Raw genomic sequence first — 115,343 nt, forward strand, 5'->3', positions numbered from 1 at the left:
TCCTTTCTGTAACTGGTGCTCTGCGACATCGTCATGTTCCCGATGATTCTCGGAATGGATTTCCCAGAGTTCGACGGTGTATTCCGCGCCGGATATCGGGTGCGCGCAATAATTGCCGAAATTGCGGACGGACACCATGAAATTGGCGGGTATGTTCTGATTTCGCCGCGTCGCTGTGTGCACAGCGGCCGGACCTCTTACATCGCGTAGCGCAGGATTGCCGCCGCCGCGGAGTCCGGGATATCGGCGCTGCGCACGGCGAGCACCCGTCCGCCCGAGAGCAGGACTCGGCGCGCGACCTCGTCGAGGACACCCGGTGCGTCGAGATCGGAATTCGCTGCCAGGGTGAGAGTTCCGTCATCCTCGGTAATGACGCCGTGGATGGTCGTGTCGATGTCGACCATCAGGGTGTCGATGATGCCGAAGGTCGCGGCCCTGGCAATGTCGGCGAGGTCGGTGGTTCCCCGGCCTTCGGCGCGTCGATCCTCGAAAAGGAGGCGCAGATCAGCCAATTCGTTTCCATAGTGTCGGTCGAGGATCTCGCGCGCTCGGGTGGCGAGCTGCTCGTCCGAAAGCTGCTCCGGATTGCCCTCGATGGTCTCCGCGAGCAGGCCGTCGTAGCTGTTGACCGAGCGGAACAGGGCCCCGATCGGTTCGGCGGCGGCAAGAATGAGCGGCAGGTCGCGCCCCGACAAAATGTCGCGCAGCTCTTGATCCACCGCGCGCGCATACTGACGCACGCGGACCTTGCGGCCCTCGGTGCCTTGAATCCGCCCCTTGGGCGCGCGACCACTCAACGATGCCTTGCGCGCATAATCTGCTGCACTGGAAGGAATTCCGGGAACCCGTACGTCCTCGGCCGGGCGATCCGGGGTGATTTCCACCAGTCGCGCCGACCCCTCGGCAAGGGCGAGCACGAATGCGGACTGCGGGAAGGTGACCGCCCGGAGCAGCGGCTTCACGAAGAACCGATCCCCGACGGTGACGCCGGCCTCGAGCCGATTCGGAATCCGGAAGGTACGCATCCGATCCGGCGTCGCGTGCACAACCAGCGTGCGCGCCTGAAACCGCCAGAACTCCTCATCTGCGATCAGATCCTCGAGCTCCTCCTCCAGTGCGACCCGCGCATCCCGATCATCGATACGCCCCAACACATCTCGCGTCTGATTGGAAAACGCGATCCGATTCTGCTCCGGCGTCGCAGTGTCGGCCTCGGTCGGCGTATAGATCGACACGGACCACGGCGCGGAAGCATCGACCAGCGCCTCGATCTCGGAGCGAGTAGGGATATCGGTGTGCAACATGTCGACCCTTACGAATGCTCTTGTCGGTTGCCCCCAACGTAGGACGAATGCGTAACGTTCATGTCTCGCGCCGTACCGAAATCGTTGAATCCAGAATCCGACAGAATCAGAAACCCGCCGGTCAACAACCGAAAACAGCGCAATGGGTGACAATGGCCACCACAGCGACAATGCGGGCCCGAATATCGATAGAACACAACTGGACCACGGCACGTGTGAGATTCGAGATCTCGCATGGGGGCGGCCGGCGCCCGGGTCTGGGCGTTCCCTCATGGCGGGGGCAACAGTGTTCCCAACGGCCCCAGGTCTATGTTGAGATCTTCGGGATCCAGCCCGAAATGCTCTCGTAGTTCCTCCATTCGACGTTCGAGGAGCATCAAAGTGGTGCCGATCCGCTCGATCTGGTCATCGCTGAGATCGCCCTCGTCGACACGGCGCAACGCTTGGCGTTCCATGAGTTGTCGGAGCAGTTCGACGATCGTGAGCACGAGGGTGGCCAGCCCTCGTTCCACCGATTCGGGATCGGAGTCGATGCGTTGCGGCAAGCTGCGCGTCTCCCGTTGCTCAGCCATCTGTCGCCTGTTCGGATGGAGCGGACACCGCGTCGAGGGCGGGCAGGGCCCGCACGGAGGAGACGAGGGTGCGCAACGAGACCTGCACCAGATCGACATCCGCGATCGCGAGCGTGACGTCGCCGGCGATGACCACCCCACCGGCGAGTACCCGGTCGAGCAGGTCCACGAGTGCGACGCGGCGTTCCCGATTCTCGTCCGGCGGCATGGTCATGGCGACTCCCGTCCCGAATCGCGTTCGATTCCGGTGAACGAATACGGTGGCCACGGACCCGTCAATTCGAGCCGCAGCCGTTCGTGGTCGCGATCGAGTGACGCGACGGCATCCGCGAACTCGCGGGCACGGTCCCGGTCCACCAGGTAAGTGCCGTTGAGCGGCATCCACTCCCGGGTGCCGGCAAGCGCAGGCGCAGTGGGGGATTGGCGACGGCCCATCGCGGCAAGCCGGAGCAGCGTGGTGTGGACGCTCTCGGCTTCGGCCGCGAGTGCGCGCTCGATGTCGTCGCGCGACGACAGCTCCGCCCGCCGCCGCGCCAGGTATCGGGCTCCTGCCCCGCCCGGCGCGTCCGTGCCGACGTCTGGGGCAGGCGGTGCGGTGGTGTCCGCGATCGCCCGCACTCCCCACTCCGCGCGGCCGGCGATCTGGCGCAGTGCGGCCTCGAAATCGCGACAGCTCTCGGCGAGGAGCGCTCGGACCTGCTCGTCGTCCGCGCACACCGTTGCCAACCGGAGGGGGACGGTGTCGGCGGTGCGGGCCACGGCACCGACCACCGCGTCGTGTGTGCGCGCTGTCGTCTCCAGCCAGTCGAGGTCCTCGAGGTTCCGCCGCAGCGCGGCCTCGCCGAAATCGTCGAGGCCGACGGTGCCCACGACCGCGGTCAGGCCCGCGGCCTCGATGGTGCGGACCCGTTCGGCCGCCACCCCCGCCGGGAGTTCGTCACCGTAGCGACCGCCGCCGACCACCGCGTAGACCCACACGCCCGTGCCGTCATCCGCCACGATCGTCCTCCGTCGTCTCCGGTGCGGTGTGCTGCTGCGCGGGCTGCTGCCGTCCGGATTCGACGGCGGGCATCGTCTCGCCTGCGTCGAGCGCGGCGAGCCGGTCCCGGAGCGCGCGATTCTCGAGTTCCAGATCCCGGGCGGATCCGCTGAGCCACGGATCGTGCTCCCACCAGTCGATCCCGACCGCCTTCGCGGTCTCGAGGGAGGCGATCACCAGCCGCAGCTTGATGGTGAGCAACTCGATGTCGAGGAGATTGATCTGGATGTCGCCCGCGATCACCAGGCCCTTGTCGAGCACCCGTTCGAGGATGTCGCCGAGGTTCGCCGGCTGATGCCCGGACCCGTACGGCTGCATACCGGCGGGCTCGCGCCCGGACATGGTCATTGCGAGTTCCGCCCGATATCGCTGCTGCCCCGCGGGTAGCGCCGCGTCCGGCTGTAGGAGAGCAGGTCGCCGTCCAGGCTGAGTTCCACCTCGTACAGCGCGAGAATGTCTGAGGATGTCGGGATGCGTCGGTCCTCGACGACCTCTACCTCGACCATCCACCCCTCGTCCGTGGGAGCGACAGAGGTCGCTCCGACCGGATCGCGGGAGACGAGCTCGACGATCTGGCGCATGGCGATCCCCGCGGCCTCGGCAGCGGAAACCGGTGCGGGCGCGGGCGACTCGCGATCGTCGGTCTCGTTGTCCCCGCGAGGACTCTTGGGCACGGCTGTCACTCCTCCTGGTCGGTCTCGGGGTTCGCCGGTGGTGTTTCAGTGACCACCGGTTGGTCTGTCATCCGGTTCACCACCTCCTGTTGGGCTGCCTCCTGTTCGTCAGGCGTCAGCTCGCCCGCATCCGCTGCGGCATCGATCGCCTCGAGTTCCCGTCGCGCTTCGGCAGGATCGTGGAGTTGTTGCTCGACCCGCTCCTGGATCAGTTCGCCGAGCCTGATCACCCCTCGGACGGGAGCGAAGGGCGCGCCTAGTACCGCCGAGATCAGGCCCATCGTCAGCCCTCCTGCTCCGGTTCCCGCTTCATCACGAAGTCGTATGCAGCCATGGGCCCCAGCACCTCGATCTCGGCCCGGCCGTCCCATTCGTTGGTGATATCGGCCAGCGCCTTCTCCAGATCCTCCCGGGCGCCCACGTCGAGGAGCAGCGCCACGTGAACCGCATCCAGGTCGTGGCTGGCGGGACGCACATTCACCGCGTGTGCGAGCGATCCGATCGCATCGAGCACGGTGCGGGTATCCGCGTCCCGCTTCGCGCCGATCGCCTGTTCGATGAACTCGCCGAGGGCGATCCGGGCGTCGCGGGTGGTCTCCTCGGGCTTGTCGCGGATCTCCTCTCGCAGCCTGTCCGCGTCGGGGCTCCCGGACAGCACCTCGCGCAGGATCACGGGCTCGTCATAGCGGCCCTTGATCACGTACTGCGCCCGGCCCTCCAATTCGTCGAGAGCGGACCGGAACTCGTCGTGATGCGGGGAGAGAAGTTCCTGGGTGACCGCGTCCACGTCCGTCATCACAGCACCGAATCGCAGCGGCAGGACGGGCGCGACGCGGGCCGATCCGTCGAGCAGTTCGGCGTGGGCCCGCAGGTCCTCGGGCGTGCCGAGCGGGTGACCGACCTGGATCTCGCTGACCAGGGCGGCGACCTCGTTGTGGCGGACGGCCGTCACCGAGCCGGGTGGATCGCCGACTCCCGCCGCGTCGGGTTCCGGCTCGACGTCGGCAGGCACGATGCCGTAGACGTAGGTCGCGGTCCCCGAGCGTTGATCGGTGGTGTCCTCTGCCGCCGACATCATCGCTCCCTTCGCTTCGACGTCTTCTCCGCATTTTCGTCGCGTCTGTCCTGGACCTCGCCGAGGAAGTCCGAGAGCTTCTCGCCTGCCGCCTCGATCGCACCTTTCGTCTTGTGTTTGGCGCCACCCTCGGCGACGTCGCCGACCAGGCCGGGCAAGCCGGTCGGCTCGTTCTCCGAGATCTCGAGCCGGTTCACCGCCTCGGCATAGCGCAGGTAGGTGTCGACGCTGGCGACGACCACGCGGGCATCAACCGTCAATAGTTCGATGCCGACGATCGAGACCCGCACGAACGCGTCGAGAACCAGACCCTTGTCGAGGATGGTGTCGATGACATCGGCCAGTCCGGACGCACTCGGTCGTCCGAGCTCGCCCCCGCCGTTCGCACCCTGTGTCGCAATGGTCATGACGCGGACCCCCGCTTCTCGCCTTTCGCGCGCGCGGATCCCGTACGCCGTCGCGGCTGCCGTTTCGGGGGTTTCCGGTCTTCGTCCTCCGCGGGTTCGCTCTCTGGTTCTTCGGGTTCGCTCTCCGGTTCCTCGACCTCTCCGTCGTGGATCTCGCCGCGCCAGCCCTCCACGTCGTCGGGATGAAGGGCACTCTGCGTCATCAGGTGTCGCTGGAAGTGCTTGAGCTCGAGACGAGCCCGACGGCCCTGCGCCCGCCAGAGGTTCCCGGTCTTCTCGAAGAATCCCTGAGGGTGGTACTCGAGAACCATGATGATCCGGGTGAGGGAGGGCGCTAGCTCATGGAAGGTCACCGCCCCGTCGATGTAGCCCTTGTTGCCCTTGGATCGCCAGATGATGTGCTCCTCGGGAACCTGTTCCAGGATCGTCGACTCCCACGTTCGGCGTGACCAGAAGACTTTCGCCGTGAACGAGAGCTTCTCGTCCGACTTCTGTTCGACCTGTTCGACCTTCTTCATGAACTTGGGGAACTCGCCGAACTGGGTCCACTGGTCGTATGCGAGTTGGACGGGCACACCGACATCGATCTGTTCGACGATGTTGGTGAGTTTGATCTTCTTGCCGCCCTTGTCTTTTCCTTTGCCGCCGGTGAAGGACTCCTTGATGTCCTCGAACTTCTTCCCGGCGAGGTCCTTGACGTTCGTCAACCCGGCGCTCATCGCCGCCGACAGCGGCGACTTGCCTTCGGCCAGCTTCTTCGACCCCGTGAGCGCGGCGAGCAGGCCGCCTCCCGAGCCCTCCGCGTAGTCCGTCAGCCGCTCGGCCGTCCCACTCACCTTGTCGGAGACAGCCGCCACGGCGCGCTCGGTCAGCGTTCCGGCCAGATGTTGCACCGACTGCTGCAGCGGCTGCAGATCGCGGGGGGTTTCCGTGACGGCCTTGCCTGCGGAGCCCACCGTGTCCGTGGCCGTTTTGCCGACCCTGCCCACGGTCTTCTTGGCGACCTTTCCTGTCTTGCCGGTCGCGCGTTCGATCGATCGTGTCACCGGACTCACCTTCCTGTGCGCCGCACGGGCGCGCGGTCCGATGTGGCGCCCTCGGATCGTTTGGTGCGCCGCGAGGGGCTCGACGAATTCTTGCCCCCAGCGCGGGAACTCCGGGCGCGTGGGCGACCTGAGGTGGAGACCTCGTCCGCCGGGCGCCGACGGCGAGAACTCGTCGGTGCGCGGTCGACTCGTCCGTCGTCGTCTTCCGATTCATCCTCGACTTCGGCTTCGTCCTCCGGTTCCTCGTCCTCCTCCGGTTCCTCGTCCTCCTCCGGTTCCTCGTCGTATTCGTCGTATTCGTCCTCGAAGTCCTCGTCGGATTCGGGTTCCTCGTCCTGCTTCGATTCGGCCCTTCGAGTCCGTGCCTTTCGGCGTGGTTCCTCGCGTTCCTCGTCGCTTTCGGGTTCCTCGTCGGGTGCGGGCAGTTGCAGGCGGTCGTTCAGCGCCTCGATTCGATTGGCCGCGGCCGTCACCGCCGCCGCACGGGCCGCGCCGATGAGGTCACCGCGTACCGACTCGGTGATCTTGCCGAGTTCGGTGGACGACCCGAGCGCTCCTGCGGCCTGTTGCATCAGCTCCCGTGGGGTTCCGGGCAACCGCCCGGTCATACCGCCTCCCGCCAGCAGCAGCGCCAGCTTCAGCTTGCGGGTGCGACCGAGGACGTAGCCCGCGCCCACCCCGAGTCCCAGGGCCAATTTCGTTCCGGACTTCATTGTCGATTCTCCTTCGCAGGTGGTGTCCCGCGATGTGGGTGCTCGGTTACCGGGCGGATCCATTTCGTTTTCGCGGACTGAAACTTGGCCTACCCAAGCTCGCACCGGTGGAAACGCATTCGGCCAACCTTTTCCACAAGGAGTTCCGGGTTGGATCGGATCCTGTGCGCGGGCTCGTGTGCTCGCATGTGTTTGAGCCGGAAAGGGCCGGGTACACCGCCGCCATGATGAAATCCACTGCCTTGACCATCGCCGCGGCGGGCCTGGTTGCCCTCGCCGCCGCCTGCGGCAACGACGATGACTCGCAGGACGCTCAGGACGGTACCGGCGCGGTCATGACAGGCACAGGTGCCGTCATGACAACGGCGGAGTCTGCGATCGACGAGACCAAGCTCGCAGCATTCGTCGCCGCGTTCCGTACCGGCTATGCGGAGTTGGCCCAGGACCGCAGTGATGAGGACATCGAGATGATCGCAACGCAATCGTGTGCTCATCTCGCAGCCGGTGCGGACAAGGAGACCGTGACCGTCGAGATCGAGACGCTGGCGGCGAACGACGGGACGAAGCCGAGCCAGGAACAGGCCGAGAACATCTACAACCTGGTCACGCCTGCGTGTCCGTGAAGGGCGTCGTTTTCGACCGAGGTACTAGTTCTTGAAGGCGTCCTTGACCTTCTTCCCTGCCTGCCCATGGCCTTGCCGACGACTTTCTTGGTGGCATCATGGCGGCGAAATCACCGTCCGATCCGATTCCGGAGGCGCGCGCGGTTTGGTCACGCACCGGTCGGGTATGCGCCACACATGCGAAATCTATGGTTGGGATTGGTGATCGGGGCGCTCACAGGGGCGGCCGTGGGGGCTGCGCTGGACGGCGCGCGCCGTGCTGGTCAGGCCGCGGCGCGAGTCGGACACAAGGTCGAGCACTCGATCTCGGAACACAAGCCGAACGTGAATGCCGCCGGGATCGCGGACAAAGTGCATGCTGCTGCCATCGCCGACAAAGTGCGGGAGGTAGACCTGCCCGACCGTGCCCGGGCGGTTGCTGCCCGACTGGCAGAGTCGCCGGTGGCAGAGACGACCCGCCATGCCGGCCACGTGCTCGCGGACACGGCGCGACGGTCGGAGGAGCGCACGGAGAAATTCGCGCTGGAACATCCGCCCCGGAAGGGGGACGGTGACCCCACCGACTAGGCGGTCACTCGATCGGCGAGTGGGGGCGATGCGGATCGGTGGCTCTGGTGGTACCGATTCTGGGTGTCGCAAAGAAGATGGCGAGCATCGCGATGCCCAGCCCGAAATGCAGCCAGTCGTCGGCCGCGTTGGTGGGCAGAAAATCCGCTCCCGAAAGGTCATCGACGATCAGTCCGTAGATCCACAACACCAGGTAGGCGATCCCCCCGAGCACCAGGAAGAGTGCGGACGCGGCGATCGACCGTGATGCGGCAACACCGATCACGCCGAACACGAGATGGACGATGTTGTGCAGGATCGACACCTCGAACAAGCCGAACAGTTCGGCCTGCGAATCATGTGGCAGAGCGAGCGTGTCGTAGCCGGTTGTCACACCTGGCACGAAGCCGAGCACACCGATGACCACGAAGACCAAGCCGATCAGCACGGCCGCCATCTGAACCGGCGCGGTATCGCCTTCGCCTCGCAGGTGTCTCATGACCCCTTCTCCTCGCACGGTCACCGAGATCGCAACTGTCGCTGCCACCGCGAATACCCATAGGCGCGGGTTCTCACACCGGATCTGCGAGGCGAGCGACGTCAGCTTCCACCGCGGGCCGGGCGGCCCCGCGGTGGAAGCCCTTCCGGTCGTAGAGCAGGGTCACCGTGGCGCCGAGCGTCAGCCCGACCAGCAGCCCGATCAGCGTCATCATCACGGCGTGCGTGAGGTCGCCCGCGCCGCCGCTGGTGAAGTAGAGCAGGGCGCGGGCGCCGAGGAACACCTGGTGCATGGGCTCGAAGTTCGCCAGCCAGCCGTAGATCGGTGGGGTCGCCTCGATCGGGATGGTGCCGCCCGAGGACGGCAATCCGAGGACGACGAACAGGATGAGGTTGACCAGCAGTCCGACGGTGCCGAACACCGCGAGCACCGACAGCGCGGTGATGCCGACGGCGGCGATGGCGAAGGTGCCGTACATCCACAGCGCGAGCTGGTTGGGGATCGGCATGCCGAGGGCGCGGCCGACGGCCACGTACAGGCCCGAGACGAGCGGGGCCAGCACCACCATCACGGCCCACTTCGACAGCAGTGTCCGGAAACGCGAGATCTCGACCGCCGGGTTGTGCACATACCGGGGACCGAACTCGGTGGGCGCGAAACCCAGCATCCCGTCGGCCAGCGAGTTCACGATCATGCCCCCGGTGAACCCGGCGAGCACCAGCAGGAGCGCGTAGTAGAACGCGGACAGCCCGTTGCCGGTCCCGTCGGGCAGCGGATTGTGTGCGGTGGTGAGCACCTTGATCGGTTCGGCCAGGCTCAGCCGCGCGGCCCCGGAGAGCGCCGGGGCGTCCGCGATCGCGGCGAGCTGGGCGTTGACCTGCTCGGTCAGCTGCGCGCCGACCTTGTCGTTGACCGCGTCGAGGGCGGGCCAGGCGATGCCCGTGACCAGCCCGACTCCGAACGTCCCGGCGCGGGGATTGGTGTAGACGGTGATGATCGGCTTCTCGATGTCCCCGGGTATGACGCCCGCCTTGGCCAGGATCAGCAGGCGCTTGGTGAAATCGCTGGGGATGACGATCGCGCCGTAGATCTCGCCGGTGTCCAGCCGGGACTGGGCCTGCGCGATCCCGATCTGCTGCAGGTCGACCTTGTCCGCTGGGACGTTCGCCACCAGTCCCTCGGTGATCTGGTTGCCGAAGTTCTCCGGCTTGTCGCCCTCGGGGGTGGAGACCGTGTCGCCCTCGTCCTGGTTGACGATCGCGAGGGGGAAGTCGTGCAGGTTGCCCTTGGCGTCGAGGATCCCGCCGAGGTAGAGCGCCGCGAGCAGGGACATCAGCAGGGACACCACGACGAGCGGCGCCAACCAGAATCGGGGCGTGCGCACGATGTGCGTCGGACGGTCGGTCGAACCTCGCCTCAGCGATGTCACAGTGGCAGCCCCTCGTCCGCGGATATCCGTGTGCCGATTGTCGCAGCAACGACGGAGGCCGGCAGCGCATCGCGCCGCCGGCCTCCTCGATTCGATCCGGGTGTCGCCGCCGCTAGCGGGCGGCCACCGTCTCCTCGCCGTCGAGCGCATGAGCCGGCAGCTCGCGCTGCAGCTTCTCGCCCTCGATGTCGACGTTCGGCAGGATCCGGTCCAGCCACGCCGGGAGCCACCACGCCTTGTCGCCGAGCAGGGCCATCACCGCGGGGATGATCACCATGCGGACCACGAAGGCGTCGAAGAAGACCGCAGCCGCCAGGGCGAAGCCGATCGACTTGATGAACGAGTTCGGCTCCGCGATGAAGGCCGCGAACACCGACATCATGATCAGCGCGGCGGCGGTGACCACCCGCGACCCGTGGGTGAACCCGATCGTCATCGCGTCCTTGGCGGAGGCGCCGTGCACGTACTCCTCACGCATCCGGGTCACCAGGAACACCTGGTAGTCCATCGCCAGGCCGAAGACCACACCGATCAGGAAGATCGGCATGAAGCTGACCAGCGGCTGCGGGTTCCCGACCAGACCACCCCAGCCGTTCTGGAAGATCGCGACCGTGGCGCCGAAGGTGGCCGCGACACTGAGCAGGAAGCCAAGGGTGGCGGTCAGCGGCACGAGCAGCGACCGGAACACCAGCGTCAGCAGGATGAACGCCAGCCCGACCACCACCAGCAGGTAGGGGATCAGGGCGTCCTGCAGTCGGTCGGAGATGTCGGTCTCGAGCGCGGTCTGACCGGTGACGCCGTAGTTGACGCCGATCTGCTCGTGCATTCCGGTCTCGCCGTCGCGGATGGACTGCATCAGGTCGACGGTCTTCGGGTCGGTCGGCCCGCTGTCCGGGGTGACCAGGATCTGTGCGGTGTCGCCCGCCTGGTTGACGCCGATCACCTGTGCGTTGGCGACATCGGTCTGCTCGGAGATGGTCGCGGCGACGTCACCGAATGCCTGCATCGCCGGGACGGTGGCGTCGCGGGCATCGACGACCACCAGCAGCGGGCCGTTGCGGCCGGGGCCGAAGCCCCCGTCGATCAGGTCGTAGGCCTGGCGGGCGCTGGTCGCGGGGTCGCCGGTGGCCTGACTGGGCAGCGCCAGCTTGAGGCCGGTGGCGGGCACCGCGAGCACGGCGAGCAGCAGCACCCCGCCGATCAGGGGGATCAACGGGACGCGCGCGACCCAGCGGGCGTAGCGCATGGCCGATCCCGGCTGCATCGAGCCGGACTCGGGATCCTTGGCCTTGACGAACGGGATCCGGCCCGCGAACACCTTGCTGCCGAAAAGCCCGAGCATCGCGGGCAGGAAGGTCAGCGCGATCAGCACCGCGATGAACACGGAGAAGCCGGCGGCCATGCCCATGTCGGTGAGGAACTTGATGCCGACCACTCGCAGCGCGACGAGCGCGATGATCACCGTCAGCCCCGCGAAGACCACGGCCGATCCGGCGGTGCCCACGGCGCGTCCGGCCGCTTCCTCGCGGTTGTCGGTGACGGTCAGTTCGTGCCGGAAGCGCGAGACGATGAACAGCGAGTAGTCGATCGCGACGGCCAGGCCGATCATGATCGCCAGCGTCGGCGTCATCGATCCGAGCTCGGTGAATCCGGTCGCGATGGTGATGCCGAGGCTGCCGATGCCGACGCCGATGATCGCGGAGATCAGCGGCAGGCCTGCGGCGACGAGCGAACCGAAGGTGATCATCAGGACGACCGCGGCCACCGCCATGCCGATCAGCTCGGTGGTCCCCCCTGGAGCCTCCTGGACCTGCGCGGCGCTGCCGCTGAGCTGGACGTTGAGCCCGGCGTCGCGGCCGACCTGGGCGGCGGCGTCGATCTCGGCGGTCAGTTCGTCGGTGAAGTCGGTGACCTCGCCGGTGAACGGCACGTCGACATAACCGACGGTCGCGTCCGCGCTGAGCGAGGACAGCGCCTGCGCGTCGGCGAGCGCGCGGTCGAGCGGCTTGCCGGACTCCTGCGCCTGCTCGGTGACCATCTCGACCAGGCCGTCGTGGGCGACGACGGGGTTGACCAGGGCCGCGCTGCGTTCGCCCGCGGCGGGCGGGGTGGCGGGGTCGGCCTTCGCGGCGGGCTCGACCTGCTCGATGCCGCGCACCTTGTCCAGCACGGCGTCCATCGCGGCCTCGTTCGCCGGGTCCGTCAGCGTCTGGCCGTTCGGCGCGGCGAAGACGAAGCGTGCGCTGAGCGAGTTGAAGGGGTCGCTGCCGGCGGCCTCAGGGAAGCGCTCGGCCATCAGGTCCTGCGCCTGCTGCGCGGGCGTCCCTGGGATCGAGAAGGAGTCGTTGGTCGGCCCGGAGAGGGTCGCGGCGCCGACGCCCATCAGGACGAGAAGGGTGAGCCAGATGGACAGGACCGTGCCCTTGCGCCGATAGGCGAACTTGCCGATCCGATAGAGATAGGTGGCCATGGAGGACCCTTCGTTCGAGGTGGTACGGGTCGGTCAGTGCTGCGTGGGGGCTGGCGCGGAGCCTGCGAAGCGACCCGGCAGCGGTGTCGGCTGCGGGATGCCTGCGCGGAGTTGGCGGAAGGCCTCGGTGACGAGCTCGCCGGGGTTCGCGTAGTCGGAGGTGCCCTGCATCCAGAGGTCGATCGCCGCCTTACATGCGGCCCCCGCGGCCATCTGCAGCAGGTTCGGGTACAGGTCGCGCTCGATGTCGGTGCCGGTGCGTTCGGCGATCGCCTCGCCGAAGATGCGGTTGACGCGCCCCTGCAGTTCGAGCTGGCGGGCCAGCAGCGCGGGGCTGTCCTCGACGAGGGCCATCACGGCGAAGGTGTCGGTGAGGTCGCGCTCGGGATCCATCACGATGCCGACGACCACTGTCTCGAGCGAGTCCCAGATGGGTTCCTCGGCCGGGCGCTCGCGCAGTTGCTGCACCCACTGGGTCACTTCGGTCTCGAAGCGGAAGAGGATGGCCTCTTCCTTCGACGGGAAGTAGTTGTGAAAGGTGCGCGTGGAGACGCCCGCGTCTGACGCGATGGCGTCCGCCGTCACGCAGTCGATGCCGAGGGTCCTGGCCAGCCGGACCGCGGCGTCGCTCAGTGCCCGTCGGGTGGCGGCCTTCTTACGGTCGCGCAGGGGCAGTTCTTGGATCACCCCATCGACGGTACGGACTTTGCAGACCTCTGCAAGGTTGCAGAGGTCTGCAAAATTGGTGTGGTTGCCCACACTCGACGCCGCTCGGTGACGGGGGTCACCGAGCGGGGTCGTCAGCTCAGGTAGCCGCCGCCGTGCGGGAAGAACTCCTTGCCGGTCATCTCGGTGCCGTCGTCGAGGCGCACGCGCTCGATCGACAGGCCCCGGTTGCCGCCGCTCCACGCGTCGGGCCCGGCGACGATGACCATGCCGTCGCCCTCGTGGATGAAGACCCGGCCGGGGGTGCCGCCGTAGCAGCCCTTGGACACCGAGGACTCGATGACGCGGATGCGCTGGCCCTTGAAGTGGGTGAACGCGTTCGGGTACGGGTCGGACTGCGCGCGGACGAGTCGCTCGATGACCTCGGCGGGCCAGGTCCAGTCGATCCGGCTGTCCTCCGCGGCGCGCTTGTGGAAGAAGGTGGCCTGCGACCGGTCCTGGGGCGTCCAGTCCGTGCGGCCGGACTCGATGAGGTCGAGGGCGTCCACGGTGATCGGGCCGATCATGTCGACGGTCCGGTGGAACAGGTCGGTGACCGTGTCCTTGGGGCCGACCGGGGTGCTGCGCTGCAGGATGATGTCGCCCGCGTCGAGCTCCTCGTCCATCAGGTGTGCGGTGAGGCCGACCTCGGGTTCGCCGTTGATCAGGGCCCAGATCAGCGGGGAGAACCCGGTGTACTTCGGCAGCAGCGAGTCGTGGATGTTGAGGGTGCCGTAGCGGGGGGCGTCGAAGACGTCCCTTGGCAGCCAGGTGCGCCAGTTGTTCGCCACGATGATGTCCGGGTCGGCCTGCTTCAGTGCGGCCTTGAAATCCTCGTCGGGCTTGTTCGCGATGTGCACCGGCACCCCGTGCTCGGCAGCGAGGTCGGCGACCGAATCGGCCCACATCCGCTCGTACGCGTGGTCGCTCTTGGGGTGGGTGATCGCAAGTACCACCTCATGTTTGGAATCCAGCAGCGCCTGCAGGGTACGGTGACCCCAGGTCTGGTATCCGAGCGTGGCGACTCTCAACGGGTTCCTCCTGGACGAGCGCGACAATTGCCGTCGAGTGATCGACGCGGGGCTAGCTTAGGCTATCCATAGCGCTGACACCGGGCCGTGTCCCCGGTTCTCGCCAGAAAGGCTCGTCGATGCCCCTCGCCACGATCAATGGGATTCAGCTGAATTACCAGGTCAAAGGCTCAGGAGACCTGGTCGTCCTGATCATGGGGACCGGCAGCCCCGGTCGGGTGTGGGACCTGCATCAGGTCCCCGCGCTGCTGGCCGCGGGATATCGCGTGTGCACCTTCGACAACCGCGGCATCGCCCCGACCGACGAGTGCGCGGACGGCATCGCCATCGAGGACATGGTCGCGGACACCGCGGCGCTGATCGAGCACCTCGGGGGCCCGGCCCACGTGATCGGCACCTCGCTCGGCGCCCGCGTCGCGCAGGAGCTCGCGCTGGCGCGCCCCGAGCTTGTGCGCAAGGCGGTCTTCCTCGCCGCGCACGGCCGCCGGGTAGCGCTGCAGAAGGCGTTGTCCGAGGGTGAACGGGAACTCGACGCGCAGGGCATCACGCTGCCCGCGAGCTACCGGGCCGCGATCACCGCCGTGCTCAACCTCTCGCCCGCCTCGTTGGTGGACCAGATGGCGGCCCAGGACTGGCTGGACATCTTCGCCTTCTCCAAGGCCGAGACCAGCCGCGGCGTACGCGCCCAGCAGAACCTGGACGACTTCGGCGACCGCCTCGCGGCTTACCGCCGGATCACTCGGCCCTGCCTGGCGATCGGGTTCGCCGACGACCGGTTGGTGCCGCCGCACCTGGCCGCCGAGGTGGCCAAGGCCATTCCTGGGGCGAACTACGTGGAGCTGCCGGACTGCGGCCACTACGGCTACCTCGAGCGTCCCGACGCGGTGAACTCCGCGATCCTGGACTTCCTCACCGGCTAGTACGGGGTAGTTTGCCTACCCTAAGGGTAGGTAGCCTATCCTAAGGTCCGAAATCGCGGCGACGACCGGCGCCGCGCGACGAAGATCGGACCTGTATGTCTTCTCCCTCGGATTCGACGGCACTCCCGCACGCCACCGGCCAGTGGCTTCCCGTCACCGCCGCCCAGTCCGAGGTGTGGGTCGCGCAGCAGCTCACCCCTGCCAGCCCGGCCTACAACATCGCCCTCACCGTCGAGGTGAACGGGCCGCTCGACATCGCCCGCGCGGTCGAGTCCGTGTACATGACCATCCGGCGCGCCGAGGCGCTGCACGTGCGGTTCGCGGTCGGGGCGGACGAGGTGCTGCGGCAGCAGCGACTCGATCCGGAGGGGTGGACCCTGCGGATCGTCGATCTGCGCGGTCGGCCGGATCCCCTCGCAGCCGCCCGCGCGTGGGTCGAGAACGACATGCAGACCGTCGCCGAGCTCGAGAGCGACGAGCCACTGTTCACCCAGGCGATCCTGCGGATCGAAGACGAGCTCACGTGGTGGCACCAGCGCTACCACCACAGCATCATCGACGGGTACGGCATCGTGCTGCTGGTCGCCGAGGTCGTCGGCAGGCAGGAACACCCGGAGCTGCTGTTCGACGAGCAGGACTGGTCGCTGCAGACCGCGATCGACGCGGACGTCGAGTACCGCGTGTCCGGGCGGTACGAGGCGGATCGTGCCCACTGGCTGGAATGGCTGGCCGACGCCCCCGAACCCCCCGTGCTGCTGCCGCCCTCGCCGGACCCCACCGCGCCGCCGATCAAGGCGACCGTCGAACTCGACCCCGAGACCGTTGCCGGGCTGTTCCGGTTCGCCGACGCCCAGGACATCCGGCGCAACCGGATCCCGTTCGCGATGATCGCCGCCTATCTGCACCGGGTCAGCGGCCAGACCGACCTGATGCTGTCGGTGCCGCTGACCGGCCGCACCGGTCGGGCGCTGCGGAACCTGCCGTCGATGGCCTCGACCATCCTGCCGATGCGACTGCGGGTGGACGGCGACAGCACACTGGCCGCACTGGCGGCACACATCGACAAGGGGCTGGTCGGGCTGCTCCGGCACGGCCGCTACCGCGGCGAGGACCTCGCAAGGGAGATGCGCGCGCTCGACCCGTCGCGGCGCGTGTTCGGCCCCGGCGTGAACATCGTGATGTTCGAGCACCCCATGACCTTCGGCGGCAGCCCCGCGTCCGCGCAGAACATGGTCACCGGCGCGATCGGCGAGCTGGACTTCACCGTGCAGGGCGGTCAGGAGGGTCAGTCGATCAGGATCGACCTGCGCGTCGGTGCGGGCCTGGAGGACGAACTCGAGCGGCACCGCGTGCAGTTCACCGAGTTCCTCCGCCAGCTCGCCGCCGCGCCCGAGGCCCCGGTCTCGCGGTTCGACGTGCTGTCGGACGCGCAGCGGCGCCAGGTGCTGGTGGACTTCAACGACACCGCCCGGCCGCAGCCCAGCCACACCGTGCCCGAACTGTTCGCGGCTCAGGTCGCGGCGACCCCGGACCGGGAGGCGTTGATCGCGGGCGAGGTCCGGCTCAGCTACCGGGACCTCGGCGCGCGGGTGAACCAGCTCGCCCGACACCTGACCGAGCGTGGACTGGCGCCGGAAGAGGTTGTCGCGGTCGGTGTTCCGCGTTCCGCCGAGATGGTCGTCGGACTGCTCGCGGTGATGGCCGCGGGCGGCGCCTTCGTGCCCCTCGACCCGGCCTGGCCGCAGGACCGCCGCGACCAGGTGCTCGCCGATGCGGGCGCACGGCTGGTGCTCACCGGACCGGGCGGGGTGCAGGCCTCGCCGGACGCCGCGGTCGCGGTGGACCTGGCCGACTGGGCGCACGGGTTGCAGTCCGCGGATCCGCTCGACGCCGCGATCGAGGGCCGGTCGCTGGCCTACGTCATCTTCACCTCCGGTTCCACCGGCAGGCCCAAGGGCGCGATGATCCGCCACGAGGCGATCTGCGCCCGGTTGCTGTGGCAGGTCGAGGAGGTGCTCGGGTTCGGCGTCGACGACGCCTCACTGTTCAAGGCGCCGCTCTCCTTTGACATCTCGGTCAACGAGATCCTGCTGCCGCTGGTCTCCGGCGGCAGGCTGGTGGTCGCCGAGGCGGGCGGCGAGCGCGACCCGCACTACCTGCTCGACCTCATCGAACGCGAGCGGGTCACCTTCGTGTACCTGGTCTCGTCGATGCTCAGCGTGCTGCTGGACCTGGCCGAGGGCGGCCGCTCGCTCGACGGACTCCGGCACGTCTGGTGCGGCGGCGAGGTGCTCACCCCGGAACTGTTCGACCGCTTCCGGCGCCGGCTCAGCACCACCCTCTACCACGGCTACGGCCCCGCCGAGGCGACGATCGGTGTCTCCCATGTGATCTACCGCGATCGCGCCGAGCGGATCGCGTCCTCGATCGGCAGGCCGAACCCCAACACCCAGCTGTACGTGCTGGATTCGCAGCTGCGGCCGGTGCCGCCCGGAGTCGGCGGCGAACTGTATGCCGGCGGCTACCTGCTCGGCCGGGGCTACGTCGGGGCGGCCGCCATGACGGCCTCCCGATTCATCGCCAACCCCTTCGCCGAGGACGGGTCCCGGCTCTACCGCACCGGTGACCTCGCGCGGTGGGCGGAGGACGGCAGCCTCGACTTCATCGGTCGCGCCGACAACCAGGTCAAGATCCGCGGCATGCGCCTCGAGCTCGAGGACGTCGAGGCCGCGCTCGCGTCGCACCCGGGCGTCCGTGACTGTGCGGTGCTGGTGCGCGAGAACAACGGATCCAAGTACCTTGCGGGCTATGTGGTCTCGCACGCGACACACCCGGGGCTGACCTCCGATGAGGTGCGGGCCTGGGCGGCGGCCAAGCTGCCCGAGTACATGGTGCCCACCGTCGTGTTGGTCCTCGACGAGTTCCCGCTGACCCCGAACGGCAAGCTGGACCGGCGGGCACTGCCGGAACCGGACCTGCGCGCCGCGCTGCCCGGGCTGGCTCCGCGCACCGAGCGAGAGCAGCAGCTGTGCGCCATCATCGCCGGGGTGCTCGGCGTCGACAGCGTCGGCGTCACCGACGACTTCTTCGCGCTCGGCGGTGACAGCATCGTCGCCATCCAGCTGGTGAACCACGCGCGCGGCGCCGGCCTGAACTTCAGTGCCCGCGAGGTCTTCCAGTTGCGCACCGCGGAGGCCCTCGCCCGCGAGATCGAGGGCCGCGCGGAGGCGTTGGTGGACCGGCTCGACGTGCCGCTCGGCGAGGTTCCCGCGACGCCGATCATCGCGCACACCAGCGAATCCGGCGAGGCCGTCGCCCGGTTCCACCAGTCGGTGCTCGTGCAGACGCCGATCGGGTTCGACGCGGACGCGGCGCGCGCGGCGCTGGCCGCGGTGATCGAGCGCCACGATGCGCTGCGCGCCGCGCTGGTCCGCGGTGAGCGCTGGGCGCTGTCGGTGCCGGAGACCGCGGCCGCGACGGACCTGCTCCTGCTCGACGCGGAGCACCTGTCCGAGGCCGAGCTAGACGCCGTGGTTTCACGCGAAACAATCGCCGCCGCAGCGCGACTCGACCCCGACGCGGGCGCGATGGTCGCGGCGGTCTGGTTCGACGGCGGGACGGACCGCCCGGGCCGGCTGTTGCTGGTTGTGCACCACCTGGTGGTGGACGGCGTGTCCTGGCGGATCCTGCTCGAAGACCTGGCCAGGGCGGGATCGGCGGCGACGGCGGGCATTCCCGTCGAGCTGGCCCCGGTGGGCACCTCGCTGCGCCGGTGGTCCCAGCTGCTGTCCGAGCGGGCCGAATCCGGTGCGTTCGACGGCGAACTCGATCACTGGCTCTCGGTGTCGCGGACACCGGACCCCGCGCTCGGATCCCGCGGGCTCGACCCGGCGCTCGACCGCTGCGGCGCGGCCGAGTCGATCACGGTGAGTCTGGCGCCCGAGTTCACCGGTCCGCTGCTCGGGGCCGTGCCCGCCGCGTTCGGCGGTCAGGTCGGCGACGTGCTGCTCACCGGACTCGCCGCCGTGCTGGCGGACTGGCGCGGCCAGGCCGGGTCCGGCACCCAGGTGGTCATCGACCTCGAGGGCCACGGCCGCGAGGAGGACGCCGCGGGCAGGCCGGTCGACCTTGGCCGCACGGTCGGCTGGTTCACCAGCCTGTACCCGGTCCGGATCGACGCGGGTGCGCTCGCGGACGGCCTCGACCCGGCCGCGCTCGGCGTGGCGGTGAAGACGGTCAAGGAACAGCTGCGGGCGGTGCCCGGCAACGGTATCGGCTACGGCGCGCTGCGATACCTGAGCCCGTCGGGTGCCGAGCTGGCCGGTGGCGTCACCCCGCAGGTGCTGTTCAACTACCTGGGCAGGGTTTCCGCCTCCGAGGGCGCGGACTGGCTGCCGATCGCGATGGACGGCGCCAACGACCCCGATGCGCCGATGGGCCACGCCATCGAGTTCAACGCGATCGCGGAGGACGGACCCGACGGGCCGACCCTGCGCACCACCATCACCTGGGCGCCAGGGTTGTTCCCCGCGGCGCGGATCGCCGCCCTGTCCGAGGCCTGGACCGCGGTGCTGCGTGCGCTCGCGGCGAGCGCCCCGTTCGGCGGCCACACCCCCTCGGACTTCCCGCTCGCGCGGCTGGGCCAGGCGGACGTGGACCAGCTCGAGGCCGCGGCCGCCGAGCTGGTCGACGTGCTGCCGATGACCCCGCTGCAGGAGGGCATCTACTTCCACAGCGCGTTCGAGACCGAGCACTCCGATCCCTATGTGGTGCAGCAGATCATCGAGCTGACCGGTCCGGTGGACCCGCAGGCGCTGCACACCGCGCTGCAGACGGTCGTGGACCGGCACGCGGCGTTGCGCACCGGGCTGCGGGCGGTGTCCGACGGCCGGGTGGTGCAGGTGGTCTCCGGCGAGGCCCTGGTCCCGATGGATGTGGTGGACCTGCGTGGGCTTGGTGCCGACGAGGTCTCGTCCCGGGTCCGGCAGATCCTCGCCGACGAGCGGGTGCGCGGGTTCGACCTCGAGCAGGCGCCGCTGCTGCGGTACGTGCTGGTGCTCGTCGGACCGGGCGAGCACTTGCTGCTGCAGTCGATCCACCACATCGTGGCCGACGGCTGGTCGGTGCCGGTGATGCTGCGCGAGCTGATGGCGCTGTACACGCCCGCGGGCTCGGCGCCCGCGGCGCTGCCCGCCCCGGAGCCGTACCGGAACTACCTGGGCTGGTTGGGCTCCCGTGATCGGGAGGCATCGATCGAGGTGTGGCGCGCCGCGCTCGACGGTGTCGACGAGCCGACCGGGCTCAGCAAGGCCGAGCGCGGCACCGAGGTCGGTGTCCGCGAGGTCGAGGTCAACCTGTCGGCGGCGCAGACAGCGGACCTCATCGCGTTCGGTCGAGCTCGCGGATTGACGCTGAGCACCCTGGTGCACGGCGCCTGGGGCCTGCTGCTGGGCCGGCTCACCAAGCGCCGCGATGTGCTGTTCGGCTCGACGGTGTCCGGGCGCGGCGGCGACCTGCGCGGCATCGAGACCATGGTCGGGTTGTTCATCAACACGGTGCCCGCTCGATTGCGGTACCGCGCCGAGGAATCCGCCGCGGAGGCGCTGACGCGTTGGCAGGACGAGCAGTCGAGGCTGCTCGAGCACCAGTACATCGGTCTGAGCGAGCTGCGCAGGCTGACCGGGCTGCAGGAGCTCTTCGACACCCTGGTGGTGTTCGAGAACTACCCGATGGGCGAGGGTGCCGTTGCGGACCCCTCCGGCCGGCTGGAGATCACCGGCATCACCTTCGAGGAGAACCCGCCGTACCCGGTGACGCTGATCGTCGCGCCCGGTGACGAGCTGCGGCTCGAGGTCAAATACCAGGCCGCGGTGGTCGACTCGGCCACGGCCAACCGGTTGGCCGACGGCATGGTGTCCTTCCTCGGCGAGCTGGTGCGCGACGGCGACCAGCCGATCTCCGCGCTGGCGCTGGTGACCGCGGCCGAGCGGGACGAGCTGGAGGCGAGCTGGGCCGCGTCCCTCGGATCCGCCGAGGACCGCACCCTCACCGACCTGCTCGACGAGCAGGCCGCCCGGACCCCGGAGGCGGTCGCCGTCGAGTTCGAGGGCGCCGCGCTCACCTATGCCGAGCTGCACGCGCGGGCGAACCGGCTGGCGCGAGACCTCGTCGACCGGGGGGTGGGACCGGAGTCGCTCGTCGGCGTCGCGCTCGGACGTTCCCTCGAACTCATGGTCGCGCTGCTGGCGATCGGCAAGGCGGGCGGCGCGTACCTGCCGCTCGACCTCGACTACCCGGCCGACCGGTTGTCGTACATGCTCGCCGACGCGGAGCCCGTGTGCGTGCTCACCGACGGCGGGCCGTTCGACACCGGGCTGCCGGTGCTGACGGTGGATCTGTCCGAGCCTCTGGGGGATTCGGGTGTGCTGCCGGCGGTCGCCAGGGCCGTGGCGGGCAATCCCGCCTACGTGATCTACACCTCGGGTTCGACCGGCAGGCCCAAGGGCGTGCTGGTGCCGCACGAGGCCATCGTCAACCGGCTGCTCTGGATGCAGTCCGAGCACCCGCTGGCGGTCGGGGAGCGGGTGCTGCAGAAGACGCCGTCGAGCTTCGACGTCTCGGTGCCGGAGTTCTTCGGGCCGTTGACCGCCGGGGCCACCGTCGTGCTTGCCCGTCCCGGCGGGCACAAGGATCCGGCGTACCTCGCCGGCCTGATCGCCGAACGCGGCATCAGCCGTGCGCATTTCGTTCCGTCCATGCTCGACCTGTTCCTGGCGGAGCCGGGCGCCGCCGCCTGCACCGCGCTGCGGGTCGTCGGCTGCTCGGGTGAGGCGCTGCCGGCGGCATCGGCCCGGCGCTTCGCCGAGGTGCTGCCGGGAGTGCGGCTGGACAACCTCTACGGGCCCACCGAGGCCGCAGTCGAGGTGAGCTACTTCTTCGGGGCGCAGGAGGTTTCGTCGGCGGCGCTCAGCGTGCCGATCGGCGCACCGGTTGCGAACACCCGGCTGTACGTCCTCGATCAGTACCTGAACCCGGTGCCGCCGGGTGCCGAGGGCGAGCTGTACCTGTCCGGGCCGCAGCTGGCCCGCGGCTACCTCCGCCGCGGCGCGCTGACAGCGGATCGGTTCGTCGCCGACCCGTTCGTCGCAGGCACCCGGATGTACCGGACCGGCGACCTGGTGCGGTCTGTGGATGGGGAACTGGAGTACGTCGGCCGCGCCGACGATCAGGTGAAGCTGCGCGGCTTCCGGATCGAGCTCGGCGAGATCGAGGCCGCGCTGCTTGCCGATCCGTCGGTGGCCCAGGCTGCCGTCCTGGTGCGCGAGGACCGCCCCGGCCAGCAGCGTCTGGTCGCCTACGTGGTGCCCTCCGGGCCCGTGAGTCCTTCTGGCCCCCAGGGGGACCAGAAGTACGCACAGGCGCTGGCCGCCTCGCTGCCGGAGTACATGGTGCCCAGCGCCTTCGTGGAGCTGGACGCATTGCCGTTGAGCCCGAGCGGCAAGCTCGACCGCAAGGCCCTGCCCGCGCCGGACTTCTCCGCCGCGGTGTCGGCACCCGCGCCGAGCACGGGCACGGAGGGACGCATCGCCGCCCAGTTCGCCGAGGTGCTCGGTCTGGACCGGGTGGGACCGGGCGACGACTTCTTCACCCTCGGCGGCGACAGCATCCTGGCGATCCGGCTGGTGAACCTTGCCCGCCGCGACGGTGTCACGCTCACCCCCCGCCAGATCTTCGAGCAGCGCACCCCGGCCGCGATCGCGCGGTTGGTCGGCGAGGCGGACCCGGTCGCCCAGGCGGACACGCCCGACGCACCCGTCGCCGACGGCATCGGCGAGGTCATCCCGCTGCCGGTCGTGCACCGGCTCTCCGAATGGTCCGGCGGCACCGACCGCTTCAATCAGGCGGTGCTGCTGCACACCCCGGCGGGCGCCGACGCGCGCGGCCTGACAGCGGCGCTGCAGGCCCTGCTCGACCACCACGACGGCCTGCGTGCCCGCCTGACCCGGCACGCGCCCGGCGTGTGGTCGACGGTGACCACCGAACCCGGTTCGGTGAGCGCCGACGCCCTCCTCACCACCGTCGACGCCCGCGACCAGGAGTCGCTGCGCGACATCGTCACCGAGCACTCCGAGGCGGCGACCGAGCGCCTCGACCCCGAGTCGGGCGTGATGCTGCAGGCGGTGTGGTTCGACGCCGGACCGGAGACCACCGGCCGCCTGCTGATCGTCGCCCACCACCTCGTGGTGGACGGGGTGTCCTGGCGGATCCTGCTCGAGGACCTCGCGATGGCGAACGTGGCGTCGGCATCCGGTCAGGATGCGGCGCTCGATCCCGTCGGCACCTCGTTGCGCGGGTTCGGCCGGATCGTCGCCGAGCAGGCCCAGGGCGCCGAGCGCCTCGCCGAGCTGGCGCACTGGACCACCGTGACGGCGCCAGGAGCGGCGCTGGTGCCGGAGGTCAGCGGGCACGCGACCATCGGAACCGGTTCCCAGCACCGGGTTTCGTTGTCCGTCGAGGACACCGTCGCCGCGCTGACGACCGTGCCGGCGCTGGCGAACGCCGACGTGACCGACGTGCTGCTCGGCGCGCTGCGGATCGCCGTCAGCCGCTGGCACCGCGACGCCGGCCGCGCCGCCTCGGACCTGCTGGTCGACCTGGAGCGGCACGGCCGCGAGGAGCTGACGCCGGGCGTTGACCTGTCCCGCACGGTCGGCTGGTTCACCAGCATCAGCCCGGTCCGGCTGCGGGCGGGCGAGCGACCGCTGGACGTGCTCAAGGACGTGAAGGAGCGGCTGCGGGACGCGCCCGACGGCGGCATCGGCTTCGGCATGCTGCGGTACTCGAACGCCCGCACCGCCGCCCTGCTCGCCGCCCGCGCGGAGTCGCAGGTCCTGTTCAACTACCTGGGCCGGATGCCGTCGGCCGATCTCGGCGTCGCGGTCCCGTGGGCCCCTGCGCCCGAGACCGATACGCTGTCAACCGATCCCGATGCCGACATGGGCGGTCCCTACCTGCTGATCGTCAACGCGATCTGCGAGGACACGGCCGAGGGCCCGGTGCTGCGCGCGAACTTCGGCCGCTCGGACCTGGGGCTGACCGAGTCCGACGGTGAGGCGCTGAGCCAGGGCTGGGCCCAGGCGGTGCGCGAGCTCGTCGAGACCGCGGCGCGCCACGATGGACCCGGCGTCCTGACACCGTCCGACGTGCCCCTGGTGGCGCTGACCCAGGACGAGCTGGACCTGATCGCCGAGCGCAGTCCCGCCGGGGTCGACGCGGTGTGGCCGCTGTCCCCGCTGCAGGAGGGCCTGTACTTCCAGGCGACCTTCGACACGTCGCCGGCGGCGACCCGTGACGCTCCCGCCGACATCTACACCGCGCAGTTCTCGCTGGACTTCGAGCATCGCCTCGACGTCGAGCGGCTGGCCGCCGCGCTGCGCACCCTGCAGCGCCGGAACCCGACGCTGCGTGCGGGATTCCTCAGCGACGGCCTCACCACGCCGGTGCAGTTCATCACCGCCGACCTCGACGTCCCGATCCTCGAGTTCGACCTGCGTGAGCTGGCGGAGTCCGAGCGCGAGGCCCATGCCGCCGAGCTGATGGCCACCGACCGGCTCACCCCGTTCGACCTGACGGCGCCGCCGCTGTGGCGGGCGATGGTGATCCGTCTCGACGACAACCGCGACCGCCTGGTGGTCAACCGACAGTTCCTGCTCTGGGACGGATGGTCGAACGGCATCGTCGTGAGCCAGCTGCTGGCGCTCTACGAGTCCGCGGGCGACGACGGCGGGTTCCCCACCGCGACGGGCGGTTTCGACGACTACCTGGGCTGGCTGCGCGACCGCGACAGCGAGACGGGGAAGGCGGAGTGGCGGCGCGCGCTGGCCGGTCTCGAGGAGCCGACCCTGCTCGGGTCGACCGTGGCCGGGGCGCCGGCGCTTCCCGGCCGTCGCGACACCGTGCTCACGGCGAACCTCAGCGAGCGGCTGCGGACCAGGGCCTCGGCGAGCGGGGTCACCTTCAACGCCGTCCTCAGCGGCGCGCTGGCACTGGTGCTCGGCGCCGCGACCGGGCGCGACGACGTCGTGTTCGGCATCACCGTCGCAGGCAGGCCCCCCGAGGTCGAGGGCCTCGACACGGTGGCCGGACTGTTCCTCAACACGGTCCCGGTCCGCACCACGCTGCGTCCGGCGGAGCGGGTGGAGGACCTGTTGCGGCGCAGCCAGTCCGAGCGTCTCGGCCTGATGCCGCACGACTACCTCGGACTGGCCACCATCGGACGCGAGTCCGATCACCGCCAGCTCTTCGACGTGCTCTACGTGCTGCAGAACTTCGTCGACGAGAACCAGGTGTCGGCGCTCAACAGCGCGCACGACATCAGCGGCGGCGACAGCGTCGACCACACGCACTACCCGCTGACCGTGGTGGTGACACCGGGCAACCGGGTGAAGATCAAGTTCGAGTTCCGCCCCGAGGCGGTGGCCGAGGCGACCGTCGAGTCGATGCTGGCCCGGTTCGTCGGGCTGCTCGAACTGTTCGCCGACGACGTGTCCGTGCCGGTCGGGTCGCTGGACCTGTCGCTGCCCGGCGAGCGCGCGGCGCTGGCGTCCCTCTCGGCCGAGCGGGAGCTGCCCGAATCCACCATCGCGGACCTGTTCGCGGAGGCGGCCGCGCGCACCCCGGACGAGGTCGCGCTCGTCTTCGGTTCGGAGTCGGTGACCTACCACGACCTCGACGGCCGGATCAATGCCATGGCCCGGCTGCTGCTGGCACACGGCGCCGGCCCGGAACGGATTGTGGCGCTTGGCCTGCCGCGGTCGGTGGAGATGGTGGTCGCGCTGTTCGCGGTGCTGCGCACCGGGTCGGCGTACCTGCCGCTCGAGCTGGACCACCCGGCGGAGCGCCTGCTCGGGATGCTCGAGGACGCCCGGCCGGTGGCACTGGTGACCACCGTCGCGGTCCGCGAGACCCTCGCCGGGTTCCAGGGCGAGGCGATCGTCCTCGATGGCGACGCGACCCGGGACCACGGCACCGGACCGCTTACGGACGCCGAGCTGGGCGGCTTCGCCCCCGGCACCCCCGGGCGGCTGGACCACCCGGCGTACGTCATCTACACCTCCGGCTCGACCGGTAAGCCGAAGGGCGTGGTCACCGGCTACCGCGGCCTGACCAATATGCAGTTCAACCACCGCGCGGAGATCTTTGACCCGACGATCTCGATGACCGGCGGCCGTCGCCTCCGGATCGCGCACACCGTGTCGTTCGCGTTCGACATGTCCTGGGAGGAGCTGCTCTGGCTCGTCGAGGGTCACGAGGTGCACATCTGCGACGAGCACCTGCGCCGCGACGCGGAGGCACTGGTCACGTACTGCAACGCGCACGCCATCGACGTCGTCAACGTGACGCCGACCTACGCGCAGCACCTGTTCGAGGAGGGCCTGCTCGGCGACGGTCCTGGCGAGCACCGGCCGCCGCTGGTGCTGCTCGGCGGCGAGGCGGTGCCGGATTCGGTGTGGAGCCGGCTGCGGGACACGGAGGGGACGTTCGGCTACAACCTGTACGGCCCCACCGAGTACACGATCAACACGCTCGGCGGCGGTACCGCGGACTCCGCGACGCCCACGGTCGGCAAGCCGATCTGGAACACCAGGGCCCACATCCTCGACTCGTGGATGCGTCCCGTCGCGGACGGGGTGGCCGGTGAGCTGTACATCGCGGGCATCGGCCTGGCCCGCGGCTACCTGGACCGTTTCGGCCTGACCGCCGAGCGCTTCGTGGCCGACCCGTTCGCTGCGGGCGGCCGGATGTACCGCACCGGCGACCTGGTGCGGCGCGGCGTCGATGGCAATATCGACTTTCTCGGCCGCACCGACGCCCAGGTGAAGATCCGCGGTCACCGGGTCGAGCTGGGCGAGATCGAGGCGGTCCTCGCCGGCCTCGACGGGGTGCGGCAGTGCGCCGTCATCGCGGCGCCCGGCCCCGGCGGCGTCAAGCGGCTGGTCGCCTACGTGGTGCCCTCCGGGCCCGTGAGTGGTTTCGGCCCGCAGGGGGGCCAGAAGTACGCACAGGCGCTCCGCGCCTGCCTGCCGGACTACATGGTGCCGGCGGCCTTCGTACCGACCGAGACCTTGCCGATGACGGTAAACGGCAAGCTCGACGCGCGAGCACTGCCGCCGGTGCCGGACGCGGTCGGTTCGGGATCACGCGCTCCCGCCGACCACATCGAGCAGGCGCTGTGCGAGCTGTTCGGTGAGGTGCTCGATGTCGGCGAACTCGGTGTCGAGGACAGCTTCTTCGACCTCGGCGGGCACTCGCTGCTGGCGACCAGGCTGATCAGCCGGGCCCGGTCGGCGCTGTCGACCGAGCTGACGATGCGGGACCTCTTCGAGGCGCCCACCGTGGCGGAGCTGGCGGAGCGGGTCCGCGCGCGGGGCCAGGCGGTGCGGCCGGGGCTGGCGCCCGCGGCCCGGCCCGAGAACCTGCCGATGTCCTCCGCGCAGCAGCGGCTCTGGCTGATCCAACAGATCGAGGGGGAGTCGGTCTCGACGGACGGCGTGCCCGCCGGGGCTGCCTACAACTTCCCGATCGTGTTGCGCCTGAAGGGCGAACTCGATCCCGAGCTGTTCTCGACCGCGCTCGCGGACGTGGTCAGCAGGCACGAGTCGCTGCGAACCGTGTTCGGCGAGGTCGACGGCCTGCCCGTGCAGCGGATCCTCGACGAGGCGATCCCGGAGCTGACGGTGGTGGACGGGACCGAGGCCGAGATCGCGGGCCTGGTCCGCGGCGCCGTGCTGCGTCCCTTCGACCTGACCCGTGAGATCCCGGTGCGCGGCACCGTGATCCGGCTGGCTGCAAACGATCACGTCCTCGCGCTGGTGCTGCACCACATCGCCACCGACGAGTGGTCGGACCGGCCGTTCCTGCGGGATCTGATGCTCGCCTACGCCTCGCGGGCGCACGGGCAGGCGCCGCAGTGGGAGCCGCTGGCCGTGCAGTACGCGGACTACACGCTCTGGCAGCGCGAGCTGCTCGGCGACCCCGCGGACCCGGATTCGGTTCTGAGCGAGCAGCTCTCGTACTGGGAGCGGACGCTGTCCGGTGCGCCGGAGGAGCTGACGCTGCCCACCGATCGGGCCCGGCCCGCACGGCCGAGCTTCGCGGGCGGCGCGATCGAGCTGGATCTGGATCCGCGCACCACCGCAGCGCTGCGGGCGCTGGCCACCGACAGCGGAGCGAGCATGTTCATGGTGCTGCACGCAGCCGCGGCGGCGCTGCTGCACCGCATCGGCGCGGGCGAGGACCTGCCGCTCGGCGCGCCCATCGCGGGCCGCACCGAGCAGGGCCTCGACGAGCTGGTCGGGTTCTTCGTCAACACGCTGGTGCTGCGCACCGACGTGAGCGGCAACCCGACGTTCGGTGAGCTGCTCGGCCGGGTCCGCGAGCTCGACCTCGCGGCCTTCACCCACGCCGACGTCCCGTTCGAATCCGTTGTCGAGCGCCTGAACCCGGCCCGCACGTTGGCCAGGAACCCGCTGTTCCAGGTGATGGTCGGCTACCACAGCCGGGCCGCCGACATCACGGAGCTCGGCGGGCTGACGCTGGAGCCGGTGCCGCTGCAGGAGCGGACCGCCAAGTTCGACCTGGTGTTCAACTTCACCGAGTTCCTGCCCGCGGCAGCGGATTCGGATGCCGGCGACGGCAAGATCACGCTGCGCCTGGAGTACGGCGCGGACCTGTTCGACCGGTCCACCGCCGACGCGATCGCGCACCGTCAGCTGGCGCTGCTCGACGCCGTCGCGCAGGAGCCGACGACGCCGATCGGCGCTGTCGACGTGTTCCTGCCCGGCGAGAGGGACCTGGTGCTGGTGGACTTCAACGACACCGGCCGGGAGGTGCCGGAGGAGACCCTCGACGCCTCGTTCGCGCGCTGGGTCGAGGCCACACCGGACGCGGTGGCCGCGCTCGACGAGCACCGCAGCGCCACGTACGCCGAGCTCGACGAGCGGTCCGATCGGATCGCCGCGGTGCTCGCCTGTCGCGGCGTCGGCGCGGAATCGGTGGTGGGCCTTGCTGTTCCGCGCTCGGTGGACATGGTCGCCTCGGTGTTGGCCGTCCTCAAGCTGGGCGCGGCCTACCTGCCGCTCGACCTGAGCCACCCCGCGGACCGGATCTCGTACATGCTGGCCGACTCGAACGCGGGGGTGCTGCTGAGCACCGCCGCGGAGTCCGCGCGGATCGACGAGGTGCCGGGCCTGCGCCGGGTGCTGCTCGACGAGCCGGGTACGGTCGCGGAACTGGCCGCGGCACCGAAGCCGGTGGCCGCGGTGCCCGACGGCATCGACCACGCCGCCTACGTCATCTACACCTCCGGATCCACCGGCAGGCCGAAGGGCGTGGTTGTCTCGCACGAGGGCATATCCAGCCTGGTCGCCACCGCCGAGGACCGGATGAAACTGGTCCCGGGTTCGACCGTGCTGCAGGTCGCCTCGGTCGGGTTCGACGTCGCGGTGTTCGAGCTGTCGATGGCGCTGTGCACCGGGTCGCGCCTGGTGATCGTGCCGGACCGCTCGCGGGTCGCGGGCCCGGAGCTCACCGACTTCATGCACGAGCACGAGGTCACGCACGCGATCATCCCGCCGTCGCTGATGGCCGCGCTGCCGCCTGGCGCCCTGGTGCCCGCGGGCTGCACGGTCCTGGTCGGCACCGAGACGGTGCCGCCGGACCTGATCGGGCGGTGGGCGGAGCGGCTGAACCTGCTGGCCGCCTACGGCCTCACCGAGGCCACGGTGAACAACACCCTGTGGCAGGCGCAGCCGGGCTGGAACCAGGCCGTGCCGATCGGCATCCCGGACCCCAACGAGCAGGCGTTCGTCCTCGACGCGCGACTGCGGCCGGTTCCGGTCGGCGTCGCGGGCGAGCTGTACATCGCCGGCCGCGGGCTTGCCCGCGGCTACCTCGGCAAGCCGGCGCTGACGGCGGGGCGTTTCGTCGCCAATCCGTTCGGCCCCGGCCGGATGTACCGCACCGGCGATCTGGCGCGCTGGCGTGCGGAGGGCAATATCGACTTCCTCGGCCGGGTCGACGACCAGGTGAAGATCCGGGGCTTCCGCATCGAGCTCGGCGAGATCATCGCGGCGCTCGCGGACGGCCCGGGCGTCAACCAGTCCGCGGTGGTCACCGACAGGGACGGGTCGATCGCCCGGCTGATCGGGTACGTGGTCCCGCACGAGGGTGCGGTGGTCGATCCGGCCGCAGTGCGCGCCCACGTGGCGTCCTCGCTGCCGGACTACATGGTGCCGAGCGTGGTCATCGTGCTGGACGGGCCGCTGCCGCTCACGCCTAACGGCAAGCTCGACCGCAAGGCGCTGCCCGCGCCGGACTGGTCGGAGCTGACCGGCGACGTCGCGCCGCGGACGCCGAGGGAGCGGGTGATCGCGGACCTGTTCGCGGAGATCCTGCACCTGCCCTCGGTCGGCGTGCACGACAACTTCTTCGACCTCGGCGGTCACTCGATGGCCTCGATGCAACTGGTCGGCCGGGTGCGCGCGGAACTGGGTGCCCAGCTGAGCATTCGGGAGGTCTTCGACGCGCCGACGGTCGCGGAGCTCGCCGAGCTGACCGAGGCGGACACCGGTGAGGGCAGGCCTGCCCTGATCGCGGGCGCGCCCCGCGATGGGGCCGCGCCGCTGTCGCCGCCGCAGCGCAGGCAGTGGCGGATGTACCGGGAGTCGCCGACCGCCAGCCACGCCCTCTCGCTCTATCCGGAGCGTCGGCTCGATGCCGAGTCGCTGGCGTTGGCGCTCGACGACGTGGTCTCGCGGCACGAGCCCCTACGCACGGTGTTCTTCGAGCGCGACGGCGAGGTGTTCGGCCAGGAGGCGGTGCGCCCGCAGGTCGGGCTGGTCGACATCGGCGACGGCGATCTGCACGCGCGGGTCTTCGAGCTGGCCCAGCAGCCGATGGATCTCACCGAGGAGGCACCGCTGCGGGTGCAGCTCGTGGAGGACGCGTCGGGTCGCCAGGCCCTGCTGCTGGTGATGCACTACCTGGCCGTCGACGAGTGGTCCGTGGTGCCGTTGCTCGGGGAACTGCTCGCCGGCTACCTGGCTCGGCAGGCGGGACATTCGCCCGACCTGCCGCAGCTGCCGGTGACCTATGGCGACTACGAGCTCTGGTCGCGGCAGGTGCTCGGCGATCCCGCCGATGAGTCGAGCAGGCACGCAACGCAACTCGCGTACTGGCGGCAGCGCCTGTCCGGCGTGCCGGAGGCACTGGCCATGCCGGGCGAGCGGCCGGGTGGTCCCCGCCGCGGCGACGTGGTGCCGCTGCCGATCGACGAGTCACTGCATCGCGAGATCGACGCGCTGGCCCGCCGGACCGGCACCTCGATGTTCATGGTGTTGCAGTCGGCACTGGCCGTCGCGCTCACCGAGGCCGGTGTGGGCGAAGACCTCCCGATCGGGGCCCTGGTCGCCGGCCGGACCGAGGAGGCACTGTCCGGGTTGATCGGCTGCTTCTTCAACACGGTGGTGCTGCGGACGGACACCTCGGGTGAACCGACCTTCGCGGAGTTGCTGGCCCGGGTCCGGGAGAGCAACCTGTCCGCGCTCGAGCATCAGGATGTCGGATTCGACGACGTGGCAACCGATCTCGGCGGCGACGCGCTGCGGCCTCAGGTGATGATCGTGCACCACGAACAGGCGCGCCTTGGCGAGGTGGACGGGGTCTTCGGGGGGCTGCTGCCGGTCCCGGTCGGGGAGCCGGTGTCGGACCTGACGCTGAGCTTCTACGAGCCCGTGGGGGAGGGTCCCGTGCACGCCTACCTCGGCTACCGGGCGCACGTGCTCGATCCCGCCATCGTGTCAGTGCTGGCGGACCGACTGCTGGCCGTGCTGGCCGTCGCGTGCGCCGACGCGGATCGCCGGATCGGGGTGATCAAGTGAGGGCCCGCCCAGCCACCCGAATTAGGGTAGGCTGCGCTACTATTCGGCGCGGCCCAAATGTTGGACCCCGAGCTATGTCAGCAACAAGCAGCACTGCCGCCGGCCGAACCGGCGAGGATGGATGACCGTCATGGATACGACTCTCTCGGCCGCTGACCGCGACCAGTCGCCGAGCTACGACCTGGTCGGTGTCGGCTTCGGGCCGTCCAACCTGGCGCTGGCCATCGCCATCGAGGAGCACAACGCGAGCTGCGCCCCCGGCGACCGGATCCGGGCGCACTTCCTGGAGAAGCAGGACCGCTTCCGCTGGCACCCCGGCATGCTGCTGGACGGTGCGACCATGCAGATCGCGTTCCCGAAGGACCTCGTGACCTTCAGGAACCCGGCCAGCTCGTTCAGCTTCTTCTCCTACCTGTTCGACAAGGGCAGGCTGGTCGACTTCGTCAACCACCAGACCTTCTTCCCGACCCGGCACGAATTCAATGACTACCTGCAGTGGGCGGCAGGCCGGGTCGACGCCGACGTGCGATACGGCACCGCCGTCACCGGCGTTCGCGGCCTGCCCGCCGCGGATGGGGCGGTGGACGAGTTCGAGGTCGAGACGGCCGACGGGCAGGTCCTGCGGACGCGGAACCTGATCGTCGGGGCCGGGCTGCGCGAGCGGATCCCGGAGTGGGCGACGCCGTCGGCGCGCTGCTTCCACAACCATCAGTTCCTGTTCCGGATCGACGAGCTGCCCGAGCTGCGGCACCAGCGCTTCGTGGTGCTCGGCGCCGGCCAGAGCGCTGCCGAGGTGGTCCAGTACCTGCACCGCAACTACCCGAAGGCCGAGGTGCACAGCGTCTTCTCGCGCTACGGCTACAGCCCGGCCGACGACAGCCCGTACGCCAACCGCATCTTCGACCCCGGCGCCGTCGACGAGTTGCACGGCGCCGACAGCACCGAGCGCGAGCGGATCCTGACCCTGCACAAGAGCACCAACTACTCGGTGGTCGACATCGAGCTGATCAACGAGCTGTACACCACCGAATACCAGGAACTGGTGCGCGGCCAGCGGCGCCTGTTCATGCGCCGGGCCTCCGAGATCGACGGCGTGGTCGAGACCGAGGAGGGCATCGAGGTGAGCGTGCGCAGCAGCCTCGACGGGCTGACCGACTCGCTGATGTGCGACGCGCTGGTGCTCGCCACCGGGTTCACCCCCACCCCGCTGAGCAACCTCATCGGCGATCTGGCCCCCGAGGGCGGGGTGGCCACCGAGGTGGACCGCGATTACCGGCTGGTCACCCCCGAGAACGTCCGGGGTGGCATCTACCTCCAGGGCGGCACCGAGAAAACGCACGGCCTCACCTCGTCGCTGCTGTCCAATGTCGCCGTTCGCGCCGGTGAGATCCTGAATTCTGTGCTGGATAATCGTCCCGACCACGGCGATCTTGATAGGGTCGAGGCGTCCGCTGGGACGGAAACCTCAGCGCTGGAAACACCGATGAACGAATTTGCGACAAGCGAGGCCAGATGAGCACCAATCCCTTTGACGACGAAGACGGCCGTTTCTACGTGCTCGTCAACGACGAGGACCAGCATTCGCTGTGGCCGACGTTCTCGGACGTCCCGCAGGGGTGGCGTGTGGTGTTCGGTGAGGACAGCCGCCAGGCGTGCGTCGAGTACGTCGAGGCCAACTGGACCGACATGCGCCCGAAGAGCCTGCGTGAGGCCATGGAACGCGACGCTGCCGAGCGCGGGAACCAGAGCTGACAACCCGGCGCCACCGGCGCCGGCGCATTGACTACAACGCCCGATTCTGACCCGACCTCCGTCGGCTCAGGGTCGGGCGTTTCAGCGTTCCTGTACGGCGCAGGATCCGCGGCCGCCGCATGGTCCGGGCGATCCACTCGCCGAGCGTGACCCCCGCGGCGAGCGCACATCCGATGCCGAAGGCCGATAGCAGCGCGCTGAAGCCGTCCAGTAACTCGTTGTTGAGCAGGGCGTACAGGCCGCGGTACAGGGCGAGACCCGGCAACAGCGGGGTGATGCCAGCGACCGCGATCACCTGCGGCGGGGTCAGCGCCCGGCGGGCCAGGATGCCGCCGACGGAGCCGACGACGGTCGCGGCGATGGCCGAGGCGATGACCGGGCCGATGCTCACGCTCAGCGCCAGGGCATAGACGAGGATGCCGGCGGCGCCGCCGATGCCCGCGATGGGCAGCGCCCGCCGCTCCGCGTAGCAGGCCACCGCGAAGAACAGCGAGGTGAACGCGCCCGCGACCACCTGCACCGGGATCTGGGCAAGCGCGGGCGGCGGGACGGTGGTCAGCACCGGCAGCGTCGAACCGAGGGCGCCCGCGATCCGCAGCGAGATCGCGACGCCCGCGATGATGCCGCCGGTCATCATGAGGACCTCGAAGAACCGCGCGACGGCGGTGATCGGTGCGCCGGTGATCGCGTCCTGCACCGAGCCGACCAGCGACAGCCCCGACAGCAGCACGATCACCCCTGCCGCGATGATCAGTGACGGCCGGATGGTGATGCCCAGCTGGTCGCTGAAGGTGTACAGCAGGCTGGCGGGCGCGGCGGCGATCAGTCCGCCCATCACGTGCTGGAAGAAGAACGGGAGCCCGATGGCGTTCAGCCTGCGGTTGACCCGGTCGATGACCATGGTGGTCAGAAAGCTGACGACCGCCACCAGCAGGTTGCCGCCGAGCAGCACCGAGGCGGAGGCGGCCATCGACGCCCACGCCAGCGTCGCCGTCCAGCGGTTGTAGGGATGCGGCGCGCGGGTGATCCGGGTCAGCTCGTCGTGCGCGTCGTCCGGGCTGACCGCCTCCGTCCGCAGTCGGCGGGTGAGCCGGTCGACCGCGGCGAGCCGGGTGAAGTCCAGCGACCGGTAGTGCACGATCCGCATGGTGGCGGCGGGCGGCATCGTCGGACCGCGGTGCGCGCTGATGCGGATCGCGTTGTAGGTGACGTCGACGTCGCAGCGCGCGAGCCCGTAGCTCGCGGCGACGAACTGGACCTGCGCGGTGGTGTCCATCGCGGAGGTGCCGGACGCGAGCAGCACCTCGCCGGATCGGAGGGCGATGTCGAGGACCTCGGCGACCTTGGCGTCGTCGGTCAGGTCGATCGGCTGGAGCGGCGCGGGGGCGGATGTCTGGTCGTCGACCACCGCCCGCTCTTCACCGATCAGCCGGTTCAGCGAGGTGAGTGCGTCGCGCAGGCGCCCCCTCGCCACGTCAGGACACCGCGTCCGCTTCGCTCAGATCCGTTGCCGCAAAAGCTGCTTCGAGGTCGTTGTGCCGGAAGATCGAGGTCACCTGATCGTGCACCACTCGGAAGGCGGTGGCGACGGTCGACTTCTCATCGGGCTTCGAGGCCCAAGAGGCCTCCTCCTCGACCACGACGACGCCCTCGTGCACGAACATGCGGCCCGGGGTCAGGGTCATGCCCGCGCTGGAGGCCCACTCACGCAATGCTGTGAGACCCTGTCCGGCACCCTGCGGGCCGCCCACCTCGACGTCGTCGCTGGACAACGCGAGGAGGGTGTCGATGTCGGAATCGTTCAGTGCGTCGTGCCACGCGAGAACCGTGGCGATCTCCGAGGTGCTCATGCCGTCCACGCTATCGGGTTTCCCGCCGCGGGGGCCGCGCACGGGCCGAGCGCCGTTTCGTGTGCGACCGCCGCGGCGGCGAACTAGGCTTTTGAGGCGCTGACGCTGGAGCGCCGGTGCCCGTATTCGTTCACGGAACGGGGCAGCGAGATGGTCGCGAATCGTCGAAGGCCGATCTCTGTCGTCTCGTGCGCTGCGTTCGCCATGGCGCTGGTCCTCACCTCGTGCTTCTCGACGACAGGGGAGCCGGGGGTCAACGCAGGTCCAGACGGCGCCCCCGCCTCCTACCGGGAGCCGGTCAAGCTGTCGAGCGAGGACGGCGTGCTCGAGGTGCGGCTGTCGGCCCACCAGGGCAAGGTCGCCCTCGACACGGCCTCGGGGCCGGTCTCGAATTTCCTGCTGTTCGGGTACGAGGTCATCCGGGGGACGGCATCGGACGGCTCGACCGAGGGCGAGGACGTGTACCCGGCGCCGACGCTGCGGGTCGATCCGGGCGAGCGCCTGATCATCCACTACGACAACGACCTGCGGGGCCTGACGATCGAGGACTTCAACGACCCCGCCTTCACCCCGGCAGGCGGCGACGTGCCGATCTACCCGCAGGCGCTGGAATCCGCGCCGCTGAACCTGCACACCCACGGGCTGCACGTGAGCCCCGACGGCAACGCCGACAACGTGCTGCTCGACATCCCCGCCGGGATGGGCAACCGTTACGACTACGCGGTTCCGGAGGACATGCCCAACGGAATGTACTGGTACCACAGCCATCGCCACACCCTCACCGCGCAGCAGACGTACCTGGGGCTCGCCGGTCTGCTGGAGATCGGGCGGCCGGACGGAAACCTGCCGCTGGTGACGCAGAACGAGATCCCGATCCGCGACATGGCGTTGCAGTACAACTTCGTCGTCGACCGCAAGGGCAGCGGGCGCCAGCTGAACAACGCGTACTGGTCGCAATGGGTGAGCACCTTGAAGCCGCCGGAAGGAGCACAACTCGCCGACGGCACCTACCGGCCGAGCCTGGCCCCGGTGAACTTCGACCAGACGACGAAGGGCTCCCGGTACATCACCAACTGGTATGCCGGTGCACTCTCTCCGGCCAACCATCGGGGGCAGAACCAGTTCATACCCGGCAACCTGCAGACCTTCACCAGCGACACGGTGACCGTCGCGGCGGACCCGTCGCTGCCGGACAACCAGCGCGACGTCCAATTCACCGTCAACGGCCAGTTCCAGCCGGAGCTGAAACTCGAACCGGGCCAGACGGAGATCTGGGTGCTGGCCAACATCAGTGACATCGCCTACATGCCGGTCCGGCTCACCGAGACGGCGACGGGCACCCATCCGACCTTCGCGATCGTCGGGCAGGACGGAAACCCCTTCACCCGGGTGGAGCCGCCGGTCGGCGGCGACGGCACCCGGCTCGTCATCCCTCCCGGCTCACGGTTCGCGATCGCGGTGACGATGCCGAAGACCGGCGACCTCGTCCTCGACATCCCGCCGCTGGAGGGGGCGAAGCCGGTCACCAACCCGGGCGTGCTCTACACCAACGACGGCACCGAGAACCCGCCCGCGGTGCTGGGGACGGTGACCGTGGACCCGTCGGTGATCAGCTACGCCGACGGCTTCTTCACCTTCCCCACCCAGACGCTGCTGCACGCGACCCCCGATAGCGGGCAGGGACAGACGACGGCCTTCGAGCCCGGCCAGAACCTCGACGCCTACACCTCGTTCGTGGACACCTCGGTGATGACGCCGGACGTGAAGCGGACGCTGACGGTCTCGGGCGGCTTCGGCAACGACAAGGCCAGCAACAGCGATCCGAAGGCCTTCACCTACGAGTTCGACGACAACACCTTCCCGAACATCCCCCTGCTCCAGCCGCGGCTGAACTCGGTGGAGGAGTGGACGGTCACCAACCTCAACAACGACGAGCATCCGATGCACATCCACGTCAACGATTTTCAGGTGATGGAGGTCGTGGACCCGGTGGCGGGCACCAGGACCGGTGTGCAGCCGTGGGGCATGGACAACGTGAACGTCCCCGCGCCGGTGACCGATGAGAACGAACAGGCGCTCGAACCGGCCTCGGTGACGCTGCGGACCAAGTTCACCGAGTACACCGGCACCTTCGTGATCCACTGCCACCGCCTCAATCACGAGGACAACGGGCTGATGGCGCTCGTCAGCGTGATCCCGGAGGTGTCCACGTACGCGGTCGCGGTGCCGGGGTTGCCGGGCACCCCCGCGACGGTGCGGGTGCATGACGGCAACGGCGACAAGGTGATCGCCGCCGTCACGCCGTTCCCGTCGTTCGAGGGCACCCCGACGGTGGCGATGGCCGACGTGAACGGAGACATGGTGCTCGACCTCGTCGTCGGCACCGGCGCGGGCCCCGAGTCGGAGGTGGTGGCCTACGACGGCGCCGACCGCGCCGACGGCGCGTTCAGCGCCGAGCTGACCCGGTTCGCCCCGTTCGACCCCGGGTTCCGCGGCGGGGTGAACGTCGCGGGTGTCGATATCGATGGAAACGCCTTGGCCGACAACATCATCGTGGGCACCGGCCCGGGCGCCCCGACGCAGGTCAAGGTGTTCTCCTCGACGCTGCCCGCCGGGAAGGGTGAGGCACCGGAGGTGTTCTCGAGCTTCACGCCGTACCCGGGGTCCGAGGCGGGGGTGTCCGTCGCGACGGGGCTGGTGGACACCGCCTCTGGCCGGGCCAGCATCGTGACCGCGCCGGGCCGGGGGGAGGCGCCGCGGGTGAAGACCTTCCGCTACGACCTGTTCGAGCCGACCGCGGCCGCGGCGGCGTCGAAGAGCGGCCACGGCGGGCACGGCGGCACGGGCGCGAGCGGCGGCGGCACCGACGATCCGACGATGACGTCGGAGTTCCTTGCCTTCGACGAGGGCTACCGCGACGGCGTCTCGCTCTCGACGGGCTGGGTGGCAGGCGCCGAGGGCGGCGCGAAGAGCATCGTGACCGGCATGGCGGGCGGGGCGGGCACGGTGCGGGTGTGGTCGAGCGGCTCGCGGCTCGACGGCGCGCCCGGGATGTACCTCGACAGCCCGGATCACCACTCGGGCCCAGTGGATTTCCGCCAGATCGCCTCGTTCGAGCCGTTCGCGGGCGGCGGGGTGCAGGTGGCCACCACCAGCACCACCACCGGCGCGGACCTGCTCGTCAGCGGCGCCGGTGCGACGGGATCCGAGGTCCGCAAGTTCGGGCTGGGCCGGGCGGACCCGCAGTCGACGACGCTGACGCCCGCGCCGCTTGGGGCGCTTCCCCCGCTGCCCGCGGCGGGCGCGGTTCCGCTGGGCGGACGGTAGTTCCGCGATCGACCCCGAAAACTCTTGACCGAGTCCAGAACAATGCGCCATTGTATTGATGTGCCCTCCGCGAGGGAATACGCAGCGCATTTGCGCGCGGCAGAGCTTCGCGTGACCCGCCCCCGGGCCACGGTGCTCGAGGCTGTGCACAAGCACCCGCATGCCGACACGAAGACGATCTACGGAGCCGTGCGGGCCGTCCTGCCCGAGGTCTCCCGCCAAACCGTGTACGACGTGCTGCAGGCACTCAGCGATGCGGGCCTGGTGCGGCGGATCCAGCCGGCGGGCACCGCCGTGCGGTACGAGGCCCGCGTCGGCGACAACCACCATCACTTCGTCTGCCGTACCTGCGGGGTCATCGCCGACGTCGACTGTGCGGTCGGCGCGGCCCCCTGCCTGACCGCGCCCGGCGACAACGGCTTCGTCGTCGACGAGGCCGAGGTCACCTACTGGGGATCGTGCCCCGACTGTTCGGCAGCACAGGTTTCGCGACCAGGTTCGCGATCGCAGTCCGATTCACCCACTCCTGGAAGGAAGGACCGTCGTGTCCAACAGTGAAAGCGAATGCCCGGTAATCGGCTCCCCGAGCCCGCAGGAGCACCGGCCCAGGACCAACAGGGACTGGTGGCCGAATCAACTGGACCTGCAGGTTCTCCATCAGCACTCGCCGCTGTCCAACCCCATGGGCGAGGACTTCGACTACGCGGCAGAGTTCGCGACGCTCGACGTGGACGCGCTGAAACGGGACGTCATCGAGTTGATGACGGCGTCGCAGGACTGGTGGCCTGCCGATTTCGGACACTACGGGCCGCTGTTCATCCGGATGAGCTGGCATGCGGCGGGCACCTACCGCATCGCGGACGGCCGTGGCGGTGGCGGTGAGGGCGCACAACGCTTCGCCCCCCTCAACAGCTGGCCGGACAACGCGAGCCTCGACAAGGCACGGCGGTTGCTCTGGCCGGTCAAGCAGAAGTACGGCCGGAAGATCTCCTGGGCGGATCTGCTGATCTTCGCCGGCAACTGTGCCTACGAATCGATGGGGTTCGAGACGTTCGGCTTCGGTTTCGGCCGCGAGGACATCTGGGAGCCCGACGAGGTGTTCTGGGGGCCGGAGGACACCTGGCTCGGCGACGAGCGTTACACCGGCGACCGGGAGCTCACCGGTCCCTTCGGCGCCGTGCAGATGGGCCTGATCTACGTGAACCCGGAAGGGCCCAACGGAAACCCGGACCCGCTCGCCGCGGCCGTCGACATCCGCGAGACCTTCCGCCGGATGGCGATGAACGACGTCGAGACCGCCGCACTGATCGTCGGCGGCCACACCGTCGGCAAGACCCACGGCGCGGGACCGGCCGACCTCGTCGGGCCCGAGCCGGAGGCAGCGCCGATCGAGCAGCAAGGCCTCGGCTGGAAGAGCTCCTTCGGCACCGGCGTCGGTGGGGACGCGATCACCAGCGGCCTCGAGGGCACCTGGACGCCCACCCCGACCAGGTGGGACAACAGCTTCCTCGAGACCCTGTACGGCTACGAGTGGGAGAAGACCAAGAGCCCGGCCGGTGCGTGGCAGTACATTCCCAAGGACGGCGCCGGGGCGGGCACCGTCCTCGACGCGCACGATCCGTCGAAATCCCACAGCCCGGTGATGCTGACGACGGACCTCTCGCTGCGCCTCGACCCGGTCTACGGGCCGATCACCCGGCGCTGGCTGGACCACCCCGAGGAACTCGCCGACGAGTTCGCCAAGGCCTGGTACAAGCTGCTGCATCGCGACATGGGGCCCGTCTCGCGCTATCTCGGCCCATGGGTTGCGGAGCCCCAGTTGTGGCAGGACCCCGTCCCCGACGTCGATCACGATCTGGTCGGGACGGACGAGATCGCCGCGCTCAAGGCCACGGTCCTGGGGGCGGGTCTGTCCATTCCCCTGCTGGTCGGTGCGGCATGGGCGTCGGCTGCCTCCTTCCGCGGCACCGACAACCGCGGCGGGGCCAACGGGGCGCGGATTCGGCTTGCGCCGCAGAAGGACTGGGAGTCCAACAACCCGGCAGGCCTGGCCGAGGTGCTGCAGACGCTCGAGCGGATCCGGGGCGACTTCAACGGTGGGAGGTCCGACGGCACGAGGATCTCGCTGGCCGACCTGATCGTCCTGGCGGGATGCGCGGCGGTGGAGCAGGCGGCGAAGAACGCCGGGCACGACGTCACGGTCCCGTTCACGCCGGGCCGCACCGACGCCGCCCAGGAGCAGACCGACGTGGAGGCGTTCGAGGTGCTCGAGCCCAGGGCCGACGGGTTCCGCAACTACCTGCGCGCCGGGGAGAAGCTGCCCGCCGAGCGGCTGTTGCTGGACAAGGCGAACCTGCTGACGCTGACCGCCCCGGAGATGACGGTCCTCATCGGTGGGATGCGCGCGCTGAACGCCAACGTCGGGCAGTCCGGGCACGGTGTCCTCACTGCCCGTCCCGAGACGTTGACCACCGACTTCTTCGTGAACCTGCTCGACATGGGCACGGAGTGGAAGGCATCGGCCGAGTCCGAGAACGTCTACGAGGGCCGCGCCCGCGGCACGGATGAGGTCAAGTGGACGGCCACCACCGTCGACCTGGTCTTCGGTTCGAACTCGCAGTTGCGCGCGCTCGCCGAGGTATACGCGAGCGACGATGCGCAGCCGAAATTCGTGGCGGACTTCGTCTCCGCGTGGGACAAGGTCATGAACCTGGACCGCTTCGACCTCGCCTGATCGCGGCACGGCGCCCCGCAAGCCGACTCGGCTCGCGGGGCGCTCGCGTTTCCTCGATCGGTCAGATCATCGCGCGGTGCGCGCCCTGCGGCTCGCCGCCGAGCTGCGTCAGCGCCGACGAATGGAAGATCGAACCGGGCACGTGAATCGCGTGCGACAGGCCGGCGTGTGCGTCCCGCCAGAAGCGCTGCATCGGCGTCTTCATCTGCAGCGCACCGCCGCCCGACCGCGCGAAGATCTCGTCGACCGCGCGCACCGCCCGCCACGCGGCGGCGGTCTGGGTCCGACGGCCGATCGCGCGCTGCTCGAAGGTGACCTCCTTGCCCTGGTCGGTGAGGTCCCAGAACCGGTCCACCGTCTCGAGGATCGCCGCCCGCGACGCGGCGATCTCCGCCGCAGCCTCGCCGATCGCGAACAGCACGTACGGATCGTCCTTGATCGCCGTGCCGGACACCGTGATCCGCTCGCGCTGCGCGTTCAGATGGCAGGCCAGCGCCCCCTCGGCGATGCCGATCAGCGACGAGGTGATGCCCAGCGGGAAGATGCACGAGAACGGGAAGTTGTACAGCGTCTGTGTGCGGCCGGCCTCCTTCGGCGCGGTGCCGTCGAAGACCTTCGCCGCCTCCAGGGTCCGGTGCGTCGGGATGAACGCATTCTTGACGATCACGTCCTTGCTGCCGGTGCCGCGCAGACCGACGACGTCCCAGCTGTCCTGATCGATGTCGTAGTCGCTGCGCGGCAGCAGCACGTGCAGGATCTTCGGCGGCATCTGCGGCTTGCCGTCCTGGTTTCCGACCATCGCACCGATCATCACCCACCGGCAGTGGTCGGTACCCGAGGAGAACGACCAGCGGCCGTTGAGGACGTAGCCGCCGTCGGTCGGGACCGCGACACCCATGGGCGCGTACGGCGAGGCCATCCAGGTGTCGGGGTCCTCACCCCACACCTCCTCCTGGGCCTTCGGGTCGAAGAACGCCAGCTCCCACGGGTGCACGCCGACGATGCCGCTGACCCAGCCGGTGGCGCCGTCCATCGCGCCGATCGCCATCGCGGTCTCGGCGAACTCACGGGGATGCGATTCGAGGCCGCCGTGGTCCTTCGGCTGCAGCATCCGGATCACCCCCGATTCACGCAGCCGCTTGGCCGAGGCATCGGTGAGGCGCATGAGCCTGTCGCCCTCGACACCGTTTGCGCGGATCTCGTCCGCGTACTGCTCGATCCGCTCGTGAACCTGACCCATGACTTCCTCGTCTCGGTAGAAGTGTGCCGGCTGATTGCCCCAAAACTAGAACAAGTTCCATACATGTGGAAGGGGAACGAACTCATCGGTTTCCTTTCTGGTTGCTGTCGAGGGACGCCACATGTCGGCGATCGAGTCATGGGTTTAAGCAGGTAGACGCCGATTATTTGGGTGATGCCGGGTCTCTGGCGTGGTGGCCGCACGCCTGGTTTTGGTGTCGTGAATCACTGAAGTTGGGGCGATCTGTCGAATCGGGCGCACACAAACTAGAATGTGTTCTAGTGTCGAGTGATGGACGTGACCTACGAGGGGACCAAGAGGGAAGTCGCTACCGACAAGGGGGTGTTGCGCTACCACGAGGCAGGCGAGGGACCGCCGCTGATCCTGTTGCACGGCTCCGGTATCGGAGTCAGCGGCTGGCGAAACTACCGGGGAAACCTGGACGTCTTCGCCCAGCATTTTCATTGCTACATCCTGGAGTTCCCTGGATTCGGCGTGAGCGATCCGGTGGACGGGCATCCCGTGCTCACCGCGGGCTCGTCGGTGATCCGCTTCATGGACGCCCTCGGTATCCGATCGGCCGCGATGATCGGCAATTCGATGGGCGGCGTCGTCGGCGTGAACGTGGCGATGAGGCACCCCGAGCGGGTCGGCAGGCTCGTCACCATCGGCGGGGTGGGACCGAACATCTTCAGTCAGAACCCGAGCGAGGGCACCCGGCTACTGCAGGAGTTCGCCGACGGCCCGAGTCGCGAACGGCTGGTTCGCTGGCTCGAGTGCATGGTCTACGACCCGGCGGTGATCACGGAGGAGCGGGTGGAGGAGCGCTGGGAGACCGCCAACGACCCGGCGTCGCACAAGACGCTGGCGGCGATGTACGGCTCCACAGCGTTTGCGGCGCAGCAGCAGTTGATGGCCTCGTCGGATGCGCCGCCGTACTGGTCGCAGATGCACAAGGTGCAGTGTCCGACCCTGCTCACCTGGGGCAGGGACGACCGGCAGTGCCCGCCGGACATGCCCATGGTGCCGATGAGACTGATCCCCAATGCCGAGCTGCACGTGTTCCCGAACTGCGGTCACTGGGTGATGGTCGAGGCGAAGGAGGCTTTCGAGCGAATTGCCATCGAGTTCCTGCGCCGCTGAGGGTGTTACCGCCGCAGTGGAACCCAGAGCTGGCACAGGTGGCGGGTGAGCAACTCCGATGTGTACATCTCGAAAATCGGTTCGCCGTCCACGGACAGCCCGCGAGTTTCGATTTCCTCGAAGATGCTCGACCATGCCGCACCCACGCCCTCCGCGGTGTGCGGCACATCGAATACCGCGTAGTGCCCGCCGCGGAGGCAGCCGACGCCGACCGCGCCGTCGACTTCGAGATCGTCTGTCACGACGATCGCCGCGTCGTAGCGGCACTCGTCGGGCGGCGTCACCGAGGGATCGTCCCTCGGAATTCCACACAGGATCGCTCCGTCGTCGAGTAGTCCCCGACGAGACGCCCACTGCTTTATCTCGGCCATCGCCTTGGCGTTGCCCTGTCCGAACGGTCCGGTCACGCGCACGAAGGCGAGGCGATGATTCGGAATGTGGTGAAGCGTCATGCGCATGATTTCTCCCGCTGTCGTTGGTGTGGCAGCGAAGGTATCACGGTATAAATCGGCTCTGACCTGCATTTTTAATACATGCGATACGCTCACCGTGATTGCTGGTCGCACGAATTGCACAGTCCGGAGGAAGTCCGGATGGCACGTCCCGATGGGTCCTCGGGCCCCCGGCTCGGGCGTGTTCGTCACTTCGCCGTCGAAGACTCCTGATGCTGCCAGGTTGCCTACGCATACCTGGAGGTTGAAATGAGTTCCACGACGTTCACCGTCTTCCACGACGGACAATTTTGGGTCGGTCTGCTCGAGGTCATCGACAACGGCGAATTGCGCGTAGCCCGTCACGTGTTCGGGTCCGAACCGAGCGGGCCCGAACTCTACGAGTTCTCGCTGCGCGACTATGGCGCGTTGTCCGCTCTCGCGCACCGCTCGCCCTCGGTGCCGGTCGACCAGCGGCGGGCGGCACCGCGGTCGGTCAATCCCAAGCGGCTGGCGCGGCAGGTCGCGAAGGAACGAGCCCGGCCGGCCGTCAGCACCGCCGCGCAGGAGGCCGTCAAGCAGAGCATTTCCGAGAACGCCACTGCCAGGAAGTCCAGGAGAAAGCACCTTCGCGACGCCGCCGAGGACACGCGCCGACAGATCGCCCGGGCGAAGGCGAAGGCGCGGCACCGGGGAAAGGCTTGAACGGCGCACCGACCGGGGTCCTTGCGCGGTCACCGTGAGGCGTTGGCGAACCCGGGCGGCGGCTCGGCCCCCTCGTATCGGGGGAGTGCGGGTCGGCCGTCCGTCAGGAACGCGACGACGGTCGCGGTGTACAACTCGGGCCTGTCGGCGGCGATGGCGTGGCCGGCGTCGGGAATCAACACCATCGTCGAATTCGGAAACGTGTCGCGGTATTCGCGCGTCACGGGCCAGGACTTGTAGTCGTACTGGCCGCGCATCACGAGCACTGGGACGCGCAGGTTCCGCAATGCCGGACGGGGGTCGTCGACCGATGCGAGATCGGCGCCGGTCATCTGGTTCACCCAGTAGCCGGGTGGCGACGCCGGAACGAGATCCGCTCGACGGTCGGGAGCCTGCGCCAGCGGGGCGAGAATCTCCAACTGCCGCCGGAACATTTCGTCGGCCTCGTTGTCGGTCCAGAAGCTATGCGCGGCAACGGGGTTGATCGCCTGAAGGGCGGAGGATGTGAAGACGCGCGGGGAGCTGCCTGTCTCTTCGAGCTGGGCCGTCATCGCCGGGGTCTCATGAGCTCTGATGTTCCCATCCGACCCGTCCGGGTATTCCGGCGCCCACAGTGCGCCGGGCGAGCTGACCACGATCCCGGCGACGCGGTCGGGGTGGGCGGCGGCGTACCGCGCCGCGAGGATGCCGCCCCAGGACTGACCCATCACCACGATCCGGTCAGCGGCGATGACCTCCCGGATTGCCTCGAGATCGCGTACCTGCCGATCAACGGTGTAGTCCTCGACCTGGGACAATCGACTCGAGCGGCCCGACCCGACCTGGTCGTACGAATAGACGTCGTACCCAGCTGCGGCGAGCTCAGCGCTCGAGGGCGGTAGGCCGTCTCCCGCGGTGCCGGGCCCACCATGCAGGAAGATCACCGGCATCGAACGGGTCGCGCTGCCCGCCGCGGGCAGGTGCCGGTACGCGATGTTCGATCCGGTGGGCAGGTCCCAGTAACTGCTTGCCGAAACGACGGCGCGATCGTCCTGGTGCGCCGCCCGTCCCACGAGCGCATAGCCGGTTGCCGCGCAAACCAGGCCGAAGATCGTCGCACACGCCAACAGATTCAGCGCGGGTACAGGTTTGCGCGCCATGCGCGCCCACAGGCGCCCGGCACCGTATGAGCAGACGATCACCGTGATGATCGCACACAGCGTCAACATAGGAACGGAATCGAACAGCGCCGCCGATGCGAAGAACACCGCCGCCCCTGCGAGCGCGGTCAGCACCAGGGCCACGGTCACGACGATCAGGGAAGTGATTCGGCGCCCCAACGACTCCGGCGATCTGGATGCCATATGCGGTCCTCTCGGGGGCAACTGAACGACCTAGCCGAGACTAGGTCGCAGTGGCCGGCGAGAACATCAGGGATGTCCCCCATTTCCGGCCAGGGGTCGTCCGCCACGGGCAGTTCACTGCTCGCCGGCATAGCGGCCGGCGAGCTCGATTCCGATGCGCGCCAACTCGTCCCGTACCGACCGCGGCTCGAGCACCTCGACGTCCGCGCCCCAGCCGGCGAGGTTGCGGGCGATGTCGAGCGGGGTGGGTGCGGCGAGGCGGACCCGGGTGCGGCCGTCGTCGGCCTCGCCGTCGGGGTGGCAGTGCCTGCCGAAGTGGTCGCGCAGGATCGGCACGAACCTGGTCTCGATGAGCACGGTCGCCCAGGTGGTCGATCGTCGCTCTTCCATCTTCCCGACCACCTCTTCCCACGCGTCGGCGAGCTCGAAGTCGTCGGGCCGGTCGGCGGGCTGATCGGTCGTCTCGGCCTCGGCGATCCGGTCCACCCGGAAGGTTCGCCTGCCGCGCTCGGTTCCGGCGATCAGGTACCAGGTGTCGTCCTTGTCGACCAGGCCCCACGGGTCGACGAGGCGTTCGCTCCGCTCGCGGGCGGCGTTCACATAGGTCAGCCGGACCCTGCGCCTGCGGACCACGGCGGACTGGAGCTGGTTCACCATCTCGGGTCGGCGCCGATCCCGCTCGCCCCAGCGGGTCGGGTCGATCATGGTGGCGCCCGCGGCGGCCTCGGCTTCGGCCCGAAACGTCTGCGGCAGAGCACGTACGAGCTTGCGCAGCGCTGCTTTGGCCTCGCCCGAGACCGCCGCGGCGGGGCCGACGAGCAGGAACAGGGCCTGCGCCTCGTTGGACGACAGGCCGGACAGGTCCGTGCGGGCGCCGCCGACGAGCGCCCAGCCGCCACCGCGACCGGGCTGCGGGTATACGGGGATGCCCGCCGCGGACAGTGCCTCCAGGTCGCGTCGGGCGGTGGCGACGGACACCTCGAGCTCGTCGGCCAGCTCGGCGGCCGTCACCCGGCCGCGGGACTGCATGAGCAGGAGGGTGGCGACGAGTCGGTCTGCGCGCATGTTCTTCAGTTTCCCCGTAAAAGTGCTCAGTTGGTGAGCACTTTGGTCGGAAAGATGGTTCCTGTCACCAACCGAACGAGGGAAGGAACCACCGATGTTGCGAGGACTCACCACCGTCAGCTTCTTCGCCGACGACGTCGCGGCCGCCAAGGATTGGTACACCGAGGTGCTCGGGATCGAGCCGTACTTCGCCCGCGAGATCGACGGGCAGATCGCCTACGTCGAGTTCCGCATCGGCGATTTCCAACACGAGCTCGGCATCATCGACGGCCGGTTCGCGCCCCACGACCGCTCGGACAAGGCCGGTGGCCAGGTGACCTACTGGCACGTGGACGACGTCGAGTCCGGCTTCGAGCGGCTCCTGGAACTGGGCGCCACCGCGCACGACAAGCCGACCGAGCGCGGACCCGGCTTCGTCACCGCCTCCGTTGTCGATCCGTTCGGGAACATCCTCGGCATCATGTACAACCAGCACTACCTCGACATCCTCGGCTCGAAGGAGGCGTGAGATGACCGGCGTGAGCACCCCCGACGTCAGCGCCTTCGCCCCGCGCACCACCGCCGACTGGCGAGACTGGCTGGCGCGAAACGGCCAGTCCGAGAAGGAGATCTGGCTGATCATCCACCACAAGGACAGCGGCACGCCGAGCCCGCGCTACCACGAGGCGATCGAGCAGGCGCTCTGCTTCGGTTGGATCGACGGCCTGCACCGCAAGCACGACGCGGATAGTTCCCGGCTGCGGTTCACCCCCCGCAACCCGCGCAGCACGTGGAGCCGGGTGAACCGGGAACGCGCGGCGAACATGATCGAGCTGGGCCAGATGACCCCGCACGGCCAGGCCCTGATCGATGTCGCCAAGGCTGCTGGGACCTGGCAGGTGGTGCCCGACGACGGCGCCGCGCTGCCCGACGATCTGTGGGAACCGCTACACCGCAACGAGGGGGCCCGCGCCAACTTCGAGGGCTTTCCGCCGTCCTCGAAGCGGCTGATCCTGGAGTGGATCGCGACGGCGAAGCGGCAGGAGACGAGGCAGCGACGGATCGATCGGACGGTCGAGCTCGCAGCGGTGAACATTCGGGCCAATCACCCAGGGGTGCGGGCAGGCGCCGGTGCCCTCCCGCACAGCGTCGCGGTGTGACACGCTGAGATCATGCGCGCCACTCCGGGCGGGCGCCTGGCCGCCCTGCGGTTCGCGGCGGCCGTCCTCGGCGTCACGGCGTCGCTGATCGCGTGTGGCAGCCAGGAGGAGAACCCCGCGGGCAACACGGTGCCCACGGCGGACACGCCGCAGGCCGACATCGCCCGGACGTTCGACATCGGCGACGGGCGGCAGATGTACCTGGAGTGCCGCGGCACCGCATCTCGCGATGATGACGTCCCGACGGTGGTGCTGGTGCCCGGCGCAGTCGCCGCTGCGGACACCTGGAGTGAGGTCGCCGATCAATCCGGTGACATGGTGCCGAGCGGGTCCGCCGTGTATCCGGAGGTCGGCGCGTTCACGCGGGTCTGCTCCTACGACCGGCCCGGGACCGCACGCGCGGGCGACGAGTTCACCCCGTCCACGCCGGTGTCGCAGCCGACCGACCCCGAGCGGGACACCGCCGACCTGCACGCGTTGTTGACCGCGGCGGAGGTGCCCGGTCCCTACGTCCTCGTCGGGTGGTCGTACGGGGGACCGATCGCGAGGGTGTACGCGGGCACCCATCCCGACGAGACGGCCGGTCTGGTCCTCGTGGACGGCATGTCGGAGTTCCTCGAGAACGAGCTGACCCCCGCCGAGTTCTCGGTGTTCCTGCGGATGAACGAGCTGGACAACGAACGCCGCACCGCCCAGTGGGCGGACGTCGAGCAGCTCGACCCCGCCGCGATCTTCCCTCAACTGCGCGCCGCCCCGCCGGTTCCCGAGGTGCCGGTCGTGGTGCTCAGCGGTGACACCTTCGACCCGGACGCCTTCCGTGCCCGCCTGCCCGCGGACGCGCCCGCCGACTACCCGGAGGTGTTCTGGCGGGCGCAGCTGGCGTCGCAGGACAGTCTCGCCCTGCTGTTTCCCGGCGCGCAGCACATCACGAAGACGAACAGCGGCCACAACATCCACAACGAGTCGCCGCAGCTGGTGGTCGACGCGATTCGTGAGGTGGTCACGGCGGCGGGCGGCTAGGACACGGGTCAATGCCTGCTCTCAGAGCACGTTCAACGGGATATCAGACGGTGAGGTTGCATGTGTAAGAGTGCGCTTCATGACAATGAACGATGCTCCGGGCGACCTGATCATGGTGGCCTGGGTGTTTACCGGGTTGCTGCTTCTGCTGGTCGTGGTCTGTCTTGCCGCAGGCCGCGGAGCGATACCGGTCAACTCCTTCGTCGGTATCCGTATCCCCGCATTGAAGCGCAGTGAGGCTGCGTGGCGGGCAGGGCATGCGGCCGCTGTGATGCCCGCGGCGATCGCGTTCGTCATCGCGGGCATGTGCAGCGGGATCGGACTCGTCGCGCCCGTCGCCTATTGGGGCACGATCATCGCGATGGTGGGCGGAGTGATCTGGGTGTTCGTCCGCGCTGCGAGGGCTGCCGCCGTCGCCTGAGCCGCAGGCGTCCCGCCTGGCGGCCGGGGTCCAACCTCGTTCACTCGTCCTCGGCAGGCACGCGAGCCGCCGTGATGTGGGTCAGCCAGCCCGACCCGACGAAGCCCAGGAACTGCGCTTTCGGGAACCCGGTCAGGCCTTCCCATACCGCGAGTAGGTGATGCCACAGCGGAAGGCCTTCGCGTCGAGCAGTGCCAACTCCGGTATCTCGAACCCGTCGGGGAACAACCGGCGGCCCCGGCCCTGCACGACCGGATAGACGAACAGCCGGTACTCGTCGACGAGTCCCGCCTCGATCAGGGTGTGGCACAGCATGATGCTGCCGGTGACCACGATGTCCTTGCCCGGCAGCATCTTCAACGCGCGGATCTCCTCGGCGGGTTCGCCGGAGAGGACCGTCGAGTTCTGCCACTGCGGGTCGATCATGGTCGAGGAGACGACGTACTTCTGTACTCGGTTGAGGTAGTCGGTGATCCCCGTGGCATCCTCGGATTGTTTCGGCCAGTATCCGCGTAGGTCCTCGAAAGTGCGCCTGCCCACCAGAAACCCGTCGGCTGCACGGTCCTGGCGGTGCGACTCCTCGAGCAGATCAGAGTTGTCCACCCCGCCCTGGCCCTGGGGATCGAACCACTCTCCCAGCATCTCGATCGAGCCGTCGATGGTGATGTTCTGCGTGATTGCCAGCGTGCGCATCTCGGCGTCCCTGCGGATCAGTTGTCGGGCACGACCGCGCCGGTGGCGGCGTCGACGTCCACGTCGTAGTCCCAGCCTTGGGTGTTGCGGATGTGGACGTGCCACACCGTCTTGCCGTCGTGCTGATTGGTTTCGGAGGAGACGATCGTGCCGCCGGGGACGGTCGCGAGGGCGGCCTGCTCGGCCTTCTCCTTGCTGACCGCCGCCATCGCCGTCGTGCCCGTGGACACCGGAGCGGTCGTCACCGCCGCGGTCGCGGACGTCGTGGAGGTGTCGTCGCTGTCCGAGTCACATCCGGCCAGCAGCAGTGCCGCCGCGGCGATGGGGATCAGGCTCGCGCCTCGCACCGTTCTCGTGTTCATCGTGGTTCCTCGATTCCGTAGAAGGTGAACTCCTCTGTCAGGGCAGCGTCCAGAACTGTCTCGTCACGAGATAGAACACGACCACCCAGAATGTGTTGACCCCCGCGACGATGGCGATACCCCGGAGATTCGTCCTGCCTTCAGGCACGTCCGCGGGCGGCCGCAGCCAGCGTCGCAGCAGTGGGTTCACGTAGCGCGGCATGGTCACGAAGGTCATGGCGAAGCTGGAGAACAGGTTTCCGATCAGCAGGCCCAGCCACAGCGGCATCTTCAGCGGGGACAGCGCGAGGGTGAGCAGCACCACGGTGGGGTAGAGGCCCACCCAGACGGCGATGGAGGTCTTGACATCGGACGGTGGCGGCGCCTCGTTCCCCTTCTCGTCGAAGGCGAACCAGCTGCCGAAGGAGTTGTCGACGGTGCGTGAGGAGAACTCGTGGAACCTCTCGCCCTCGGTCAGGAGCTGCTGCCGCTTGTTGGAGGTGAGCCACGTGAAGAGGTTCGCGGCGTTGTCGTAGCGGTAGAGCGCGGTCCACTCGTCCTGGATGCCCTCGATGGGGCGGAACAGTTCGCTGCCGCGAAAGCCCTCGAACTTGCACTCCGCCAGCCGCATCCGGTTCTGCCACTCGAGGAAGTCGTCGACGTTGTCCGGCGCAACGCGGTGGGTCACGACGACCGTCACGAGCTGATCGGTCGGCCGGGATCCGCCGGTGATCACCTGCTGCGTCGCGGGGCCGTCGAGGTACTGCTGACCCCGGTCGAGCCAGGCCTGGCGGGTGGCACTGTTCACCCATGCCTGCACGTTGGCGACGGAGTCGAAGCGGTAGACCACCACCCAATCGGGTTGCACGGCAGTGGGTGCCGAGATCTGGGCGCCGAGGAAGCCGGCGTAGTGCGAGGCGGCGACGTTGATCTCCTCCTGCCAGGCCTTGAAGGCCGACTCGCAGCCGCGGCGCACCCGCTGCCCGATGATGACCGTGGCGGTGTCGCGGGTGCGCTCCTCGGCTGCCATGGCCGCCTCCCTACGGGCGCACCGAAGGGGCGCGGGTCCGCGACAGGGCCAGTGGGCCGTAGATGCGCTCGGGTGTCAGGGGCAGCGCCCGGAATTGCACCCCCGTCGCATTCTGGAGGGCGTTGGCCAGCGCGGGCGCGACCGGGTTGATGCAGCACTCCGCCATGCCCTTCGCACGCATCGGCCCGACCGAGTCCGCCGAGTCGACCAGGAGCACCTCGGTGCGGGGCACGTCGGCATAGGTGGGGATGCGGTAGTTGCGCAGGTTCGGGTTGACCATCGTCCCGGCGCCGTCGACGAGGAAGTTCTCGGTCAACGCGAAACCGATGCCCTGCGCGACGCCGCCCTCGATCTGCCCGCGCACCTGCGCCGGGTTGATGATCACCCCGGCGTCGGTGGCCTGCACGCTGCGCAGGACACGGATCTCGCCGGTGACCCGGTGCACGGCGATCCGGAAGCCGTGCGTGTTGGACACCACGCTGCGCGGCGAGCCGTACGCCTTGCGGGCGGCGGTGAACCGGATGCCGCGGGCGCCTGCGGCGAGCTGGAGCACGGTCAGCGGTACGCGGGTGCCGTCGCAGACGACGCCGCCGTCGTCCATGGCACAGGCGGCGACGTCGACCCCCGTGTGCGCGGCGGCGAACGCGAGGATCCGGTCGCGCAGGGCGTTCGACGCCCGCAGCACGGCGTTGCCGGACACGAACAGGCCCGCGCTGGCGAAGGCGCCGGTGTCGAAGCCGGTGCGGTCGGTGTCGGACTGCACCAGGCGGATCCGCGACGGCGTGGTCCCGAGCTGGTTCGCGGCGATCTGCACGTGCGCGGTCGAGGTGCCCTCCCCGAACTCGACGGTGCCGACGGCGAGCTCGTAGACGCCGTCGTCGCCGAGCGTCACCCAGGCCTCGGAGACGTGTTCGGTCGGGGGAGCGGTCTCGTGCAGTGAGCTCGCGGCGCCGGTCCCCACGAGCCAGTCGTCACCGGCGGGCGGGTCGGAGCCGCCGTGCCGCAGGGCCTCGTCGACCAGGTCGATGCACTTTCCGAGCCCGTCCTCCGCGAACACGACGTCGTCCGGTCCGTCCTCGAAGGCGACCAGGGAGTCGCCCGGGCGCACGATGTTGCGGCGGCGCAGCTCGAGCGGGTCGATGCCGAGCGCGACCGCCAGCTCGTGCACGGCGGACTCCACCGCGAACGCGGGCTGGGTCATGCCGTAGCCGCGCAGCGCGCCGCTCGGCACGGTGTTGGTGTACACCGAGTACGCGTCGTATTTCTTGTTGGCGCACCGGTAGATCGAGACGGCGGCCCCGCCCGCGAACAGCGTCTCGCCGCCGTGGTTGCCGTAGGCGCCGGTGTTGGAGACGTTGCGGATCTTCATCGCGGTGAGGGTGCCGTCGGCCTTCGCGCCGAGGGTGACCGTCAGCTTCATCGGGTGCCGCGGCGAGGCCGTCGTGAACTCCTCCTCCCTGGTGAACTCCAGGCAGACCGGGCGCCCGGTGTCCAGCGTGGCGAGGGCAACCAGGTCCTCGGAGATCACCTCCTGCTTGCCGCCGAACCCGCCGCCGACCCGCTTGCAGAACACCCGCAGCTGATCGGGGCGCAGGGCGAACAGGTGGGCCAGCTTGACCTTCGCGATCGACGGTGACTGGGAGCTGGTCCGCACGTGCAGGCGGCCCTCCGCCATCCACGCGATGGACCCGTGCGTCTCCAGGTGCGCGTGCTGCACGCGCGGGGAGAAGTAGGTGCCCTCGTGGACGACATCGGCCTCGGCCAACCCGGTCTCGACGTCTCCGACGTGCCCGTGCAGTTCGAGCAGGATGTTGTGCACGGGGTCCCGCACGAACGGGTCGTGCGAGCCGTGCAGCGCGGGCGCGCCGTGGGCCATCGCCTCCTCTGGGTCGAACACCGCTGGCAGCGGCTCGTACTCGACGACCACCCGGCGGCAGCCCTCCTCCGCGGCCCCGACGGAGTCGGCCAGCACCGCGACCACCCGCTGCCCGACGAAGCGCACCGTGTCGTCGAGGATGTAGGTGTCGTCGGGATCGACGAGGTGATCGGTGTGGATCGCGGTTGTGAAGCGCTTCCGCGGCACGTCCTCCCAGGTGTAGACGCGGTGCACGCCGGGCACCGCGAGCGCGGCGGTCTTGTCGATCGAGATGATGCGGGCGTGCGCGTGCGGCGAGTGCAGCACCTTCAGGTGCAGCATCCCCTCGATCTCGGTGTCCATCGTGAACTCGGCGCGGCCGGTCACCACGTCGGTGGCGGCCGGGGCGGCGACGCTGGTGCCGACGGCGCGACCGGGGAGCGCGTCTTCGATCCCCGTGACCCCGTGCACGGCGTCCTCGATCGACCGATAGCCGGTGCAGCGGCAGAGGTTGCCCTTGAGCGCGCGGGGCAGATCCTGCTTCTGGGCGTCGGTGAAGGTCGCCGACGTCATGATCATGCCCGCGGTGCAGAATCCGCACTGGAAGCCGGGGGCATCGCGGAACTGCCGTTGCAGCGGGTGCAGATCCTCGGGAGTGCCGAGGCCCTCGATCGTGGTCACCTCGCGGCCATCCGCCCGGAACGCGGGGGTGATGCAGCTGTGCACCGGATCGCCGTCGAGCCAGACCGTGCAGGCACCGCAATCGCCTGCGTCGCAACCCTTTTTGACGCCGTGGTGGCCGAGCTCCCGCAGGTGCGTCCGCAGGCACTGGCCGGGTCGCGGCTCCTCGTCGAAGGTCTTGCCGTTCACCGTATAGGTCATGACCGGTCTCCCGACTCGAACTCGACGCGGATCTCCTCGGCGAAGTGCCGCGCGAGGTGGTGGCGGTGCTCGGGGGTGCCGTTCGGGTCGTCGAACCACAGGTCGTCGGGCAGGGAGTCGATGCTGCGCCGCATCGTCTCGGGGTCCGGCACGGTCTCGAACTCCATCCGCACCGGGCGCGTGGTGCCCGCCGTGATGGTGAGGGCGAGGTCGGCGGTGCCGGGGGTCTGGGTGGCGATCATGAACAGGGTGGAGCGCCCCAGCCGGGTGAGGGTGAAGCGGCGGTGGGTGTGGCGTTTGCGCAGCGCGGCGGCCGGGATGTCGATGCGGCGCAGAACCTCGCCGGGCGCCAGCACATTCCGGTGGTCGCCGGTGACGAAGTCGGCCGCGTCGACGGTGCGCTGCGATCCGTCGGGCGCCCACAGCGTGTACGTCGCCTCGAGCGCCACGGTCATCGTGATCATCGGGCCCGCAGGCAGGGACATGCAGATGTTGCCGCCCACCGTCGCCGAGTTCCACACCTTGAACGAGGCCAGGAACGCCTCACAGCTCGTCCTCAGTAGCGGGCCGGCTCGCCAATCGCTCTGCGGCGCAAGGTCGTACAGATCACGAACCGTGCACGTCGCGCCGATCTCCAAGCCGGACTCGCTCGGTACGAGGGCGTCCCAGCCGAGTGCGGTGAGGTCCACCAGCCTGCGCAGCGCGGGCTGCGGAACGGAGAACAGCCACGTTCCCCCGGCCAGCCAGGCATCGCCCTCGCGCCAGTCCGCGCCGGGGCGGTCGGGTGGTCGCCGCACGACATCGCTGATGGTGTTGAGATCCATGGGACCGCTCCCGTCAGGGAATGTGTCGTGCCAAACATACGCCGACCGGGTCCGCGCGGGTCGGCGTTTGGGGCGCCGGGAGGCATATTCGTGCGGCCTCGTATGGCTGGTCCGGCCGGAGGGGTCTCGGTATGTCGCGCCTGGCGTGGCGGTGCTCAGTTTCCCGGGGTGATCAGGCCCGATTCGTATGCGAGCACCACGGCCTGCACCCGATCACGCAGGTCCAGCTTCGACAGAATTCGCCCCACGTGGATTTTCACGGTGCCCTCGGACACCTGCAGGTCGCCCGCGATCTCGCGATTCGACCGGCCGGCCGCGAGCCCGGCGAACACCGTCCGCTCCCGGTCGGTGAGCGCGTTGAGCACCGTGTCGCGCCTGGCCTGCCGGTCCGGTTCGGGCAGAAGCGGCATGAACTGGTCGATCAGGCGCCGGGTCGCGGTCGGAGCGAGCACGGCCTCCCCGTCGGCCACCGTGCGAATCGCGGCGAGTAGAGCCGTCGGGGGCGCGTCCTTGAGCAGAAACCCGCTGGCACCGGCCTTCAGGCCGGCATAGAGGTACTGGTCAACATCGAAGGTGGTGAGGATCAGGATCTTGCAGGCGGGCTGGGCGTCGAGAATGGCGGCGGTGGCCGCGATGCCGTCCATGGTCGGCATCCGGACGTCCATCATCACGACGTCCGGTTCGAGGGCCGCCGCCATCCGGACCCCGGTCGCGCCGTCCCCGGCCTCGCCGACCACCTCGATATCGGACTCGGCCTCCAGGATCAGCCGAAATCCCATCCGCAGCAGGGATTGATCGTCGACCAACAGCACACGGATCACGTGCTCTCTCCTTCGTCCAAGCGAAACCGCGCGGAGACCCGCCAACCGCGGGGCCCCATCGGACCGGACCGCAACACGCCGCCATATGTGTGGACTCGCTCCCGCATCCCGATCAGGCCGCCGCCCCCGCCGGACGGCGTCGTCGCCGCCCCGGCACCGTCGTCCTCGACGTCCACCCGGATCTCGCCGGGCAGGTACCGCAGCCGCACCGAGGCGCGGGTGCCATGGCCGCCGTGTTTGAGGGTGTTGGTGAGCGCCTCTTGCACCAGCCGATAGACCGTGAGCTGGATGGTGGCGGGTAGGTCGATGGCGTTCCCGTGCACCTCGAGTGAGGTCGGCAGTCCTGCGTCACGTACCCGGGCGATGAGCACGTCGAGTTCGGCCAGGTCCGGGACGGGCGCGAGCGCGCAATCTCCGGGGTTCCCGAGCTCGTTCTCGCGCAAGACCCCGAGCAGCCTCCTGGTGTCGGCCAGTGCCTGTCGACCGGTGGCGGACACGGTGCGCATCACCTCGATCCCGCGTTCGGGCGAGGTTGCGCTCGCGGCGACCGCACCCTCGCTGAGGGCAACCATGACGGTCAGGTGGTGCGCGACGATGTCGTGCATCTCGCGGCTGATCCGCGCGCGTTCAGCGGCTGCGGCCAGCTCGCCCTGCTGGTCGCGCTCGCGTTCCAAACGCACCGCGCGATCGCGGAGTTCGGCAAGGTATGCGCGCCGCGTCGATGCGTACAGTCCGAGCCCGAGTGCGGTACCGACCAGGCCCGACACGAGGATCGAGGCGTGCCACCAACTGCCGTCAGTGCTGCGGACGGTGGCGACGATCATGGCGAATTCGAGGACGGCCGCCGCCGCCAGCGCCTCCAGTCGCGATTGCGCAGCGGCGACGGTGTAGAGCGCGATGAGCAGGCCCAGGTCGGCGGCGAGGTTGTCGTTCCAGAGTCCGGCGGCGACCGCGCTGATCAGGACCCAGGCGAATACCGGGATCGGAAAGATGCGCCGTACCGCCAGCGGGGCGAGCACGGCGACCAAGACCGCGATCGCGGCCAAGGGCGGGCCCTCGCCGTCGTGGAAGAGGTCGGGCATCGCCACCGCCACCGCCAGCGCCGCGACGATCGCATCAAAGGCCCAGCGGGCCGACGAGCGGTCATCGAGATGTTCCGCAGGGCGGAGGCAACGCATGGTGGTCATTGTCGCGTGCGCCCCCTTCTATCGCCTCGGCGACTCCGACTCGATCGACGCTAGAACCACTATGCCCGTCTTCGCATCATCCGAGCGGACACATTCGGGGCCTATCGGGTATGTCTCAAGGCCTATGCGCATGTACGCCGCAGGTCGCGATCTTTCTGAAATGCGTAGTCCTGTATCGGTTTTAGTGAATTCAACTGCTCTACTGGGTCGGCGTCCATGGTGGATGCGCTGGAGCGGGAGGGCAGGTCGATGTCGATCAATTGTGTGCGTTCGAGGAGGACCCTGTGCGCCGTCGTGGGGGCGCTCGTGGTGGCGGTCGGGGCCACCGGATGTGGTGGCACGGGTGAGGGCTCCGCGTCGGTTGGCTCGGAGTCCTCGGCGCCCGCCGGCGTGCAGATGGATCAGGCGACGACCGCGAAGCTGGATTCGGCAATAGCGGAGGCGGTCCGGAAGACCGGGGTACCGGGCGCGATCGTGGGCGTGTGGGGACCGAACGGCAGCTATGTCAGAGCAACGGGGACGGCGGACACCGCGACCGGGGCTCCCATGAAGACCGACTTCTACAGCCGGATAGGTAGCGTGACCAAGACTTTCACCGCGACGGCTCTGCTACAGCTGGTCGATGAGGGCAAGGTCGGACTCGATGATCCGATCTCGAAGTACGTCGACGGTGTGACCGAGGGCGACAGAATCACCCTGCGCCACCTGGCGGGCATGCGAAGCGGGCTGGCCGACTACACGTACGACGAACAGTTCGGCACCGATTTCCTCACCGACCCCAAGGGTGATTTCAGCCCTGGGCAGCTGGTGGGATACGTCAAGGGCGACCCGTTGCATTTCGAGCCCGGTGACCGGCTCGAATACTCCAACACCAACTTCATCCTGCTGGGGATGGTCGTCGAGAAGGTATCGGGGGACTCGATGAAGAACATCATCAAGGGGAAGATCCTTGAACCGCTGGGGATGAAGGACACCAACTTTCCCACGTCGAACGCTTTTCCGGAGCCGCACGCCCAGGGTTACACGACGCAGACGAAGGACGAGACGCTCGGGGTCGCGACCGATTGGAATCCGTCGTGGGGGTGGGCTGCCGGTTCGATGATCTCGACGCTCGACGATCTGCGGACCTGGGCGCATGCGCTGTACAAGGGCGACCTGCTCGATGCGGATACCCAGAAGCAGCGATTGCAGATGCTGCCGGCTCAGGGGATCGATGGCGTCGGGTATGGCCTCGGCGTCTTCGATGTGCGGGGATGGATCGGGCACAACGGGAGCCTGCCCGGCTACAAGAGCGTCGTCGTGTACCTGCCGGAGAAGGATCTGACCATGGTCATTCTGATCAACTCGGACGTCGACACGCTGGACACCGGGTCGAGCGGTGTCCTCGCCACCGCAATCACCGAGGTGATCAGTCCCGATCACCTCTACACGTTGAGCGGATAGGTCCGGTAGCAGGCCAGGCGCGCATCCGTGCTGTCGGTTTCGGGGCCTCGGAGGCGGCCAGATATGATGGGCGCGCTTTGTCCGCCTCCTTAGCTCAGTGGTAGAGCACTCGCCTTGTAAGCGAAAGGTCGTCAGTTCAATCCTGACAGGGGGCTCCACGGGATCCGGCGTCTACCAGCGCGAATAGTTGGTGGCGCCGGATTTCTCGTTACAGGATCCGGCGAAACTGTCACGGGTCGTCACAACTGATCGCAAACCCGCGGCGGCGAGCGTGAGCGAATCGTCCTGCGAGTGCATGTAGGTGCGCGTCGTGGATGTCGAGTCAGCGTGCCCGAGCCGCGCCGAGATGACCGCGGTGGGGACGCCCTGCAGGTGCATGAGCGTGCCGCAGGTGTGCCGCGCATCGTGTAGCCGGATCGGCGGAACCTTCGCCGCTGTGCAAATCGTCCGCGGCACAATCGCCTCAATCGGGTGCATTGATAACGGGCCACAGTCACCAACATGTTGCGCCGCGTCGAGGTGACCAGTTGGTAGACCCGCTTGAGATCTTCCTGATGTGGACGTACCCCGACCTGGAGTTGGCAGGAAGATGACTTCGACGGCGGCCGTCACTGACCAATTGCTGGCCACTAAGAGCCAGCCGACCCACACAGCAGAGCTGTCCGCCTAACGTCGTGGCCTAACGGGGAGTCCAAAACTGACCAGGAGGCAGACGGTATGCGTGTTCTTATCAGTGGAGACGCGACATCGTGCTGCTGAGCACCTCCGATACCGACTGGCACGACGACTCGACGCCAGCGTAGACGTTCCTGCCGTGCATCCGCCGCGCCGGTCGGCCAGACCGGCGACTCGGTCGCGGTCGAGCACCGTCAACAACACCTCCATGACGAAGGGCACTCCCGCAACACATTGGGGATTGGTTCAGCGCGCGGCGCTCATCCATCTCGGGAAGGCGTGTAGATGGATTTCAGTTTTGATGAAACGCAGCTTGCCGTCGAAGAAACGGTCCGAGGGGTCCTCTCCCGGGAGTCGCCCTCTGCGCAATTGTGGTCAGTGCTTCAGGATGCAGGATTGCATGTGCTCAGCATTCCGGAGGAGCATGGTGGCGCCGGCCTGGGCGCAGTCGAGGTCGGCATCGTTGCTCAGGCATTGGGTGAAGCTGCCGTAATAAGTCCATTCGTGGGTGCCGGTATTGCTGGCCTGGTGGCATCGCGGACTGCTGCGGGAATCGAGATCGACGACTGGTGCAAGGGCATCGCTTGCGGAGAGGTGACTGCAGTCAGTGCGCGGGCGCCAGGGCGCATGGGCGTTCCTGAAGCAGTCCCGGTCGAGGGCGATGCCGTTGTGAAAATCGATGGTGACTTCAGCGCGGCGCAGTGCGCTGAGAACGCCCGATGGTTACTCATCCCGACTACGACTGGGCCGGGCCTGATCGATGCAACGCAGCAAGGCGTGACGGTCGTACCGATCGCGAGTTCGTTGGGCACTGAAGATCCCAGTGCACCGATCGACAGTCAATTCCGACTCGTAGACGTTCGGTCCAAGCCGGTGTTCGGCGACCGTCCTGATGCACCGGATCTGTTTGCCGATCTTCACCGCACGGTATTCCTTTCCTATGCGAGCGGTCTCCTGAATGGTGCGTTGAAGTTGACGGCGGATCATCTCAGGAGTAGGACACAGTTCGGGCGCCCCTTGGCAACGTTCCAGGCCGCATCGCAGGAGATTGCCGACATCTACGTCCTAGCGACCGCCTTGGAATCGACGTCCCTGTATTGCAACTGGACTCTCGACAACGGTGGGAGTGCCAGCACCGAACTCGATGCTGCCCTGTTCATGTTCGCGGGCGAGGGGCGCGCGGCGATGCAGATGTGTCACCACTTGCACGGGGGACTGGGTGTAGACGTCACTTACCCAATGCACAGGTACTTCTCATTGGCCAAGGATGTCGTGCGCCATTGTGGTGGTGAGAGACAGAATCTCAGAAGGTTGGGTAATCGATGTTCATTGGTCTGACTTCGGAACAAGAGTCACTGCAGAGCGAAATCCGTTCGTATTTCGAATCTCTCGTGAGTGAAGGCGATGTTTCTTCGCTGCTACACGACCGTCACGGCCCAGTGGCCAAACGGATCGTTCGTCAACTCGGACAGGACGGTTGGCTGGGGGTCGGCTGGCCGAAAGAGTTCGGTGGCCGAGGTTTCGGCTCGTTAGAGCAGCAGATCTTCGAGTCGGAGGCGGTGCGCGCGAGCATCCCACTGTCGTCCGTCACCCTGCAAACGGTCGGACCGACTCTGCTGCGATACGGCACTGACGAACAGAAGCAACGCTTCCTGCCGGGCATACTGCGTGGCGAAATCGAGTTTGCGATCGGATACACCGAACCCGACGCGGGTACCGACCTCTTCTCTTTGTCCACCACGGCGAAGAGGCAATCCGACGGGTCGTACGTCGTCAATGGTCAGAAGACTTACACCACCGGCGGGCATAGCGCGGACTACATATGGTTGGCCGCACGGACCGGCAGCGTGGAATCGCGCCACCGCGGTCTGTCGATACTGATCGTCGACACCAACGATCCGGGATTCAGCTGCACCCCGGTCATCTCACTCGACGGCGCACATCACACCAATGCCACCTACTACGAGGACGTGCATGTTCCGGCGTCGATGTTGGTCGGTGAGGAGAACAAGGGGGTAAGGTACCTGATCTCCCAGCTCAATCACGAGCGAGTGATGCTGAGTCCGTCCGGGCGTATCGCTGCTGTCTACGACCTCGTGCACCGTTGGGCCGCATCAGAGGGGTTGTTGGACATTGACGACGTGAGGGAATGTCTTGGAGAAATCGTCGCGGTTCTGAAGGTCAACAACGTATTGAACTGGCGTGTGGTGGCGTCCGCGGGCCCCGAAGGGCCAAGTCAGGCGGACGCGTCTGCTTCCAAGGTGTTTCACACCACCCGCGTGCAACGCGTGGCCCGGATCGCCGAAGACATCATCTACTCGTGGGGTGACCTCGCTGATCCATACACGGCCCAGACCTTGAAATCACTGGACGTTCATTCCAAGCGGAACGTGGTGATTACCTTCGGCGGCGGTGTCAACGAAGTGATGCGAGACATGGTCTCAGAGGTTGGATTGGGCCTGCCGAAAGTCACCCGCAGGTGACGATGATTCACGGTCAAGCACGGCAGGCGACCGATCCGTGCGTTGTTGCGCGATCCAGCGATGGTGAACAGGATCCGCGAGAGCAGTTCCACAAGTCCCTGTGAAATCACTGGAATCAGTGCATGACCGCCGTCTACGCAGTGGCACGCCCTGCGTGCTGAAAGCTGGGTGAGCGGCCCGATGACCGTCACCGCCAGGACGACAGGAGAAGCTGAGTTGGACTCTGGCGTTTCCTCTGGAAGCGCCAGATGCGGCCGCAGGGGTCGTATTTCGCCAATCGATGGCAATGCCAGGAGCTCTCGAAACTTGTGGCGCACGGCTACGTGGATTGTCTGGGTATGTCAGCGTTTCGCTGAGATCGGGCAGGTAGATCAACTCACCCGCGACAACCGACAAACGGTGGGAACTTCGGCCGTTTGTGTCAACGCCCTCGCCAATCGTGACTGAGAACTTCGGTGGCGCAGTTCGACTCGGACCTGCGCCACCGGATACGGCTCCCGGGCGCCGCTATTCGCTACGTCCGCTGGGTCTCGGTGAGGGTGTCGGCCAGCGTTCGAAGTTGTTCGGTGGCAGCACCGAACAGAAATTCGGTGCGTTTGGCGGCCGTAAAGTAGCGATGTACCTGGTAGTCCAGGAAGATGCCGATGCTGGCGTGCACATGGACCATGGTGTGCGCCACCCGATGGCCGGCCTCGGCCGCCCAGAATTTCGCGGTGGCGATTTCGGCATCCGCGAGAAGGCCCTCGGATTCGCGCCAGGCCGCTTGCCAGAGGCTCAGTCGTACCGCCTCGACGTCGAGGTAGGCGTCGGCCAGACGTTGTCTGACCGCCTGGAACTCGCCGATCGGCCTGTCGAATTGCTTTCGGGTGATGGCGTATTCGCTTGTGAGTTCCAGGCCGCGCTCCAAGACGCCGAGTTGGTAGGCACAGGCGGCGATGGTGGCGCGGCGATGCGCCCATCCGGCTGAGCCGTCGCCGGGCGCGCCGAGCGCAGCGGTGCGGCCTACTGCCGTGTCCAGTTCCAGCAGAGCGGCGTCGGAGCCGTCGACGACTTGCTGTTGGGTAGTGCGCAGTCCACGGGTAGCGCGATCGAGCACTAGCAGCAGCGGGCCGCCGTCGGCTACCGCCTCGACGAGGAAGGCATCCGCGAACGCGCCCGCCGGAACTGCGCTGTGCGAGCCGTAGATGCGCCAGCCGGCATCGGTGCGCTCGGCGGTGAATCGGTGGTCTTCCGTGGAGAGAGCCACGGCGACAGTGGCGGTGCCCGCCGCGACCGGAGCGGCCCACCGTGTCTGCTGTTCTTTGTCGCCGAATTGCGCGATCGCGGCAGCTGCGACCGCCGCGCTGGTCAGGTACGGTGCGGGCGCGACTGTGCGGCCGATCTCGATAAGCACGCTGCACTGTTCGAGCACGCTGAACCCGCCGCCGACCGGGGCGGGCAGCGCGGCCTCCAGGAGTCCGGCGCGGGCGAGGGCCGACCATAGCGTGCGGTCGAAACCCGTCGCGTCCGGGATGTTCTTGGCGGTCCAGTCGGTGAGCACGGTGCGGGCCAGTCCGGCCAGGTCGTGCTGGGCATCGGTGAGGGTGAAGTCCATGAGAAGTCCTCGAAATAGGTCAGCGGGTAACAGGCAGGCCGAGCGCGGTCTTGGCGATGATGTCGCGCTGGACCTCATTGGTGCCGCCGCCGAAGGTCAGGATGAGCGATGATCGGTGGAGGCGTTCAATTCGGCCGCGCAGCAGCGCGCCAGCGGAGTTCTGCCGTACCACCGATGCGGCGCCCAGCACCTCCATGAGCGATCGGTAAGCTTCCGTGGCCAATTCGGTGCCGAAGACCTTGGTCGCGGAGGCATCCGCGGGGTGGAGTTCACCGGAGTCCGCAGCCCAGGCTATGCGCCAGTTGCGCAATTTCAGATACTCTATGTGGGCGTGCACGCGAGCGAGATGTAGTCGCGCCCACTCTGAGTCGATAACCCGGGTACCGTCGGCCCGGGTGGTGGTCTCTGCCCATTCCCAGACCTGGCGAAGCGATTCCTGAAGTGGTGCAGCGGAAGTCAACGCGACTCGCTCGTGATTGAGCTGGTTGGTGATCAGCGGCCAGCCGGCGTTCAGTTCGCCCACCACATTCGTGACGGGCACCCGCACATCGTTGTAGAATGTTGCGCTGGTGCCGGGACCGGCCATGGTGTGAATCCTGCTCCAGGAGAAGCCCGGTGCCGTGGTGGGCACGATTAGAATGGACAGGCCGCGGTGCTTGGTCGCCTCCGGATCGGTACGGGCCGCCAGCCAGATGTAGTCGGCGTATTCGATGAGGCTGGTCCAGGCCTTCTCGCCGTTGATGACGAACTCGCTGCCCTCGCGTACCGCTCGGGTGCGCAGTGACGCCAGATCGGTGCCTGCGTCGGGCTCGGAGTAGCCGATGGAGAAGTGCAACTCGCCCTTGGCAATTCGGGGCAGGAAGAATGCCTTCTGCTCGGGGGTGCCGAAGCGCATGATGGTCGGGCCGACCGTGTTCACGGTCAGGAACGGGAAGGGGACGCCCGCGGCGGCGGCCTCGTCATTGAAGATCAGTTGGTCCATGGCCGGCCGGTTCTGGCCGCCGAATTCCTCGGGCCAGCCCAGGGTCAGCCAGCCGTCGCGGCCGAGGGTGCGAACGACCTCTTTGTAGGCGTCGGGATCGCCGTATTCGCCACCGGATCCAGCTAGAGTCTCGCGGATTTCGGGTGTCATCAGGTCGGTGAAGTAGGAGCGCAACTGCTTGCGCAGCTGCAGTTGTTCGTCGTTGAAGTCGATGTGCATCGTGGTCCTTGGATTCGGATGTCTGAGCTCTTCCGAAAATAGAACAGGCTCACCTCGAAGAAGGGCTGTTGTGTAGCAGGAAGCTGCCGTCCCGCGTGGCAGAGAATTGCCACGCCACAGAGTGCTTTAGTGATCTGATCACTTAGATTGACAGCTTGTCGGGGGTGCCGGTAAGCCTGGTTTTCATAGTCGAAGGTGGGGTCATAGAGCTATGTATCCAGAGGGGACGCAGCACTTTGAAATTGGAGCGAAGCAACCAGACCGGGGTGGGGTGGATGTGGGTTCACTGCTGGCGGAGGCGCGTCGCCTGCTCGATCACGCGATAGACGAACATCACAGTGTCCGCAGTGCGGCCGGAGACGTCGTCCGGTTGCGCCCAGGTGAGGGGTGGGAACGCGATCTACAGCAATTGCTACAACGTGTTCGCAAAGAGGCCATGCTCGCGGTGGCGAGCCCGCTGCGGATCCAGCGGCATTACCAGCCAGGTCGGCGAACGGTCGCGGATATGCTCTCGACCGGTAAGGAAGTCCGTCTGCTGTACACCCAGCACTACGCCGAGACACGCGATTATGAATCGTTGCGGCAACAGCCCGAACTGTGCGACCGGATCCGGGTGTCCAACGCCGACTTCCACAATATGGTCATCATCGATCGACAGGTCGCAGCGGTTTGGGGCGGGACCGGTGAGCAACGGCCCTATGGGTACGTCATCAGCGATCCCGACCTGCTCCGGGTGCTGCATCAATTCGCCATGGTCCTCTGGGAATCGGCGCCAGGGCTGTCCAGGCACTTCACATTGCCGCAACCGGAATTCGCCCAGATGACGCTGGCTGTGTTGCGCGCACTCGACCTCGGATTGAAGGACGAGCTCGCCGCGCGCCGGCTCGCCGTGTCGCTACGAACTTACCGCCGCTACGTTGCCGACATTATGGTTCGGCTCGGGGTCACCACCAGGTTCCAAGTCGGCGCTCGCGCGGCAGAGCTTGGTCTGCTCAAGGCATTCTCGGAACAGTGACGTCGAGCGTTGGAGTCGTCGGGTGACCTGTGTACCGACTATGCGGGAACGATGTGATTCCGGACCCTATCGATGACGACTTGTGTCGAGTCGTGCGGCGAACGGCGGCGGACCACGCTCGGCCGCGCAGCTGCGTCGGGCAGATTTCCCCGACGCTGTGGCCCGGCTACATGCCGATCCTCTCGGCGACATAAGTCGCCGAGAGGTGCCGCCTCTGCTTGTGCATGGCGCCGGACCTGCCGCACGGTGACCGCCACTGCGCCGGCCCAGATGACGGCGGCCGAGCCGATCGGCCTCATCCCTTTGCGGCTCCGTACGCGACCATGCGCCGCTCGCGACCGCAAGCGCGACCCGCCCGCTGTTGCGCCCATCGGGACCTTCGCAACGGTGAAGAGTGGAAATTGCCGCTCGGCGCGCGCTGATCGGCGGATACTCGACATGACCTGGTAGCCCGGCGAGGTGAGTGGGGCGGTGGCGGCATGACATGGGCGCTACCCGTGATCGCTGGGGTCCTGCTCGTCTTCGCGGCGCTGTCCCGGCGTCTCGCGGGCACTCCGATCACGGCTCCGATCGTCTTCACCGCGGCAGGCCTCCTGCTCGGGGGGAGGTCTGCGGGTCTGATCGACGTGCACGTCACCGCCGAGACGGTCAAGCTGCTCGCCGAGGTGACGCTCGCGCTTGTGTTGTTCTCCGATGCCGCCCGGGTGGACCTGTCCGCCCTCCGCACCGAGATCTCCCTTCCTGCTCGGTTACTCGGCATCGGCCTGCCGCTGACCATCCTGGCGGGCTTCGGTGCCGCGGTGGTCGTGCTCGGCGACCTCGCCTGGCCCGAGGCACTGCTGCTCGCGGTGATTCTCGCCCCGACCGACGCCGCGCTCGGGCAGGCCGTCGTGACCCTCCGGTCTCTGCCGCTGCGGGTCCGGCAGGGCCTGAACGTCGAGAGCGGGCTCAACGACGGCATCTGCGTGCCGCTCTTCCTCGTCGTGCTGGCCATCGCGGAGGCGGAATCCGGTGCGCTCGGCGGCGGTGCCGCGGCCCGGCTGGTCACCGAGCAGATCGGGTACGGGATCGCGGCGGGCGTCGGAGCGGGCGCGATCGCCGCCACGATCCTGGCCGCCGCGCGTCGGCGCGGCACGATCGACCCGCTGTGGGCGCAGATCGTCCCCGTGACGGCGGCCCTGCTCGCCTACACCGCCGCCGTGCCACTGGGTGGCTCGGGTTTCATCGCCGCGTTCATCGGCGGACTGACCTTCGGCGCGATCCGACGCAGAAGTGGCGGCGGCGAGGAAGAGGGGGCACGCCTGCTCGACGAGGCAGGCGACATGTTCAGCGCCGTGACCTTCATCGTCTTCGGTGCCGTGCTGCTCGGCCCCGCCCTCGGGCACCTGTCCTTGGCCGTGCTCGGCTACGCGGCGCTGAGCCTGACCGTCGTCCGGATGGTCCCCGTCGCGCTGTCACTGGTCGGCACGCACCCGCGTGCGCCGACCGTCGCGTTTCTCGGTTGGTTCGGTCCCCGCGGACTCGCCACGATCGTCTTCGTCATCCTCATCCTCGAGGAACCGGGGCAGCTGCCCCACGAGGACCTGCTCGTGACGACGGCGGTGATCACGATCGGGGCCTCGGTGCTGGCCCACGGGCTCAGCGCGGCGCCGCTGGCCGACCGCTACGCCGCCTGGTTCCGCCGCCACCCGCGCGACGAGGACGACCTCGCGAAGCGGGGTTCGCCGTGAGTCCTTCTGGCGGCGAATCGCCCCAGTGCGGTGGCACCGCCAGCGCGGCGGGCAGGCGGGTCGTCGCGTCGCCCTGTGCGGCGTTGACCTGGAACTGAGTCAGGAAGATGGTCTCGGTCAGATCCGCGCCCCGAAGATCCGCTCCCCGGAAGTCGGCGCCGATGAGATCGGACGACCGCAGGTCGGCCTTACGCAGGTCCGCGCCGATCAGGTACGCGCCCCGCAGGTTCGCGCCCCGCAGGTCCGCACCGCGCAGCTTGGCGCCGATGAGGTCGGCTCCCCGGTGCTCGCGCTTGCGGCCCGGCACGGCCCCGCGGACCAGCTCACTGACCCGGAGCAGGAGCACGTTCACCTCCTGACGGTGGCGATCGACGTCGATCCGGGCCACCGTCGCGGGGTCGCCCTCGGTCAGCTCCACCGTCCGGTCCCAGGCGTCGCGGAGTTCGGCGTGGACCGGTTCGGCGGCCGCGGTCGTCAGCGACTCGTTCAGGTACCAGAGCAGCTCGTGCAGCTGCCGCATGATCGGGAAGACCTCGAACATCGCGCCTGCCCCGGCCGGGTCCCGGCGCCAGTCGCGCCCCTCGAAGGTCTGCTGCGACACCTTCTGGCCTGCGCCGAAGCAGTCGTAGACGGTGCAGCCCGTGAACCCCCTGTGCCGCAGGTCCGTGTGGATCCCGCACCGGAAGTCGTCCAGGAGGTTCGTGCACGGCCGGCCCGCGTACTTGTCGACGGCAAAGTCCGCCGACTTGGCGAAGGGCAGCGCCACGCAGCACAGCGCGAAGCAATTGCCGCAGTCCGCATTCAGGCTAGGGGTCGTCGGTGGGGGCAGCTGGTCGGCAGGCACGGAAGGCGATCTCTCGGTCGGGTGATTGCCCGCGAGTCTAGTTGCCCCGCGGGGGCGCCCAGCCGCCGAAGGCGCGCTCCAACTCGAGCGCGGCGGCGATCGTCAGGTGATCGTTGCCCATCCCGCCGACGATCTGGACGCCCAGCGGCAGCCCGGCCGAGCCCAGCCCGAGCGGTGCCTGGGTGACCGGCAGCCCGGCGAGGCTGAACGGGGCGACCGCGTTGGTCCGCCACGGCTGGCCGGTGGACGCGCCGTGTCGCGGCGCGACGGCGGGCATCGTCGGGTGCAGCAGCAGGCCGTCCCCGATGATCGCCGTCACCTCGTCCGCCGCCGTGTGGGCGGCGGTGGCCAGCCGCCGCACCAGCGGCTTCGGCAACAGCTTCTCGAGAACCTCGCCGATCACCAGCGACCGCATCGGCGCCGTGTGCTTGCCGCGCGGCGCGACCAGTTCCGGCAGCGAGAGGGGATGGGCGCCCTCCCCGCGCATGATCTCCGCGAAGCTGATGCCCGTCTCCTCGGCCAGGACGATGGTGGTGAACAGGCCGATCTGGCGCAGCGACGTCATCGTGACGTGCTCGACCTTTGCGCCTGCGTCCTCCAGCGCGGCGGCGGCCCGGTCCCGCGCGCGCAGCATCTCGCGGCCGGTGCCCGGCAGGAACGCGTCATCGACGAGGGTCACCCGGACGCCGGTCAGCGAGGTCGACGCGGGGTCGTGCAGCGGCACCTCCCGTACGAGGGGGTCGACGCCGTCGGGGCCCGCCATGATCTCCAGCAGGGGCATCAGGTCCTGGGCGCGGCGCGCCAGCGGACCGTTCGCGCACATCCGCGCGACCCCGTAGGGCGGTGGCCAGGATCCGGTGACGGGCAGCAGTCCGGTCGAGGGCCGGTGCCCGAAGACCCCGTTGCAGAAGGCCGGGATGCGAATCGACCCCAGCGTGTCGGTGGCGATCCCGATCGGGGACCCGCCGCTGCCGATCACGGCACCCTCGCCGCCGGAGGAGCCGCCCGCGCTGCGCCGACGGTCGTAGGCGTTGTTGGTGCGCCCGTAGACCCGGTTGTTGCTCTCGATCCACATGCAGCCCTCGGACGTGTTCGTCAGGCCGAGCACGATCGCGCCCGCGTCGAGGACGCGCTGCACCACCGGCGCGTGTGCCGCGGGGCGGATATGCTTGCGCGCAACGACTCCCGCGGTGTTGGGCATGCCTGCGACGGCGAGCGACTCCTTGACGGTCACCGGAACGCCCGCGAGCGGCGGGAGTGCGTCCGGCCCATCGGCGGCCAATCGCGCGTCGACCTCGTCCGCCTCCCGCCGGGCGGCGTCGTACCGTTCGACCACCACCGCGTTCAACGCCGGGTTGACCCGATCGAGCACCGCGATGTGCGCTTCGACCACCTCGCGCGAACTGAGCGACCCCGCCCGGATCGCGCCCGCCAGCGCGACGGCCGACTCCTCGGTGATCTCCACGTACCCTCCTGACCCTGCACTCTGGACGAGTCCGGCCGACTCGTGCGTGACAGTTTGACATGAGATGTCAACGTGCATCGAGGGCGGTCGGGGACCGACGAGAACGCCCCCGCCGAGCAGGTCGGCGGGGGCGTTCTCGTCACGGTGGGGGAGCGGTCAGCACTCGCCCTTGATGCCGGCGTCCACGCCGCGCTGGAAGTCCTTCTGGTCCTGCTCGGACTTGGTGGCCCAGTCCGGCGCGGCCTTCGCGAGGTTCGCGAACTCGGCGCCGATGGCCTCCGGCGTGGCGGCCTCGTCGGTGATGCCTGCGTCCTTGAGGGTCTTGATGTACTCGCTGATCCCGACGCAGGTGTCGTGGTAGATGTCGCCGGTCAGCTGCGGGGTCTCGCCGATCGCCAGCTCCTCGACCGTGCTGGCGGCGGAGTCGCTCGTCTTCTCCTCGGAATCAGAGCTGCAGCCGACGAGGAGGAAGGGCACGGCGGCGGCCGCGACGGCGGCGATCAGGGTTCGTTTCATGCCCGTATCAGTACCAGACGATCGGGCCGGCTCCGACAGCGCACCCCGTTCCGTCCGCTCCCGGATCCGTTGTCCCACAAGAGCTAGTCGGTCGGGGCGAGCTCGGCGATCAGGGCTTCGACGCGGGATCGGATCTCGTCGCGGATCGGGCGCACCTGCTCGACGCCCCGACCGGCCGGATCCGCCAGCTGCCAGTCGCGGTAGCTCACGCCGGGGAACACCGGGCAGCTGTCCCCGCAGCCCATGGTGATGACCACGGTCGAGGACTCGACCGCGTCGGGGGTGAGGATCTTCGGAGACCGTGCGGAGATGTCGATCCCGAGCTCGGCCATCGCGGCGACCGCGGCCGGGTTGACGGCGTCGGCGGGCGCGGAGCCTGCGGAGCGGACCTCGATCGCGTCGCCCGCGAGGTGGGTGAGGAAGCCGGCGGCCATCTGGGATCGGCCGGCGTTGTGGACGCAGACGAACAGGACGCTGGGTGTGGCTGCCATGATCGGCCTTTCGTCAGGCGGGGAGGTTGGCGGAACGGAAGCGCCCGCGCAGCGCGAGCGAGACATAGACGAGCCCGACCAGGACAGGAACCTCGATCAGCGGTCCGACCACCCCGGCCAGCGCCTGCCCGGAGGCGGCGCCGTAGGTGGCGATCGCGACGGCGATGGCGAGCTCGAAGTTGTTGCCCGCGGCGGTGAACGCGAGGGTCGTGGTGCGCTGATAGCCGAGGCCCAGCCCGGCGCCGAGCGCGTAGCCACCGCCCCACATCACCGCGAAGTACACCAGCAAGGGGATCGCGATGCGGACGACATCGAGGGGATGTGAGGTGATCTGATCGCCCTGCAGGGCGAAGAGCACCACGATGGTGAACAGCAGTCCGTACAGCGCCCACGGCCCGACCTTGGGCAGGAACGTGCCCTCGTACCAGTCTCGGCCCCTTGCCTTTTCGCCGAATCGGCGGGACAGGTAGCCGGCGACCAGCGGGATGCCGAGGAAGATCAGCACCGACCTCGCGATCTGCCACGGCGAGGTGTCGATGGTGGTCTGCTCGAGACCGAGCCAGCCGGGCAGAACGGAGAGGTAGAACCAGCCGAGGGCGGCGAACATGATCACCTGGAACACGGAGTTGATCGCGACCAGGACAGCGGCGGCCTCGCGGTCCCCGCAGGCCAGGTCGTTCCAGATGATGACCATCGCGATGCAGCGGGCCAGCCCGACGATGATCAGTCCGGTGCGGTACTCGGGCAGGTCGGGAAGGAAGATCCAGGCCAATGCGAACATCAGCGCGGGGCCGAGCACCCAGTTCAGCACCAGCGAGCTGATCAGGAGCTTGCGGTCGCCGGTGACGGTGTCGAGTCGGTCGTAGCGGACCTTTGCCAGCACCGGGTACATCATGATCAGCAGGCCGAGGGCGATCGGCAGCGAGATGCCGTCGATCTCCACCGCGCTGAGCACGTCGCCGAGTCCCGGGATCATGTTGCCGAGCAGCAGCCCAGCGACCATCGCGGCGCCGATCCACACCGGCAGGAAGCGGTCGAGGGTGGAGAGTTTGCCGACGACGGCCGGATGGCCCCCGGTGGTCGCTGGCGCGCTCACGCGGTCACCGCGGCGGTGGGATCGGCGTCCGCGAGTGCCGACGAGAGTCGGTGCAGCGCGGCGGGGATCACCCGGTAGTAGACCCAGGTGCCGCGGCGCTCGGAGTCCAGCAGGCCCGCCTCGCGCAGCACCTTGAGGTGATGCGAGATCGTCGGCTGGGACAGATCGAAGGAGGGGGAGATGTCGCAGACGCAGGCCTCGCCGCCGTCGTGGCTCGCGATCAGGCTCAGCAGGCGCAGTCGGACCGGGTCGCCAAGGGCCTTGAACGTGCGGGCGATCTCGTGTGCGTGGCCCTCGCTCAGCGGCTCGCGGACCAGCGGCGAGCATCGCTCGGTGACGTCGGTCAGCGCCAGACCTTGATTCGACATGTGTCTATATTGACACCTGTCGATGTAAAGCGCTACCGCAACTGTGCGCGATCCGTACCCCAGTCGGGGTACGGATCGCGCACAAGCGGCTATGCCGCCTGCACCGCCTGCTCCTCGGCGGACGTGATGGCCGACCGCAGCAGGTCCGCGACGTCGGACACCAACCGCACCTCGACGGACTCGAGCACGTCAGCGGGGACGTCGTCCAGGTCCGGCTCGTTGCGGGCGGGCAGGAACACAGTGCTCAGCCCCGCCCGCTGCGCCGCCAGCAGCTTCTGCTTGGCGCCGCCGATCGGCAGCACCCGCCCGTTGAGCGTGACCTCGCCGGTCATGCCGACGTCCGAGCGCACCGGGCGGCCCAACGCCAGCGACACCAGCGCCGTCACCATCGTCACCCCCGCGGACGGCCCGTCCTTGGGCACCGCCCCCGCGGGGACGTGGATGTGGATGCTCCGGTCCAGGGCGGCGGGGTCGACGCCCAGTTCCTTCGCGTGCGAGCGGACGTAGGACAGCGCGATCTGCGCCGACTCCTTCATCACGTCGCCGAGCTGCCCGGTCAGGGTCAGCCCCGCCTTGCCCTCGGTGGCGTTCGCCTCGATGAACAGCACGTCCCCGCCGAGCCCGGTGACGGCGAGACCGGTCGCGACCCCGGGAACCGAGGTCCGCTCGTGTGCCTCGGGGGTGAAGCGCGGCCGGCCCAGGAGGTCCCTGAGCTGGTCGACGCCGATCACGACCCGCTCCGGCGCGGCGATGCCCGCGAGCCGGGTCGCGGCCTTGCGGAGCGCCTTCGCCAGCAGCCGTTCGAGCTGCCGCACCCCGGCCTCCCTGGTGTAGTCGGCCGCGATCTCGCGCAGCGCGTCCTCGGTGACCTCGACCTCGTCCGCGGTGAGCGCGGCGCGTTCGAGCTGGCGCGGCATCAGGAAGTCCCTGGCGATCGCCACCTTGTCGTCTGCGGTGTAGCCGTCGACGGTGACGAGCTCCATACGGTCCAGCAGGGCGGCCGGGATCGACTCCACCACGTTGGCCGTCCCGATGAACACCACATCGGACAGGTCGAGGTCGAGATCGAGGTAGTGGTCGCGGAAGGTGTGGTTCTGCGCCGGGTCCAGCACCTCGAGCAGGGCCGCCGCAGGGTCGCCGCGGTAGTCCGAGCCCACCTTGTCGATCTCGTCGAGCAGCACGACCGGGTTCATCGAGCCGGCCTCGTTGATCGCGCGGACGATCCGCGGACAGCGCGCCGACGTAGGTGCGCCGGTGCCCGCGGATCTCCGCCTCGTCGCGGACGCCACCGAGCGCGACGCGAACGAACTTGCGTCCCAACGCTCGTGCGACGCTCTCGCCCAGCGAGGTCTTGCCGACGCCGGGCGGGCCGGCGAGCACCATGACCGCGCCCGAGCCGCGACCGCCGACGACCTCCATGCCCCGCTCCGCGCGGCGCGCGCGGACCGCCAGGTACTCCACGATCCGGTCCTTGACCTCCTCCAGGCCGTGGTGGTCGGCGTCGAGGACCGCGCGGGCGGCCGCGACGTCGGTGCTGTCCGTGGTGCGGACCGTCCACGGCAGTTCGAGCACCGTGTCGAGCCACGTGCGGATCCAGCCGGACTCGGGGCTCTGATCGCCCGCCCGTTCCAGCCGGCCGACCTCGCGTAATGCGGCCTCGCGCACCGAATCCGGCAGGTCCGCGCCCTCGACGCGGGAACGGTAGTCGTCCGCCCCGTCCGCCTCGCCCTCGCCGAGTTCCTTGCGGATCGCGGCGAGCTGCTGCCGCAGCAGGAACTCGCGCTGGCTCTTCTCCATGCCCTCGCGGACGTCGTCGCCGATCTTGTCGGCCACCTCGACCTCGGCGAGGTGCTCCTTCGTCCAGTCGATCAACACGGTCAGACGCTCTGTCGCCGAAGGCGTTTCGAGGAGCTGTCGCTTCTGCAGGTCGGTCAGGTAAGGGGCGTATCCGGCGGTGTCGGCGATGGCCGAGGGGTCGGTGAGCCGGTTGACCGAGTCGATGACCTGCCAGGCCTCGCGGCGCTGCAGGACCGCGACCACCAGGTTCTTGTACTCGTGGGCGAGTTCGGTGGTCCGGCCGTCGGGCGCGTGGTCCTCGACGAGTTCGGCCTCGACCCACAGCGCGGCGCCCGGTCCGGTGACGCCGGTGCCGATGCGGGCGCGCCTGCCGGCCTTGAGCACGGCGGCCGGGGCCCCGCCGCTGAGCCTGCCGATCTGTTCGATGGAGGCGACCACGCCGAACGCCGCGTATCGGTCCTCGAGGCGTGGGGCGAGCAGCACGCGGCCGTCGCTGCTGCTGCGGGCCGCGTCGATGGCGGCCTGTGCCGGTTCGTCGAGCTCGATGGGGACGACCATTCCTGGCAGCACCACCGGTTCCGCCACGAACAGCACGGGGAGACGTTCGGTTGTTGTCATGACCCTGCCCTTCTGAAGTTGAGCGTGCGATGCTCAACCTCGTCGATTAGGGGTCTGTTCCCGCCACTGCGGCGTTTCGCCGTGGGCGGACGCGGCGCCGAAGTGTGGCGCGAGAGATAGGTGAGGCTACCCTGTGTTTCTGTTCACGCTTCGCCCTGTTCGGCGGCGACCTCTTCAGCTTCGCGATCCACGTCAACCTCTGACGCACGCAGCGCGACAAAGGGGCGCCTCCCGGCGGGGAGGCGCCCCTTCTGCCTGGGTCACGGGGAGGTCGTGTGCCGCCTGGCCGCGTACACCAGCGCACCCACGCCGAGCACCGCCAGCCCGCTGAGCACGGAGGCGAGGGGCAGCGCGAAACCCAGCACCACGCAGCCGAGGGCGCCGAGGATCGGGACCCCCGGCCACGCCCTGCCCTCCGCGCGCGTCAGCGTCAGCGCCGAGCAGTTCGCGATCAGGTAGTAGGCCAGCACGGCGAACGAGGAGAACCCGATCGCGTGCCGCAGGTCCGCGACGGCGGCGAGCACCGCGACGACCACACCCACCATCAACTCCGCGCGGTGTGGCACGCCGAAGCGCGGGTGCACGGCGGCCAGCCCGCGCGGCAGGTGGCCGTCGCGCGCCATCGCCAGGGTGGTGCGCGAGACCCCGAGGATCAGCGCGAGCAGCGAGCCGAGCGCGGCCAGCACCGCACCGACCCTGACCACCGGCTCCAGACCGGGCGCCCCCGCGGCCCGCACCACCTGCGCCAGCGGATCGGTCGCCGCCGCCAGCCCCTGCGGGCCAAGGGTTTTCAGGGCCGCCGCCGCGACCAGGGCGTACACCACCAACGTGATGCCCAGCGCGATCGGGATGGCAAGGCCGATGGTGCGGCGCGGGTCGCGGACCTCCTCGCCGAGGGTGGCGATCCGGGCGTAGCCTGCGAACGCGAAGAACAGCAGTCCGGCGGCCTGCAGCACACCCAAGGCGCCGCCCGAGCCGCCGTCCGCCCAGTGGCTCGGCGCCGCGGAGCCCAGGCCCACGACGACCACGACCGCCAGCACGGCGAGCACCACCGCGACCAGGACCCGGGTCAGCAGCGCCGACTTCTGCACTCCCACATAGTTGACCGCGGTCAGCGCGAGCACGGAGGCCACAGCGACGGCGTGCGCGTGCGCGGGCCAGGCGTAGGCCCCGACGGTCAGGGCGATCGCGGCGCAGGACGCGGTCTTGCCGATCACGAAGCCCCAGCCGGCCAGGTATCCCCAGAACTCGCCGAGCCGCTCGCGGCCGTACACATAGGTCCCGCCCGAGCTCGGGTATCGGGCCGCGAGCCGGGCGGACGAGGTGGCGTTGCAGTAGGCGACAATCCCGGCGACCGCCAGCGCGAGGGGCAGCGCTGTCCCGGCGGCCTGCGCGGCAGGGGCGAGGGCGGCGAAGATCCCGGCCCCGATCATCGAGCCGAGGCCGATCAGCACGCTGTCGCGGACCCCGAGCGTGCGGGCGAGTTCGGGCACCGTCACACGGTAGGGGTGGATTCGGCGCAGCGCCACCGGAACCGGTTGCCGCGGCGTCTAGCTGTATTCGGTGCCGTTGCCCCGGCCGCCCTTGAGCCAGCGGCCGGGCAGCCGGCCGGCGAGGTCGCCGAGCGGGCCCACCGCCGCGCTGAGGACCCCAACGGTCTCGCGGAGCAGTTCGATGCTGTCGCCCATCTTCTCGAGGTTGGGCGCCAGGGACGCCAGCGTCTCGGAGAGGCTGACGATCTGGTCGAGCGGTCCGCCGTCCGCGATGATCCGTTCGAGCGCGCCGTCCTTGGCCAGCAGCGTCTCGAGGATGCCGTCCTCCTCGAGCGCGCGCTCGATGAGTCCGCCCTCGCGGGTGAGGGTTTCGAGCGGACCGGCGGTGGCGGTGAGGCGTTCGAGCGGTCCGTCCTCGGCGGTGAGCCGGTCGAGCAGCCCGCCGGGGGCGAGCAGCCGCTCCACCGGTCCGTCCACGTCGAGCAGTCGGTCGACAGGGCCGCCGGTGGCGAGCACACGCTCGAGCGGCCCGCCCGGTTCGATGATCCGTTCCAGGGTGCCGCCGGGTGCGGTGAGCCGGTCGACAACGCCGCCCGGTTCGAGGAGTCGGTCCAGTGGCCCGCCGGGGCGCATCGCCTGGCCGAGTGGACGCTGGTCCGAGGCGAGCTCGGCGACCTGTTGCAGCAGCTTCAGCGGTCCGGAGGGGTTGGCCGAGGCGAACCCGCCGAGGCTCGCCGCCGCCCCGGGGGAGGTCGAGGCGGCGAGCATGACCCGGGCGGCGCCGAGGGCGGTTTCGGCCACCCCCAGCGCCGAGTCGGTGATCGCGAGACTGGCCCGCACCGGGAGTGTGACCATCGCCACCAGGTTCATGAAGTAACTGTAACCCTGGGGTGACGGGCAACACGCCCGGTCCGGGTGCGGCGGGTTGTCAGTGCAGGACCTTGAGTCCGATCACGCAGCCGACGATGCCGAGGATCAGCAGGACCTTGACGATCGACGACGATTCGGAGCCGGTGATCATCGCGTAGGCGACCGTGAGGGACGCGCCGATGCCGACCCACACCGCATACGAGGTACCGATGGGGAGAGAGCGCATCGCGTAGGCGAGCCCGCCCATGCTGATCACGAGGGCGACGCCGAACACGATCGAGGGGTTGAGCTTCGAGAAACCCTCGGACTTACCGAGAGCGGTGGCCCAGATGGCCTCGAAGATTCCAGAAATGACGAGCACGATCCATGCCATGGTGTGATTCTCCCAAGGCACCGTCTTGTCGCTGGCCGGGTACGGTGCTGCTCGTCCGGATGTCATGTTGACGTCTTTACCGTAGCAAACGAAATGCCCCGGGTGCGGGTGTCTTCGGTCACCACCGCCGCAAAGGCGGACGTCAGCTCCGCGGCACCCGCGAGATCTGAACGATCGCAAGCCGATTGCCCAGCCCGCCCGGATACGGCGAGATGCGCAGGCTGGACAGCGCCCACTCGTCCTCGCCCGCCCGAAGCCGTGCCACCGCCTCGACGGGCTCGACGGATCCGGAATCGAAGCGGGCGCGGGCCAGCTCGAGCACGCCCTGATCCTCCGGGTGGATGACCCGGTTGCCGCCCTCGATGCCGCGCCAGTGCACCCACGGGGCCGGCTCTGCCAGCCACATGGTCAGCACCCCCAGCTCGGTCTCGAACAGCGCTGTGTAGATCCCGGCCCCCCGCATCACCTCCTGCATGCCGAGCTCGGCGAGCGTCGGCCTGCGCGGCTCGACCGTGTCGGTGACGTCGTGCCAGAGCAGGCGCAGGCCCGCCTGCCCCGGTTCGGTCCTGGCCCTGGCCCAGCAGTGCCACCGCATGATCCGGCCGTCCGCGTGCAGCACGCTCATGTCGGCGTCCCATCGGGCGCCCGGCTGCGGATTGAAGGCCAGTGCGAACAGCGATTCCGACTCGTCGAACTTGACCGCCTTGGCGTAGTACTCGGCAGGCGTCCGTTCGGTGACGTGGTCGGCGGGGCTGACCCCGGACATCATCGACGCCTCGAGCGTCTGCGCGATCATGAGGCGCTCGAGCAACCAGGAGATGCCGGACGCCATCCGCGGCGGCGAGGGCGGGGCGTCGGCCTCCCCGATCCACAGTTGGACGCCGTGGGTGTCGCCGGACGGTCCGAGGACGGGGAAGGCCTCGAGGCGGTACCGCTTGCGTTCGCCCCTCTGGCTCTGCGCCTCGAGGACCTCGCGGCGGCGGCCGGACCGCACGGCCTCGACCAGTGGTTCGACCCGGACGCCGGGGGCGGGCGACAGCCGGCCGGCCGAGGTCCACGCGCGCACCGTTCCGCCGGTGCTGACCACGGTGGGCGAGTCCTCGGCCAACGTTTCGATCAAGTGCCATTCGTTCACGGTGTCTCGACGCTCCCGGTCATCGCGATCGGATCCGGAGCGTGAAGCCGCGTGGCTTGAGGGTGACCGCTTCCTGGATGTCCAGTGTGTACGCCGGGTCGCCGGTGAACTCGTACCGGCGCAGCAGTTCCGCCAGCGTCAGCACGGCCTCGTGGAGCGCGAACTGGCGCCCGATGCAGGACCGGGGGCCGGTCCCGAACGGCCGGTACGCGTCGCGCGGCCGCTTGCGGGCCTGTTCCGGCAGGAAACGGTCCGGGTCGAAGGTCTCGGTGTCGTTTCCCCACACCGGGTCTCGATGCAGCTGCGGTAGCAGCACGAACACCCAGGATCCCATTGGCATCGCGTACCGGCCGCCGAGCATCGTGTCCGTCCGGACCTTGCGGAAGTAGCCAGGCGCGGCGGGCCACAGGCGCAGGGTCTCGTCGACCACCCGGCGCAGGTACCGCAATTTCCCGATCTGGTCGAAGGAGAGCGGGGCGTCGCCGGGGGCCACGGCGTCGATCTCCGCGCGGGCTGCGGCCGCGATCTCCGGGTGCTTGGCCAGGTAGTAGAGGGCGAATCCGAGTGTCCCCGCTGTGGTCTCGTTGCCAGCGACCAGAAACGTGAGTACCTGGTTGCGGATGTTCACCGGGTCGAGGGATTCCCCGCTGGCCGGGTCGACGGTGCCCAGCATCAGGTCGAGGAGGTCGTCGTGACCACCCTGGTGTCGGCTCCGCTCCGCGATCACGTCGTCGACGACCGAGCGCATCAGAGCGATATCGGCCTTATGCTGTTCGGCGGCCTTCCGGCCGAACAGCTTTCGCACGAAAGGAAGGTCGTTCGAGGTGCGGTTGATGTGAGCCAGCGCCCGCGACATGGCCGTCACGAACGGGTCCTCTGACACTGGTCGCTCCGCGGGCTCCGCTCCTGCGGACTTCGTGAACGAGCCGAAGTCGTAGCCGAACCCGGCCAGTCCGATCACATCGAGGGTGAGCCGGTTCATGTCCCGGGAGACGTCGACCGGGTCGCCGGTGGCCGCGGCACCGTCCCACGCCGACCGGAGGCCGTCGAGGGCCCGGAGCATCGAACCGTGATAGCCGCGCAGCGCGGCCTGGCTGAAGCCGGGGGCCAGGATGTTGTGTGCCTTGGCCCAGTTCGGCTCGTTGTTGAACGCCGTGAACAACCCGTCCTCCGCAATGCTGCGGAGTTTGCGGATCGGCTGGCCGAGGGACTTCGCCCAGGTCGATTCGTCGTTGACCTCCGACACCAGGTCGACGCCCGAGACGACGACGAGGCGCTGGCCGACGATCTTGCGCTCGAAGATCGGGCCCAGTTCGGCGGCCATCCGCATTTCCTTCTGCACCGGCTTGGCCGGGTCGACGCTCAGCAGATCGCCCAGCACAGGTAGCCGGTGGCGGGGCCTCGGGATGACGGCTGCCGGCCCCACCGGCGCGGCCGGCGCCGGATCGGTCGCAGGGGTCGGCCCGGCGATGGTGTGCGGGCACTTGTCGGCGGTCACACCCAGAGTCTGCCGCATCGCCGGGTGCGGGGATCCGCGGTGTCGGCAGGTGCTCGTCGGTGGGTCGTCCGCCGGGCGAATCCCAGGTGGGACCGCCCGGCGGGCGCCTCGCGATCCGGACCCCTCGAGAATGCGTGAGCACCCGATTTCCGGATCGAGTCGGAGGACGGCACGAAAGGGACGCCGGACGGCGCGCGTCCGGTGCTGTGACCGTCGAGGTCGGCGTGGCCCTGAGAGAATCAGGCAAGCCACACCGTGAGTGCTGCATCCGGTTCCGACGTCGACAGGAACCGGGGAACTCCCGAGGGAGCGCAAGGGAAACTCTAGCGCACGGGTCCTCGAGCCGACTCACAGGAAGTTCACAGCCGATGTCCAGCCTCCTGGCAGCGATCACGAACAAGATGGGGGAGTGAGCGCCACCAGAACCGAGGCCAGGGTGTTGGTCGTCGACGACGAGCCGACCATCGTCGAACTGCTGTCGGTGAGCCTGCGGTTCCAGGGCTTCGAGGTCGAGACCGCCGCCACCGGGCCGGAGGCCCTCGACCGGGCGCGCGGCTTCCGGCCGGACGCGGTGATCCTGGACGTGATGATGCCCGGCATGGACGGCTTCGGCCTGCTGCGCAGGCTGCGGGCCGACGGCGTCGACGCGCCGGTGCTGTTCCTCACCGCGCGGGACGCGGTGGAGGACAAGGTCGCCGGGCTCACCCTCGGCGCCGATGACTACGTCACCAAACCGTTCAGCCTCGAGGAGGTGGTGGCCCGGCTGCGGGTGATCCTGCGACGGGCGGCGGGCGGCGCGCAGTCCGCCGAGTCCGCACGTATCCGGTTCGCGGACCTCGAGCTCGACGACGACACCCATGAGGCGTGGAAGGCAGGCGAGCCGGTGTCGTTGTCGCCGACGGAGTTCACGCTGCTGCGGTACTTCATGGTCAACGCAGGCGTGGTGCTGAGCAAGCCGCGGATCCTCGATCACGTGTGGCACTACGACTTCGGCGGCGAGGTCGGGGTGGTCGAGTCGTACGTGTCGTACCTGCGGCGCAAGGTCGACACCGGGGACCGGCGGCTGATCCACACCCTGCGCGGGGTCGGCTACGTGATGCGCGAGCCCAGGGAGCCGTGATGGCGCGCCAGGTCCCGCTGCGGTTGTCGCTGGTGGCGGCGCTCGTGCTGCTCGCGGGCCTGGGGTTGCTCGTGTCAGGGGTTGCGGTCACCTCGTCGCTGGAGAACTCGTTGGTCGCCCGCACCGACGAGGTGCTGCGCGACGCGGCGCACGGCTGGGCGAAGCCCCAGGCGCTGCCGTTGCCGCCGCCTCCGTTCGCGCTGCCCGCGCCCGGGCCCGACCGGCCGCCGACCCAGTTCTTCGTCCTCGTGCAGGCCCCCGGCGGACAGCCCCAGTTCGTCATCAACGACGACGCCAGCCAGCCGGATCTGCCGCAGGATCTCGGTTCGGAGCCGGTCACGGTGGGCTCGGTCGGTGACCCAGGGGAGCGGTGGCGGGTGCTGGCCAACACCTCGCCGATGGGCACGGTGACGGTCGCGGTGAGCCTGTCCGACGTCGACGCCACCGTGCAACGGCTGGTGATCCTCCAGCTCGTGATCGGGGCCGTGGTTCTGCTGATCCTGGCCGTGCTCGGGTACTTCGTCGTTTGGCGCAGCCTGCGCCCGCTGGTCGAGGTGGAGCACACGGCCGCGGCCATCGCGGCCGGGGACCTGCACAGCCGGGTGCCCGAGTACGGCGGCAGGACCGAGGTCGGCAGGTTGTCGGCGGCGCTCAACGGGATGCTCGCCCAGATCCAGACCGCGTTCGCGGCCACAGAGGCCTCCGAGGAATCGGCCCGCCGGTCCGAGCAGAAGATGCGACGCTTCGTCGCCGACGCCAGCCACGAGCTGCGAACCCCGCTGACCACCATCCGCGGGTTCGCCGAGCTGTACCGGCAGGGCGCGATGACCGACACCGGGCTGCTGATGTCGCGGATCGAGGGCGAGGCCGCCCGGATGGGCCTGCTGGTCGAGGACCTGCTGATGCTGGCCCGGCTCGACGCGCAGCGCCCGCTCGAACGCGCGCCGGTGGATCTGCTCACCGTCGCCTCCGACGCGGTCCACGATGCCAGAGCAGTTGCCCCACAACGCGAGATCGGGCTCGAGGTGCTCGGCGGCCCCGGGCAGGCCGAGGTGCTCGGCGACGAGGCGCGGCTTCGCCAGGTGCTCGGCAACCTGGTGGGCAACGCGCTCAGCCACACCCCGGCCGACGCCGCGGTCACCGTCCGGGTCGGGACCGAGGGGCCGGATGCCGTGCTGGAGGTCGCCGACACGGGGCCTGGACTGGACGCGGAGACGCGGGAGCGGGTCTTCGAGCGGTTCTACCGCGCGGACAGCTCTCGCACCAGGGAGTCCGGCGGCAGCGGGCTGGGCCTGTCCATCGTGTCGGCGCTGGTCGCCGCGCACGGCGGCACGGTCGCGGTGGAGTCGCCGGAGGGCGGCGGCGCGGTGTTCCGGGTGCTGCTGCCGCGGATCGAGCGGCCCGACTAGCCCCCCTCGGCCGACGTCGGCAGCGTGCGCCCCCGCCGAGTGTGCACCTGTGTGCGCACCCACTCGACGTTTGCGACAGCAGGTGCACACTCGGCGGAACCAGCGGCGGTGTCAGGCCGGGACGTTCGCCCCGTGGCCGAGCTCGCGCAGCGTCGCCTTGATGGTGGCCTGCGCCTCGTCCAGGGACTCCGGCGAGGGGTTCGGGTCGGCGCCCGAGATGTTGAAGTCGCCGAGGCTGAATGCCGGGAACACGTGCAGGTGCAGGTGCGGCACCTCCAGCCCGGCGATCAGCAGTCCGGCGCGCGGGGAGTCGAAGCCCTTGCGCACCGCTTGCCCGATGATCTGCGCGACCTTCGTGCACTTGGCGAGCACCTCGCCGTCGAGGTCCTGCCACTGGTCGATCTCGGCGCGCGGGACCACCAGCGTGTGGCCCTGGGTGATCGGGTTGATGGTGAGGAAGGCGACGACCTCGTCGTCCTCCCAGACGAACCGGCCCGGGAGGTCGCCGGCGATGATCATGCTGAAGACGGATGCCATGCCGCGATTATGCCGGGTGACCCGATACGTCGGCGAGATGCACTTTGGCGTCGTCGTAGCCGGCGGAGCCAGCGGCTTCGGCGGAGGTGTAGATCAGGTGCAGCACCCCGGTGGTGAACGTCTGGGCGGAGATCAGGCGCAGTGGGATCGGCGCGCCCTCCTCGAACAGCCGCTTGCCGCTGCGCAGGGCGATGGGGTGCACGAGCAGATGCAGTTCGTCGATCAGCCCCGCTGCCAGCAACTGCTGGACGATCGACGGGGAACCGCTCATGGCGATATCCGTCGCGCCCGGCTGCTGCTTGAGCTCGGTGACGGCGTCGACCAGCTCGCCCGCCAGCTGTTCGGAGTTGCGCCAGGTGAATTCGAGATCCCGGCGGGAGACGACGATCTTGCGGGCATCGCCGAGGGCCTTGGCCATGCCGGCGTCCTCGCCGCCCGTGGCTTCCCGCCCCGGCCAGGCTCCGGCGAAACTGTCGTAGGTCTCGCGGCCGAGGAGCAGGGTGTCGGCTGACGCGAGCTGCGAGCCGACGGCCGCGCCCATCTCGTCGTTGAAGTAGGGGAAGTGCCAGTCCTGAGGTTCGCCGACGACGCCGTCGAGCGAAATGAACAGGCCTGCGGTGATTCTGCGCATGGGAGTGCTCCTGGCGGTGTGGTCGGGCGCGGCTGCGAGCGGATCAGACGGCGTATTTTGCTGTACCGGTGAGGAATTCGCCTGCGGGCGGGGTGAGGAGCGCGATGTTCGGGTTGTGACTCAGCTTGGCCAGTTCCACGTGCTGGGCGTTGGGCAGGGCTGCGGTGATCGCGCGAGCGGCGGTGCGCAGCAGATCGCCGCTCTTTCCGCCGGAGATGACCAGGGTCGGCACGGTGATGTCGGACCAATCCGCCGCGCGCAGCGGTTCGCCGCGCATGTAGTCGCCCATGACGGCCCAATCATGTGCGGTCGCAGGGGCGGTCGCCTTCAGGCTCTTCCAGAACGGTGTGAACCGCATGACGGCGACGAAGGGGCGGGGCATGCCCATGGCGTGGGTCATGTAGAACTTCACGACGTCGGCGCGGCGGTCCTCGGCGATCAGCTTGTGCAGCGTCACATCAAGATCCGCGGCGGGAACGAAGTCCTCGTGGTTCACGACGAACGGCGGTTCGAAGGCGATGACCTTGGTGATGCCGGGCACCCGGCCCGAGGCGGCTGCCAGCAGCGCGAGTCCCGCGCCGGAGGACCAGCCGAACAGTGCGGCGGATCCACCCGTCGCCTCCACCAGGGCGGCGATATCGTCGATCTCGTTCTCGACGTCGTACACGCCCGGCGAATCGCTGCTGTCGCCCCGGCCGCGACGGTCGTAATTGATGACGGTGAGACGGTATTCATCGGCCAGCTTCTGGGCCAGCTCCACCATTTTCGGGAATGCGCGGTAGCTGAATGCACCACCGACGAGAATGACTGTTCCGGCATCGCCACCGACGTAGCGGTCGAAGGCGAGCGTGATTCCGGCTGGCGTGGTGATGGATTCCATGATCTGAGTCCTTTCGTCGAAGTCTCTTGTCACCGTTCGGTGGGTTCAGCAATAGAGACGGCGGTCGGCTCCGGTACTCATCGCCACCGATGTGTGACATAAGTCACATCATGTCCGCAGGAAGTTGCCAGCCTCGGTCCAGGGACACCACAGGTTCGGCCGCGAGGGTGGGCCGCATGACGAAATCACTGGTCCGGGGCGAGACGGCACCGGAACCGCCACCGGACGCCCAGACCGTGGCGCTCGACGTGGTCATCCCGGTGTACAACGAGGAACGCGACCTCGAGCGCTGCGTGCGGCGGCTGCGTCAGCATCTCGACGCGTCGGTTCCGTACCCGAGCCGAATCACCGTCGCGGACAACGCGAGCACCGACTCGACCCTCTCGGTCGCGGCGCGGCTCGCCGCCGAGTTCGACGGGGTCCGCGTGGTCCACCTCGACGAGAAGGGCCGCGGCCGGGCACTGAGCGCGGTGTGGGGCGGATCGGACGCGCAGGTCGTCGCGTACATGGACGTGGACCTGTCCACCGACCTCAACGCGCTGCTGCCGCTGGTGGCGCCGCTGCTGTCCGGGCACTCGGACCTCGCGATCGGATCGAGGCTCTCGCGCTCGTCGCGGGTGGTGCGCGGGCCCAAACGCGAGGTGATCTCCCGCTGCTACAACCTCATCCTGCGCGGAGCCCTGCGGGCGAGGTTCACCGACGCCCAGTGCGGTTTCAAGGCGATCCGGACGGACGTGGCGCGACGGCTGCTGCCGCTGGTGCAGGACACCGGCTGGTTCTTCGACACCGAACTGCTGGTGCTGGCCGAGCGGGTGGGTCTGCGGATCCACGAGGTGCCGGTGGACTGGGTCGACGACCCCGACAGTTCCGTCGACCTCGTCGCGACCGCGCTCGCCGACCTCAGGGGGGTGGTGCGGGTCGGACGGGCGCTGGCCACCGGCGCTCTGCCGGTCGCCGCGCTCCGGGAGGGGCTCGGCCGGGAGCCGCTGGTGCCGGGGGTGCCGCGCGGGATGGTCGGGCAACTGGCCCGGTTCGCGGTCGTCGGGGTCGCCTCGACCCTCGCCTACGCGCTGCTCTACCTGGCACTGCATCCCGTGATCGGCGCCCAGGCGGCGAATCTCGTCGCGCTGCTCGTCACCGCGGTGCTCAACACCGCCGCCAACCGGGCGTTCACCTTCGGGGTGCGCGGCCGGTCGGACGCCGCCAAACACCAGGCCCAGGGCCTCGCGGTGTTCGCGTTCGGACTGCTGCTCACCAGCGGATCCCTGTTCGCCCTGCACCGCTGGCTGCCAGACGCCTCCAAGCATCTCGAACTCGCGGTGCTCGTCGCCGCGAACCTCGTCGCCACCGTCACCCGGTTCGTCGCGCTGCGCTGGGTGTTCCGCAATCACCACGAAGGAGTCACTCCGTGACCACCACCACCGCTGCACCGCAGATCGTGACGGCGCACCCCGATCCCGCGCCGCCGCGCCGCCTGCCGGAGCCGTGGCTGCTGGCGGCGCTGCTGATCGGGACGGCGGTCGCCTACCTCTGGGGACTCGGCGCCTCCGGCTGGGCCAACTCGTTCTACTCCGCCGCGGTACAGGCGGGTTCGGTGTCCTGGAAGGCCTTCTTCTTCGGCTCGTCGGACGCCGCGAACTCGATCACCGTCGACAAGCCGCCCGCCTCGTTGTGGGTGATGGCGCTGTCGGTGCGCGTGTTCGGCCTCAGCTCGTGGAGCATCCTGGTGCCGCAGGCGCTGATGGGGGTCGCCACCGTCGCCCTGCTGTGGGCGACGGTGCGGCGGTACTTCGGCGCCGCGGCCGGGTTGCTCGCCGGGCTCGTGCTGGCGCTCACGCCGGTCGCGGTGCTGATGTTCCGGTTCAACAACCCGGACGCGTTGCTGGTGCTGCTCATGGTGGCCTCCGCCTGGGCGCTGCTGCGCGGCGTGTCCGACGGCCGGACCCGGTGGCTGGTGCTGGCGGGCGCGTTCGTCGGGCTGGGCTTCCTGACCAAGCAGCTGCAGGTGATGCTGGTGGTGCCGCCGCTGGCGTTGACCTACCTGCTGTTCGGGCCGCCGAAGCTGGGCAGGCGGGTGCTGCAGCTGTTCGCCGCGCTGGCCGCGATGGTCGCCGCAGCCGGGTGGTGGCTGCTGACCGTGGAGCTGTGGCCCGCCGACTCCCGGCCGTGGATCGGCGGCTCGCAGGACAATTCGATCCTCGAACTCACCCTTGGCTACAACGGGCTCGGCCGACTCAACGGCAACGAACCCGGCAGCGTCAGGCCGGAGATGGGGCCGGGCACGGAGGCCGCCGGGATGCCGCCGTTCGTCGAACTGCCGGGCGGTGGTCCTGGCGGGATGTGGGGGAGTACCGGCATCACCCGGATGTTCGACTTTCAGCAGGGCGGTCAGATCGCGTGGCTGATACCCGCCGCGCTCATCCTCGGCATGCTCGGAATCGTGTTGTGTGGCAGGAGTGCCCGCGTCGATCCCCGGCGGGCGGCTTTCGTGCTGTTCGGGTCCTGGCTGGTCGTCACGGGGCTGGTGTTCAGCTTCATGGCCGGGATCTTCCACTCGTACTACACGGTCGCGATGGCCCCGCAGGTCGGCGCTCTGGTCGGCGCGGGCGCGGTGCTGGCCTGGCGCAGGCGGGCCGACTGGTGGGTCCGCGTCGTGCTGGCGGGCACCCTGGCCGCGAGCGCCGCGTGGGCATGGGAGTTGCTCGGTCGAAGCTCGTCCTTCCTGCCGTGGCTGCGCTGGACGGTGCTGGTGGTCGGCGCCCTCGCGGCGGTGGCCCTGCTGTGGCCGCGCCTGAGCGGGCGGGTGGCAGCGGCGGCCGCGGTGGCGGCGGTGCTCACCGGGCTGGCGGGCCCGGCCGCGTACGCGGCAGACACCATCGGGACCCCGCACGGCGGCGCGCTGCCCACCGCCGGGCCGAGCGCCCGGGGACTGCCGTTCGACCTCGGCGAATACGCCGGGGCGGGGTGGATGATCGTCCAGGACGGCAAGGTGATGGTGGGTCCGCCGCAGACGGGCGCCGCCCCCGGGACCCCGGGGACCGGGCCTGCGCCGGGCGGACCTGCCGGGAACCCGCCGGGAGGACGCGCGGGAAAGCGGCCGGGCGGGCCAGAACAGATGAGTGGGGGCGGCCCCGGCGGCGGGTTGCTGAACGGCAGCGAGCCCAGCGCTGACATGACAGAACTGCTCGAACAAGACGCAGACCGGTACACCTGGGTGGCCGCCACCGTCGGCTCCAACAGCGCCTCCGGGTACCAGCTGGCCACCGGGGATCCGGTGATGCCGATCGGCGGGTTCAACGGCAGCGATCCGTCGCCGACCCTGGCGCAGTTCCAGCGGTACGTGGCCGAGGGGAGGATCCACTACTTCATCGGGGGTGGCGGCATGGGCCCCGGCGACTCCGGCGGCAGCGGTGCACAGATATCCGAATGGGTCGCACAGACCTTCGCCGCCACCACGGTCGATGGCGCAACTATCTACGACCTGACCGCGCCTCGGGTACAGGCCGGGCCGTAGTCTGAGGTCCGTGCGCGTACTCGTTATCGGCTCCGGAGCCCGTGAACATGCCCTTCTTCTCGCCCTCGGGCGCGACCCGGGTGTGACGGCCCTGTTCGCCGCACCCGGCAACGCCGGGATCGCCAAGATCGCCGAGCAGCACCCCGTGGACGTCGCGTCCGGGGAGGCCGTGGTGGCACTGGCGCAGAAGGTCGCCGCGGACCTGGTCGTGATCGGCCCCGAGGTGCCGCTGGTGGTCGGCGTCGCCGACGCCGTCCGCGCGGCCGGGATCGCGTGCTTCGGGCCGTCGGCCGATGCCGCGCGGATCGAGGGTTCCAAGGCATTCGCGAAGGACGTGATGGCGGCGGCGGGCGTGCGGACCGCGCACAGCGAGATCGTCGACAGCCCCGCCAACCTGGACGAGGCCCTTGATCGCTTCGGCCCGCACTGGGTGGTCAAGGACGACGGGCTGGCCGCAGGCAAGGGCGTCGTCGTCACCACCGACCGCAGTGCCGCCCGCGATCACGCCGCCGAGCTGCTCGAGACCGGGCACCCGGTCCTGTTGGAGTCCTACCTCGACGGGCCGGAGGTGTCGCTGTTCTGCCTGGTCGACGGCGAGACCGTGGTGCCGCTGCTGCCCGCGCAGGACCACAAGCGGGTCGGCGACGGCGACACCGGGCCGAACACCGGCGGCATGGGCGCCTACACCCCGTTGCCGTGGCTGCCCGAGGAGACGGTGACCCAGATCGTCGACGAGGTCGTCGTCCCGGTGGCCGCGGAGCTGGTCAAGCGCGGCAGCGGCTTCTCGGGTCTGCTGTACGCCGGACTGGCGATCGGCAAGGACGGCCCCGCCGTGGTCGAGTTCAACTGCCGCTTCGGCGACCCGGAGACCCAGGCGGTGCTGGCGCTGCTGGAGTCCCCGCTCGGTGAGCTGCTGAACGCCACCGCGACCGGAACCCTCGCCGAGGTGGCCCCGCTGCGCTGGCGCGACGGTGCCGCGGTGACCGTGGTGCTGGCCGCCGAGAACTACCCCGGACGCCCCCGCACGGGCGACGTGATCAGCGGTGCCGATGCGAAGGATGTGCTGCACGCGGGCACCGGCCTGCGCGAGGACGGCGCCGTGGTGTCCTCCGGCGGCCGGGTGCTCAGCGTCGTCGGGGTCGGCGCCGACCTGACCAGTGCGCGCGAGGACGCCTACGCCAAGCTCGCCGAGGTCCGGCTGGCAGGCGGGCACTTCCGCCGCGACATCGGGCTCGCCGCCGTCGAGGGCCGCATCACCATCTAGTTGGTCGCTGGTCCAGGTCGTCGATGCGTAAAACAGTACTGGCGATTGTGTTCTCGCACTGTCGTTTCCGCGATCCATTCCGGACTGTGAGCGGCGTCAGGATTACCGAACGGTAACGTGCGACTTCTCTCGTATAACAGGTTCCAGTTTTATTGGCCCTGACAGAGAGGTTCCGTTGAGCGAGTACCAGGCGTCGCGAGGCACGGCAGCGACCACTTTCAATCCCCAGCTTTCCCGCAGGAAGTTCATGGCGGCAACGGGTTTCGCGGTGGGGGCCGCGGCGCTCTCCTCCTCGTGGGCCTCGGCGGCGGCATCGCCGCGGCGCGCCCTCAACACCGGCGACCGGGTGCCCGCCCTGATCATCGGCAGCGGGTACGGCGGCGCGGTGGCGGCGCTGAGGCTGACACAGGCGGGAATCGACACCCACATCATCGAGATGGGCCGGGCGTGGACGACGCCCGGCTCCGACGGCAAGATCTTCTCCCCGATGCTCACGCCGGACAAGCGGGCCTACTGGTTGAGGACGCGTACGGCGCAGCCGGTTTCGCACTTCTCGGGCGGCTCGGTGGACAAGGATATCGAGAAGTACGTCGGCGTGCTCGACTGCGAGAACATGGGCGGGATCAACGTCTACCAGGGTCGAGGGGTCGGCGGCGGTTCGCTGGCCAACGGCGGCATGGCCGTGACGCCCAAGCGGGGCTACTTCGAGGAGATCCTGCCCTCGGTCGACTCCAACGAGATGTACGGGACCTTCTTCCCGAGGGCGAATGCCGGTCTCGGGGTGAACAACATCGACCAGGCCTGGTTCGAGTCCACCGACTACTACCAGTTCGCCCGGGTCGGCAGGAAGACCGCGCAGCGCTCCGGATTCCAGACGACCTTCGTGCCCAACGTCTACGACTTCGACTACATGAAGAAGGAGGACGCCGGTCAGGTCGCCAAGTCCGCGCTGGCAGGCGAGGTCATCTACGGCAACAACGCCGGGAAGAAGTCGCTGGACAAGACCTATCTGGCGCAGGCATCGGCCACCGGCAAGCTCACCATCACCACGCTGCACGAGGTGACCAAGGTGGCGCCGGCCGCCAGTGGCGGCGGGTACTCGGTCGAGATGAAGCAGATCGACGAGCAGGGCAATACCGTCGCGACCAAGACGGTCACCGCGGACAAGGTCTTCTTCGCCGCAGGCAGCGTCGGTACCAGCAAGCTGCTCGTCGCGATGAAGGCGCAGGGTCACCTGCCGAACCTTCCCGGTGCGGTCGGTCAGGGCTGGGGCAACAACGGCAACGTCATGGTCGGCCGCGCCAACCAGGGCTGGGACCCGACCGGCGCCAAGCAGTCGTCGATCCCGACGATGGGCATCGACAACTGGGCCGACCCGGCCGGTCCGGTCTTTGCGGAGATCGCGCCGTTCCCGGCGGGCACCGAGCTGTGGGTCAGCCTCTACCTGGCGATCACCAAGAACCCGGAACGTGCCCAGTTCCAGTACAACTCGTCGACCGGCAAGGTGGGGCTGTCCTGGCAGGCCTCGCAGAACCAGCCCGGCATCGACATGGCCAAGCGGGTGTTCGACAAGATCAACTCCAAGGAGGGCACGATCTACCGCACCGACCTGTTCGGTGTGTACAAGACGTGGGGCGACGGACTGACCTACCACCCCCTCGGTGGTTGCATCCTGAACCAGGCGACCGACAACTTCGGGCGGCTCCCGGAGTACCCGGGCCTGTACGTGATGGACGGGTCGCTGGTGCCGGGCAATGTCGGTGTCAATCCGTTCGTCACCATCACCGCCCTCGCCGAACGGAACATGGCCACGATCGTCGCGAACGATCTGCATTAGTTCCACCCGTTGGTGATCGTGTTCCCGCAATTGCCGGGGGCGCCGCGGTGTGGGCCTGGGCCCACATGGGGCGCCCCCGGTGCATGAGAATCGTTGAACAGTACTGGTGATAATGCTGCGGCACAGGCATTTCGAGCATTTCGATATGTGCTGCGGGGTTTCGATTTATTACCGGTCGGTATTGCGAATCTCGACGCTGTCACGGCTGTATAACGAGTTCTACTTTATTGGCCCGTGATCAGAGAGGTTCCGTTGACCGAATACCAAGCGTCACGAAGCTATACAGCGACCACCAAGTCGCAGTTTTCCCGCCGTAGGTTCATGGCGGCGACGGGCCTGGCGGCGGGCGCCGTTGCGCTCGCGCCGTCGCTGGCTGCCACCACGGCCGCGGCATCCCCGCGTCGCGCACTCAACACCGGTGACCGGGTGCCCGCCCTGATCATCGGCAGTGGCTACGGCGGTTCGGTGACCGCGCTGCGGCTGGCGCAGGCGGGTATCGACGCCCACATCGTCGAGATGGGACGGGACTGGGGTACGGCCGCCTCCGGGGTCTTCACCTCCACCACCTCGCCGGACAAGCGCGGGTTCTGGCTGAGGAACCGTACGGCGCAGCCGGTCTCGCATTTCATGGGCGTCTCGATCGACAAGGACATCGAGAAGTACGTCGGCATCCTCGACTGCGAGAACATGGGCGGGATCAACGTCTACCAGGGCCGCGGCGTCGGCGGCGGCTCCCTGGTCAACGGCGGCATGGCTGTCACGCCCCGACGCGGCTACTTCGAGGAGCTCCTGCCCTCGGTGGACTCCAACGAGATGTACGGGACGTTCTTCCCGAGGGCGAACGCCGGGCTCGGCGTCAACAACATCGACCAGGCCTGGTTCGAGTCGACCGAGTGGTACAAGTTCGCGCGCACCGGGCGCAAGACCGCGGAACGGTCTGGCTTCAAGACCACCTTCGTGCCCAACGTCTACGACATGAACTACATGAAGCAGGAGGCGGCGGGCGCCGTGCCCAAGTCCGCGCTGGCGGGCGAGGTCATCTTCGGCAACCATGCGGGCAAGAAGTCGCTGCCCAAGACGTACCTCGCGCAGGCGGCCTCGACCGGCAAGGTCACCATCACCAGCCTGCACCGGGTCACCAAGGTCGTGCCGAGCGGGGCCGGCTACTCCGTCGAGATGGAGCAGATCGACGAGCAGGGCAACGTCGTCGCGACCAAGACGGTCACCGCGGACAAGGTGTTCTTCGCGGCAGGCAGCGTGGGCACCAGCAAGCTGCTGGTGGCGATGAAGGCGCAGGGGCATCTGCCGAATCTGTCCGGCGAGGTGGGTCAGGGCTGGGGCAACAACGGCAACGTCATGGTCGCCCGCGCCAACCACCTGTGGGACCCGACGGGTGGCAAGCAGTCGTCGATCCCGACGATGGGCATCGACAACTGGGACGACGCCGGGGGACCGGCGTTCGCGGAGATCGCGCCCTTCCCTGCCGGAGCCGACCTGTTCATCAGCCTGTACCTGTCGATCACCAAGAACCCGGAACGCGCCCAGTTCCAGTACAACTCGTCGACCGGCAAGGTCGGGCTGTCATGGCAGACCTCGCAGAACCAGCCCGGCATCAACATGGCGAAGCGGATCTTCGACAAGATCAACTCCAAGGAGGGCACGATCTACCGCACCGACATGTTCGGTGGCTACAAGGTCTGGGGCGACGGACTGACCTACCACCCCCTCGGCGGCGCGATCCTGAACAAGGCCACCGACAACTACGGCCGGCTGCACGGACACCCGGGCCTGTACGTGATGGACGGCGCGCTGGTGCCGGGCAACCTGGGCGTCAATCCGTTCGTCACCATCACCGCTCTCGCGGAACGGAACATCGCCGCGATCGTCGCGAACGACATGCACTGACATGAGCACGACCGGTACCGAATAGCAGCACCCCCTGCCGACAGCGGCCCCGAGGATTCGATCCTCGGGGCCGCTGTCGTCGCGGTTGCGGTCGGCCAAACGGCCCGGGCGCTCAGTGCCCCGCGCCCGAAGTCTTCTTGCGCTTGCCGGGGATCCACGCGGCGCCTCGCGGCGTTGTCGCAGGTCCAGGTAGAACCCCGCTACCTGGACCTGCTCCGCCTTGCGACGCATCCACGTGGATCCCCGGCAATCATCAATGGACTTCGAGCGCAAGGCACTAGCCTCGTCCCGGTGCGAGAAGAGTCCCAGCGATCCCAGGTCCCCACCTTCCATGTGATGGACGTCTGGAAGGCCGCCACCGAGCGGGCCCGAACCCACGGCGATGTCCTGACGCTGGCCGCGGGGCAGCCGTCCACCCAGGCGCCTGGCCCCGTGCTGCGTGCGGCGCACGAGGCCCTCGGCGCCCAATTGCTCGGCTACACCGAGACGTTCGGGATCCTGCCGCTGCGGGAGGCGATCGCCGGGTACCACAGCGCGAAGTCGTCGATCGCGGTCGATCCGGACGAGGTCGTGGTGACCACCGGCTCGTCCGGCGCCTTCACCCTGATCTTCCTCGCGGCATTCGACGCGGGCGACACGGTGGTGGTGGCGCGGCCCGGATACCCGGCGTACCGCAACACGCTCACCGCGCTCGGCTGTCGGGTGCTCGAACTCGACTGCGGGCCGGAGACCCGCTTCCAGCCGACGGTCGCGATGCTCGAGGCGCTGGACGAGCCGCCCGCAGGACTGGTCGTCGCGAGCCCGGCCAACCCGACCGGCACCGTTATCGACCCGACCGAACTCGCCGCCCTCGCGCGCTGGTGCGAGGAGCACGGCACCCTGCTGATCTCCGACGAGATCTACCACGGGATCGAATTCGGCTCCGGCCACTCGGCGACCGCGTCGGCCTGGGAGACATCGCGCGAGGCCGTCGTGGTCGGCTCGGTCTCCAAGTACTTCTCGATGACCGGCTGGCGCCTGGGCTGGATGCTGGTGCCTGCGTCGCTGCGCCGCGCGCTGCAGCGACTCGCCTCGAACATGACGGTGTGCCCGCCCGCGATCTCGCAGTACGCGGCGGTCGCGGCCTTCACCGACGAGTCCATGGCCGAGCTGGACGGGCACGTGCGGCGGTACGCGGCGAACCGTGACCTGGTGCTGGCCGCGCTGCCTACACTGGGAATCACGGACCTGGCCCCGGCGGACGGCGCCTTCTACGCCTACGCCGACATCGGCCATCTCACCGACGATTCGACGTCCTGGTGCGCGGAACTGCTCCGGGAGACCGGGGTGGCGCTGGCGCCGGGCGTCGACTTCGACACGGTCCGCGGCGACCGGACCGTGCGGATCTCGTTCGCCGGCGCGACGGCCGACGTGCAAGAGGCCCTGGAGCGATTGGGGCGAAGTGCTGCACTCGGACACTGACGGGACGGCGGCCTCGCCCGCGCCCGCTCAAACGAAATCGACTCGGCGCAGCGCTTCCGCTGGCACGATGGGCCGGGTGTCTTCCGCGGCGACTCCCAAGGGCGAACGACGCCGGATGGCGCTCGTCGAGGCCGCGGCCGACCTGATGCTCGAGGGCGGGTTCGAGGCGGTCCGCCATCGGGCGGTGGCCCAGCGCGCCTGCCTGCCGCTCGCGTCGACCACCTACTACTTCGATTCCCTCGACGACCTGATCGCGCGGGCGGTCGAGCTGAGCGGCAGCCGGGAGATGGACGCCATGCGCGCCCGGATCGACCGGATCACACAGGCCGACCGCGACTCCGCGGCCGTCGTCGAGCTGATCATCGAGCTGTTGGTCGGCCCGATCGAGGGCGTCACGCGGGAACACCTCATCGCCAGGTACGAGTGCTTCATCGCGTCCGCGCGGCATCCCCAGCTGCACGAGGTACAGAAACGGCTGCGGGTCCAGTTCGACGATGCGCTCGGTGAGGTGTTGCGCCGGTCCGGACGGCAGGTCCGGCAGGAGGGACTGCGCAGGCTGATCTGCGTGGTGGACGGGGCCATCGTCGGGGCGCTGAGCGAGTCCGACCCCGACCCCGAGAAGTTGGCAAGGGAGATGCTGTCGGACGTCATCGAGGTCGCGGCGCCGCCGCTCCCGCCGCTCCCGCCTGAGGAGCCGGAGCTGTAGCCGCACGCCCCGGGTGGCGCGGCTGCCGGTCCCGCGGGCGGCGGCCGTAAACTGGGCGCTCGTGAGCCGCATCCCCAACGTCCTTGCCAACCGATACGCCAGCCCCGACCTGAGGGAGCTGTGGTCGCCCGAGCACAAGATCGTGCTGGAGCGTCAGCTGTGGCTGGCGGTGCTGCGGGCGCAGGCCTCGCTCGGCATCGACGTGCCCGAGGACGCGCTCGCCGACTACGAGCGGGTCCTCGAGCAGGTGGACCTCGATTCCATCGCGGACCGCGAGCGGGTGACCCGGCACGACGTCAAGGCGCGGATCGAGGAGTTCAACGCCCTCGCCGGACACGAGCACGTGCACAAGGGCCTGACCAGCCGCGACCTCACCGAGAACGTCGAGCAGCTGCAGATCTTCCGTTCGCTCGAGCACGTGTATGCGCACGGCGTCGCGGTCGCCGCGCGGCTCGGGGAGAGGGCCGCCGAGTACTCGTCGCTGGTGATGGCGGGCCGCAGCCACAACGTCGCCGCGCAGGCCACCACCCTCGGCAAGCGGTTCGCCTCCGCCGCGGACGAGCTCCTCGTCGCGCTGACCCGCCTGCGCGAGCTGATCGACCGGTACCCGCTGCGCGGCATCAAGGGCCCGATGGGCACCGCCCAGGACATGCTCGACCTGCTCGGCGGCGACACCGAGAAGCTCGATTTCCTCGAGGCGAAGGTCGCCGAGCACCTCGGCTTCGCGCACGTGCTGACCAGCGTCGGCCAGGTGTACCCGCGCTCGCTGGACCACGACGTGCTGTCCGCGCTGGTCCAGGTGGGCGCAGGCCCGTCCTCGTTCGCGCACACCATCCGCCTGATGGCGGGCCACGAGCTGGTCACCGAGGGCTTCCAGCCCGGCCAGGTCGGCTCGTCGGCGATGCCGCACAAGATGAACACCCGCTCCTGCGAGCGCGTCAACGGCCTGCAGGTCGTGCTGCGCGGCTACGCGTCGATGGCGGCGGAGCTGGCAGGCGCGCAGTGGAACGAGGGCGACGTGTTCTGCTCGGTGGTCCGCCGGGTGGCGCTGCCCGACGCGTTCTTCGCGATCGACGGACAGATCGAGACCTTCCTGACCGTGCTCGACGAGTTCGGTGCGTACCCGGCGGTCATCGAGAAGGAGCTCACCCGCTACCTGCCGTTCCTGGCCACCACCCGGATGCTGATGGCCGCCGTGCGCGCGGGCACCGGCCGCGAGACCGCGCACGAGGTCATCAAGGAGCACGCGGTCGCCGTCGCGCTGGCGATGCGCGAGGACGGCCGCGAGCCCGACCTGCTCGACCGCCTGGCCGCCGACGACCGGTTCCCGCTGGACCGCGCGCAGCTGGACGCCGCGCTGGCCGACAAGTCCGCCTTCATCGGCGCGGCCGAGTCCCAGGTGGCCACGGTGGTCCGCCGGGTCGGTCTGCTGGTGGAGCAGAACCCCGAGGCGGCGAAGTACTCGCCTGCGCCCATTCTGTAGGCGGCTTCGCCGCCCGTGCGCGGTTGACGAGTGTCTGGACTCGTCAACCGCGCACAGGCGCGTCAGCGGTCAGCAGTGACACAGTCATGCTGCTGCCGATGTTCAACGGTATCGATGCGCAGGTCGCGACTACGACGCCGACATCGCTGCGGCGGGGATCACCGGTCCGGTGTGGGATCCCTGGCTGTGCCGAGCCTCGACGAGCAGCCCGTTCGGGCCATCAGCTCGACTTGTTCGCTTGCCTGTCCTAGCAGTTAGTTGGAGGGCGCCGTTTGATCCACCTCGGTAGCCGTGGGCTCCAGTGTTACCGTCACGGTCAGCCCTCCATCAAGTCCGCACGGATCGGCGTGGCTGTTGCCCGAGGAATCGCAGCGGACTGATGAACCCGGCGGTCGCCTTATCGGCTGAAAGTGACCGGATGACATGGATCGTCGCTTGGCTCAGTCATTCCCGGTTTCGATGGTGAAGTTAAGTCTTTGGCCGAGAACACTGCCTGAGGGGTCTCCGTCGTGCAGCCTGAGCACGATCGCATTATCGAACACGGAGCGATCCGAGAACTCGCCCCACGGCACGTGGTCACTGTTGATCGTCAAGAGATGTTGATAGCCGTACTCGTCCGCTGATGTGGCCGCTATCTCGATGGCCTTTGCAGTCTGGCGTTCGTCTACATCCGCAAAGATCGAGCTGTCATGGAGGAGGAACCCCGGACCTCGTCTCCGGCTGGTGAGGTCCTCGCTCAGGGCGATGTCGTAGGCGAAGATCGCCATCAGATGGACACCGCCCGACCCGGTCTTTGGCAGTACTACCTTGAACTGAATTCCGCTCTTCCCTGGGGAAACTCGCAGATCGGCGGGCTCGCCGTATAGGGCCTCCATGATCTCCCCGAACCGCGCAATCACACCGGCTCGGAGATCGAACCGTTCCTGCACGTCAAGCTTGGTGCGGGAGACGAGGTCTAGCTCGTCGGACTTGAGCTTGGACTTTCGATCACTCAACTCGCGCAACGTTCGGATCTGGTCTTCGACCTGAGCGACCTCGACGTCGGACTCTGCCAGGCGCCTCTGGAGAGCAGCTAGGTCATCAAGGGCTCCACCAGTACGCAGCAATTGGAGGTCCTGCTCTTGTTGAGCGGCAAGCTCGGCCTGCTCGGACTCGCGTTCTGTAACTCGTTGACGAATGCGTCGGGTTTCGTCCGCAAGGTAAGCGTTGCCCGATTGGCGGAGACCTGCCTCTGGAACTGGGCAGCTTCGTCGAGGCTACGCACTATGGCGTCGCCAAGTACTATTCCGGCCTCGGTGAATAGCCTTTCCACACTGACATTGCTTGATGTGAACTCGTCTTGCGCCTGCGATTCGTACAATGAGAGCTGCTGCCGGTCCCCGAAATTGTCGTTCCCTAGGAGCTTAATTCGGATTGTCGCTTGCTGTACGCGCGATTCAATTTCGCGATATTCTGGGAGTATCGAGAAATTGCCAATGTCGTGAGCGAGTCGCTCCGAGCGGCGTTGAAGTCTTACAAGTTGAGGCTCCAGCGCTGCGATGCGCGACTCGATGCTGTTGGTGGGATCGTCTGCCAATGCGACTCGAGCTTTGCGCTCTTTCAGGTCCGCCCATTCCTTCGCGAAGCGCCAGTCGAGATTGAGTAGATAGGCGTTCTCCGCTTGGACTGCTTCCGCACGTTGGTTGGCGAGCGTGCGGAAAGGATCGATCAGAGAGTCCGACCGGTAGCGAGCGAGGTGACGTATGAGACTACGGAACGTTGGTGGGTTGGCAGGCAGTTCGTCGCGTGGGAAGCACTCGCGCCCGAGCCAGTTGGTCCACTGGCGCGATCCAATGTCGACCGTTCCAGTGATGGATGCGTCCTTCTGCTCAATGACTCCAGCGGATACCGCATCACCTTCGATGTGGACTTCTCCGGGGGCGTCTGGGCCACGAGAGGCTCGAAGCGTGACCCCTGACCTAGTTGTGAGTGAGAGGGTGAAGTACCAGCCGTTCCCCTTCATCTGCTCCAACCTGTCACTCATATTGGAGCCGAGGCAGAAGTCGATCAACGCAATAACAGTCGTCTTCCCCAGGCCATTTCTGGAATCAGTCTTCGTCGATTCATTCGCACGGTCGGCGACGACAATGTTGAGCCCGTCGCGAAACTCGATTGCATTGAACTCAGGGAAATTTGCCTTCAGCGAGTTCAGTCGCATGTCACACCTGCCATCGGAGTATGCCTGTATCGATTGTGACTGCCCCGATCATAAAGAGCAGAGTGAGTGCTTCGGTGAAGGAGTCGAACGACGCTTCTGGTTGAACCGTCCGGTAGGAATGCCAAAGTTCACTGACCGTCGGGTTGCTTTCGCGCAGTGGCAGGAGGGACCCAGCCCGCCCGAGGACGCTGTCGGAAGCGGGAATATATTTGGTTGGAAGGATCACGCGGGTGCCTCGAACACGTCGCACACCTCGAACAGATGACATAGAACTGCTGCGGCGGCCGCGCGGATAACAAAGAGTCGAGCGACATCTGTTTGCGGAGACGCGGCGCTGTTTGCACCAAAGTCGATAAGCGACAGGAACGCGGCATCACCAATAATGCCGCCTGTGAGAAGGCGGTTATACTCGCTGACGAACCCAGCACGGAGACGTTCGGGGAATTTTGACGATAGCTGTGCTTGGCGTCGGATGTAGTCAGCTACCTGTGGCGCCTGCGCAAGACCGACATTCATGGTAGGGCGAATCGCATCCGTCAATGCGTTGGCGTCCATCTTCGCTTGGGGTGGCACCGCAACCATCGGAGTCGATGGAAGATTGACGTCCCCATCAGCGAAGGCGTTGCACACGATCTGCAATTCTGCGAACGAGACGGCGATCGCCCCGGCCGACAGTTTGTCAGTGGTCGCCCTCTCGGCCGCGAGCTTCCATTCCTTGAGTGTCTCAACTGGATAGGCCGCGTCGATCTTGTCAACCAGATTGTGATGGTGGGCGCATAGGACGACGAGATTTGGATAGCTATCCCGAGCCGGTTTCGACAGTGACGGGTTGGGCCGTCGTCCGACGATCCTTCGATGTGGGCGATTTCGCCGAGGATGACGGGACCGGTCTCGGTGAACTCGACGATCGCGGAGGAGCAGTCGGGGTATGCGCAGTAGTGGCCCGAGGTCAAGAACAGCTGCTTCAGGGTCAGATCCGAGTAGTTCCGTGCCATCGAGCCTCCTCGCCTCGGTTGTGGACCTAGGGCCGTGTCGTCTAGGTGATACAACACGGCGAGCCTCTCGGCGGGCCCGCCCCATCCATCATCGCATTCATCTCGGTATCCAATTCACCGCCGGCCCTAAGTGTTTGATTGTGCGGCATGGCTCGCTCGACGCTGCCGAGGCAGTTTCGACGCGGCCCGCAGCTTCGGCACGTAGACCCCAAAGGGATTTAGTGCAGCATGGCTAAGGTTGCTCGATCTCGGCGACGCCTTTGTTGAGGCGGTGAATCGAAAGCCGCCGGCGGTGTACCGGCGCTACGCGATGACTGAGGCGGTGAAGTACTCGTCGTCTCCCATCCTCTAGGCGGCTTCGCCGCCCGTGCGCGGTTGACGAGTGTCTGGACTCGTCAACCGCGCACAGGCGCGTCAGCGCAGTTTGTCGAGGATGCGGCGCAGCTCGGCGCGATCGTGCCCGTCGAGCGCCGCGAAGAAGTCCTCGGCGTCGTCGGCGCGCGCCGTCTCGAGCTCGCCGATGATGCGGCGACCGGCGTCGGTCAGGCGGACGCACGTGGCGCGCCGGTCGGCGGCGTCCGGGACCCGTTCGGTGAGCCCGCGTTCCTCGAGCCTGTCGACGACCTCGGTCGCGGACCGCGGCGCGATGCGCAGCGCCTTCGCGACGTCGCCGAGCCGAGGATGCCGGTCGGTGTCGCGGTCGATCACCTGCAGCGCGCGGTATTCGTGCGGCGACAGCTGCCAGGGCTCCAGCGCGACGAACCAGCGTCGGCGCAGGGCGCGGGCGCTGGACATCAGGAGATCCCGGAGGGTGTCGGGGTGCTGCTGGTCCATGGTGACCTAGGCTACCTCACTTGACAGTCACCTCATAGTGAGGGAACCTCAGTATGTCTTACCCCGACATACCGAGAGGGGTGGTGTATGACAAGCCCCCGAAGCGGCGAGCCCGGACCGGGTCCCCGCTCACGCAAGATCGATCCCGCCGACCGCGCCCAGCTGGCCGAGTCGCCGGTGAGCCTGCGCCGGATCGGCGCCCTGTTCTCGCCCTACCGCCCGCAGATCGCCGTGGTCACCGTGCTGATCGTCGCGGCCTCCGCCGTCACACTGGCCAATCCGTTCCTGGTCCGCGCCGTCATCGACAAGGCCATTCCCGACCAGGACGTCACGCTGCTGATGTGGGCGGTGATCGGCATGCTCGCCGTGACCGTCGTCGGCTCGGTGCTCGGTGTCGTGCAGACCTGGATCTCGACCACGGTCGGCCAGCGCATCATGCACGGACTCCGGACCCGGGTGTTCGCGCACCTGCAACGGCAGTCGCTCGGGTTCTTCACCCGCACCAGGGGAGGGGAGATCCAGTCCCGCCTCACCAACGACATCGGCGGCATGCAGACCGTGGTCACCTCGACCGCCACCTCGATCGCCTCCAACGTCACCACCGTCGTCGGCACGGCCATCGCGATGGCCGTGCTGAGCTGGCGGCTCTCTCTGCTCTCGCTGATCGTGCTGCCGCCCGCGATCTGGTTGACCCGCAAGGTCGCCCGGATGAGGCGGGAGATCACGGCGCAGCGCCAACGCACCCTTGCCGACATGCAGACTCAGATCGAGGAGTCCCTGTCGATCAGCGGAATCCAGCTCGGCAAGACGCTGGGGGCGGGTCCCGCGATGTCGGAACGCTTCGCAGACACCTCGCACCTCCTCGCCGATCTCGAGGTCAGGTCGCAGCTCTCCGGCCGCTGGCGGATGGCCACGATGAACATCGTCTTCGCCGCCATCCCGGCGCTGCTCTACCTCGCGGCGGGCCTGCCAGCGACGTCCGGCGGCATGACCATCGGCACCCTGGTCGCCTTCACCGGGCTGCAGGCGGCGCTCTTCCGGCCGCTGATGAGCCTGCTCGACGTCGGTGTCTCGGTGACCAGTTCGCTCGCTCTGTTCAGCCGCATCTTCGAGTACCTCGACCTCCCCGTCGAGATCGACGACCCCGAGCACCCCGTGCACCTGCGCCGTGAGGACGTGGCGGGCGCGGTTCGGTTGGACGACATCTGTTTCCGCTACGAGGGGTCGGACCGGAACGCCCTCGACTCCGTGAGCATCGATGTGCCCGCCGGATCCTCGCTCGCACTGGTCGGCGAAACCGGTTCGGGCAAGACCACTCTCGCCTCCCTGGTGGCGCGCCTCCACGACCCGAGCATGGGTTCGGTGCGCATCGACGAGGTCGACCTGCGGTCGATCCCGCTGGCGGAACTGTCCGAACTGGTCGGCGTCGTCTCCCAGGAGACGTACCTGCTGCACGCCACCATCCGCGAGAACCTGCGGCACGCCAGGCCCGACGCCACCGACGCCGAGATCGAGGCGGCGGCGCGCGACGCCCAGGTGCACGAGCTGATCGCGTCCCTGCCCGACGGCTACGACACCGTCGTCGGAGCGCGCGGTCACCGGTTCTCGGGCGGCGAGAAGCAGCGCATCGCGATCGCGCGCACCCTGCTGCGCGACCCGCGGGTGCTGATCCTCGACGAGGCGACCAGCGCGCTGGACAACGAGACCGAGCGGGCCGTGCAGGCCGCGCTCGACACTGTCAGCCGGGGACGCACCACGATCACCATCGCGCACCGGCTGTCCACGATCCGCGACGCGGACCAGATCGTCGTGCTCGATCGCGGACGCGTCGCCGAACGCGGTACCCACGATGACCTGATCGAGCTCGGCGGTAGGTACGCGGCGCTACTGGCGCGTGGCGGCGGCCACGCCGGCGCGGCGGCCGAAGAACGTGCCGTCGCCTAGCGACGTGCCGCTGATGTAGCCCCAGGAGTGCAGCCCCGACGTGGCGCGGCCTGCGGCGAACAGCCCATGGATCGGGTCTCCGTCGAGGTCGAGAACCTGGCCGTCGACGGTGGTGCACAGCCCGCCGATGGTGAACACCTCCGCGCCGCCCCGGCCCGCCTCGCCGTACTCCGGCGGGGCGATGCCGCGCTGGACGTCGATCGCGGCGAACGGCGACTGCAGCGGTCGCAGCCACGTCGCGGACTTGTGGAAGTAGGGGTCCTCGCCCTCGGCGGCGTGCCGGTTGTACTCGCCGACGGTGGTGACAAGCGCGCCGGGCGGCATGCCGATCTGCTGCTCTAGTTCCTCGAGTGTCTCGGCCACGAAATGCGGTTGTACGCCCCAGCGTTCGTTGACCGGCACCTCCTCGTAGGCTCGCTCGTCGAGGATCACCCACACCTTCAGTCCGTGCTTGTACAGCGCCGCCTGCCCGACCAAACCGGGGTAGACGTCCTCGTTGATGAAGCGCTGGCCGACGCTGTTGACGATCATGCCGCGCACCATCATCCCGGGGATCAGCGAGATGCCGACCTGGCCGGCCGACATGTGCTTGACGGCGGCGCCGACGGCCTGGGCCATCACGATGCCGCGGCCGTCGTCGCCACCATCGCTGTTGACGCCGAGCCCCACCAGCTGCGGGGCGTGCTGCGCGACCATCTCCGCGTTGTCGGCGAATCCGCCGGTGGTGAGCACCACCCCGCGGCGCGCCCGGTAGGTGTAGGTCTTGCCGTACTGGCGGGCGAGCACACCCACCACCCGGCCGGCCTCCACGATCAGTCGGGTCGCGTAGGTGTCGGTGTGCACCGCCGCGTCGGTGGCCGTGACGGCCTCGGACAGCTTGTGCATCAGGACCTTGCCGCCGAACCCGTCCGAGGTGACCCGGTGTCCGCGGGGCGCGGGCCTGGCGAGCTCCGCGAAGGGATAGGAGTTCTCGCCCATCCACATCAGGCCGTCGTCGGTCGGCGGCACCCATGTGGGCGAGTTCCACAGCGACGGCTTGAACGGCACTCCGTGGTCGACCAGCCACTGGTAGTGCGCGACGCTGTCCCGGCTGTAGAGGCCGACCTTCTCCTTGTCGGCGTCGGGTCCGAGGGCGGCCAGCAGGAACGCCTCCATGTCCTGCGCGGAGTCCTCGAATCCGCAGGCCCGCTGGATCTCGGTGCCGCCGCCGAGGTACATCTCGCCACCCGACAGCGCCGACGATCCGCCGCCGCCGCTCGCCTTCTCCAGGATGACGACCTCGGCGCCCGCGGCCGTCGCCTCCAGGGCCGCGGCCGCGCCTGCGCAGCCGTAGCCGACGATCAGCACGTCGGTCTCGTGATCGAAGTGTTCGACGTCGCCCGCATCGAGGGGCGTCACCGGATTGCGTGCGCTCATGTCACAACTCCCATCCACTGTCGGTGGGCATACCCTAGGACCGCCGCGCCGGCGCGAGAAGGGGATTGCCCGTCAGCCGGGATGGCCCGTGGGGCCTATCATCAATCCCCATGAGCCACTGCATTTTCTGTGCCATCATCGCGCGCGAGGCGGAGGCGAGCCTCGTGTACGAGGACGAGCACACCGTGGCGTTCATGGACATCCGCCCGTTCACCCCCGGCCACCTGCTGGTGGTCCCGAAGCGGCACGCGTCGGGGCTCGCGCAGCTCGACCCGCAGGACGGCGGCCGGATCTTCGCCGTCGGTCAGCGATTGGCGGCGGCGTTGCGGGACAACGGCACCGACGCGGCGGGCCTGCCCGCCGACGGCCCGGGCGCCGATGGGGTGAACCTCTTCCTCGCGGACGGCGCCGTCGCGGGCCAGGAGGTCTTCCACGTGCACCTGCATGTCATCCCGCGCACCTCCGGCGACGGGTTCGGTCTCCGCGGTCGCCCCGTCGCCGCGCGCAGGCCGGATCTCGACTACCTGGCCGGTGCGCTCCGCCGCCGGCTCGATTCGGTCTAGGCGATCACATGGACCAGACGACCGGCCCCGCGCTGTACCGGCTCTTCCCGGAACTCGAGGCGACCCTCCCGTACCGCAGGCTCGGCTCCGGCCCGACCCCGATCACCCACCTCGAGGGGCTCGGCCCGGCGAACCGGCTGTGGTGCAAGGACGAGGGCGTGTACGGGGCAGGCGGCTGGGGCGGCAACAAGGTGCGCAAGCTGGAGTGGATCATCCCGGACGTCCTCGCCCGCGGTTCCCGGCAGATCTTCAGCGTCGGCGGCCAGGGCACCAACTGGGGGCTGGCGACGGCCCTGTACGCCCACGAGTTCGGCATCGACACGGCCCTGGCCCTGATCGATCAGCCGATGGACGAGCACGTGCACGCGCAGCTCGAACGGCTGCGGCACTCCGGTGCCGCACTGCATTTCACCCGGACGAAGGCCCGCACGATCGCGGCGGCGCCGTGGCTGTTGCTGCGGCACGCGCGCGGCGGCCGCCTGCCCTACTTCCTGCCCGCGGGCGGATCCTCGCCGCTCGGGACCCTCGGCTATGTCGAGGCCGCGCTGGAGCTGGGCGCGCAGGTCGAGGCAGGCGCGATGCCGGAGCCGACGCACGTGGTGACCCCGGTGGGCTCGGGCGGCACAGCCGCTGGGCTGCTGCTGGGACTGCGCCTGGCAGGCCTGCGCACCCGGGTGGTCGGGGTGGTCGTCAACGACACCCTGCCGCTGGCCGAGCGGGACCTCGTCGGGCTGGCGCGCAAGACCGCGCGGCTGCTCACCCGGCGCGGGGCCGCGCTCGGCCCGGTCGAGTTCGAGCCGGGAGCGATCACCGTGACCCGCGACTGGCTGGGGCCCGGATACGGGTTCGCCACGCCCGAGGGGTCGGCCGCGGAGCGGATCGGCGCGGACCACGGGCTGACCCTCGATCCCGTCTACACCGCAAAGGCACTCGCGGGCGCGCTGGCGATGGACGCGGACGGCGCTCTCGGCGACGGGCCGGTCCTGGTGGTCGACACCTACGGCCCGCGGGGGGACTGAGCGATCAGTCGCCGCGAGCTCGGTCCGCGTGACCCAGGTCCCGCTCCGGCGCCACCACGTCGCGCACGCGCTGCTTGAGCGTGACGATGTCGGGAAAACCGCCGTCGCGCTTGCGGTCCCACAGCAGTTCGTCGCCGATCGCGATCCGGAATACGCCGCCGGTGCCCGGGATCAGGGCCACCTCGCCGAGGTCGGTGCCGAACGTGTTCAGCAGTTCCTGCGCCATCCAGCCGGCCCGGAGCAGCCAGTTGCACTGCGTGCAGTAGGTGACGGTGACGCGGGGCGCGGCGGTGGTCATGCCTCCAGGGTGTCAGACGACCGCCGCGCGCCGCTCCACTCGGTGATGGGCCTGCCCTCGACCAGGTGCTCGTCGACGAACCGTTCGACCCGGTCGGCGCGCAGTTCCGCGTACCAGGAGTTGTCGGGATACACCGCCACGACGGGGGCCTGCGAGCACGGGAACAGGCAGCCGGTCTGGGTGACGAGGACATCCTCGTCGCCGAGGCCGCGGGTCTCGAGCGCGCGGTCCAGTGCCTGCGCGGCCTCCGGGCCGCCGCGGGCCGAGCAGCGCGGACCCCGGCACACCAGGACGTGCCGAGTGAAGCCCGGCACCTCGTCCCACGCGGGGGAGGTCAGGGGAGCGGTGGTGGTGCGGGCCGCGGAGGTGGGGCCCGAGATCGCGGCGTCGAGCAGGTCGACGTACGTGTCGGTGTCGCTCAGCGGCCCGGCGAGGCGGATGTCGGGGACATCCGGTCCGCGCTCGCGCAACCAGTGCCCGATGACGCGGCGGAACCACGCGTCGATTTTGCGGTCCAGCACGGTCTGGGCACTGATCACCACGACCTCGGTGGCGCCCGCCGCGGCCGCCTCGTCGAGCGCCGTGGTGACGGATGTCCCCGAGCCGCCGAGCACCGCCGTCACGAAGTCGGTGTCCGGGTGCCGGTCCCGCAGCACCCGCAGCGCCCCGTTCACCTGGTCGCGGGGATCGGCGCCGCGGTCGGTGGGCGCGGTGACGATCACCCACCGGGACTGCTGAATCATGTTCACGGCGTGACCCTTTCGGTGGTGTCGGCGGTGGTGCCACACAGCACCACCAGCGGGCGGCCGGTCCGTGGATGGGGCTGCACCAGGGCGTCGAGGCCGTACACCTCCGCGAGCAGCTCGGCGGTGAGCACCGACTCCGTCGGGCCCTCGGCGACCACCCGGCCATCGCGCAGCACCACCAGGTGATCGCAGTACATCGCGGCCAGGTTCAGGTCGTGCATCGCGGCCACCGTGGTCAGCCCCCTGGCCCGGATCAGTTCCAGGAGTTCGAGCGAAGCCGAGACGTCGAGGTGGTTGGTCGGCTCGTCCAGCAGCAGCACGCAGGGTCGCTGCGCGAACGCCCGGGCCAGCTGGGTCTTCTGCTTCTCGCCGCCGGACAGGCTCTGCCACAACCGGTGTCGCAGATCGGTGATCCCGGCCGTCGCGAGGCATTCGGTGACGAGTTCGCCAGTGCCGCGTGCGGCGGGGCGGGCCCAGCCGCCGCGCTGCGGGATGGTGCCGAGTTCGACGATCTGTTCCACCGTCAGGTCCAGTTCGGTGGCCGAATGCTGTTCCACCAGTGCGACGGTCCGCGCGAACTCGCGCCGGTTCATCCCGGCCGCCGGTTCGTCACCGAGCAGCACCCGTCCGCTCTCGGGACGCTCGAGCCGAGCGATGGCCGACAGCAATGACGTCTTGCCCGAGCCGTTCGGCCCGATCAGCCCGGTGACCTGTCCGGCCGGGGCAGTGCACGCCACCCGGTCGAGGATCCGGCTGCCCCCGGCCGACCAGGTGACGTCCTCGACCCGGATCTCCGGGGTGTGGTGGCTCATGCGCGAGCTCCCTGGCGTCGGAGCAGCCACACGAATGCAGGCACCCCGACGATGGCGGTGACGATGCTGATGGGCAGTTCTCGCCCGGGCATGACGGTGCGGGCGGCGATGTCGGCCCACACCAGCAGCAGCGCGCCCATCAGCGCCACCACCGGGAGCAGGCGTGCGTGCAGTGGCCCGACGAGCATGCGGGCTGCGTGCGGCACCACGAGCCCGACGAACCCGATGATGCCTGCCTGCGCGACCAGCGCCGCCGTGCACAGCGACGCCACCGCGTACAGCACCCAGCGGGAGCGCTCGACGTTGGTGCCCAGGCTCGCGGCCGCACGCTCACCGAAGGCGAACGAGTCCAGCACCCGGCTGTAGGCGAGGACGATCGTCATCGTCACCGCGACGACGACCAGGATGCCGACCAGACCGGACCAGCGCACGCCTGCCACCGAGCCGAGGGTCCAGCTCAGCACCCGGTGGGCGGCGTCCCGGTCGCCGAACAGAACCAGCGCCGACGTCAGCGCCGCCGCCAGCTGCCCCACCGCTATCCCGGCGAGGACGAGCCGGCCGGGCAGCAGCACCCCGGACCGGGACGTCGCGATGAGGAACACCAGCAACAGACTCCCCAGGGCACCGAGGAACGCGGCCGTCGAGACGGCACCGAATCCGAGTGCGCCCACCGCACTCGCGCCGGTGGTGAGCGCCAGGACCGCGCCCAACGACGCGCCCCCCGACATGCCGAGCAGGTAGGGGTCGGCCAACTGGTTGCCGGTCAGTGACTGGAGCACCGCGCCGCACAGGGCGAGCCCCGCGCCGATCGCCGCGGCCGCCAGCACCCGCGGCAACCGCAGGTCGACGACGATGTGCGTGGTCAACAGGTCGGTGCCGCGGCCGATGCCGAGCCGTCCCGCGATCGACTCGACGACCGTGCCGATCGACAGGTCGGCCGCGCCGATCGCGACCCCGGCCGCGCAGCTCACCGCGAGCAGCGCGACCAGGATCACCGACCATGCGGTGCCGGTCGTGGTGGCTGCCCGGGCGGGGGCCCGGGTGGACGCGGTCACGCCCCGTCGCCGCCCAGCTGCCCGGCGACCAGCGTCGCGCCCTCGATCGTGCGCGGACCCGGCGTGGTCGTCGAGAACGGGAGGACGACGAACGCGTCCTCGCGCACGGCCTTCAGATCCCGCAGCGCGGGGTCGCCGCGCAGGTAGTTCTTCTTCTCCTCGGCCGTGTCCCATGAGGCGTCGGCGAGCACGATGACGTCCGGGTTCGCGGCGAGCACCGTCTCCCAGCTGCCGTCGGCCCAGGATCCGTCCAGGCCGGCGAAGATGTTGGTGCCGCCGACCGCGTCGATGATCAGCTGCGGCCCGCCGGCATTGGCACCCACGTACGGCGTCGTGGTCTTGCTGTCGTACCAGAAGATGCTCTTGCCCTTCGCGGGCGCCGCCGCCTCGATGCCGGTCAGCGTCTCGCGCATCTGCGCGACCACCGCGTCGGCCTCGTTTTCGCGGCCGAACATGATCCCGTAGTCGGTGATCTCGGTCGCGATCGAATCCCAGGCGACCGCGGGCCGCTTCGACCTGTCCTTGCAGCCGAACGGGGAGACATAGGTGGCGACGCCGAGCTCGTCGAACGACTCGTGCGAGCCGACGGCCTTGTCGTCGAACGCGCTCGAGTACGACGCCGTCACCAGGTCGGGCTTCGTCTCGAGCAGGGCCTCGCGGCTCGGGAAGTCCTTCTCGTCGAGAGCCGGGACCTCGGCGTACGCCGCCTGCCACTGGGGGGCGATCGTGTCGTCGAGGTAGGCCGTGCCCGCCATCTGGCCTTGGGCGCCGATCGACAGCGCGGTCTCGGTGGCGCCCTGGTTGAGGGTGACGCCCCGTTCGGCAGGCCCGCTCATGGTGACGGTGCGGCCGCAGTTCTCGAGGGAGATGGTCGCGGCTTCGGAGTTCGACGATCCGCCGCACGCGGACAGGGTGAGCGCGGCAGCGAGCGATGCCGCGGCAGACGCGATGACTCGGTGTGAAACAGGGGTGCGCAAAGCGACCCGCCTTCCATGACTCGTGGAAAACATGCAGGTATGCGTCACGGCCGGTCTCCTGGCTCGGCAGGGATGGCCGCCGGCTACGCCTTCCCGGACGCTTGCGCATCCAGTGGCTGGGGCGGACCCCGAGTAGCCGACGTACCTGCTCACAGTGGCGAGTACCGCGCCGGCTTTGCACCGGACTTCCCGAACACCGCGACAACGGTTGCAGGATAGACCAATGCCCGCGCAGGGCGATCGCCCGCGAATCGGTGGGGGAGTGACCGGATAGGGTGCCGGTGTGCGCCCCTCACTCAGCGACTACGCCCACCTGGCCGGCGGCAAGGTCCGCGACCTCTACACGATCGACGACGAGCACCTGCTGCTGGTCGCGAGCGACCGGATCTCCGCCTACGACCACGTGCTGAGCACCCCGATCCCCGACAAGGGGCGTGTGCTCACCGCGATGAGCGTGTTCTTCTTCGAGCAGCTCGGCGGCATCAACCACCTGGCCGGTGCACCCGACGACGAGCGGATCCCGGCCGAGGTGCTCGGCCGAGCACTCGTGGTGCGCAAGCTGAACATGGTGCCGGTCGAGTGCGTGGCCCGTGGTTACCTCACCGGGTCCGGGCTCGCCGACTACCAGCGCACCGGCGCCGTCTGCGGCGTGGAGCTGCCCGAGGGTCTCGTCGAGGCGAGCAAGCTGCCCGAGCCGATCTTCACCCCGGCCACCAAGGCGGTGCTCGGCGAGCACGACGAGAACGTCGACTTCGCGACCGTGATCGATCAGCTCGGCCAGGAGCTGGCGATCAAGCTGCGCGAGGACACCCTCGACATCTACTTCCGGGCGGCCAGCTTCGCGGCGGACCGGGGCATCATCCTGGCTGACACCAAGTTCGAGTTCGGCCTCGACGCCGATGGCAACCTGGTCCTCGCCGACGAGGTGCTCACCCCGGACTCGTCCCGCTACTGGCCCGCCGAGGGCTACGAGCCGGGCCGGGTGCAGCCGAGCTTCGACAAGCAGTTCGTCCGCAACTGGCTCACCGGCCAGGAGTCCGGCTGGGACCGGGCGAGTGACACGCCCCCGCCGCCGCTGCCCCAGGAGATCGTCGACGCCACCCGGTCCCGCTACATCGAGGCCTACGAGCGTATCTCCGGGCTGTCCTTCGACGACTGGGTCCAGACCCCGGTGTAGCCCGTCACGCCGCGGCACGCACCGCCTAGGCTGGCGGCATGACTTCGTCCGTCACCCCGGTCAGCAGCCCCATCGCAGCCCCGGTCGCCAAGAAGGTCCCCCTCCAGCGCACCCACCACGGCGACACCTTCGTCGACAACTACGAGTGGCTGCGCGAGAAGGACGACCCCGAGGTGCGCGCGTACCTCGAGGCGGAGAACGCCTACACGGAGCAGCAGACCGAGCACCTCGCGCCGTTGCGGGAAACGATCTTCCAGGAGATCAAGGCCCGCACCCAGGAGACCGACCTGTCGGTGCCCTCCCGGATGGGTCAGTGGTGGTACTACTCCCGCAGCTTCGAGGGCAAGCAGTACGGCGTGCAGTGCCGGTGCCCGATCTCCGGCCCGGACGACTGGACCCCGCCGGTGCTCTCCACCGACACGGAGATCGAGGACGAGCAGGTGCTGCTCGACAGCAACCTGCTCGCCGAGGGGCACGACTTCTTCTCCCTTGGTGCGTTCTCGATCACCCTCGACGGCCATCTGCTGGCGTACTCCGTGGACACCGCAGGCGACGAGCGGTACACCCTGCGCTTCAAGGACCTGCGCACCGGCGAGCTGCTCGCCGACGAGATCCCCGGCACCGCACCCGGTGCCACCTGGTCGGTGGACAACGAGCACGTCTTCTACATGACGGTGGACGAGGCCTGGCGGCCCGACACCGTCTGGCGGCACAAGCTGGGCACCGCGCAGTCCGAGGACGCGCAGGTCTTCCACGAGCCGGACGAGCGGTTCTGGGTCGGCTTCGGGTCCACCCGCAGCGAGAAGTACCTGATGATCTGGATCGGCTCCAAGATCACCTCGGAGATCCGCTGCCTCGAATCGGACGACCCCGAGGGCGAGTTCCGGGTGGTGCTGCCCCGCGTCGACGGCGTCGAGTACAGCGTCGAGCACGCGGTCGTCGCGGGCGAGGACCGGTTCCTGATCCTGCACAACGGCGACGTCGACGGCGTGAAGGCGGAGAACTTCACCCTGGTCGACGCCCCGGTGGCCGACCCGACCGACCAGCGGACGCTGCTCGCGCCGCGCCAGGATGTCCGGCTCGAGGACGCCGAGGCGTTCGCCGGTCACCTGGTGCTGAGCTACCGGCGCGAGGCGCTGACCCGGCTCGCGGTGTGGCCGTTGACCGCCGACGGCTACGGCGAGATGCGCGAGCTCGAGTTCGACGAGGAGCTGTACTCGGTGGGCGCCGGGTCCAACCCGGAGTGGACGGGCCCGCTGCTGCGGATGGGCTTCACCTCGTTCATCACGCCCAGCCGGGTCTACGACTACGACGTGGCGACCGGCGAGCTGATGCTGCGCAAGTCGCAGCCGGTGCTCGGCGGCTACGACCCCGACGACTATGAGCAGCATCGGGATTGGGCCACCGCGGCGGACGGGACCAAGATCCCGATCTCGATCGTGCAGCGCAAGGGAGTGACCGCGCCCGCGTCGATGCTGCTCTACGGCTACGGGTCCTACGAGTCCAGCATGGACCCGGGCTTCTCGGTGGCCCGGCTCTCGCTGCTCGACCGCGGCGTTGTCTTCGTGGTCGCGCACGTCCGCGGCGGCGGCGAGATGGGCAGGCACTGGTACGACAACGGCAAGATGCTGACGAAGAAGAACACCTTCACCGACTTCGTCGACTGTGCGCGGCATCTCATCGACGCCGGTCGCACCACGCCCGCGCAGCTGGTCGCGGACGGCGGCAGCGCCGGCGGACTGCTGATGGGCGCGGTCGCGAACCTGGCGCCGGAGCTGTTCGCGGGCATCCTGGCGAACGTGCCGTTCGTTGACCCGCTCACCTCGATCCTCGACCCCTCGCTGCCGCTGACGGTGATCGAATGGGACGAGTGGGGAAACCCGTTGGCGGACAAGGACGTCTACGAGTACATGAGGTCGTACAGCCCTTACGAGAACGTCGCGGCCAAGGACTACCCGGCGATCCTCGCGATCACCAGCATCAACGACACCCGGGTGCTGTACGTCGAGCCGGCCAAGTGGGTGGCCGCGCTGCGGGCGACCAAGACGGGTGACGCGCCGCTGCTGCTCAAGACCGAGATGAGCGCCGGTCACGGTGGGGTCAGCGGCCGCTACGAGAAGTGGAAAGAGGTCGCGTTCGAGTACGCCTGGGTGCTCGCCACGGCGGGCGCGGTGAGGTAGTTCGCGCCGCGAACCACTACCTTCATCCCATGACCGACGCAGCGACCCGCCACCACCGCGACCCGGTGCCGCGAGAGGAACGGGACGACTGGGTGCCGGTCGACCGCCGGATCCTCGGCCTCGATCGCCGAACCCTGTTGCCTGCTCTGGGAATTCTCGTGCTGGCGTTCCTGTACGCCACCGTCGTCCCGGCGATCGACCGGTCGATCGATTATGACGACCCGGTTGCGGCGGGTGAGGTGCTGGTGCTCAAGGCCGGGGTGACCGTCGACCCGCCGGACGGGTGGAATCTCGTATCCGGACTGCGCGAGACCGATGCCACCACGAGTGGTATCAAGGGCACCGACGCGGTGTTCGGTAGCGGGACGATGATCCTGTCGATGCACGCCACCGACTTCAGTGGGTCTGTCGACGCGCTGCTCGACGAGGCCGCCGAACGCAGCGAGGGCATGAATCGCGCGGCGGGTATGCGGCTCACCGGGGAGCGGCACGAGATCTACTCGACCATGGGCACACGCGGGGTGATCGAGAAGTTCACCGAGCCCAATCGGGAGGGGTTCCTCGCGGCCTTCGTCGACGACGGGACCGCCGTCACGATCACCGCGGCGGGACTGCCTGGCGACGTCATCGCCGACAATGCCGACGTCGAGGCGACGCTCGGCAGCATCCGGTTCGAGCGCCAGGAGGCCGGCGAATGACCGCACTTACAGGTGACGCCACCGGTGATGTGGACAAGCAGCTCCAACTGACCGCGATCGCGCGGTCCGGGTACGGCCGTCCGTACCGGATCTACCAGCCGCGCAACCTCGCGTTCTGGGTGTACTGGCTGATCATGGCGGCGGGGGTGGTCCGGCTGCTGGAGAACCTGGCCCCCGGAGCGCCCGTGCTGACCACCGCGCTGGTTGCCGGGGTGATCGTGTTCGCCCTCTACACGGTGCCGTTCTGGCTGATCATCAGCCATGTCGACCGGTTCAGGAGCGTGCCCGTCAAGGTGCGCGTCCTGGCCTTCCTGTGGGGCGGCATAGGCGCGACCTTCGGCCTGGCGATCGCCGCGAACGACCCGATCCGGTCGATCTACACCAAGCTCTACGGTCAGGCCTTCGCGCTGGACTGGAGCGCCGCGCTGACCGCGCCGTTCACCGAGGAGATCGGGAAGGCCGCCGGATTCGTGCTGATCCTGCTGCTCGCGCCGCGGGTCGTGCGGACCGCCTTCGACGGGGCGATCATCGGCGCCTTCATCGGACTCGGCTTCCAGGTCTTCGAGGACCTGCTCTACGCCGTCTCCGCCGCGGCCGGGGCGTTCGGCGCGGAGCAGGGGCCAGCCGTCGTGCAGACGATCGTCATGCGCGCCGCCACCGGCATCGCCTCACACACCGTGTTCAGCGCGATCTTCTGCATGGGCCTGGTGTGGTTGATCGGCAGGCCGGACGAGCCCCGGCGCATCGGCCGTGGCTTGGCGCTCATGGTGGGCGCCATGGCGCTGCACGGCGTCTGGGACTGTGCGGCCGCGCTCTCGCACGGCACGATCGTCGGCGTGATCGGGGTCTGGATCCTGGTGCCGATCGTGATGTTCACCCTGCTGGTGATGGGCCTGCGCAGGGCCGCCGAGCCCGAGCGCGCCTGGGTTCGCGCGATCCTCACCCCCGAGGTCGATCGCGGGGTCCTCACCGGACCCGAGCTGGCCGCGGTGAGCGGCACCGGCCGCGAACGCAAGGCATTCCTCAAGGCCACGGGTGATCGCGCCGCGCGACAGCGCGCCGGCCACGTGCTGACCGCGGCGGGCGAGCTCGCCGAGCAGATCGCGGAGGACGGCGGGCGCGAGACCCCCGCCACCGCGTTCGCCCGATCCGAGGTCGCCAGGCTTCGCTGATCGATCTCGGGG

The 115,343-nt window shown here is 68.9% G+C and carries 94 protein-coding genes, 1 tRNA gene, 1 pseudogene and 2 riboswitches; of the genes and pseudogenes, 38 read left to right on the forward strand and 58 right to left on the reverse strand.

Translation table 11 applies throughout. The annotated features are described in order from the left end of the window. Nucleotides 1-197: 197 nt before the first annotated feature. The 11 genes from C8K38_RS12820 to C8K38_RS12870 form a co-directional block, all read right to left on the reverse strand. The gene (locus tag C8K38_RS12820) at nucleotides 198-1,304 is read right to left on the reverse strand and encodes a baeRF11 domain-containing protein (protein ID WP_097211852.1); all 1,107 of its coding nucleotides are present in this window, start codon (nucleotides 1,302-1,304) and stop codon (nucleotides 198-200) included. A gap of 269 nt (nucleotides 1,305-1,573) precedes the next feature. Then, nucleotides 1,574-1,876, reverse strand: a complete 303-nt coding sequence (locus tag C8K38_RS12825) for a gas vesicle protein K (protein ID WP_097211853.1) — start codon at nucleotides 1,874-1,876, stop codon at nucleotides 1,574-1,576. Continuing rightward, the gene (locus tag C8K38_RS12830) at nucleotides 1,869-2,090 is read right to left on the reverse strand and encodes a gas vesicle protein (protein ID WP_097211854.1); all 222 of its coding nucleotides are present in this window, start codon (nucleotides 2,088-2,090) and stop codon (nucleotides 1,869-1,871) included. Before C8K38_RS12830 ends, C8K38_RS12825 begins: the two co-directional genes overlap by 8 nt. Continuing rightward, nucleotides 2,087-2,875 (reverse strand): GvpL/GvpF family gas vesicle protein, encoded by a 789-nt coding sequence (locus C8K38_RS12835; RefSeq protein WP_306455730.1) that lies wholly within the window; start codon nucleotides 2,873-2,875, stop codon nucleotides 2,087-2,089. Before C8K38_RS12835 ends, C8K38_RS12830 begins: the two co-directional genes overlap by 4 nt. Next, nucleotides 2,865-3,263 (reverse strand): gas vesicle protein, encoded by a 399-nt coding sequence (locus C8K38_RS12840; RefSeq protein ID WP_373560252.1) that lies wholly within the window; start codon nucleotides 3,261-3,263, stop codon nucleotides 2,865-2,867. The genes C8K38_RS12835 and C8K38_RS12840 overlap by 11 nt, the downstream gene beginning before the upstream one ends. Further along, the gene (locus C8K38_RS12845) at nucleotides 3,260-3,589 is read right to left on the reverse strand and encodes a gas vesicle protein GvpO (RefSeq protein WP_097211856.1); all 330 of its coding nucleotides are present in this window, start codon (nucleotides 3,587-3,589) and stop codon (nucleotides 3,260-3,262) included. Before C8K38_RS12845 ends, C8K38_RS12840 begins: the two co-directional genes overlap by 4 nt. A 5-nt stretch (nucleotides 3,590-3,594) precedes the next feature. After that, entirely contained in the window at nucleotides 3,595-3,870 is a 276-nt protein-coding gene (locus C8K38_RS12850) for a gas vesicle protein GvpG (RefSeq protein WP_097211857.1), read from the reverse strand. A 2-nt stretch (nucleotides 3,871-3,872) separates the two neighbouring features. Continuing rightward, the gene (locus C8K38_RS12855; protein ID WP_209927627.1) at nucleotides 3,873-4,664 is read right to left on the reverse strand and encodes a GvpL/GvpF family gas vesicle protein; all 792 of its coding nucleotides are present in this window, start codon (nucleotides 4,662-4,664) and stop codon (nucleotides 3,873-3,875) included. Then, nucleotides 4,664-5,071: a gas vesicle protein GvpJ gene (gene gvpJ, locus C8K38_RS12860; RefSeq protein ID WP_097211859.1), complete on the reverse strand. Its 408-nt coding sequence runs from the start codon at nucleotides 5,069-5,071 to the stop codon at nucleotides 4,664-4,666. The genes C8K38_RS12855 and gvpJ overlap by 1 nt, the downstream gene beginning before the upstream one ends. Further along, the gene (locus C8K38_RS12865; RefSeq protein WP_097211992.1) at nucleotides 5,068-6,117 is read right to left on the reverse strand and encodes an SRPBCC family protein; all 1,050 of its coding nucleotides are present in this window, start codon (nucleotides 6,115-6,117) and stop codon (nucleotides 5,068-5,070) included. The genes gvpJ and C8K38_RS12865 overlap by 4 nt, the downstream gene beginning before the upstream one ends. Before the next feature lie 5 nt (nucleotides 6,118-6,122). After that, on the reverse strand, nucleotides 6,123-6,830 hold the full coding sequence (locus tag C8K38_RS12870; RefSeq protein ID WP_097211860.1) for a hypothetical protein: 708 nt from the start codon (nucleotides 6,828-6,830) through the stop codon (nucleotides 6,123-6,125). A gap of 32 nt (nucleotides 6,831-6,862) precedes the next feature. On the opposite strand from C8K38_RS12870, the gene C8K38_RS12875 reads away from it, so the two are divergent. Continuing rightward, nucleotides 6,863-7,453, forward strand: coding sequence for a hypothetical protein (locus C8K38_RS12875; protein WP_108168827.1), 591 nt, complete (start codon nucleotides 6,863-6,865; stop codon nucleotides 7,451-7,453). A gap of 201 nt (nucleotides 7,454-7,654) precedes the next feature. Next, a complete protein-coding gene (locus C8K38_RS12880) occupies nucleotides 7,655-8,020 on the forward strand; it encodes a hypothetical protein (RefSeq protein ID WP_143548454.1) in 366 nt (121 codons plus the stop codon). A gap of 4 nt (nucleotides 8,021-8,024) precedes the next feature. Here C8K38_RS12880 and C8K38_RS12885 read toward each other — a convergent pair whose 3' ends face one another. The 5 genes from C8K38_RS12885 to C8K38_RS12905 all read right to left on the reverse strand — a co-directional run bounded on the left by C8K38_RS12885 (nucleotide 8,025) and on the right by C8K38_RS12905 (nucleotide 14,133). Then, complete coding sequence (locus C8K38_RS12885; RefSeq protein WP_257017480.1) at nucleotides 8,025-8,456, reverse strand: DUF4383 domain-containing protein; 432 nt, start codon at nucleotides 8,454-8,456, stop codon at nucleotides 8,025-8,027. 115 nt (nucleotides 8,457-8,571) lie between these two features. Beyond that, the gene (locus C8K38_RS12890; protein WP_245221768.1) at nucleotides 8,572-9,831 is read right to left on the reverse strand and encodes a YhgE/Pip domain-containing protein; all 1,260 of its coding nucleotides are present in this window, start codon (nucleotides 9,829-9,831) and stop codon (nucleotides 8,572-8,574) included. Between the two features lie 208 nt (nucleotides 9,832-10,039). Beyond that, nucleotides 10,040-12,397 (reverse strand): MMPL family transporter, encoded by a 2,358-nt coding sequence (locus tag C8K38_RS12895; RefSeq protein WP_097211865.1) that lies wholly within the window; start codon nucleotides 12,395-12,397, stop codon nucleotides 10,040-10,042. Nucleotides 12,398-12,430: 33 nt separating this feature from the next. Continuing rightward, nucleotides 12,431-13,084 (reverse strand): acyl-CoA-like ligand-binding transcription factor, encoded by a 654-nt coding sequence (locus C8K38_RS12900; protein ID WP_097211866.1) that lies wholly within the window; start codon nucleotides 13,082-13,084, stop codon nucleotides 12,431-12,433. Between the two features lie 113 nt (nucleotides 13,085-13,197). Further along, entirely contained in the window at nucleotides 13,198-14,133 is a 936-nt protein-coding gene (locus C8K38_RS12905) for a methionyl-tRNA formyltransferase (RefSeq protein WP_097211867.1), read from the reverse strand. 119 nt (nucleotides 14,134-14,252) lie between these two features. On the opposite strand from C8K38_RS12905, the gene C8K38_RS12910 reads away from it, so the two are divergent. The 4 genes from C8K38_RS12910 to C8K38_RS12925 all read left to right on the forward strand — a co-directional run bounded on the left by C8K38_RS12910 (nucleotide 14,253) and on the right by C8K38_RS12925 (nucleotide 33,745). Next, on the forward strand, nucleotides 14,253-15,053 hold the full coding sequence (locus C8K38_RS12910) for an alpha/beta fold hydrolase (RefSeq protein WP_097211868.1): 801 nt from the start codon (nucleotides 14,253-14,255) through the stop codon (nucleotides 15,051-15,053). Between the two features lie 95 nt (nucleotides 15,054-15,148). Then, a complete protein-coding gene (locus C8K38_RS12915) occupies nucleotides 15,149-31,993 on the forward strand; it encodes a non-ribosomal peptide synthetase (RefSeq protein ID WP_097211869.1) in 16,845 nt (5,614 codons plus the stop codon). A 121-nt stretch (nucleotides 31,994-32,114) separates the two neighbouring features. Next, a complete protein-coding gene (locus C8K38_RS12920) occupies nucleotides 32,115-33,509 on the forward strand; it encodes a lysine N(6)-hydroxylase/L-ornithine N(5)-oxygenase family protein (protein ID WP_097211870.1) in 1,395 nt (464 codons plus the stop codon). After that, nucleotides 33,506-33,745 (forward strand): MbtH family protein, encoded by a 240-nt coding sequence (locus C8K38_RS12925; RefSeq protein ID WP_027503481.1) that lies wholly within the window; start codon nucleotides 33,506-33,508, stop codon nucleotides 33,743-33,745. Before C8K38_RS12920 ends, C8K38_RS12925 begins: the two co-directional genes overlap by 4 nt. A gap of 31 nt (nucleotides 33,746-33,776) precedes the next feature. Here C8K38_RS12925 and C8K38_RS12930 read toward each other — a convergent pair whose 3' ends face one another. Further along, entirely contained in the window at nucleotides 33,777-35,219 is a 1,443-nt protein-coding gene (locus C8K38_RS12930) for a threonine/serine ThrE exporter family protein (protein ID WP_257017481.1), read from the reverse strand. 1 nt (nucleotide 35,220) lies between these two features. Beyond that, the gene (locus tag C8K38_RS12935) at nucleotides 35,221-35,595 is read right to left on the reverse strand and encodes a nuclear transport factor 2 family protein (protein ID WP_097211994.1); all 375 of its coding nucleotides are present in this window, start codon (nucleotides 35,593-35,595) and stop codon (nucleotides 35,221-35,223) included. A 150-nt stretch (nucleotides 35,596-35,745) separates the two neighbouring features. Between C8K38_RS12935 and C8K38_RS12940 the strand changes: the two genes are divergently transcribed. Genes C8K38_RS12940 through katG form a run of 3 tightly spaced genes read left to right on the forward strand, consistent with a single transcriptional unit; the run spans nucleotide 35,746 to nucleotide 41,656 of the window. After that, a complete protein-coding gene (locus tag C8K38_RS12940) occupies nucleotides 35,746-38,922 on the forward strand; it encodes a multicopper oxidase family protein (protein WP_097211871.1) in 3,177 nt (1,058 codons plus the stop codon). Between the two features lie 42 nt (nucleotides 38,923-38,964). Continuing rightward, the gene (locus C8K38_RS12945) at nucleotides 38,965-39,480 is read left to right on the forward strand and encodes a Fur family transcriptional regulator (protein ID WP_179800552.1); all 516 of its coding nucleotides are present in this window, start codon (nucleotides 38,965-38,967) and stop codon (nucleotides 39,478-39,480) included. Then, on the forward strand, nucleotides 39,467-41,656 hold the full coding sequence (gene katG / locus C8K38_RS12950; protein ID WP_097211873.1) for a catalase/peroxidase HPI: 2,190 nt from the start codon (nucleotides 39,467-39,469) through the stop codon (nucleotides 41,654-41,656). The genes C8K38_RS12945 and katG overlap by 14 nt, the downstream gene beginning before the upstream one ends. A gap of 61 nt (nucleotides 41,657-41,717) precedes the next feature. Here the strand turns inward: katG and C8K38_RS12955 are convergent, their stop codons facing one another. Further along, nucleotides 41,718-42,896, reverse strand: a complete 1,179-nt coding sequence (locus C8K38_RS12955; protein ID WP_097211874.1) for an acyl-CoA dehydrogenase family protein — start codon at nucleotides 42,894-42,896, stop codon at nucleotides 41,718-41,720. 291 nt (nucleotides 42,897-43,187) lie between these two features. Between C8K38_RS12955 and C8K38_RS12960 the strand changes: the two genes are divergently transcribed. Continuing rightward, complete coding sequence (locus C8K38_RS12960) at nucleotides 43,188-44,039, forward strand: alpha/beta fold hydrolase (RefSeq protein WP_097211875.1); 852 nt, start codon at nucleotides 43,188-43,190, stop codon at nucleotides 44,037-44,039. A 5-nt stretch (nucleotides 44,040-44,044) separates the two neighbouring features. Here the strand turns inward: C8K38_RS12960 and C8K38_RS12965 are convergent, their stop codons facing one another. Beyond that, nucleotides 44,045-44,605: an AraC family transcriptional regulator gene (locus C8K38_RS12965; RefSeq protein WP_143548455.1), complete on the reverse strand. Its 561-nt coding sequence runs from the start codon at nucleotides 44,603-44,605 to the stop codon at nucleotides 44,045-44,047. 135 nt (nucleotides 44,606-44,740) lie between these two features. Between C8K38_RS12965 and C8K38_RS12970 the strand changes: the two genes are divergently transcribed. Continuing rightward, on the forward strand, nucleotides 44,741-45,175 hold the full coding sequence (locus tag C8K38_RS12970; RefSeq protein ID WP_097211877.1) for a YjdF family protein: 435 nt from the start codon (nucleotides 44,741-44,743) through the stop codon (nucleotides 45,173-45,175). Nucleotides 45,176-45,204: 29 nt separating this feature from the next. Here C8K38_RS12970 and C8K38_RS12975 read toward each other — a convergent pair whose 3' ends face one another. After that, a complete protein-coding gene (locus C8K38_RS12975) occupies nucleotides 45,205-46,518 on the reverse strand; it encodes an alpha/beta fold hydrolase (RefSeq protein WP_097211878.1) in 1,314 nt (437 codons plus the stop codon). Between the two features lie 114 nt (nucleotides 46,519-46,632). Continuing rightward, the gene (locus C8K38_RS12980) at nucleotides 46,633-47,583 is read right to left on the reverse strand and encodes a helix-turn-helix transcriptional regulator (protein WP_097211879.1); all 951 of its coding nucleotides are present in this window, start codon (nucleotides 47,581-47,583) and stop codon (nucleotides 46,633-46,635) included. A gap of 94 nt (nucleotides 47,584-47,677) precedes the next feature. Between C8K38_RS12980 and C8K38_RS12985 the strand changes: the two genes are divergently transcribed. The 4 genes from C8K38_RS12985 (at nucleotide 47,678) to C8K38_RS13000 (ending at nucleotide 50,163) form a co-directional block, all read left to right on the forward strand. After that, nucleotides 47,678-48,091 carry a VOC family protein gene (locus C8K38_RS12985; protein WP_097211880.1) on the forward strand — a complete coding sequence of 138 codons (414 nt, stop codon included), beginning with the start codon at nucleotides 47,678-47,680 and terminating at the stop codon, nucleotides 48,089-48,091. 1 nt (nucleotide 48,092) lies between these two features. Continuing rightward, on the forward strand, nucleotides 48,093-48,722 hold the full coding sequence (locus C8K38_RS12990; protein ID WP_097211881.1) for a YdeI/OmpD-associated family protein: 630 nt from the start codon (nucleotides 48,093-48,095) through the stop codon (nucleotides 48,720-48,722). Between the two features lie 12 nt (nucleotides 48,723-48,734). Next, nucleotides 48,735-49,742 (forward strand): alpha/beta fold hydrolase, encoded by a 1,008-nt coding sequence (locus tag C8K38_RS12995; protein ID WP_097211882.1) that lies wholly within the window; start codon nucleotides 48,735-48,737, stop codon nucleotides 49,740-49,742. 79 nt (nucleotides 49,743-49,821) lie between these two features. Further along, on the forward strand, nucleotides 49,822-50,163 hold the full coding sequence (locus C8K38_RS13000; RefSeq protein ID WP_143548456.1) for an SdpI family protein: 342 nt from the start codon (nucleotides 49,822-49,824) through the stop codon (nucleotides 50,161-50,163). 132 nt (nucleotides 50,164-50,295) lie between these two features. On the opposite strand, the gene C8K38_RS13005 is transcribed toward C8K38_RS13000, so the two are convergent. The 7 genes from C8K38_RS13005 to C8K38_RS13035 all read right to left on the reverse strand — a co-directional run bounded on the left by C8K38_RS13005 (nucleotide 50,296) and on the right by C8K38_RS13035 (nucleotide 57,787). Continuing rightward, nucleotides 50,296-50,856 carry a dihydrofolate reductase family protein gene (locus tag C8K38_RS13005; RefSeq protein WP_097211884.1) on the reverse strand — a complete coding sequence of 187 codons (561 nt, stop codon included), beginning with the start codon at nucleotides 50,854-50,856 and terminating at the stop codon, nucleotides 50,296-50,298. Between the two features lie 17 nt (nucleotides 50,857-50,873). Continuing rightward, nucleotides 50,874-51,218: a PepSY domain-containing protein gene (locus C8K38_RS13010; RefSeq protein ID WP_097211885.1), complete on the reverse strand. Its 345-nt coding sequence runs from the start codon at nucleotides 51,216-51,218 to the stop codon at nucleotides 50,874-50,876. 37 nt (nucleotides 51,219-51,255) lie between these two features. Next, nucleotides 51,256-52,227, reverse strand: a complete 972-nt coding sequence (locus C8K38_RS13015) for an antibiotic biosynthesis monooxygenase (protein WP_097211886.1) — start codon at nucleotides 52,225-52,227, stop codon at nucleotides 51,256-51,258. Nucleotides 52,228-52,237: 10 nt separating this feature from the next. Then, nucleotides 52,238-54,964 (reverse strand): molybdopterin-dependent oxidoreductase, encoded by a 2,727-nt coding sequence (locus C8K38_RS13020; RefSeq protein ID WP_097211887.1) that lies wholly within the window; start codon nucleotides 54,962-54,964, stop codon nucleotides 52,238-52,240. Further along, on the reverse strand, nucleotides 54,961-55,788 hold the full coding sequence (locus tag C8K38_RS13025) for an FAD binding domain-containing protein (protein ID WP_097211888.1): 828 nt from the start codon (nucleotides 55,786-55,788) through the stop codon (nucleotides 54,961-54,963). The genes C8K38_RS13020 and C8K38_RS13025 overlap by 4 nt, the downstream gene beginning before the upstream one ends. Before the next feature lie 155 nt (nucleotides 55,789-55,943). Continuing rightward, complete coding sequence (locus C8K38_RS13030; RefSeq protein WP_097211889.1) at nucleotides 55,944-56,609, reverse strand: response regulator; 666 nt, start codon at nucleotides 56,607-56,609, stop codon at nucleotides 55,944-55,946. Continuing rightward, a complete protein-coding gene (locus C8K38_RS13035; protein WP_179800553.1) occupies nucleotides 56,606-57,787 on the reverse strand; it encodes a sensor histidine kinase in 1,182 nt (393 codons plus the stop codon). The genes C8K38_RS13030 and C8K38_RS13035 overlap by 4 nt, the downstream gene beginning before the upstream one ends. 258 nt (nucleotides 57,788-58,045) lie before the next feature. On the opposite strand from C8K38_RS13035, the gene C8K38_RS13040 reads away from it, so the two are divergent. Further along, the gene (locus C8K38_RS13040) at nucleotides 58,046-59,239 is read left to right on the forward strand and encodes a serine hydrolase domain-containing protein (protein ID WP_097211995.1); all 1,194 of its coding nucleotides are present in this window, start codon (nucleotides 58,046-58,048) and stop codon (nucleotides 59,237-59,239) included. 83 nt (nucleotides 59,240-59,322) lie between these two features. Continuing rightward, nucleotides 59,323-59,397, forward strand: a tRNA-Thr gene (locus C8K38_RS13045). A gap of 13 nt (nucleotides 59,398-59,410) precedes the next feature. Here C8K38_RS13045 and C8K38_RS13050 read toward each other — a convergent pair. Next, nucleotides 59,411-59,890: a tyrosine-type recombinase/integrase gene (locus C8K38_RS13050; RefSeq protein WP_306455732.1), complete on the reverse strand. Its 480-nt coding sequence runs from the start codon at nucleotides 59,888-59,890 to the stop codon at nucleotides 59,411-59,413. A gap of 309 nt (nucleotides 59,891-60,199) precedes the next feature. Between C8K38_RS13050 and C8K38_RS13055 the strand changes: the two genes are divergently transcribed. Then, a complete protein-coding gene (locus C8K38_RS13055; protein WP_097211892.1) occupies nucleotides 60,200-61,252 on the forward strand; it encodes an acyl-CoA dehydrogenase family protein in 1,053 nt (350 codons plus the stop codon). Then, nucleotides 61,237-62,397 (forward strand): acyl-CoA dehydrogenase family protein, encoded by a 1,161-nt coding sequence (locus C8K38_RS13060; RefSeq protein WP_097211893.1) that lies wholly within the window; start codon nucleotides 61,237-61,239, stop codon nucleotides 62,395-62,397. The genes C8K38_RS13055 and C8K38_RS13060 overlap by 16 nt, the downstream gene beginning before the upstream one ends. Nucleotides 62,398-62,911: 514 nt before the next feature. Here the strand turns inward: C8K38_RS13060 and C8K38_RS13065 are convergent. Both C8K38_RS13065 and C8K38_RS13070 read right to left on the reverse strand, forming a co-directional pair. Further along, nucleotides 62,912-63,991, reverse strand: a complete 1,080-nt coding sequence (locus C8K38_RS13065; RefSeq protein WP_097211894.1) for an acyl-CoA dehydrogenase family protein — start codon at nucleotides 63,989-63,991, stop codon at nucleotides 62,912-62,914. Between the two features lie 19 nt (nucleotides 63,992-64,010). After that, nucleotides 64,011-65,192 carry an acyl-CoA dehydrogenase family protein gene (locus C8K38_RS13070; RefSeq protein WP_097211895.1) on the reverse strand — a complete coding sequence of 394 codons (1,182 nt, stop codon included), beginning with the start codon at nucleotides 65,190-65,192 and terminating at the stop codon, nucleotides 64,011-64,013. Nucleotides 65,193-65,469: 277 nt separating this feature from the next. Here C8K38_RS13070 and C8K38_RS13075 point away from each other — a divergent pair, with 277 nt between their 5' ends. Both C8K38_RS13075 and C8K38_RS13080 read left to right on the forward strand, forming a co-directional pair. Beyond that, nucleotides 65,470-66,207 (forward strand): response regulator transcription factor, encoded by a 738-nt coding sequence (locus tag C8K38_RS13075; protein WP_143548457.1) that lies wholly within the window; start codon nucleotides 65,470-65,472, stop codon nucleotides 66,205-66,207. Between the two features lie 479 nt (nucleotides 66,208-66,686). Next, nucleotides 66,687-67,937, forward strand: a complete 1,251-nt coding sequence (locus tag C8K38_RS13080; RefSeq protein WP_097211897.1) for a cation:proton antiporter — start codon at nucleotides 66,687-66,689, stop codon at nucleotides 67,935-67,937. Here C8K38_RS13080 and C8K38_RS13085 read toward each other — a convergent pair. From C8K38_RS13085 to C8K38_RS13140, 12 genes and pseudogenes are all read right to left on the reverse strand, one after another. Continuing rightward, entirely contained in the window at nucleotides 67,846-68,703 is an 858-nt protein-coding gene (locus tag C8K38_RS13085) for a pentapeptide repeat-containing protein (protein ID WP_218840973.1), read from the reverse strand. The two genes, C8K38_RS13080 and C8K38_RS13085, sit on opposite strands and share 92 nt — an antisense overlap. Before the next feature lie 115 nt (nucleotides 68,704-68,818). Beyond that, on the reverse strand, nucleotides 68,819-70,246 hold the full coding sequence (locus C8K38_RS13090) for an amidase (RefSeq protein WP_179800554.1): 1,428 nt from the start codon (nucleotides 70,244-70,246) through the stop codon (nucleotides 68,819-68,821). Nucleotides 70,247-70,402: 156 nt separating this feature from the next. After that, on the reverse strand, nucleotides 70,403-70,762 hold the full coding sequence (locus tag C8K38_RS13095) for a hypothetical protein (RefSeq protein WP_097211899.1): 360 nt from the start codon (nucleotides 70,760-70,762) through the stop codon (nucleotides 70,403-70,405). Nucleotides 70,763-70,845: 83 nt separating this feature from the next. Further along, complete coding sequence (locus tag C8K38_RS13100) at nucleotides 70,846-71,253, reverse strand: arsenate reductase ArsC (protein ID WP_097211900.1); 408 nt, start codon at nucleotides 71,251-71,253, stop codon at nucleotides 70,846-70,848. 13 nt (nucleotides 71,254-71,266) lie between these two features. Beyond that, on the reverse strand, nucleotides 71,267-72,349 hold the full coding sequence (gene arsB, locus C8K38_RS13105) for an ACR3 family arsenite efflux transporter (RefSeq protein WP_097211901.1): 1,083 nt from the start codon (nucleotides 72,347-72,349) through the stop codon (nucleotides 71,267-71,269). Then, complete coding sequence (locus C8K38_RS13110; RefSeq protein WP_097211902.1) at nucleotides 72,346-72,717, reverse strand: ArsR/SmtB family transcription factor; 372 nt, start codon at nucleotides 72,715-72,717, stop codon at nucleotides 72,346-72,348. The genes arsB and C8K38_RS13110 overlap by 4 nt, the downstream gene beginning before the upstream one ends. An 89-nt stretch (nucleotides 72,718-72,806) precedes the next feature. Continuing rightward, nucleotides 72,807-75,132 (reverse strand): annotated as a pseudogene (lon, locus tag C8K38_RS13115) (endopeptidase La). A 260-nt stretch (nucleotides 75,133-75,392) separates the two neighbouring features. Further along, nucleotides 75,393-76,655 carry an APC family permease gene (locus tag C8K38_RS13120; protein WP_280923603.1) on the reverse strand — a complete coding sequence of 421 codons (1,263 nt, stop codon included), beginning with the start codon at nucleotides 76,653-76,655 and terminating at the stop codon, nucleotides 75,393-75,395. Between the two features lie 27 nt (nucleotides 76,656-76,682). Continuing rightward, the gene (locus C8K38_RS13125) at nucleotides 76,683-77,495 is read right to left on the reverse strand and encodes an ABC transporter (RefSeq protein ID WP_097211903.1); all 813 of its coding nucleotides are present in this window, start codon (nucleotides 77,493-77,495) and stop codon (nucleotides 76,683-76,685) included. Between the two features lie 58 nt (nucleotides 77,496-77,553). Beyond that, nucleotides 77,554-77,868: a DMT family transporter gene (locus C8K38_RS13130; RefSeq protein WP_097211904.1), complete on the reverse strand. Its 315-nt coding sequence runs from the start codon at nucleotides 77,866-77,868 to the stop codon at nucleotides 77,554-77,556. A 14-nt stretch (nucleotides 77,869-77,882) separates the two neighbouring features. Beyond that, nucleotides 77,883-77,945: riboswitch (guanidine-III (ykkC-III) riboswitch) on the reverse strand. Nucleotides 77,946-78,010: 65 nt separating this feature from the next. Beyond that, a complete protein-coding gene (locus tag C8K38_RS13135) occupies nucleotides 78,011-78,988 on the reverse strand; it encodes a GAF domain-containing protein (RefSeq protein WP_257017485.1) in 978 nt (325 codons plus the stop codon). Nucleotides 78,989-79,022: 34 nt separating this feature from the next. Next, complete coding sequence (locus tag C8K38_RS13140) at nucleotides 79,023-80,429, reverse strand: cytochrome P450 (protein ID WP_257017489.1); 1,407 nt, start codon at nucleotides 80,427-80,429, stop codon at nucleotides 79,023-79,025. A gap of 481 nt (nucleotides 80,430-80,910) precedes the next feature. On the opposite strand from C8K38_RS13140, the gene C8K38_RS13145 reads away from it, so the two are divergent. Both C8K38_RS13145 and C8K38_RS13150 read left to right on the forward strand, forming a co-directional pair. Continuing rightward, nucleotides 80,911-81,621: a response regulator transcription factor gene (locus C8K38_RS13145; RefSeq protein ID WP_179800555.1), complete on the forward strand. Its 711-nt coding sequence runs from the start codon at nucleotides 80,911-80,913 to the stop codon at nucleotides 81,619-81,621. Then, entirely contained in the window at nucleotides 81,621-83,030 is a 1,410-nt protein-coding gene (locus tag C8K38_RS13150; protein ID WP_097211907.1) for a sensor histidine kinase, read from the forward strand. The genes C8K38_RS13145 and C8K38_RS13150 overlap by 1 nt, the downstream gene beginning before the upstream one ends. Nucleotides 83,031-83,141: 111 nt before the next feature. On the opposite strand, the gene C8K38_RS13155 is transcribed toward C8K38_RS13150, so the two are convergent. The 3 genes from C8K38_RS13155 to C8K38_RS13165 are packed head-to-tail and all read right to left on the reverse strand — an operon-like array spanning nucleotide 83,142 to nucleotide 85,078. Next, nucleotides 83,142-83,567, reverse strand: a complete 426-nt coding sequence (locus tag C8K38_RS13155) for an HIT family protein (RefSeq protein WP_097211908.1) — start codon at nucleotides 83,565-83,567, stop codon at nucleotides 83,142-83,144. A 7-nt stretch (nucleotides 83,568-83,574) separates the two neighbouring features. Continuing rightward, entirely contained in the window at nucleotides 83,575-84,198 is a 624-nt protein-coding gene (locus C8K38_RS13160) for a dihydrofolate reductase family protein (RefSeq protein ID WP_097211909.1), read from the reverse strand. A gap of 43 nt (nucleotides 84,199-84,241) precedes the next feature. Beyond that, the gene (locus C8K38_RS13165) at nucleotides 84,242-85,078 is read right to left on the reverse strand and encodes an alpha/beta fold hydrolase (protein ID WP_097211910.1); all 837 of its coding nucleotides are present in this window, start codon (nucleotides 85,076-85,078) and stop codon (nucleotides 84,242-84,244) included. Nucleotides 85,079-85,254: 176 nt separating this feature from the next. On the opposite strand from C8K38_RS13165, the gene C8K38_RS13170 reads away from it, so the two are divergent. The 8 genes from C8K38_RS13170 (at nucleotide 85,255) to purB (ending at nucleotide 97,248) form a co-directional block, all read left to right on the forward strand. Then, nucleotides 85,255-86,490, forward strand: a complete 1,236-nt coding sequence (locus C8K38_RS13170) for a bifunctional glycosyltransferase family 2/GtrA family protein (RefSeq protein WP_097211911.1) — start codon at nucleotides 85,255-85,257, stop codon at nucleotides 86,488-86,490. Continuing rightward, a complete protein-coding gene (locus C8K38_RS13175) occupies nucleotides 86,487-88,592 on the forward strand; it encodes a glycosyltransferase family 39 protein (protein ID WP_097211912.1) in 2,106 nt (701 codons plus the stop codon). The genes C8K38_RS13170 and C8K38_RS13175 overlap by 4 nt, the downstream gene beginning before the upstream one ends. A 10-nt stretch (nucleotides 88,593-88,602) precedes the next feature. Then, nucleotides 88,603-89,856 (forward strand): phosphoribosylamine--glycine ligase, encoded by a 1,254-nt coding sequence (gene purD, locus C8K38_RS13180; protein ID WP_097211913.1) that lies wholly within the window; start codon nucleotides 88,603-88,605, stop codon nucleotides 89,854-89,856. 247 nt (nucleotides 89,857-90,103) lie between these two features. Beyond that, entirely contained in the window at nucleotides 90,104-91,693 is a 1,590-nt protein-coding gene (locus C8K38_RS13185; RefSeq protein WP_179800556.1) for a GMC oxidoreductase, read from the forward strand. 321 nt (nucleotides 91,694-92,014) lie between these two features. After that, nucleotides 92,015-93,598, forward strand: coding sequence for a GMC oxidoreductase (locus C8K38_RS13190; RefSeq protein ID WP_097211915.1), 1,584 nt, complete (start codon nucleotides 92,015-92,017; stop codon nucleotides 93,596-93,598). Between the two features lie 291 nt (nucleotides 93,599-93,889). After that, on the forward strand, nucleotides 93,890-95,059 hold the full coding sequence (locus tag C8K38_RS13195) for a pyridoxal phosphate-dependent aminotransferase (protein ID WP_097211916.1): 1,170 nt from the start codon (nucleotides 93,890-93,892) through the stop codon (nucleotides 95,057-95,059). A gap of 76 nt (nucleotides 95,060-95,135) precedes the next feature. Continuing rightward, nucleotides 95,136-95,765, forward strand: coding sequence for a TetR/AcrR family transcriptional regulator (locus C8K38_RS13200; RefSeq protein ID WP_097211999.1), 630 nt, complete (start codon nucleotides 95,136-95,138; stop codon nucleotides 95,763-95,765). 61 nt (nucleotides 95,766-95,826) lie between these two features. Continuing rightward, a complete protein-coding gene (purB, locus tag C8K38_RS13205) occupies nucleotides 95,827-97,248 on the forward strand; it encodes an adenylosuccinate lyase (RefSeq protein ID WP_097212000.1) in 1,422 nt (473 codons plus the stop codon). A gap of 440 nt (nucleotides 97,249-97,688) precedes the next feature. On the opposite strand, the gene C8K38_RS13210 is transcribed toward purB, so the two are convergent. The 5 genes from C8K38_RS13210 to C8K38_RS13220 form a co-directional block, all read right to left on the reverse strand. Further along, nucleotides 97,689-98,354: a DUF2326 domain-containing protein gene (locus C8K38_RS13210; RefSeq protein ID WP_097211917.1), complete on the reverse strand. Its 666-nt coding sequence runs from the start codon at nucleotides 98,352-98,354 to the stop codon at nucleotides 97,689-97,691. Continuing rightward, the gene (locus C8K38_RS13215; RefSeq protein WP_108168829.1) at nucleotides 98,321-99,445 is read right to left on the reverse strand and encodes a hypothetical protein; all 1,125 of its coding nucleotides are present in this window, start codon (nucleotides 99,443-99,445) and stop codon (nucleotides 98,321-98,323) included. Before C8K38_RS13215 ends, C8K38_RS13210 begins: the two co-directional genes overlap by 34 nt. Before the next feature lies 1 nt (nucleotide 99,446). Then, the gene (locus tag C8K38_RS28095) at nucleotides 99,447-99,713 is read right to left on the reverse strand and encodes an ABC-three component system middle component 6 (protein WP_373560253.1); all 267 of its coding nucleotides are present in this window, start codon (nucleotides 99,711-99,713) and stop codon (nucleotides 99,447-99,449) included. Then, entirely contained in the window at nucleotides 99,668-100,075 is a 408-nt protein-coding gene (locus C8K38_RS26880; protein WP_143548458.1) for a hypothetical protein, read from the reverse strand. The genes C8K38_RS28095 and C8K38_RS26880 overlap by 46 nt, the downstream gene beginning before the upstream one ends. 779 nt (nucleotides 100,076-100,854) lie before the next feature. Beyond that, complete coding sequence (locus C8K38_RS13220) at nucleotides 100,855-101,274, reverse strand: MarR family winged helix-turn-helix transcriptional regulator (RefSeq protein ID WP_097211918.1); 420 nt, start codon at nucleotides 101,272-101,274, stop codon at nucleotides 100,855-100,857. Between the two features lie 87 nt (nucleotides 101,275-101,361). On the opposite strand from C8K38_RS13220, the gene C8K38_RS13225 reads away from it, so the two are divergent. Further along, complete coding sequence (locus C8K38_RS13225) at nucleotides 101,362-103,218, forward strand: ABC transporter ATP-binding protein (RefSeq protein WP_097211919.1); 1,857 nt, start codon at nucleotides 101,362-101,364, stop codon at nucleotides 103,216-103,218. On the opposite strand, the gene C8K38_RS13230 is transcribed toward C8K38_RS13225, so the two are convergent. After that, complete coding sequence (locus C8K38_RS13230; protein ID WP_097211920.1) at nucleotides 103,159-104,634, reverse strand: FAD-dependent oxidoreductase; 1,476 nt, start codon at nucleotides 104,632-104,634, stop codon at nucleotides 103,159-103,161. The two genes, C8K38_RS13225 and C8K38_RS13230, sit on opposite strands and share 60 nt — an antisense overlap. A gap of 110 nt (nucleotides 104,635-104,744) precedes the next feature. On the opposite strand from C8K38_RS13230, the gene C8K38_RS13235 reads away from it, so the two are divergent. Further along, nucleotides 104,745-105,197 carry an HIT family protein gene (locus tag C8K38_RS13235; protein ID WP_097211921.1) on the forward strand — a complete coding sequence of 151 codons (453 nt, stop codon included), beginning with the start codon at nucleotides 104,745-104,747 and terminating at the stop codon, nucleotides 105,195-105,197. 8 nt (nucleotides 105,198-105,205) lie between these two features. After that, nucleotides 105,206-106,216: a 1-aminocyclopropane-1-carboxylate deaminase/D-cysteine desulfhydrase gene (locus tag C8K38_RS13240; protein WP_097211922.1), complete on the forward strand. Its 1,011-nt coding sequence runs from the start codon at nucleotides 105,206-105,208 to the stop codon at nucleotides 106,214-106,216. Between the two features lie 4 nt (nucleotides 106,217-106,220). On the opposite strand, the gene C8K38_RS13245 is transcribed toward C8K38_RS13240, so the two are convergent. From C8K38_RS13245 to C8K38_RS13265, 5 genes are read right to left on the reverse strand one after another with little or no spacing between them, the layout of a single operon-like run. Continuing rightward, nucleotides 106,221-106,514: a SelT/SelW/SelH family protein gene (locus C8K38_RS13245; RefSeq protein WP_097211923.1), complete on the reverse strand. Its 294-nt coding sequence runs from the start codon at nucleotides 106,512-106,514 to the stop codon at nucleotides 106,221-106,223. Further along, nucleotides 106,511-107,257, reverse strand: a complete 747-nt coding sequence (locus tag C8K38_RS13250) for a (2Fe-2S) ferredoxin domain-containing protein (protein WP_245221753.1) — start codon at nucleotides 107,255-107,257, stop codon at nucleotides 106,511-106,513. Before C8K38_RS13250 ends, C8K38_RS13245 begins: the two co-directional genes overlap by 4 nt. A 2-nt stretch (nucleotides 107,258-107,259) precedes the next feature. Further along, nucleotides 107,260-108,072, reverse strand: coding sequence for an ABC transporter ATP-binding protein (locus C8K38_RS13255; protein WP_097211925.1), 813 nt, complete (start codon nucleotides 108,070-108,072; stop codon nucleotides 107,260-107,262). Further along, nucleotides 108,069-109,127: a FecCD family ABC transporter permease gene (locus C8K38_RS13260; protein WP_097211926.1), complete on the reverse strand. Its 1,059-nt coding sequence runs from the start codon at nucleotides 109,125-109,127 to the stop codon at nucleotides 108,069-108,071. The genes C8K38_RS13255 and C8K38_RS13260 overlap by 4 nt, the downstream gene beginning before the upstream one ends. After that, the gene (locus C8K38_RS13265; RefSeq protein ID WP_245221045.1) at nucleotides 109,124-110,104 is read right to left on the reverse strand and encodes an ABC transporter substrate-binding protein; all 981 of its coding nucleotides are present in this window, start codon (nucleotides 110,102-110,104) and stop codon (nucleotides 109,124-109,126) included. The genes C8K38_RS13260 and C8K38_RS13265 overlap by 4 nt, the downstream gene beginning before the upstream one ends. A gap of 31 nt (nucleotides 110,105-110,135) precedes the next feature. After that, nucleotides 110,136-110,320: riboswitch (cobalamin riboswitch) on the reverse strand. Nucleotides 110,321-110,387: 67 nt separating this feature from the next. Between C8K38_RS13265 and C8K38_RS13270 the strand changes: the two genes are divergently transcribed. From C8K38_RS13270 to C8K38_RS13285, 4 genes are read left to right on the forward strand one after another with little or no spacing between them, the layout of a single operon-like run. After that, nucleotides 110,388-111,281 (forward strand): phosphoribosylaminoimidazolesuccinocarboxamide synthase, encoded by an 894-nt coding sequence (locus C8K38_RS13270; RefSeq protein WP_097211928.1) that lies wholly within the window; start codon nucleotides 110,388-110,390, stop codon nucleotides 111,279-111,281. A gap of 38 nt (nucleotides 111,282-111,319) precedes the next feature. Continuing rightward, nucleotides 111,320-113,461, forward strand: a complete 2,142-nt coding sequence (locus C8K38_RS13275; RefSeq protein ID WP_097211929.1) for a S9 family peptidase — start codon at nucleotides 111,320-111,322, stop codon at nucleotides 113,459-113,461. A gap of 29 nt (nucleotides 113,462-113,490) precedes the next feature. Further along, entirely contained in the window at nucleotides 113,491-114,159 is a 669-nt protein-coding gene (locus C8K38_RS13280) for a hypothetical protein (RefSeq protein WP_097211930.1), read from the forward strand. Then, nucleotides 114,156-115,331: a PrsW family intramembrane metalloprotease gene (locus tag C8K38_RS13285; protein WP_097211931.1), complete on the forward strand. Its 1,176-nt coding sequence runs from the start codon at nucleotides 114,156-114,158 to the stop codon at nucleotides 115,329-115,331. The genes C8K38_RS13280 and C8K38_RS13285 overlap by 4 nt, the downstream gene beginning before the upstream one ends. Nucleotides 115,332-115,343 lie beyond the last annotated feature (12 nt).

The sequence above is a fragment of the Rhodococcus sp. OK611 genome (assembly GCF_003050885.1).
Taxonomy (GTDB): domain Bacteria; phylum Actinomycetota; class Actinomycetes; order Mycobacteriales; family Mycobacteriaceae; genus Rhodococcus_G; species Rhodococcus_G oryzae.

Excerpts from the sequence above, each read along its gene's own strand:
- C8K38_RS13015 (WP_097211886.1), bottom strand. The coding sequence starts at position 52,227 with ATGGCAGCCGAGGAGCGCACCCGCGACACCGCCACGGTCATCATCGGG.
- C8K38_RS12945 (WP_179800552.1), top strand. The coding sequence starts at position 38,965 with ATGCGCCATTGTATTGATGTGCCCTCCGCGAGGGAATACGCAGCGCAT.
- C8K38_RS12960 (WP_097211875.1), top strand. The coding sequence starts at position 43,188 with ATGGACGTGACCTACGAGGGGACCAAGAGGGAAGTCGCTACCGACAAG.
- C8K38_RS12870 (WP_097211860.1), bottom strand. The coding sequence starts at position 6,830 with ATGAAGTCCGGAACGAAATTGGCCCTGGGACTCGGGGTGGGCGCGGGC.
- C8K38_RS12915 (WP_097211869.1), top strand. The coding sequence starts at position 15,149 with ATGTCTTCTCCCTCGGATTCGACGGCACTCCCGCACGCCACCGGCCAG.
- gvpJ (WP_097211859.1), bottom strand. The coding sequence starts at position 5,071 with ATGACCATTGCGACACAGGGTGCGAACGGCGGGGGCGAGCTCGGACGA.
- C8K38_RS28095 (WP_373560253.1), bottom strand. The coding sequence starts at position 99,713 with ATGTCATCTGTTCGAGGTGTGCGACGTGTTCGAGGCACCCGCGTGATC.
- C8K38_RS13110 (WP_097211902.1), bottom strand. The coding sequence starts at position 72,717 with ATGTCGAATCAAGGTCTGGCGCTGACCGACGTCACCGAGCGATGCTCG.
- C8K38_RS13250 (WP_245221753.1), bottom strand. The coding sequence starts at position 107,257 with ATGATTCAGCAGTCCCGGTGGGTGATCGTCACCGCGCCCACCGACCGC.
- C8K38_RS13155 (WP_097211908.1), bottom strand. The coding sequence starts at position 83,567 with ATGGCATCCGTCTTCAGCATGATCATCGCCGGCGACCTCCCGGGCCGG.
- C8K38_RS12925 (WP_027503481.1), top strand. The coding sequence starts at position 33,506 with ATGAGCACCAATCCCTTTGACGACGAAGACGGCCGTTTCTACGTGCTC.
- C8K38_RS12840 (WP_373560252.1), bottom strand. The coding sequence starts at position 3,263 with ATGACCATGTCCGGGCGCGAGCCCGCCGGTATGCAGCCGTACGGGTCC.
- C8K38_RS13000 (WP_143548456.1), top strand. The coding sequence starts at position 49,822 with ATGACAATGAACGATGCTCCGGGCGACCTGATCATGGTGGCCTGGGTG.
- C8K38_RS13070 (WP_097211895.1), bottom strand. The coding sequence starts at position 65,192 with ATGCACATCGACTTCAACGACGAACAACTGCAGCTGCGCAAGCAGTTG.
- C8K38_RS13160 (WP_097211909.1), bottom strand. The coding sequence starts at position 84,198 with ATGCGCAGAATCACCGCAGGCCTGTTCATTTCGCTCGACGGCGTCGTC.
- C8K38_RS12910 (WP_097211868.1), top strand. The coding sequence starts at position 14,253 with ATGCCCCTCGCCACGATCAATGGGATTCAGCTGAATTACCAGGTCAAA.
- C8K38_RS12955 (WP_097211874.1), bottom strand. The coding sequence starts at position 42,896 with ATGGGTCAGGTTCACGAGCGGATCGAGCAGTACGCGGACGAGATCCGC.
- C8K38_RS13150 (WP_097211907.1), top strand. The coding sequence starts at position 81,621 with ATGGCGCGCCAGGTCCCGCTGCGGTTGTCGCTGGTGGCGGCGCTCGTG.
- C8K38_RS13230 (WP_097211920.1), bottom strand. The coding sequence starts at position 104,634 with ATGAGCGCACGCAATCCGGTGACGCCCCTCGATGCGGGCGACGTCGAA.
- C8K38_RS13275 (WP_097211929.1), top strand. The coding sequence starts at position 111,320 with ATGACTTCGTCCGTCACCCCGGTCAGCAGCCCCATCGCAGCCCCGGTC.
- C8K38_RS12875 (WP_108168827.1), top strand. The coding sequence starts at position 6,863 with ATGTGGGTGCTCGGTTACCGGGCGGATCCATTTCGTTTTCGCGGACTG.
- C8K38_RS12940 (WP_097211871.1), top strand. The coding sequence starts at position 35,746 with ATGGTCGCGAATCGTCGAAGGCCGATCTCTGTCGTCTCGTGCGCTGCG.
- C8K38_RS13065 (WP_097211894.1), bottom strand. The coding sequence starts at position 63,991 with ATGGACTTCACCCTCACCGATGCCCAGCACGACCTGGCCGGACTGGCC.
- C8K38_RS13025 (WP_097211888.1), bottom strand. The coding sequence starts at position 55,788 with ATGGATCTCAACACCATCAGCGATGTCGTGCGGCGACCACCCGACCGC.
- C8K38_RS12935 (WP_097211994.1), bottom strand. The coding sequence starts at position 35,595 with ATGAGCACCTCGGAGATCGCCACGGTTCTCGCGTGGCACGACGCACTG.
- C8K38_RS13125 (WP_097211903.1), bottom strand. The coding sequence starts at position 77,495 with ATGAACCTGGTGGCGATGGTCACACTCCCGGTGCGGGCCAGTCTCGCG.
- C8K38_RS13165 (WP_097211910.1), bottom strand. The coding sequence starts at position 85,078 with ATGGAATCCATCACCACGCCAGCCGGAATCACGCTCGCCTTCGACCGC.
- C8K38_RS12890 (WP_245221768.1), bottom strand. The coding sequence starts at position 9,831 with ATGTCCCTGCTCGCGGCGCTCTACCTCGGCGGGATCCTCGACGCCAAG.
- C8K38_RS12970 (WP_097211877.1), top strand. The coding sequence starts at position 44,741 with ATGAGTTCCACGACGTTCACCGTCTTCCACGACGGACAATTTTGGGTC.
- C8K38_RS13185 (WP_179800556.1), top strand. The coding sequence starts at position 90,104 with ATGGCGGCAACGGGTTTCGCGGTGGGGGCCGCGGCGCTCTCCTCCTCG.
- C8K38_RS13010 (WP_097211885.1), bottom strand. The coding sequence starts at position 51,218 with ATGAACACGAGAACGGTGCGAGGCGCGAGCCTGATCCCCATCGCCGCG.
- C8K38_RS13080 (WP_097211897.1), top strand. The coding sequence starts at position 66,687 with ATGACATGGGCGCTACCCGTGATCGCTGGGGTCCTGCTCGTCTTCGCG.
- C8K38_RS13235 (WP_097211921.1), top strand. The coding sequence starts at position 104,745 with ATGAGCCACTGCATTTTCTGTGCCATCATCGCGCGCGAGGCGGAGGCG.
- C8K38_RS12850 (WP_097211857.1), bottom strand. The coding sequence starts at position 3,870 with ATGGGCCTGATCTCGGCGGTACTAGGCGCGCCCTTCGCTCCCGTCCGA.
- C8K38_RS13240 (WP_097211922.1), top strand. The coding sequence starts at position 105,206 with ATGGACCAGACGACCGGCCCCGCGCTGTACCGGCTCTTCCCGGAACTC.
- C8K38_RS13035 (WP_179800553.1), bottom strand. The coding sequence starts at position 57,787 with ATGCGTTGCCTCCGCCCTGCGGAACATCTCGATGACCGCTCGTCGGCC.
- C8K38_RS13095 (WP_097211899.1), bottom strand. The coding sequence starts at position 70,762 with ATGAAACGAACCCTGATCGCCGCCGTCGCGGCCGCCGCCGTGCCCTTC.
- C8K38_RS12980 (WP_097211879.1), bottom strand. The coding sequence starts at position 47,583 with ATGCGCGCAGACCGACTCGTCGCCACCCTCCTGCTCATGCAGTCCCGC.
- C8K38_RS13100 (WP_097211900.1), bottom strand. The coding sequence starts at position 71,253 with ATGGCAGCCACACCCAGCGTCCTGTTCGTCTGCGTCCACAACGCCGGC.
- C8K38_RS13190 (WP_097211915.1), top strand. The coding sequence starts at position 92,015 with ATGGCGGCGACGGGCCTGGCGGCGGGCGCCGTTGCGCTCGCGCCGTCG.
- C8K38_RS13060 (WP_097211893.1), top strand. The coding sequence starts at position 61,237 with ATGTTCATTGGTCTGACTTCGGAACAAGAGTCACTGCAGAGCGAAATC.
- C8K38_RS12855 (WP_209927627.1), bottom strand. The coding sequence starts at position 4,664 with ATGTCGGCGGCAGAGGACACCACCGATCAACGCTCGGGGACCGCGACC.
- C8K38_RS13220 (WP_097211918.1), bottom strand. The coding sequence starts at position 101,274 with ATGGACCAGCAGCACCCCGACACCCTCCGGGATCTCCTGATGTCCAGC.
- C8K38_RS13170 (WP_097211911.1), top strand. The coding sequence starts at position 85,255 with ATGACGAAATCACTGGTCCGGGGCGAGACGGCACCGGAACCGCCACCG.
- C8K38_RS13020 (WP_097211887.1), bottom strand. The coding sequence starts at position 54,964 with ATGACCTATACGGTGAACGGCAAGACCTTCGACGAGGAGCCGCGACCC.
- C8K38_RS12830 (WP_097211854.1), bottom strand. The coding sequence starts at position 2,090 with ATGACCATGCCGCCGGACGAGAATCGGGAACGCCGCGTCGCACTCGTG.
- C8K38_RS13215 (WP_108168829.1), bottom strand. The coding sequence starts at position 99,445 with ATGCGACTGAACTCGCTGAAGGCAAATTTCCCTGAGTTCAATGCAATC.
- C8K38_RS12825 (WP_097211853.1), bottom strand. The coding sequence starts at position 1,876 with ATGGCTGAGCAACGGGAGACGCGCAGCTTGCCGCAACGCATCGACTCC.
- C8K38_RS12975 (WP_097211878.1), bottom strand. The coding sequence starts at position 46,518 with ATGGCATCCAGATCGCCGGAGTCGTTGGGGCGCCGAATCACTTCCCTG.
- C8K38_RS13055 (WP_097211892.1), top strand. The coding sequence starts at position 60,200 with ATGGATTTCAGTTTTGATGAAACGCAGCTTGCCGTCGAAGAAACGGTC.
- C8K38_RS12895 (WP_097211865.1), bottom strand. The coding sequence starts at position 12,397 with ATGGCCACCTATCTCTATCGGATCGGCAAGTTCGCCTATCGGCGCAAG.
- C8K38_RS12885 (WP_257017480.1), bottom strand. The coding sequence starts at position 8,456 with ATGGCGGCCGTGCTGATCGGCTTGGTCTTCGTGGTCATCGGTGTGCTC.
- C8K38_RS13040 (WP_097211995.1), top strand. The coding sequence starts at position 58,046 with ATGTCGATCAATTGTGTGCGTTCGAGGAGGACCCTGTGCGCCGTCGTG.
- C8K38_RS13005 (WP_097211884.1), bottom strand. The coding sequence starts at position 50,856 with ATGCGCACGCTGGCAATCACGCAGAACATCACCATCGACGGCTCGATC.
- C8K38_RS12990 (WP_097211881.1), top strand. The coding sequence starts at position 48,093 with ATGACCGGCGTGAGCACCCCCGACGTCAGCGCCTTCGCCCCGCGCACC.
- C8K38_RS13255 (WP_097211925.1), bottom strand. The coding sequence starts at position 108,072 with ATGAGCCACCACACCCCGGAGATCCGGGTCGAGGACGTCACCTGGTCG.
- C8K38_RS12985 (WP_097211880.1), top strand. The coding sequence starts at position 47,678 with ATGTTGCGAGGACTCACCACCGTCAGCTTCTTCGCCGACGACGTCGCG.
- C8K38_RS13245 (WP_097211923.1), bottom strand. The coding sequence starts at position 106,514 with ATGACCACCGCCGCGCCCCGCGTCACCGTCACCTACTGCACGCAGTGC.
- C8K38_RS13285 (WP_097211931.1), top strand. The coding sequence starts at position 114,156 with ATGACCGCACTTACAGGTGACGCCACCGGTGATGTGGACAAGCAGCTC.
- C8K38_RS12920 (WP_097211870.1), top strand. The coding sequence starts at position 32,115 with ATGACCGTCATGGATACGACTCTCTCGGCCGCTGACCGCGACCAGTCG.
- C8K38_RS13130 (WP_097211904.1), bottom strand. The coding sequence starts at position 77,868 with ATGGCATGGATCGTGCTCGTCATTTCTGGAATCTTCGAGGCCATCTGG.
- C8K38_RS13280 (WP_097211930.1), top strand. The coding sequence starts at position 113,491 with ATGACCGACGCAGCGACCCGCCACCACCGCGACCCGGTGCCGCGAGAG.
- C8K38_RS12995 (WP_097211882.1), top strand. The coding sequence starts at position 48,735 with ATGCGCGCCACTCCGGGCGGGCGCCTGGCCGCCCTGCGGTTCGCGGCG.
- C8K38_RS13225 (WP_097211919.1), top strand. The coding sequence starts at position 101,362 with ATGACAAGCCCCCGAAGCGGCGAGCCCGGACCGGGTCCCCGCTCACGC.
- C8K38_RS12820 (WP_097211852.1), bottom strand. The coding sequence starts at position 1,304 with ATGTTGCACACCGATATCCCTACTCGCTCCGAGATCGAGGCGCTGGTC.